This window comes from Streptomyces sp. NPDC018045, assembly GCF_044327445.1.
Classification (GTDB): Bacteria; Actinomycetota; Actinomycetes; order Streptomycetales; family Streptomycetaceae; genus Streptomyces.
The window spans coordinates 115,343-205,102 of record NZ_JBIRFL010000011.1; the positions used below are offsets into that span (position 1 = coordinate 115,343).

Here is an 89,760-nt window from a genome sequence, read left to right on the forward strand (position 1 = left end):
CGCCGTACTGGACGGCGCCGCTCCCAACATGAGCGGGTGAGACCCCGGTCGGGGCGTGTGGGGCCTCAGTGGGAGTGCCTGAGGCCCCAGTGGGAGTGCCTGGGCCTCAGCGGGAGCGCGTGAGGCTGATGCGGTGCACCGAGTCGATCCGGTCGGCGCCGGCCGCGGACTTGTCCACCACGTAGGCCGTGCCGCGCCGGACCGTGACGTGGTTCGGGTTGGGGCCGGTGGCCAGGTCGGCCAGGACGGTGCCCTTCTTCGGGTCCACGACGGTGGTGGTACCGCTGCCGCGGTTGGCGACGAAGACCCGGCCGGTGCGGTGGTCGGCGGCCACCGAGACGGCGCCGGCGCCGGTGGCGACGGTCCGGGTGACGGCGCCCTTGCGCAGGTCGACGACCGAGAGGGTGCCCGCGGCCTGGTCGGCGGTGTAGGCGGTACGGCCGTCGGCGGACAGTTCGATGCCGATGGGGGCGTCACCGGTGGGGATGAAGCGCGGCCCGTCCTTGTACGGGCTGACCGCGATGATCCGGTCGTTGGTCAGGTCGGTGGCGTAGGCGGTGCCGGTGCGGGTGTCGACGGCGAGCCCGGCGGTGCCCGCGCCGTCGACCTTGACCCGCTTCTTCTCCTTGAAGGTACGGGTGTCGAACGCGACGACCGAGCCGTCACCGTAGCCGGTGGCCCAGGCGAGGTCGTGGCGCTTGTCGACGACGACCTCGCGGGCGTGCGCGACGCCGGGCAGGGTGGCGAGGTGCTTGCCGGTGCGCTGGCTGTAGACGGCCAGCGAGTTGTTGCGGGTGTTGGCGGTCCACACGGTGTCGTGCTCGTCGTCGACGGCGACGCCGTAGACCGCCTCGACCGCGCCGGTCGCCGGGTCGGTGACCGGCGGCGTGTACGCGGCCTTGGTCTTGAGCGTCTTCGGGTCGACCTTGAGCAGTCTGGACTGGGTGACGGGCGGCCGGCCGACGGCGGTCGTCGTCCACAGGACGTGATGGCGCTCGGAGTAGGCCGACTGGTAGAGCCCGGTGGCCAGTTGCGCGGTGTCCACCCGGTACGACGGCTGGTGCGCAGGCCGGTCGTGCGCGACGGCGGTGCCGCTGACCGCCAGGGCGCTGCCCGCGGCGACGGCGAGGGCCGTGGCGTTGCGGACGAGGCGGCGGGAGGCGGTACGGGGCTTCAGCGTCTTGGGGGCGCTCATGGTCTGGACTCCTCCTGGAGAGGCAGGCGGGAGAGGGAAGTCGGGGGAGATCCACCCGACGCGATCTAGATTAGCTTAGCCTTACCTAAGTCGCACCCAAATGGCCGGTACCGGCCGGACGCGGGGCGAGCCGGACACACCGGATCGGTGTGCCCGACTCACCCGTCCTCACGACCCGTTCAGGAATCCAGCGCCGACAGACGCGCCGCGACCACCGCCGCGATCTCGTCCATCCAGCGCGGCTGCGTCATCTGCGGGTGCAGGCAGTCCACGTCGTGGTTGACCAGCTCGCCCTTCACGTACGGCGTCCAGGCGTCCCGGGTCAGCCAGTCCTCGGCACGCGGGGCCGCGGCCGTGAAGAACAGCGCGTCACCGGTGAACACCCGGTGCCGGTGTTCCCGCATCAGCCGGGCGTTGTTGACGACGATGTCGACGACGGCGGACAGTGTCCGGTCGGACAGTCCGGCCAGCGCGCTGCCCTCGCGGCGCAGCGTCTCCAGGACGTCCTGGCGGGTCAGCTCGTCCGTACGGTCGAACCCCGCCATCCGCAGCAGGGCGGTCAGGGCATCGGTCTCCTTGGGGACGGCCTGGTCGCGCCACTGGTCGGAGGGGTAGGCGTCCAGCAGGGCGAGGAACTCGACCCGCTCCCCCGCCTCCTGGAGCCGCACCGCCACGGTGTGGGCGAGCACGCCGCCCACGGACCAGCCGAGCAGCCGGTAAGGGCCGTGCGGCCGGACGGTGCGCAACTGCCGTACGTAGTCGGCGGCCATCTCCTCCATCGTCGCCGGGAGGGCTTCGTCGTGGGCCAGGCCGCGCGCCTGGAGGCCGTACACCGGTTGCGCGGGGTCGAGCCTGGAGAGCAGACCCGAGTAGCACCAACTGATGCCGCCCGCCGGGTGCAGGACGAACAGCGGCGCGCGGTCGCCTGCCGGGCGCAGCGGCAGCAGGACGTCCAGCGCGTCGCCGCCGGACCCGTCGCCGTCCAGGCGGGCGGCGAGCGCGGCCGGGGTGCGGTCCTGGAAGAGCGCGCCGATGGCCAGTTGGGTGCCGAGCGTGTCGCGTACGCGCGCCATCAGGCGGGCCGCGAGCAGCGAGGTGCCGCCCAGGTCGAAGAACGCGTCGTCCACACCGACCCGGGGCAGGCCCAGCACTTCGGCGAACAGCCGGGTGAGGGTCTCCTCCCGGTGGGTGCGCGGGGCGCGGCCGGGCCCCGACTCGAAGGCGGGGGCCGGGAGCAGTTTGCGGTCCAGCTTGCCGTTGGGGCTGAGCGGGAACGCCTCCAGGGCGACCACGCTGGTGGGCACCATGTGCTCGGGGAGGGTGCGGGCGAGCGCGTCGCGCAGTTCCTCCGGGTCCGGCGGGGCCGTTGCGGCGCCGTTCCCGTACCCGCCTTCGGGGTGCTCGTACGTGACGTAGCCGACCAGCCGCTGGTCGCCGGGCCGGTCCTCGCGTACCACCGCGCAGGCGGCGGCGACGGCGGGGAGGGCGGCCAGCGCCTCCTCGATCTCGCCGAGTTCGACGCGCTGGCCGCGCAGTTTGACCTGGTGGTCGGTGCGGCCGAGGTAGAGGAGTTCGCCGCGGTCGGTCCAGCGGGCGAGGTCGCCGGTGCGGTACATACGGCTGCCGGCCGGCCCGTAGGGGTCGTCGACGAAGCGGGTCGCCGTCAGCCCGGGGCGTCCCAGGTAGCCGTCGGCGAGCTGGGTCCCGGCGAGGTACAGCTCACCGGGGACGCCGGGCGGGCAGGGCCGCAGGGCCGCGTCCAGGACGTACAGGCGGGTGTTCCAGACCGGCGCCCCGATGGGCACCGGGCCCTCGCCGTCGGACGCGCACGCGTGGTACGTGACGTCGACGGCCGCCTCGGTGGGCCCGTACAGGTTGTGCAGTTCCACACCGGGCAGGGCCCGCGCGAACTCCCGGGCCGTCTCGCGCGGCAGCGCCTCGCCGCTGCAGAACACCCGGCGCAGCCCGGTGCAGTTCGCCGCGTCCGGCTCGGCGAGGAACACCTGGAGCATGGACGGTACGAAGTGGCAGGTGGTGACGGACTGTTCGCGGATGACGCGGGCCAGGTAGGCGGGGTCCCGGTGGCCGCCGGCCTCGGCGACCACCAGGGTGGCGCCCTGGCGCAGCGGCCAGAAGAACTCCCAGACGGACACGTCGAAGCCGGAGGGCGTCTTCTGGAGCACCCGGTCGCCCGGTTCCAGGCCGTACTGCCCCTGCATCCAGCGCAGCCGGTTGTCGATGGCCCGGTGGCTGACCACCACGCCCTTGGGGCGGCCGGTGGAGCCGGAGGTGTAGATGACGTACGCGGGGTGTTCCGGGGTGAGCGGGCGGGGCGGGACGGTGCCGGGGTACCCGGTCAGATCGAGGCCGTCCAGGACGACGACCGGCACCTGCCCGGCACCGGGCACGCGGTCCGCCCGGTCGGTGACCACACATACGGGCCGCGCGTCATCGAGCATGTACGCGAGGCGGTCGGCGGGGTAGTCGGGGTCCAGCGGCAGGTAGGCGCCGCCCGCCTTGAGGACGGCCAGCAGCGTGAGGACCATGTCCGCGGAGCGCGGCACGGCGACGGCGGCCAGTGCGCCGGGTCGCACGCCCAGGGAGGCCAGGTGCCGGGCCAGCCGGTTGGCGCGCGTGTCGAGTTCGGCGTACGTCCAGGCGGTGTCCCCGAAGACCAGCGCGGTGCCGCCGGGTGTGCGGGCGGCCTGGGCCTCGATGGGCCCGATGAGCGTGGTGGGCGGCAGGGTACGGGCCGTGGCGTTGAACTTCTCCAGCACCAGGGACTCTTCGGCCGCCGTGGCGATGCCGTGCTCGCCCGTGGGGGCGTGCGGGTCGGCGGTCGCCAGACGGGACAGCAGGTCGAGGAACCGCTCCTGGTGGATGCCGAGTTCCGGCTCCTCGTACAGCGCGGGGTTGGCGTCGTAGTCCACGCGCAGGCCGCGGCCGTCGGCGCGGTCGTACACGTTGACGGTCAGCTCGTCGACGGGGCCGGTGGAGAGATTGTGCGCGGTGGCCGGAGCGCCCGCGAAGTCCAGGCCGTAGTCGAACGGCATGATGTTGACCAGCGGTCCGACCAGCGCCCGGTCGGCGCCGAGCAGGCCCAGGTCGCGGCGGATGTCCTCGTAGCGGTAGCGCTGGTGGCGGCGGGCCGCGCGGATGCCGAGGACGACCTGGCGGACCAGCTCGGCGAAGGTGCCGCGCGGGTCGGCGGTCAGCCGCAGCGGCAGCACGTTCATGACCATGCCGGGCACGCGCAGCGCCACCGATCCCATGCGGCCCATCATCGGCAGCCCGAGGACGACCTCCTCGGCGCCGGTGGCCCGGGACAGGTACAGCGCCTGGGCCGCGATCAGCACGTCGGGCCAGGTGGCGCGGACCGAGGAGGCCAGCTCCTTGAGCCGCCCGGTGCTCTCGGGCCCCAGGTACGCGGTGCGGCGCAGGTGGGTACGGGACGGCAAGGCGGTGCGCCCGGCCAGGTTGACGGCCTCGGGCCGGTCCGCGAACGCCTCGTTCCAGTGCCGCCGGTCGGCCTCGTACGTCTCCGACGCACGGTACGCGGCGTCGTCGGCGACCAGGTCGGTCAGCCGCCCGAAGGGGTCGGGGCCCACGGGCTCGCCGGCCGCGAGCGCCGTGTAGACCTCGGCGGTGCGGCGGGCCAGCAGCGAGTAGCCGAAGCCGTCCATGATGACGTGGTGGACGCGCTGATACCACAGCCAGCGGGTGTCGCCGACCCGGAACAGCGCGTGCGCGAACAGCGGCCCGGCGGCCAGGTCGAACGGTTCGGCGAGGTCGGCGCGCATCCAGGCGCGGGCCGCGCCGTCCGGGTCGGTCTCCGCGCGCAGGTCCGCCAGGTGGAGCGGCAGCGGCACCGGGCCGGTGGTCAGGGGGAGCTGGCGGGGCCCTTCGGGGGTCTCCACGATCCGGACCCGCAGGACGTCGGCCTCGGCGACCACTTGGTGCAGCGCGTCGGAGAACAGCGCCGGGTCCACCGGCCCGTGGATCTCCAGGTACTCCGCGGTGTTCTGTGCGGGGCTCGCCGGATCCAGGGCCTGGGCGTACCACAGGCCGGTCTGGGCGGCCGTCAGCGGCAGGCCCTCGGCGGTGCGCGGGCCGTCCGCGCCGGCGTCGAGGAGCGCGGTCACGAGACCGCGCCCAGGATGCGGGCCCATGCCTCGATGGCGGGCTGCTCGGCGAGGTCCACGAAGCCGGCCCGGGTGCCGTGGTCGCGGCGCCATCGTTCCAGGAGCGCCATGATGCGGACCGAGTCCATGCCGTAGTCGACGAGGTTCTCGTCGACGGGGATGTCGGCCGGGTCCTCGCCCAGCACGTCGGCGACGTCCGCGCGCAGGTGGTCGATGGTCAGTGCCATGACAGGTGGTTCTCCTTGGGTGTGACGGTGGTGACTGGGGCCGTGCGGGCGGGGCACCGGCCGACGGCCGGGGCTCCCGGGCGGGGCGGGCACCGGGCCGGGCGGGGGTGTCCGTCCGGCCCGGTGCCGTCCGTCACTTGGCCATGGCCTTCTCGATGTCGTCCAGCACGGACAGGGCCGCCAGGCCGCCGCCGAGGCTGGTCCACTTGGAGCCGTCGATCTCGGTGGCGTGACCGTCGCGGACGGCGTTGAGCTGCTGGTAGGCGGGCTTGGCCTTCAGCTCCGCGAACAGGTCGGCGTCCTTGCCCTTGGCGGTGAGGGTACCGATGAACAGCCAGTCGGCGTCGATCTGCTTGATGTCCTCGTCGCTGAGCGGGGTGGAGTGGCCCTGGCCGCGGTCGTTCTGGATGCCGGGCCGCTTGAAGCCGAGGTTCTTCAGGACGTCGCTGATGAAGACGCCCTGCTGCATCACGGCGGTGCCCTTGGCGGAGTAGCGGGCCACGGAGACGGTGGCGCCGGCGTGCGTGCCGAGCTTCTTCTTCAGGTCGGCGGCCTTGGTCTCGTAGCCGGTGAGGAAGGTCTTGGCCTCGTTCTGCTTGCCGAGGACCCGGCCGGTGAGGTCGAGCGCCTTCTTCCAGTCCTTGTCCTTGCCGATGGTGACGACCGTCGGCGCGATGGCCTTGAGCTGCTGGAGAACCTTCTGGTCGGCGAGCTGTCCGGCGAGGATGACGTCGGGCTTGGCGCGCAGCACCTTCTCGATGTCGGGGCCGGTGACGGCGCCGACGACCGGTATGTCCTTGGCGCGGTCGGCGAGGTAGCCGGGGGCGCCCTTCTGGCCGCGGCCCGCGGTCAGGCCGATCGGCCGGACCCCGAGGGCCAGCGCGGAGTCGAGGTCCATCTCGCTGAGCACGACCACCTTGGCGGGCTTGGCGGGGACCTCGACCCGCGCGCCGGTGGCGTCGGTGACGGTGGCCTTGCCGGCCCCGCCGGCCTTCGCCTGCCCGGAGCCGGACTCGTCCCCTCCGCAGGCGGTGAGGGCCAGCGCCAGGGCGGTGGTGACGGCGGCCGCCGCGGTCAGGCGGACGCGCGGCAGGGAGTGCGTGGACATGTCTGTAGTCTCCGAGTGGTGAAGTCCGGCGGCCGGGTCGGCGTTTGACGGAACAGTTGGTGCGGGGCACCCGGGGAATCCCGGGTGGCCGGGGCCGTCGGGCGACGAAAGCCCCGGTCAACCCTTAGGTTAGGCTACCCTTATGTTGGTTGCGCAAGAGGCCGGGGCCCCCGTGGGCGACACCCAGCCCCCACCGTCACGGGCGTCCGGTCACCGCCGGCGCATCCTGACAGCCGCGGTCGCCCTGACCGTGCTGCTGGCCGTTCTGCTGCTGCTGTCCCTGCTCATCGGCACCGGGTCCAGCCCTGTCGCGCGCGCGTGGGACTTCCTCATGGGCGACCCGACGGCCCGCGCCGACGCCCAACTCCGGCTCGCCGTCCTGGACGTGCGGCTGCCGCGGACCCTCGCCGCCGTCCTCGTCGGCGTCTCCCTAGGCGCCGCAGGATGCCTCCTCCAAGCCGTCACCCGCAACCCGCTGGCCGAAACCGGCCTGCTCGGCGTGAACTCGGGCGCCGCGCTCGGCGTCGTCATCGGCCTCACCTACTTCGGCGTGGACTCCTCCTACGCCCTGCTGGGCTGGGCGCTCGCCGGCGGCATGGCCGCCAGCGCGATCGTCCTGCTGCTGGCCGCCTCCGGCCGGGCCGCGGCGTCGCCGCTGCGGCTGGTGCTCGCCGGCTCCGCGCTCGGCGCCACCTTCCACGGCATGACCTCCTACGTCCTGCTCAGTACGCAGTCCACCTTCGACACCTTCCGCTACTGGACCATCGGCTCCCTCGCGGGCATCAAGACCTCGGACACCTACCCGCTGATCCCGCTCATCGTGGTCGGCCTGCTGATCGCCTTCGGCGCCGCCCGTCCGCTGGCCGCGCTGGCGCTCGGCGACGACAGCGCGCGGTCCCTGGGCCACCGCCCCGGGCTGGTCCGGGTCGTCGTCGCCGGGGCGGTGACCCTGCTGGCCGGATCGGCGGTGGCGCTCGCCGGCCCCATCGCCTTCCTCGGCCTGCTGGCCCCCCACGCCGCCCGCGCCGTCACCGGCCCGCGCCTCGCCGCTCAGCTCGCCCTGGCGGCGCTGATCGCCGCCGACGTGATGATCGCCGCCGATATCTTCGCCCGTGTCGCCATCCGCCCCTGGGAGACCCCCGTGAGCGTGCTCCTCGCCTTCGTCGGCGGACCGTTGCTGATCTGGATCGCCCGCTCCCGGCGGATGTCGACGGCGGGGGGTACGGCGTGACGGAGTCGACGCGCGGTACGGCGGAGCCGGCACCGGCCGGCCGGAAGGCCCCTGTCCCCTCCCCCGCGGCCCCCGCGGCCCCCGCCTTCCCGGGCTCCCCGGACGCGGCCCCCGCCGACGTGACGCCGCCCGACAGCCTCGTCATCCGGACCGGGGCCTTCTCCTGGCTCTTCCCCCGCCGGGGCTCGCTGGTCGCCGTCGCGCTCGGGGCGCTGATCCTGGTCCTCGTCGCGCTGGGCACGTTCGCCAGCTCCACCGGCATGAGCCTCTCCGAGACGCTCTCCGGCCTGTTCGGGACGGGTGACCCCGCGACGGTGATGCTGGTCCAGGACTTCCGGTTGCCGCGGATCGCCGTCGGCGTCCTGGTCGGCGCGGCGCTGGGCATCGCCGGCTGCCTCACCCAGACGCTCGCCGGCAACCGGCTCGCCACCCCCGACATCATCGGCGTGAACGAGGGCGCCACCGCGGCCGTCGTCGCCTCCGTCGTCGGCTCGTCCACCGGCATGATCGGCGAATGGTGGCTCGGACCGGTCGGCGCGGTGCTGGCCGCCGCGCTCGTGGTCCTGTGCGCGGGCGGCGCCGGCCACCGGGGGCACCGTGTCCTCGTCGTCGGCATCGGCGTCTCGACCGTCGTCGGGGCCGTCACCGACCTCGTCATGTCCCGCCAGAACGACAACACCGCCGGCGGCGTCTTCCTGTGGACGGTCGGCAGCCTCAGCGGACGCGACTGGTCGGTGGGCACACCGCTGCTGCTGATCCTGCTCGTCCTGCTCCCGTTCGCCCTCGCCGCCGGGAACCGGCTGCAACTGCTGCGCTTCGACGACGACACCGCGGCCGGGCTCGGCGTACCCGTACGGCGGGTCCGTGCCCTCGCCCTGGCCCTCGCGGTGGTCCTCTCCGGCGTGGCCGCGGGCATCGGCGGCCCCATCGCCTTCGTCGCCCTGGCGGCCCCCGTGCTCGCCGACCGTCTCGGCGGCCGCGCCCGCGTACCGGTCCTGGCTTCCGGCCTGGTGGGCGGTGCGCTGATCGCGGGCGCCGACGCGCTGGGCCGGGTGATCGCCCCCGTCGAGATCCCGGTCGGCGTGGTCACCAGCGTGCTCGGCGGCCCCTTCCTGCTGTGGGTGCTCTTCCGCTCGGACCGGGGCACGGGCCGGCCGTGAGAGCCCGGGGCGGGCAACCCGCCGGGCGGCGCCGGCCGGTGGGGCCGTGCCCCGTACCCGCCACCGGCTAGGACCCGGTCTGCCCCCGGCGCGTCACGCGGTGGTCGGCTGCTTGCCGTCGTGGAGCGCCTCGGCCATGGGGGAAGCGCCGTCGATGACGAAGGAACGGATCGAGTCGAGGTACGCGGTCCGGTCGACGCGGCCGTCCCCGTCGGTGTCCAGCGCGTCGAACGCGGACGCCGCGTTGCCGGGCGGATTGCCGAGCGCCGCCCGCAGCCGGGTGAACTCCGCCCGGTCCAGGGCGCCGTCCCCGTCGGTGTCGGCGAGGTCGAACAGCGAGCCCAGCGCCTGTCGGCAGACCTCCTCGAAGGCGTCGGCACCCGCCCACGTCGCGTACTCCTCGAAGGTCACCTTCCCGTCGCCGTTCGCGTCCATCGACGCGTACACCCGCTCGTGGGCCGTGCGGGCGACGACGACCAGCGGATCGTCCCCGTCCCGCCCCAGCGCCGCCGCCGCGTGTACGGGGCGGGCCAGGTACTCCTCCCGGGAGATGACGCCGTCACCGTCCACATCCAGCATGGTGAAGATATGACCCTTAGCGGTGGTGGCGTCCATAAAAGTTCCTTTCGCGAAGACTGGCGTCTCGTCACTGCCCGCCCCCCTTCCCCGCGAAACACCGGGTGCGCCTCTCCGCCCCCTCCCACCCACCGCCGGGACCGCACTCGGAGGACCCCGGCGCGAGCGGGGCGGCGGACCACCCGGGTGCCCCGGAGAGAATGCGGGCGCCGCGAAGAACGGTTGTGCTGGAGATCCAGGTACCCGTCCCACAGGAGTGATCCGCATGCGCGTACGTCTTGCCCTCGCCGGTGCCGTTCTCGCCGCGGCCGCGGTCGTTCCCGCGGCGTCCGCCGCCGTGGCCCACGACGGCCCGGCAGGCGCCCCGAAGGCCGACACCAAGCCCGGCACGGCGGGCCCGACCGACACCAGGCCCGGCACCAAGCCCGGCACGGCCGGCCCGGCCGACCCGGAGTTCGCCGCGGTCCCCCAGGCCAACCGTGAACTCGTCGGCCGCATCATGACCGGCCTCGCCTGACCCCGCCCGGGCGCCGTCCGCCCGGATCGCCGCCCGGATCACCGTCCACGCCGACGACGACGCGTCCCCCTCCCTCAACGTTTCCCGAAGAAGGGCGACGGCCTGTCGCGCCTGCCGGTGCGGCCGCCCTGCGGCAGCGGCGGGGAACGTCAGGCGGCCTGGAGGCGGAAGACCGTGTACGGGGCGTCGCCCTCGACGGCGTCGCCGTCCGCATCGGTCACCGACACCGTCCGCAGCCCGGCACCCGCGGCGAGCTTCTCGAACCCGGAGCGGGTGTACCAGTGCAGCAGCCATGGGCGCTCCACGACGGTGGTCCCGTCGGTGCCGTGACGCTCGTAGCGCAGCAGGGCGGTCCGGGTCCGTGCGGTCACGTCGCGCTCCTCGGACACCACGGAGAACCGCAGCTCGGCGCCGTCGGCGGCGAGGGCGGTGCGGACCTGGCCGGCGCGGCCGACCGGTGCCGGGGCCGGGATGTGCAGCGGGATCAGCGCGGATCCGCCGTCGACCAGATGGCGGCGGATGCGGTGGAGGGCCGCCTCAGCGACGCTGTCGCCCGGCAGCAGGTTGAAGGTCGGCCCGGCCAGGAAGACCGCCCGGAACCGCCGTGACAGACAGAGCGCTTCCATCCGCTGGTGATGAACGGTGACGGCGACACTCGCCTCGTCGGCCCGGCGGCGGCAGCGCTCCAGCATGTCCGCGGAGGAGTCGACGCCTTCCACGTCCAGTCCGCCGCGGCGCAGGGCGAGCAGCGGGTCGCCGTCTCCGCAGCCCAGTTCCAGGGCCGGGCCGCCCACTTCGCGTACGAAGGCCGCGTAGACCTCGGGGTCCGGGGAGAAGGACCTCAACGGGGCGTAGGCCTCCGCGACGAGGCCGGTGTAGAAGTCGGCTGGGTCCATGGACGCGCGTCGGTCCTTCCCGTCGGGCGAGTGCTGTCGGCAGCGGTCGGCACAGGGCAGACCCCACAGGGTCGAGGCAGCCAACGTATCGGGATCCGCTACTTCGCCAGATCCGCCGTCCACCACGTGGTCGCTGCCCGTCACGTACGAGGCGTCGTCGGAGACCAGGAACGCGATGAGGGCGGCGACCTCGTCCGGCTGCGCGGTGCGGCCCAACGGGACCGAGGCGAGGAGATCGTCGGTGGCCCCGGGCGGCAGTGAGGTGACCATCGGGGTGCCGACGACGCCCGGTGACACCGACAGGACCCGGATGCCGTGGCTCGCGTACTCGCGGGCCGCGGTCCGGGTCAGGGCGAGGACGCCCTGCTTGGCCGCGGTGTAGGCGGCGTGGCGGCGGAAGGCCGCGTGCGCCGCGATGGACGCGATGTTGACGATGACGCCGCCCGTTTCGGCCATCGCGGGGAGCTGGCAGCGCATCGCGTGGAAGACGCCGTAGAGGTTCACCTTCAGCACGGTGTCGAAGTCGGCGGGCGGCAGCTCCGCCAGCGGGGTCAGGGGGCCGCTGATCCCGGCGCTGTTGACCGCGATCCGCAGGCCGTCGCCCAAGGCGGCGGCCTCCTTGACGACGCGGGTCACGCTGTCCAGGTCGGTGACGTCGACCCGGCGGGCCAGCGCGGCGCCGCCGGCCGCGGTGATCTGTCCGGCCACCCGCGCGGCGCCGTCCTCGTCGAGGTCGGCGGCCACCACCACGGCGCCCTCCGCGGCCAGTCGCGCCGCGCACATCGCGCCGATCCCGGAGGCGGCGCCGGTCACCAGGGCGACCCGGTCCCGCAGCCGGCCGGGCCGCGTTCTGTTGCCGGGCGGCGGTATGTGAGCTGTCATGTGCGGCTCCTCAATGGGGGCAGGGCGGGCTCAGGACGGGCGGGCGTGTCGCCGTGAGCGGCAGCCGGTCCGGACGCAGGACGGTGCCGATCAGGGCCCGTCGGGCGCGGAGGGGACCGGCTCCACGGCCCCGGAGTGGCCCACGGCCCGCGTCCGGGACTGGCACCGGGTCCTCGACGGGCACGGCGACGGCGATCCCGTGGCGCGTGCCCTGCCGAGATCACCGGGGACGTGGCGGGAAACGGTCGTCCCGAACTCGTCGCCGTCTGGCGGGAAAGCATGCGTCAGACGCTCACCGGCATGCGGCGCGAACACGACGCGGCCCGGACGGCGGCCGCCGTGGCGCGGCGCCCCGGCTGACCGACTACCTGCGGTACGGCGCCTGGAGCATCGGCGTCGAACAGCAGGTCACCGCCCTGTGGGTCCTGCTGGACGAGCCCGACCTGCCCGGGCGCCTGCCGGTGCTGCGCGGTGCGCTGCGCCAGGCCGCGACCGCCATCCGCCTGCTCAACGACCTCCGCGGCCACCGCAGGGAACAGACCGAGGGGAAGGCCGACGTGCTGGCCGTCGGCCTGACCGAGCGGGAGGCGTACGAGCGCGCCGAGGCGGGGCTGGCGAGCTGCCGGCGGGTCCTGGCTCCACTCAGTACGGCGGGGTACGGTTCCGCGGTGGCGCTGGAGCGGGTGGTGCTCTCGCACGCGCGGATGTACCACCGCTTCGACCCGTACGGCCCGGCCGGGCGGCCGCCCCTCCCCTGCCGGGCAGCACCACCGGCACTCCGTACGCCCCCCAGCCGAGGGAGACCCCGCCCATGGGCACCGAGCAGGAAGTCCTGGACACCATCGCGTCCGGAGACACGTACGACACCACGGCGCTCGCGGGCCTCTTCGACCGGTTGGAACCGGTCAACACCGCTCTCCTGATCGGCACCTGGCAAGGCGGCGGTTTCGCAGCGCACCAGCGAGAACGCCACGCTGTCGGCGAAGATGCGGTGGTACGGCAAACGGTTCGTCGACGCCGACCACGTGGAGCCGCTGCTGTGCCGCGACGCCGACGGGGCGGTGTGCTCGTACACCGACATGGGCCTCGCGTCGCTGCGCGAGGTCGTCCACCGCGGCAAGCAGTCCACGGCGATGGTCTACGACCAACTGCCCGTCATCGACCACTTCCGCCGGCTCACCGACGACGTCCTGCTGTGCGTGATGGACAAGAAGGGCGACCCGGAGGACTTCTACTTCCACCTCACCCGCGTACCGGAGCCCGAGGTACGGGCCTGACTCATACCGCCGGTGCCCGGGGCGCCGGGACGCCCGGCCCGCGTCCGCCGCCGGGCTCGCGCCAGGCCGTCGCCAAGCGGCGTACGGCTTCGGCCAACGTGCCCGGATCGGCCAGGAAGTGGAGGCGGAGGAACTCCCTGCTGCCCCCTGAAGCGTCCAGTCCCCTCCCGGGCAGCGCCACGACGCCGTGCCGGAGCGCCGTCTGCGCGAAGGAGCCCCCGTCACCGTACGGCAGACGCACCCACAGGGCGTGCCCGCCGGTTACAGGCGGCGCCTGCCACTCCGGCAGCCGTTGCGCCAGCAACGCCCGCAGGTGATCGTGGCGGGCACGGCGCTCGGCCGCCCCCTGCCGGCAGTGGTCCGCCAGCCCCGGAAGCAGCTCGGCGGCGGCGAGTTGGGCGGGAAGGTTCCCGCCGAGGTCGTGCACCGCGCGCAGCCGGGCGAGGCGGTCGATGACGGGCCGGGCCGCCCGGACCCAGCCGATGCGCAGCCCGCCCCAGACGCTCTTGCCGAGTGAACCCACCGAGATGACCGATGCGCCGAACGCGGCGAGCGGCGACGGCACCTGGTGCCCGGGGAAGGCGAGGTCGGCCAGGACTTCGTCGTCGACGAGCGGGACGCCCGCGTCGGCGGCCGCCGCGACGAGCCGTCGGCGCGCCAGCGGCGGCAGTACCGCTCCGGTCGGGTTGTGGTGGGTGGACACGACATAGGCGAGGTCCGGGCGGTGCGACGGGGAACGGGTCGCCGCTTCGAAACCGTCCAGGCCGACGGGGAGGGTCCGCAGACGGACGGCGTGCTCACGGAACACCTCCAGCGCCCCGGGGTAGGTGGGCGCCTCGACCAGCACCGTGCCGCCGGGCCGGGCAAAGGCGCGGGCGAGCAGGGAGAGGGCCTGCTGCCCGCCATTGGTGATCAGGACCTGCCCGGGGTCGGTCGGCACCCCGCGCCGCGCGTAGTGACGGGCGACAGCACGGCGCAACTGCGGGTGCCCTGCCGGATGGTAGCCGAGGTCGTCCTTGATTCCGGCCAGCCGGGCCGGCATCCGCTCGTATGCGGCCAGCAGGATCGGCGGCGGCGAGGTGGGAGCGGCGCACGCCAGAAGGATCACGTCGTCGCGGGGTTCCAGGAGGTGGAGGAAGACCGGTGCCCCGGTGCTCTCCTGCGCTGCCGTACGGGGCGGCCCCGCGACCCGGGTACCGCTGCCCTGGCGCCGGCTTATCCGGCCTTCCCGGCGCAGCTCCTCGTACGCGGCCACGACCGTCCCCCGCCCCACGGCGAGGGTGGCCGCCAGGACGCGGTCGGGCGGCAGCACCGTACCGGGCAGCAGCTCACCCTCGTCGACGAGGCGGCGCAGGCGCGCGGCGAGGAGCAGATACAGCGGGCCGTGCCCGGCCGACCACCGGCCCAGGCGGTCGGCCAGTTCGGCGGGTTCCGTGGGCATGGTCGGGTTCTTCCGGTGTCGGGGAGGCGGGAGCGGATTGGTTCGACTGGCGGACCAATTATGGGTCATTGGCTCTGGGAACCGGCCGCACCGGCGGCGAGGATCACGGCATGACCACACACCACGAAGACCTGCGCCACCTCACCGCCGTATCGGTCCCGCACGCCGTCGCCGCCCTGCCCGGGCCCTTCCAGCAGCACACCCTGGCGAGGGTGAACGACACCACCGCCGTCCGCCTCGCCCGGCTGGAAGGCTCCTTCCCTTGGCACCACCACGACGAGGACGAGCTGTTCCTGTGCTGGGACGGCACCTTCCGCATCGAGCTGGAGGGCCGGGACCCGGTGGTGCTGAGGGCGGGCGAACTGTTCGTCGTCCCCCGGGGCATCCGGCATCGCCCCGTGGCCGAGGAGGCCGCCCACGTCCTGCTCGTCGAGCATCCCGACACGAAGCAGTACGGAAGCTGACACCGGCGGCCCGTCCGGTCGCGTCGGCGGCCTCCCGGTCGGGCACGCCATCTGCTCGATGAACGGCACGGCGCAGGCAGTAGGAACGCTGAACGGACGGCTCAGGTGGACGGCCCAGACGGACAGCCCAGACGAGCAGCTCAGACGAGCAGCTCAGGCGGACGGCCCATGGCACAGCCCCGCTTGGCCTTGCGGCCCAACGCGCGGCGTTCCCAGGGCTCTCGGCAAACGTCACGAAGCGGGAAGGGCGGCCTCGTCCTCCGCGGCCTGCCGTACCCGCTTGTTGCGCGCGCCCACCACCAGCGCCGTGGCCGCTCCCGTCACCGCGAGCGCCGCCGGGACCATCCAGTTGCGGTTGACGGCGTGGCCGAGCGCGTGGTCGAGGGAGATCCGGCCGGGTCCGATGATGCCGAGGCCGGTCGTGGTCAGGCCGAGGAAGGCAGGGTGCTCGTAGCCGCCGCTCTGCGCGAAGAACCCGTTCGGGGTGTGGACGGCGGCGGCGCCCGCCATCGCGCCCGCCGCGGCCGCGCCGGCGGCGGGGCTGGCCAGCCCCAGCGCCAGCAGTACGCCGCTGCCGGCCTCGGTGAGCCCCGCGACGGTGGCGCTGGCCTTGCCCGGCACGAAACCGACGGATTCCATGAACTGGCCGGTGCCCTCGATCCCGCCCCCGCCGAACCAGCCGAAGAGCTTCTGCGCGCCGTGCGCGGCCAGCACTCCGCCGGTGCCCACACGGAGGAGCAGCAGGCCGAGGTCACGTCGGTCGAAACAGGTCACGATGGGCTCCCGGAGCGACGGTCAGGGGCGGTCCCCGCCCGCCTGCCCATCGTCCCTCGCCGGGCACGCCACGGGCTCGCCCACTCGGCCGTTCGGGTGACCGGGGCGGGCCCTGCCCGGCCGCCACCGAAGCCGCGTCCTCACGCCCCGCCCTCCCTGCCCTTCGCCACCCGGAGCGAGCGCTCCGGTGCCCGTGCGCCGTCGTCGAGTTCGCGCAGGAACCAGGTGAGGACGAAACCGGCCAGCAGCACGGCGCCGGCGGCGAGGAACATGACGTGGAAGCCGTGGGCGAAGGCCTCGGTGACCGGCTGCGCCAGCCTGGTGTCGATGCCGTGGAGCAAGGAGGTGTCGTCCAGGTCGATCCCCGCCCCGCGGCCGGACTCGACCATGTCCAGGAAGCGGTGGTTGGCGGGGTCCCCGGTGACCGCCGGGTCCGACAGGACCCTCTCGAAGCGGCGGGTGTGCAACAGGTCGGCCAGACGGCCGAGCGCCACCGCGAACATGACGGAGAACAGGACCGCGATGCCGGTGGAGCCACCGATCTGCCGGCACAGGCCGGACGCGGCGTTCGCCACCCCGAGCTGGCTCTTGGGTGCCGCGTTCTGCATGGCCAGGGTGATGACGGTCTGGGACAGCCCGATGCCGGTGCCCAGCCAGCTCACGATCAGGGCGATGCCCCACATCGGAGTCGCGGTACCGACGGTGGCGAGGGTCAGCAGCGCTCCGGCCATGGAGCCCAGGCCCACGACGGCGAGCCTCTTGAACCGGCCGGACGCCGCGATGAGTTTGCCCGAGACCACCTGGGAGGCGATGGTGCCCACCATGAACGGGATCACCACCAGCCCCGCCTCGGTCGGGGTCCGCCCCTGCACCAGTTGGAGGAACAGCGGCAGGGTGGTCACCGTGCCGAAGATGCCGACGCCGATCGTGAAGTTGACCGCCGAGCACAGGGCGATGCCACCACGCCGGAAGAGGCGGAGCGGCAGTACGGCCGCGTCACCGCGCCGCAGTTCGACGGGGACGAACAGCGCCAGCCCGGCCGCGCCCAGCGCGATCAGGGCCAGGGAGGCAGGCGCGTTCCAGCCCCAGGACCGGCCCTGTTCGGCCACGATCAGCAGCGGCACCAGGAACAGCGCCAACGCCGCGGCGCCCAGGACGTCCATCCGGTGCTTCCGGCGCTCGTGCGGCAGGGCGAGGGCCTTGCGTACGGTGACCAGGGCCAGCAACCCCAGCGGCACGTTCACCAGGAACACCCAGCGCCAGCCGTCCACGCCGAACACCTCGCCGGCTTCCGCGAAGGCCCCGCCCGCCAACGGGCCGACGACACTGGCCGCCACCCAGGCCAACTGCAGGAAGGCGAAGTAGCGGCCACGCTCCCGCACCGGGGCCAGGTCGGCGACCACCGCGGTGGGCAGGGACATCAGCCCACCGCCGCCCAGCCCCTGGACCGCCCGGAAAAGAGCGAGTTCGGCCATCGACCCGGCCGTGCCGCACAGCACCGACCCGGCGACGAACACCGCGATCGCGATCAGGTACATCGGCTTGCGCCCGTAGATGTCGGAGAGCTTGCCGTAGAACGGCATCGCCAGTACGGAGGCGATGAGGTACGCCGTCGTCGCCCACGCCTGTTCGGTCTGGCCGTGGAGGTCGTCCGCGACGGTGCGCATCGCGGTGGCGACGACCGTCTGGTCCAGCGCCGCGAGGAACACCGCGAGCAGCAGCCCCGACATGGCCGTCAGGATCTGCCGGTGCGTGAACGCCCCGTCTGCCCGCGCCGCCTCGTCGGCGGTGCCCGGATTCGCGGATGACACGGTCCCTCACTCTCCGGACCGCTGGTCACGGCCCCACCCCACACTCCGGTCGCACGCGGCGCCCCGGCCGGACGCCGAGCGTAATCACCGGAACGGATTTCGACAAGCCCTTGTCGTTGCGCCTTTCGACAACCCGTGTCATCCCGCCTTCGCCCTTCCGGCTGTAGCGCACCCTCCGGCGCATCGCCCACCGAAGGCGGGAGGCCCGGACCTCCGCGTACGGCCGGGGGCCTACGCTGTGGCCATGGATCACTCACCCCCCGACGTGGACGTGGACGCCCTGATCGAGGTGACCGCCGAGGTCTTCGCGGTCAACGGCCGCCTACTGCGGGAAGGGGACTGGCTCTCCGCCCACGCCGGACTCACCTCGGCGCGCTGGCAGGTGGCCGGGCTCCTGCTGGACGGCCCGTCGACGGTGGCACGCCTGGCCCGCGAGCGAGGTCTGCGACGGCAGGCGGTCCAACAGACCGTGGACCGCCTGCGCGCCGAAGGCGTCGTGACGACCCGCCCCAACCCTCGGGACCAGCGCAGCCCACTGGTCGAACTCACCCCGAGCGGCCGCCAGGCACTCGATGCCCTGCGCCCCCTGGAACAGCAGTGGCTGGAACACCTCGCCGCGGACATCCCACCCGAGGACCTGCACGTCGCACTCTCGGTACTGCGCCGGCTACGGGAAAAGCTGGAGACCCGCCCGACACCGGTGCCCGGCACCGCGCCGCGACTCTCCTGACCCTGAGAACCTGCGCCACATATTCTGATCAGTGACTGTCTGCGCCCTTGAACCGGCCCGAGCAAGAAGCCCCCCGCCCACCAGCTCGCCGAGACCCGTGACCGGGGACGCGGCACCCCGCTTCGCCGTCAACCGCAGCCACTTCAGTGAAGGCTGCTCGACCGGTCCGCGCCTGTGCCGAGGATGAGCGCGCGAGGCGGAGTCAGCATCCGGGGCCGATCGGCGGAGACGACGTCAGGGCGAGGGCAGCGTTCCGCATCTGGGCCACCCATGTCTGCCGGTCAAGCCCCAAGATGTATTCGATGCAGCAATCGCATTGCGGAATCAGCGCCACGAACGATTGCTCCGCGGCAGTCTCGGCCTCCGTCTCCCACCAGTCGTCCTTCGCCAGGGCAGCGGGAGTTATCTCTCCATCGATGAGCCTCGCCGCCATTCGGCGCAGAGCGTGACGCCGCGCCAGGCCCCTATCCGGCAAACCGATCCCGGACTCGGCAAGTGCTTGCTCGAACGCGTCGCGAACATCGCGGGCATCCGCGTTGCGAGGCCAACCGGCGAGCTCGCACAATGCCGGGGAGTCCAGTCCGGCCGCGAGCGCCTCAGCAGCGATCATCGGCAGATCCTCCGGGCGTACCTCATCCGCCTGATAACGGCACGCCACCTCACCCAGAAATCTGAGCCCACTCTGCACAGAGGTTTCCCGTTCCGGTGTCGTTTCTTCTGCTTCCATGGCTCCTACGGTGTCAGCACCGCTTCCAGGAAAGACACCCAGGGGCAGGCCCGCTCGGCACCCACCCCGCGTGTCCGCGGATCCGGGACGCGTACGAATATCACGTACCACGAGTACGACGACCCGCGCTGCTCATCGGACCACCCATGCCGCCGTGAGGTGTGCGCGCCCAGTCGGTGAACGGGGTCAATGGACGTCCAGCGGAATGAACCCGGACTCTCCCGGGCCGGTTGCCCCGTCTCCCGTGGTCCCGTCTCTTCCTCTTCCTCACGGTGTCTTGTCGAACGCGCTGTTGGTCTCACCTAGCGGTGCCCGTGCGGGTAACGGTGCCCGGGCGGGTAACGGTGCCCGGGCGGGTAACGGTGTCCGTGCGAGCCGACATGACACCGCTGTCCTTTGACAGCAACCTCGGTCACTGCGTCACCCATCCCAGTCGACGCCGCTGGCGTCTGCCCTCCCCCTCGGCACATCAGATTGAGCGGAGCGGAGATGCTGCTCGCAGTTGCCGGGCCGGTACGGACTTCCACGACGGCAGGCACACCACCGCCCCAGCTCCCGCAAGAGCCTGTGCGGGAGGCCACCTGGACAGGGAAAACGCAACTTCGACAAGGCCCGCGGAGGCAGCTACCTTCACCTGGTCTTCGGCGGTCGCCCACGGTCGCGCGGGGGTTCCATCAGGCTGAGCCACCCGCGACGGGATGAGTGGGGCACGCCCCACGCATCCTCGCCCCCTGCGTAAGCCACCGAACCGGGTTCACGCCAGGCAGCCCCAACCAGGGAGAGACGAATGCCCCATCTTGCTCTGTACACATTCGGCGTCCTGAAATCACCTCTCGCCGATCCCGCACCTCTCACGCGCGAGTTCTACGACATCGGTGCGGCCGTCTACCGGAAGATCAGTCAACACCCCGGATACCTCGCGCGTGCTGAAGCGGTGGACGGCGACCGAGGCGTGCTCTTCGCGGCGGACTGGGGTGCATGGGGAGAGTTCGCCGTACCGACCTGGTACGGCAAGGGCCATACGGTGGAAACCACCGCCCTGGCCACGACCCTCTCGCTCTGGACCGACCTGCGCCCCGCCTTCGACGCCATCTACACCGGTCTGCACCGCGAAGCGCTGAACAGGCGTTACGACTGGTTCGAGAGGACAGGGCACCCGAATTACGTGTTCTGGTGGGTCCCCGACGGCGTGATACCCACCTGGCGGGACGGGGTTTCCAGGCTGGAACACCTCCACGACCACGGCTCCGCGCCGCACGCCTTCACCTTCCACCACTCGTTCACCCCGGACGGAACTCCGACCAGGCTCAAAGACATCGGGCCCAAGAGCGACCAGGTGCGCTGACGAGTGAGCCCGAAGACGGACTTCGCTGCCGAACGCCTCGATTGAATGACGGCGAACAACGGCGAGCCTCACTGAATCGTGTCCGTCGGCCTGGTTCGTCTCCGCGGTGCGTGTACGCGAAGCCGTTCCGTCCCTTCCTGGCTTTCGCCCGGGAGTGCGGTCTGCCGGCCGAGCGAGCTGATGGAGCCCGACCCCGTTCGAGGGAGGCAGGTGCCTCCAGCCGCCTCCATCCGCTTCAGCGCCCGAAGTTCGGCGGACTGCCGGCGTACGCGCGACCGATCGTCGCCCCATCCTCAGTCGGCACACGAGCAATGGACGAGGATCGCCGTTCCGTGGCTACATCGAGCTGCCTCTCAGTACACGATCAAGTGCTGCCCGGCCTGCGGGTCCCCAGTGCGGCTTGCCGCCGGGCAGCCCCCGATCGCCGTTCTGCCCCATGAGCATCAGGAAAAGGCTCTTCATAGCGGCCAGCCCGCGGGCGCGCCGGATCGTCGCCTCGTCTGCGTGCGCGTACGTGTCGAAGAACCGTGCGTCGGTGCCCGCGGGTAGCAGCACCCATGCGGCGGCGAGGTCCCACGCTGGATCGCCGGCGAACATGTCACCGAAGTCGACGATGCCCGAGAGCGTTCCGTCCGAGACGACGACGTTCGCGGGATGGAGGTCGCCGTGCACCCACACCGGCGGGCCCTCCCAGTCCCGGGCCGCCACGGCGTCGTCCCAGACGGCCCGGACGTCGGCAGCGATAGCGGCGGGCGCAACGGCCTGGAGAAAGTTCTCGAAGCCGTCCGCGCAGTTCCTGGGGTGGGCACCGCGGTCCGTGGCGATCGGCGCATCGGCGGGCGCTTCCACGTGGAGCGCCCTGAGGAAGCCCGCCAGGCTGTCGGCCGCGTGGGCGCCACGGCTGATCGAGCCGTGGTCCAGTGGTTCGCCGGGAACCCACGTCATCACGGTCCAGTGCTTGGGGAAGCGCTCGGACGGTTCGCCGTGCCGCACAGGGTTCGGGACCGGGAGCGGCAGGCACGGGGCCAGCACGGGAAGCCACCGCCGCTCCTTGAGCTGGAGCTCCGGAGTGGGGTCCATACGCTGCATACGCACGGCCAGCTCGTCCCCGAGGCGCCACATCTGGTTGCCCCAGCCGCCCGCCACCTCACGGATGGCCGGCCCCGCAAGGTCTGGATGTTGCTCCTGCAGCAGGTCGCGGACCAGGTCCGCGGTGATCTCGATCTCGGTGTCGGTCATGCGAAGCCACAGTACCGAGGCAGCAGGCGGAGCGGCTTCGCGTTCCTCAGCGCCCGCGCTGGGGAGGGAGGCGTCGCTGCTCACGCATCACACGGCACACGATCGCGCGAAAATCATCCGGCCAGCGCAGACCGCGGCGACCCCGCCCCAAGTCCGGCAATGGTTCGAGGAGGTGGCACCATGTATGGCATGACGATCAACCGAAAGGCCCATGCCGCGTAAACGGCCAGGACGCATCCGGGCCCACCTCCCGCGTCGGCGCCGGTCACAGGACACCACCACGGTCATGAAGGGCCTCTCCTCGCGAGCACTGGCTGAGATAGGACGCCTGGAGCACACCCGGAACCACCTGCAACCGGGAGACGTCGGCAAGGCCGTACGCCTGTGGGAGGCCTACGTCCACCGCCCGAAGCGAGAGCTGTGGCACGACTTCGACCAGCTCTGGCACGACGACAAGTGGTGCGACCTCCACTGGCACTGCTGTGGAAACCCGCTCGAAGCCCGCAAACTCCTCGACGTCGCGCAGCAAGCCCTGCCCCACTATGCAGCCCGAGAACTCCGAAAGGCCATCAGCCGGCTCGATGCCTTCTGGACCTTGCCCTCACCAACCTCAGTGATAGACGAGAGATGAAGAACAAGCTGAGGCCCAGGTCATCGGCCCCTGCCTGGCCGACCGCGCCCTCGTCGACGTGGCCGGCCAGCTCGCGCGGTACCTGCCCGAGCCGGTCCGGCCACCCTCGTTCACGGCGTGACCGTGGTGCGGCCCAACGCACCGGTCTGTGACGCCTTCATCCCGTATGGGTCGTAATGTTGCTCGGCGAGATGCAACTTACTGTTCGACCGAAGAGGGCGTGCCGAGAAGTGGTTCCACCGTCGGGAAAGAGGCTCGTCGTCGCCGCGGCCGTGGGCGGCGCCGCTCTCGCCGCAGCCGGAGGACTCGCCTTTGCGCTGCGCTCCCCCGCGCCGGAAATCGAGAGCGCGCCGAACGCCGGGCATCCGCTCTGCGGTGATATCGCCCGGCACTACCCGCCCGAGCTCCTGGGAAAGAACCGGACCGAAGCGGAAGGGGCGGGGGTGGCCGTCTGGGGGGATTCGGCCGTCGTTCTCCGCTGCGGCATGGCGCCCCCTCCCCCGACCACCGACCCGTGCCTCAACGTCAACGGCGTGGACTGGGTGTTGCGGGCCGGAGCGTCGAGTGAGAGCGAGAAAGTTCTCGTCACTTACGGGCGTGAGCCGGCCGTTGAAGTGACGGTGACGGATGCACAGGCTTCGGCGGGAGACGGCCTGGTCGATCTCGGTGACGCCGTGCGGAGGATTCCGCAGGAGCACAAGTGCCTTTGAAGGGCCGGGGGCGGGGACGAGGCACGGGCCGGTGCCCGGGGGTGCCGTGGGGGCGGCGGGTCAGCAGGCTCCCCAGCCGCCGTCCAAGGGCACGGAAGCGCCGTTGATGTAGGCGGTGTGCGGCGAGCACAGCCACAGCGCGGCCGCGGCGACCTCTTCGGGCTCCAGCAGGCGCTTGATCGGTGACCGGGTCAGCAGGACGTCGGCGAGTACGTCCGCCGCGTCGATCCCATGCGCCGCGGCCTGGTCGCTGATCTGCCGCTCGACCAGGGGTGTGCGTACGTAACCGGGGTTGACGCAGTTGCTCGTCACGCCGTGCTGCGCGCCCTCGATGGCGGTGACCTTGCTCAGTCCCTCCAAGGCGTGCTTCGCGGCGACGTAGGCGGACTTGTAGGCGCTGGCCCGCAGTCCGTGGACGCTGGAGATGTTGATGACGCGGCCCCAGCCGTTCGCGTACATGTGCGGCAGCGTGTGGCGCAGCAGCAGGAACGGTGCGGTGACCATCACCTGCTGCATGAGCGCGAACCGTTCCGGAGGGAATTCCGTGAGCGGGGCCACGTGCTGGAATCCGGCGTTGTTGACGAGGATGTCGACCTCGGCGGGCAGTGCACCGATCGCCGCGGGGTCGGCCAGGTCGATGACGTGTGCCTGCCCGCCGGTCTCTCCGGCGACGGCCTTGGCCGACTCGCCGTCCTTGTCGACCACGTGCACCGTCGCGTGCGCCGCCGCCAGCGCCAGCGCGCACGCCTTGCCGATGCCGCTGCCACCGCCGGTCACCAGGGCGGTACGTCCGCTGAGGTCCACGTCGGTGGAGGGCACGGGAGCCGGGGCGGGTGTGGGGAAGGCGCTCGTCATGAGGGGTAACGGTAAGGGGTGTCGGCGCTTCATGGGTATGGGGGCGGCCCATGTCGTCGCGGCTGAGCGGGCTCGTTCGCCGTACCGGAGAGGGCCTAGGCGCCACCGTACGGGAGAGGTGCCACTCGGCCCCGGCGCGGCAGGCCCCACAGGACGGCACAGGCGCGCGCGATCTCCAGGAGCGCCGCGTCCCGGCCCGGCGGGGCCTGGAGGTCGATGCCGAAGGGCAGTCCGTCCGCGTCACGGACGACGGGCAGGGTGATGGCGGGCCAGCCGACGATGCTCGACGGGTCGGTGTTGCGCAGGAGGGCGGGGAACGCCGGTACCGGGCGGCCGGCGAGCAGGATGCGTTCGCCGGGCAGCAGGCGCGGCGCGGTCACGGGGGCAGTGGGCAGGAGGAGGGCGTCGAGCCGCCGGTCCGCGAGGTGGGCGCGCAACAGGGCGTCGAGCGCGGGCCGGTGGACCGTCAGAGCCTGCTCGTACGCGTCGTCCGTCGGGCCGTGATCAGGCAGTGGGCGCAGGAGGCGCGCGACGTCCGGGCCGGCGACCCGGGCGGCGACCTCGGCGAAGCGCAGCGGCAGTCCGTGCTCCCGGAGGTACCCGTCGAGGGCGCGGGAGACCTCGTACAGGGCGATGGGCAGTCCGGCGGCCGCCACATGGGACTGTGTGCCGGCGGGCAGCTCGTCCTCGACGATGGTGGCGCCGGCGGCGTCGAGTTCGGCGAGCCGGGCGTCCAGTGCTGCGAGCAGCGGCGCGGCGACGCCGTCCCGGAAGGGGTGCCGGGGAGCGCCGAACCGCAGGCCGCGCAGCAGCGTACGGGGTTCGGGCGGCGCCGTCGGGTGCGGAGGGCGGGCGGGAGGCGCGCCACTGATGACGGCGTCCAGGAGGCACACGTCCTCGACGGTGTGTGCCAGGACGCCGATGGTGTCCCGGGTCCACGACAGGGGCAGCACGCCCCGCGCGGGGTAGCGGCCGGTCGTCGGCCGGAAGCCCACCACCCCGCACAGGGCGGCCGGGAGGCGTACGGAACATCCGGTCTCGGTGCCGAGTCCGGCCGTGACGAGACCGGCCGCCACGGCCGCCGCGGTACCGCCGCTGCTGCCGCCCGCGATGCGGTCGGGCCGCCAGGGGTTGCGCACCCGGCCGTACGCGTGGTTGTCGCTGGTTGCGCCGAAGGCGAGTTCGTGCAGGTTGGCCTTGCCCAGGACGACCGCTCCCGCGTCGCGCAGCGTCCGCACCACGGTGGCGTCGCGCGCCGGGCGGTGCCGGCGCAGGGCCGGTGTTCCGCCGGTGGTGGGCAGTCCGGCGACGTCGATGTTGTCCTTGACCGCCAGCAGTACGCCCCGTAGGGGGAGTTCCGTGCCGGTACGTTCGGCCGGGTCGTGCTGGTCACGCGCGTCGGCGTCCGCCGTGGCCGCCCGGTCGGCGCGCTCGGCGTCGGCGAGTGCGGCCGTCGGGTCCACGCTGATGAAAGCGCGCAGGTCACGGGCGTGGGACAGGCGGCGGGGCGCCAGCGCCCGGGCCGTGTGGTCACGGGCCGTGAGCCGTCCCGCCGTCACCTCTGCGGCCACCTCGTACGCCGTCCGCGGGGCGGGGCCTTCGTCAGCGGTCATCCCGCCTCCTTGTGAGCCGGGACGTGCCGAGGCGTGCCTGGGCCTGCCGACCAGTATGGCACCGTCGGGGGTCCGAATCCGGCCACAAACCGGTGAACCGGGACCGACTCCCCCGACTCCCCCTCCCGGAATTCGGCCCTGCCCCGGCGCGCCGGGCGCGTGCGTCAGGCGGCGGGCACGGTGTCCAGGAACCGGTGGAGGGAGGCCGTCATGGCCGTGACGAACGTGTCGCGGACCTCGTCGGCGATGTGGTCGAGCGACAGATAGGGGTTGAGGTCTTCCAGCTCGACCAGGAGCAGATCACCTTCCTGGGTACGGCAGGCGTCCACGCGCTGGATGCCGTGGTCGAGGGTGTTCCAGTCGATGAAGCGCCGGGCGAAGGCCAGGTCGGCTTCCGTCGGCGCGTAGGGCTCCAGGACCCAGCGCCGGTCGGGGTCGGGGGCGTGGAGGGCGTACTGGAAGGTGTCGTCGACGTAGTAGAAGGACACCTCGTAGCGGAAGTCGACACGCGGCTGGACCAGGATGTCGCCGTACGCGAGGCCGCCCAGTTGTTCCCGGGGCACGAAGGTCAGACCTATGGAGTCCGCTCCGGCCTTCGGCTTGACCGCGTACTGCTCGGCCACGGGCAGGCGGTCCAGGTCCCCGGGCTGGTCGATGGTGGGAATGACCGGGTATCCGGCCGCGGTCAGGTCCGGCAAATACTGCTTGCCCGCCATATCGGCCCGGCCGGTCAGAGGGTTGTAGACCCGGATGCCGTGCTCTGTGGCCAGGCCGCGGAAGGCGTCGAACTCGTGCTGATAGTGCAGGACCGGCCCGCTGTTGCGCACGACGACGGCGTCGAATCGGTGCATCATCGCCGCGGCGTCGAGCGGGTGACACAACGCGATGTCGAAGTCCGCGCGCAGTCGGGAGGACAGGGAGATGTCCTCGTCGCAGTACCGCCGTCCCCGTGCCGGATAGGCCAGGTCGGACACGTAGAGCAGGCTGGGGCGGGCAGGCATGGTGGTTCTTCTCCTTGATCAGGATCTTCTTTCGTCCGGTCCCGCCGGGTGGCACGCGGCCGCGGCCGCGGCCCTGCGCGGAGCAGGTACGCCGCTCCTGGCCGGCGGACCGGTCGGATCACTGCGCAGCGCGCCGCTGACCTGCGGATACGGAGGTTGAAAAAAGATCGGGGGCACCCAGATCAGGCACCCTACCCGGCCCCGGCCGCCGACTCTTGACCAGTCCCGCCGCCCGGGCCGTGGCCGAAGGCGCTCGGCACACTCCGCCGTGGACTTCGCGGGCCCCGGAACCGCGGCGGCATCATCGACGACTGCCTCACCGCGACCGGCCCGTACGCCCCCCTAATCTGGATAAACACTTGCCTAAAAGCTTTAGGAAAGTGCACACTGCTTATAGGTAGAGGCCTCCAGGCACCCGCTTGACGGAAGGAAGACCATGGCGCCACGCGCAGGGCTCACGGCGGAGCGGCTGACCCGGGCGGGTGCGGAGCTGGCCGACGAGGCCGGCTTCGAGGAGGTGACCGTCTCGGCGCTCGCCAGGCAATTCGACGTCAAGGTCGCGAGTCTGTACTCGCACGTGAAGAACTCACAGGACCTCAGGACCAGGATCGCCCTGCTAGCCCTGGAAGAACTCGCCGACCGGGGCGCCGCCGCACTGGCCGGCCGGGCGGGCAAGGACGCCCTGGCCGCGCTGGCAAACGTCTACCGCGACTACGCGCGGGAACACCCCGGCCGGTACGCGGCGGCGCAGTTGAGGCTCGACCCGGCGGCGGCAGCCGCCAGCGCCGGCGGCCGGCACGCCGAGATGACGCGGGCGATCCTGCGCGGATACGACCTGACGGAACCGGACCAGACCCACGCGGTCCGGCTGCTGGGCAGCGTCTTCCACGGTTACGTCAGCCTGGAGCTGGGGGGCGGGTTCAGCCACAGCACCCCCGACTCGGACGAGACCTGGGCCCGGGTCCTGGACGCCCTCGACGCCCTGCTGAGGAACTGGCCCGCACCTCAACTCCCCTAGAACCGAGGCCGCGACAACCCCGGAAACAGCGGCAGTTGCTCCCACCCACGCCTACTTCGATCGACAGGTTGAGGCCATGCCCACGAATGACAACTGGACCGACACCCCCATCACCGAGAGCCTGCTGCGCGGTGCCCTGGAGCTGGAGCGCACGGAGCACGGCGTGCTGCCGCACCGGCTGCCCGCCTGGGCCCGCGCCCAGGGCAACGACGGGCAACTGTCCATGGCCGAGTCCCAGCCCTCCGGCGTACGGCTGGTCTTCCGCACCCGGGCCACCGCCATCGAGCTGGACACGCGGCCCACCAAGCGCGTCTACGTGGGGGTTCCGCCCCGCCCGGACGGCGTGTACGACCTGGTCGTCGACGGCCGGCCGGCCGACCAGGCGAGCGTGGCGGGCGGCAACACCCTGACCATCGACATGTCCGCCGGCACCGCCGAGCAGCACTCCGGGCCGGCCGGCACCCTGCGCTTCGCCGGCCTGTCCGGCGACCTGAAGGACGTCGAGATCTGGCTGCCGCACAACGAGACGACCGAGCTTCTCGCCCTGCGCACCGACGCCCCCGTCGAGCCCGCGCCGGACCGGGGCCGCAGGGTGTGGCTGCACCACGGCAGTTCGATCAGCCACGGTTCCGACGCGGCGAGCCCGACCACGACCTGGCCCGCGCTGGCCGCCTCCCTCAGCGGCGTGGACCTCGTCAACCTGGGGCTGGGCGGCAGCGCCCTGCTCGACCCGTTCACCGCCCGTACGCTACGGGACACCCCCGCGGACCTGATCAGCGTCAAGATCGGCATCAACCTGGTCAACGCCGACCTGATGCGGCTGCGGGCCTTCAGGCCCGCCGTCCACGGATTCCTCGACACCATCCGCGAAGGCCACCCCACCACGCCGCTGCTGGTCGTCTCCCCCATCCTGTGCCCGATCCACGAGGACACCCCGGGGCCCTGCGCGCCGGACTTCTCCGGCCTCGACGCCGGAAAGCTGCGGTTCCGGGCCATGGGGGACCCGGCGGAAGTCGCGAGCGGGAAGCTGACCTTGAACGTCATCCGGGACGAGCTGGCCCGGATCGTGACGGAGCGGGCGGCCGAGGACCCGCGTCTTCACCACCTCGACGGCCGCGAGCTGTACGGCGAGGCGGACTTCGCCGAGCTTCCGCTCCCCGACGACCTGCACCCGGACGCCGCCGCCCACCGCCGGATCGGCGAACGCTTCGCCAAGCTGGTCTTCACCGGCAACGGCGCCTTCACGGCCCGGAGCGCCGACGCCTGACGAGCGCCTTACCGCCGGCGAGCGGCGCGCCCGTCACCCGCCGCCCCGCCGACGGAGGCCGCGCGGACGTTCTTGACGGTACGGACGAGCCGCTCGGCCATGCCGGTGCTGTCGGGCGAGTGCGTCCGCAACGGGCCATGGTGGTCCTTCAGTTCACGTCCGCGTCGTCGAGGCAGTGCAGGAGGCGGGAGAGGGCCCGGATGCAGGCGGCGATCTCGTCATCCGCGAAATCGGCCCGGGCCTCGCGCAGCTCCGCCCCTTCGCGGTCGAGCACGGCGGTGATGGCCGCCCGGCCCTTCTCGCCGAGCGCGATGAGCGAGGACTTCTTGTGCGCCGGATCGGGGCGGAACCCGACCAGGCCGAGTCCGGCCGCGTCGTCGGTCATCCGCTGTACGAACCACCGGCTCAACGCCTGGGCCCGCCCCATCTGGGCACGGTCGTGGGCCCTTGCTCGCGGTGCATGTCGAGGACGGCTCGCACCCCGTGGTTGCCATGGCTCGGCACACGGACGCCTCCGGGGCGCTTCTCCCTGCGCCTCGCCCCCGGCCCGTGGATGAGGCCGGCGCCACTGTGATCTACACCCACAACAGGCGACACAGCACAACCCTTTGCCTCACCAGGAGTCCCCTAGGCGTACACGCCTGACAGCTCAGGTGACGTCTCAGGAAGGTCTCGTCGATGAAGTTCCGCCAGACCCTGACGGCTGCCGCGGCAGCAGCCGTACTCGCGCCCGCCGCCGTACTGGCCGCGCCGGGCGCCGCGTTCGCCACGGACATTCCGGGCCGGCCGGCAGACACCAAAACGTCGCAGGAGGGCGGTGGCCCGGAGAGCGACGGCACGTCCGGGCGGCCGGGCGGCGCGACGGAACCGGGCGGTTCGTCCGGGGCCGGTGAGCCCGCCACCGGAACCGACGGGAACCCGAAGCCCGGTACGGACACGGAGAACGACACCCCACCCGCGCCCGGCACCGGGCCCGGTAAGGACACCGCGGGAGAGCCGGGTCAGGAAACCGGGTCACAGCCGGGTCAGGATCCCAGGGCCGAAACGGGCACCACGCCCGGCGGGTCGACGTCCGAGGACACCTCCTCAGGCGGGGAGTGCGAGGTCGGCACGGGGCGCCTGCAGATGGCCATCAAGGGGATGCAGACCGAATTCGTCGCCGGTGCCGACTGGAGCCATTCCTCCCTCACCCTCACCAACACCTCCGACGAGGCCATGGACCGGATCAGGCCGGAACCGTTCATCACCTCCTCGGAGATCGTCAGCTACCCGTACTGGGAGTTGCAGGCGGAAATCCGCGATCCCCGGACGGGCAGGTGGGTGAGTTTCGACGACGCCATCAACGAAGGGGAGTTCACCGGACTCTCCCTCGCCGCGCACAGCACTCGCACCCTGTCGCTGCGCATCCGCGCGATCGACACGGCCAAGCCCGGCGACGGTTACGCGATCATGGAGGGGACGTTCTTCAACAAGGACGGCTCCTGCGGAGGATCCAATCACGCGGAGTACCGCTTCAAGATCCTTCCGGCGCACGGCAAGCCCGGCGGTCCCGGCAAGTCGGGAAAGCCCGGCAAACCGGGTGAGCCCAGTGAGAGCGCCGGGGCCGGCGCCGGCAGCACGGGTGGCAACACGCCACAGGTCGGCCTCAAGACGCGGGCCGGCGCCAGGGAGACCGCCGGCGCAGCCCAACTGGCCGCGACCGGCTCGTCCTCCGCGCTGCCGACGATCGCCCTCGTGGGCGGCGTGGCCATGGCCGTGGGAGCGGGCGCGGTGATCACCGTACGCCGTCGCAAGGTCGGCGGCGGCACGGCGTAGCAGGGTAAGGGCCGTGGGCCGGGTCCGGCGGTGGTCCGGGCCCGGCCCCGACGAGCCCCGACGAGCCCCGACGAGCCCCGACGAGCACCGTCAGGCGACCGGCGTCCTGGTGGCGCGGCGCAACGCCAGCGCCGCCAGGGCCTCCGGGGCGCCCGCCTGCCCCCGGATGCCGGGGAAGGCGTTGATGTCCACGATGAGCGGGGCGCCGTCGCCCGCGTCGATGACGTCCACGCCGTACACGTCCAGCGCGAAGACCGCACCGACCCGGCGCACCATCTCCGGCCAGCCGGACGGCAGGTCGTCGAGGGCGAGCGGCCGGGTGGGGCCCCGGCCGTCGGGCGAGAGTTCGGAGCGGCGCAGGGCGGCGAAGAGGTGGCCGTCGACCGCCCAGAGTTTGTGGTCCCAGCCGCTGTTCGGGACGAATGTCTGGACCACGACCGGCTCCTGCGGCCGGGTGGTGGCGAGTTCGCGGAGCTGCGCGTCGCCGTCCAGGCGGGCCACCAGGTCCTGCTTGCGGCTGTGCCGGCTCTTGACCACCACGGGGCCGGGGAGCCCCGGCCCGTCGGCAAGCCCCGCGAGCGTGCTGAAGGTACGGGTGCGCGCGAACGGGAGACCGGCGTGCCGGGCACGGTGCGCCATCGCCGTACGGTCCTGGCACAGCGTGGTTGCCGCGGCCGAGTTGACCACGGGGACACCGCGGCCCTCCAGAACGCGGGCGAGGGCGAGGGCCCGTGGCGTACGGGACTTGAGCAGGTAGACGTCGGCGGGACGCTCGGGGGCGCGGTCCGCCCGCTCCGGGTCGAGGGTCTCGACCCGGTGCTCGGGGGTGAGGAGGGCGGTGGTGGCCGCCAGGAGCGGGTGGCCGGGATCGCCCGTCATGAGGCCGATCCTCATGCGCTCTCCCCTGCCGCCGCGGGCACGTGCACGGGGGCCGGGACCGAAGCCGGGGCCGGGACCGGGGCTGGGCCCGGGGCCTGCGGCGCCTGCGCGGTATGCGGACGGTCCGCCGGCGGCGGTCCGCCGAGCGCGCCGAACTGTTCCGTCGGGCCCGCGGCGGGCAGCGTGGCCGGGGCGGGCGCCCGGCCGCCGCCACGGGCCAGGCCGAGTACAGCGCGCGCCACCCGCGCCACCGCGTCCGGGACCTGCCGGAAGCTGGGGAAGTCGTTCACGTCGACGACCACGGGGCCGTCGGGGCCCAGCAGTACGTCCACGCCGTACAGATCGAGGCCGTAGACCGCCCCGACCTGCCCGGCGATCGCGGCCACCTCGGCCGACAGCGGCACCCGGCGTTCCCGTACGCCCAGTTCCGGATGGAGCGGGGAACAGCGCTCGGTGGCGTAGAGCTCGCCGCCGACGCAGTACACCTTGACGTCGATGCCCGAGTTCGCCACGTACGGCTGGGCGATGAGCAGGCCCTCCCGCGCCAGTTCGGGGGCCATCGCGGCCAGCCGGTCCGGTGACGCCACCAGATGTACGGCCCGCCCCGAGCTGCCGTCGGCGGGCTTGACCACCAGGGGGTACTCCGACGCCGGTATCTCCGCCAGCAGTTCGGGCCGCGCCGCGGCGTAGGTCGCCGGCATGGGGAGCCCACGGCTGCGGCCGATCGCCGCGGCCAGTGCCTTGTCCCGGACGCGCCGTATCGAGCGGGCGTCGTTGACGGTCGTCATCCCGGCCGAGGCCGCCGCTTCGAGCAGGGTGAGCCCCGGGCCGCCGGAGACCGTCTTGAGCACCCAGGCGTCGTGCGCCCCCGCCCGCACCGCCTCGGTCATCCGCAGCAGGGAACCGCCCGGCCGCACCACGTCCACCCGGTGCCCCCAGGAGCCAAGCTGACGAATCACCTCATTCGGCATTCCGTCGTGCCGGTAGTGTTCCTCCACCAGGAAGCAGAGCCTCATCGATCTTCCTTGTAATCCGCCGAGCCGGCCCGGCGCGCGTAGCGAGATCACAGGATGTCATGGCTGATCGCCGGCGCTGTCCCCGGAGCCGGGCCGGTCCGCTTTCCGGTGATGTGGGTGGTCTTCGACGCCGTACGGGGCGGCCGTCGGCGCCGTGTGTGACGTTTCCCCGATCCTGGTTCACCTGGGCAGGTCCGTCGCTCCGGGGCGGGCTGCCGGGCCGCGCTCGCCGTGCGCGTGCTCGGAGCACAGGCAGCCCACCCCCTTCGCGATCCACTCCTGTCCGGTCCACCGCGGGTACCGCCGGATCATCAGCTCCGCCACCTCGTCGGCGATCGTCCGCTCGCTGACCGCCGCGTCGCGGCGCAGCCATGTCTCGTGCCGGAGCAGTTCGAGGTAGTCGCGCACGTCGGTGAGCAACCGCGGGCCGCCGACCGCGCCGTGGCCGGGCACCACGGTCCGCGCACCGCGGGCCGCCAGCCGCCGCATGACCGCGAGCCAGTGGGTGCCGGAGACGTCCGTGTCGTGCGGCGGGAACCAGGGGAAGATGGCGAACTGCCCGGCTTCCACCAGGTCTCCGGTGAACAGGACGTCCACGTCGGGCACCACGACCACCTGGTCGCCCCAACTGTGGGCCCGGCCGGTGGCCCGCAGCCGCACCACCCGGCCGCCCAGGTCGAGGTCGTACGTCCGGTCGTAGAGGCGGTCGGGGCCCGACGGCACGACGCCCGCCAGCCGGCGTGCGACCGGCGCACCGAGCCGCCGGAACATCTCCAGGTAGCCGGCCCCTCGCTCCCGCAGGTCCGCGGCCTGGTCGCGGTTGGCCAGGTAGGTCGCCGCGCCGGCGAAGGCCTGCGCCCCGAAGGCGTGCTCGGGGTGGAAGTGGGTCGTCGTCAGGTACAGCTTCCGGCCCCGCGCGTACTCGGCCGCGAACTCCCGTACCGCTTCCGCGTTCCGGAGCCCCAGGCCGGTCTCGACGACCAGGACCGCGTCCCGGCCGCCGATGATCCCGATGTTCGGCACGAGCGGCACCCCCTGGTCGGGAATGACCACCACGTCCCGGGCGATCTCCCGGGCGCCCGCGACCTGGACGACGGGATCCGGCATCGCCTCCCCGGCCATCTCGATCGCCCCGCCTGCCTCGGGCGTCTCGGTCGCCCCGTCTGCCTCGGTCCTCTCGGGCGTCTCGGCTGCCTCGGTCATCTCGGCTCCTTCAAGGGTGTGGGGGATCTGCCGCCACGTCCCGGCCCCGGCGGGCCGTGCGGGGCGGAACCGGTACGGCGTCGAGTCCACCGCCCGGCGCCCGGCGGCGTCCAACACCGATGCCGTCACCCCGATACCGCGCGGGTATCGTCGCCGGATGGAGCTACGCGTGCTGCGCTACTTCGTGACGGTCGCCGAGGAACTCCACTTCGGCCGGGCCGCCACCCGGCTGCAGATGACCCAGCCCCCGCTGAGCCGGGCGATCCGGCAGTTGGAGGCCGACCTGGGCTGCGTCCTGCTGGACCGCTCCCCCGCCGGGGTCGCCCTGACTGCGGCCGGAAGCGTGCTCCTGGACGAGGCCCGTACCCTCCTGGCGCGCGCCGACCAGGCACGCCTCAGGGTGGCCGCCGCCGCGGGTACGGCCACCCTGACGGTCGGCACCCTGGCCGACAGCGCCGAGCAGGCCGGAACCCGGCTCGCCGCCGCCTACCGGGCCCGGCACCCACACGTCCGCGTCCGCGTCCGCGAGGCCGACCTGACCGACCCGACCACCGGGCTGCGTGCCGGACTGGTCGATGTGGCCCTGACCCGCGCGCCGTTCGACACCACCGGTCTCGCCACCCACGTACTGCGCTCGGACCCGGTCGGCGCGGTCCTGCGCGCCGACGACCCGCTCGCCGGGCGCGACGGCCTGCGGCTCGGCGATCTAGCCGACCGGCCGTGGTTCCGCTTCCCGGACGGCACCGATCCCGTGTGGGCGGCGTTCTGGAGCGGCCGGCACGCCGCCCGCCGCACCGGGCCCGTCGTACGGACGGCCCATGAGTGCCTCCAGTCCGTCCTGTGGAGCGGGACCGTGGGGCTGGTGCCGCTGGGCCATCCTCTTCCCGAAGGGCTCACCACCGTTCCGCTGGCCGACATGCCGCCCAGTCACCTCGTCATCGCCTGGGCCGGCACCGGCCCCGGCCCGCTCGTCCGCTCCTTCGTCCGCGTCGCGGCGGCCGCGTGGCCCAGCGCCGGTGCCGCCACGGCGTGAGGCCCGGACAGCCCGCGGACACCCATGGTCCATTTCCGGCCGCCATGCTCCGTCCCGTCCGACTTCGCCGCTGTGACCTCGTAGGCTTCGCGCCGTAACGACTCGGCAAAGGGGAGAGAACGCGGATGGACTTCCGGCTGCTCGGGCCGGTGTCGGCCTTCTCGGGGGACGTGCCGGTGCCGGTCGGGCCGCCCAAGCGCCGAGCCGTGCTGGCGGTGCTGGCGCTGGCCGAGGGCGCGCCGGTGGGTGCCGAGCGGATCATCGAGGCGTTGTGGGACACCCGGCCGCCGACGCACGCCCGGACCATCGTCTACGGCCACGTCTCGGCCCTGCGCGGGCTGCTGCACGCGGCTTCCTCGGCCTGCGTCGCCACCGAGAGCGGCGGTTACGCGCTGCACGCCGCGCCGGAGTCCGTGGACGTGTGGCGCTTCCGTGAACTGGTGCGCCGGGCCACCGCCGGCTCCCCCGGCGAGGAGTCGGCCGCCCTGTTGCGGGAAGCCCTCGGGCTGTGGCGGGGCCGGGTGCTCGGCGGGGCGGGTGACTCGCCGCTGCTGGCCGCGGCGGCCGAGCGGCTGGTGGAGGAGCGGCTCGCCGCGCTGGAACACCTCGCCGCGGCCCTGCACACGTGCGGCCGGGGAGCGGAAGCCCTCGCACCACTGCGGTCCGCCGTCGAACACCACCCGCTGCGCGAGTCGTTGGCCGCGGCCACCGTCCGCGCCCTGCACGACGCCGACCGCCAGGCCGACGCCATCGACCTCTACCACCGTACGCAACGCCTGCTCGCCCAGGAGCTGGGCGTCGGCCCAGGGGCCGCCCTGTCCGAGGCGTACCTCGCCATCCCGCGTTCCCGGCCGGGCGCCGGCCGGGCGCCGGCGAGGAAGGCGCAGGTGACGGACCGGGTTCCGGCACCGTCGCCTGCGCTCGCATCCGTGCCCGCGCCCACACCGCTACTCGTGTCGGCGCCGCCCGAGACCGTCACACCCGCCGTCGCGGACACTCCCCCGCCGCCCTGCCTCCTCCCGCGCGCGCCGGCCGGCTTCGTGGGCCGTACGGACGAACTGGCGCGGCTCACCGAGGCCGCGCAGTCGGGCACCCCGGCCCTGTGCGTGGTCACCGGCCCCGCCGGCGTCGGCAAGACCTCCCTGGCCGTCCACTGGGCGTACACGTACGCCGGTGACTTCCCGGACGGCGTCCTCTACGCCGACCTGCACGCCATGGAGCCGGACGGCACCGGTCCGCAGCCGGCCGGCGTCCTGCACGACTTCCTGCAGGCGCTCGGGGTCCCCGAGGAGTGCCTGCCCTCGGACGCGCGGGCCGCCGGACACCGGTACCGCGCGCTGCTCGCCGGCCGCCGCGTCCTCGTCCTGCTCGACAACGCCCGCGACTCGGCGCAGGTCCGCCCGCTGCTGCCCGGCACACCGGGGTCCACCGCGCTGGTCACCAGCCGCAACCGGCTGGAGGGGCTGGCCGCCACCGACTGCGCCCGGCTGCTGCCGCTGGAACGGCTGGCGCCGCCGGACGGCGTACGGGTCCTGCGTACCGTGATCGGTGCCGGCCGGGTGGCCGCCGAGCCGGACGCCGCCACACAACTGGCTGCTCTCTGCGACGGTTTGCCGCTGGCGCTGCGGCTCGCCGCCGCCCGGCTCGCCGCACGGCCCCGGCTGGCGCTGCGCGCGATGGCGGACGACCTGGCCGACGAGCACCGGCGGCTGTCCCTGCTGGCCGGCGAGGACCTCGGGGTCGAGGCGACACTGCGCCTGAGCGTGCAGCAACTGCCACCGGCCGGGGCCCTGCTCTTCCGCCAACTGGCGCTGCACGTCGGTTCCGAACTCGACGGCGGGGCCGCGGCAGCGCTGAGCGGCCTGCCGCCCGCCGAGGCACGGGCCGCCCTGGACGAACTGGCCGCCGCGCATCTCGTCGAGGAGTGGGCGGGCGACCGGTACCTGATGCACGACCTGACCCGGCTGTACGCCCGTTCCTGCGCGTCGCGGGCCGACCCGGCGGGGCTGCACCGGCTGCTCGCGTACTATCTGTGCGCCGCCCAGGCCGCCGCCGCGGCAGCCGAACCGGGCAGCCAGCCCTGCTCCACACTGCCCCCAGGGGTGTCCCCGCCCGTCCCGCCACCGGTCTTCGCCGGCCGCGCCGACGCGATGGCCTGGTACGTCACCGAGCGCGCCAACCTCACCGCCGCGGTGGCCGCCGCGGCCGACGGCGGGCACCCGGAACTGGCCTGGCGCATCGCCGTACAGATGTGGCCCCTCGTCGTGCGGCAGGTGCACGACGGCTGGGAACCTCCCCTCGAACGCGCTCTGGCCGCCGCCACCGCGCTCGGCGACCCGGACGCCGAGTCCCGGCTGTGCTCGCTGCTCGGCTGGGTCCTCACCGAGAACGGGCAGCACACCGCGGCGCTGGAGCACCTGCGCCGCGCCCCGGACCTGGCCGTGCGGGCCGGGGACGCGCGTGGTCAGGTGATCGCACTGATCAACTGGGCGGCCGCGCTGGAGCACATCGGCGACCTGTCCGGCGCCGGGACCCGGCGGGAGACGGCCGCACGGCTGGCGCACGCCCTCGACCACCCGCACACCGAGTCCCTGTCCCTCTACCACTTGGCGGCCCACTGCCTGACCGTCGGCCGGCCCGGCGAGGCACTGACCCACTGCCGAAAGGGCCTGGCCCTGGCCCCGGACGAACAGTCGGACGAGCGCCGGGCCCTGCTCCTGGACACCTGCGGCAAGGCACTGCGGGATCTCGGCCGCGACGGTGCGGCCCGGCGCTGCTTCACCGAGGCCGCGGCCCTCACCGGTCCGCCGGGGCCGGCCGCGGGGGCGGCCGCCGGGCAGCGCGGTCCCGCTCCGGGCGGCGGAGGTGTGCCCGCGGGAAACCTCCGCGTTGTCGCGGGCTGACCGCGAACGCGCCCGGTACCCGGGCCGGGACGGCGCGGGACGTTCCGGCTCTCGGCCGTGCGGCGGGGACCGGCAGAGTGTGACGAACCCGACGTGGCGGCCGCGCCGGCACGGGGACCACGCCATCCGGGGCGGCACGCCGGCCACCGCTGCGCGCTCCACTGTCCAACCGTCAAAACGGAACCTTGGATTACCGCGGAACGCCCCGTAGGTTTCTTGTGTTTTTCGATCCTCTCGCTGCTGTGCCGCGCGGGAAATTCCACCTTCCCCGGAGCGTGCGCCGAGTCGGCGCATTCCCGATGCACGGCAGCCGTCTTCATGCCCACACCGATCTCCCGTGCCGCGGAACGGTACGGCACGGCAGGAGGAATGCCCATGTCATCCGGGTCGAGAAGTCCGGACGTCTGCGTCGTGGGGGCGGGGCCGGTCGGTCTCACCACCGCCCTCGGACTGGCGATGGCGGGTGTCGGTGTCACCGTCCTGGAAAGCGCTCCGGACATCGCCCCGTCCGCCCGCGCCCTGGTCCACCAGGGTCACACGCTGGAGGGTTTCGCGCGGCTCAAGGTGCTCGACGCCATGGTGCGCGCGGGAATCCCGCTGCGCGGACGGGACTTCGCGGTGCGCCGCACGGGCGAGCGCATTCACCATCCCCTACCGGATTCCCGTACGGACACCGCCCCCGCACACAACCTGATCCTGCGTCAGGATGTCCTCAGCGGCATTCTTCTCGAAGAGTTGCTGCGTTTTCCGGACGCCCGGGTGAGGTTCGGCTGCGCGGTCGACGCGGTGCGCCAGAACGGCGCAACGGTCCGTATCGACTACACGCACGAGGGAACCCACGGACGGCTCGAAGCACGCTGGGCCGTCGGCGCGGACGGCGCCCGCAGCACCGTACGGAATGCGCTCGGGGTGGATTTCGAGGGATTCACCTGGCCGGAACGCTTCGTCGCCACGGATATCCGGTACGACTTCGCGGCGCACGGTTACGCCGACGCGAATTTCCTCATCGATCCGGACGACGGGGCGATCGTCGTACGGATCGACTCGGGAAACCTGTGGCGGGTGGCCTGGACGGAGGACGCCTCCCTCCCGGAAGAAACGCTGCCACAACGACTGGAAGCCTTCTTCGCGCGCACGCTCCCCGGGCCACGGAACGCCGCGCTGGTCGCGTACGCCCCGTACCGCGCGCACCAGCGGACCGCCGAACGGTTCCGGGTGGGCCGGGTCCTGCTGGCGGGCGACGCGGCCCATGTCACCAACCCGACCGGCGGCATGGGGCTGACAGCCGGACTGCACGACGCCTTCCCGCTGGGCGAGGCGCTGGCCGCCGTTCTCCTCGGGCGGTGCGATGAGGACGTGCTGGACCGCTACGCGCACGTCAGCCGTACGGCGTTCCGCACATGCTTCTCACCCATCGCGACCGACTTGAAGCGCCTCGTCTTCGACGCCCGCGACCCCGCGCGGCTCGCCGAGGCGCTCGTCCCGCTCCGCCGGCTGGCGTCCGACGAGGAGCTGCGGCGCTCCAGGGCCACCGCACTCCGCTCGGTCATGCCCGTCTCGCTGCTGGACGACGACCGGTCCGCCGGCCGTCGGCACGGTGGCGAAGGGCGGGCCCCCGGCACCGTCCGGGCCCCGGCGTGACGGCAGCGGGCCACCACTGAGGACCACAGGAGAGGCAGACAGCACCATGACACTGACGCGACCGGCCACACCCCGGAAGTGGAGCGGCTTCGAGGAGCTGCACGCGCTCCAGCGGGAACGTATCGGCACGACCCTGCGCCAGGCCGCGAACTCCCCCTTCTACCGCGACAGGTTCCGTCTCCAGGAGGGCGGGACGATGCCCGGCGGCCTCGCCGACGTGCCGGTGACCACCAAGGACGACCTGCGCGCCGCCTACCCGTTCGGCATGCTGGCGGTGCCGAGGGAGCGGGTCGCCACCTACCACGAGTCCAGCGGGAGTTCGGGCCGGGCGACGTCCTCGTTCTGCACCGAGGACGACTGGGTGGACATCGGGGAGCGCTTCAACCGGATGCCGGCCGGCATCGGCGCCGCCGACACCCTGCTGGTGCGCATCCCGTACGCCATGGTGCTCGCGGGGCACATCGGACACTTCGGCGCCCGCGCGAAGGGCGCGACCGTGGTGCCCGCGGACAGCCGCAGCTTCGCCACCCCGTACGCACGCGTGGTCCGGCTGCTGCACGACCTCGGTGTCACCCTCACCTGGTCCAACCCCACCGAGCCGCTGATCTGGGCCGCGGCGGCCCGCGCCGCGGGGCTGGACCCCCGCGCCGACTTCCCGCGCCTGCGCGCCCTCCTGGTCTGCGGCGAGCCGCTGAGCGAAGCGCGCCGCGAGCGGCTGGGCGAACTGTGGGGCGCGTCCGTGATCGAGGACTACGGCGCCACCGAGGTCGGGCCGCTCGCCTCCGCGTGCCGCTTCGGCCGACGGCACTTCTACGCCGACCGCGTCGTACCCGAAATCCTCGACCCGGCCACCGGGGAGATCACCCCGGACGGCACCGGCGACCTCGTCATCACCCCGCTGTACCGCGAGGCCATGCCGCTGCTCCGGTACAACCTGGAGGATCACGTCCACCTGAGCCACGAGCCGTGCGCCTGCGGTAACTGGCTGCCCGTCATCCGGCTCGCGGGCCGCGCGTCACAGGCGTTCGCGGTCGCCGGGCGCCGCGTCTCCCAGGTCCAGGTGGAGGAGCTGGTGTTCCGGCTGCCCGCCGCGTACGGCGTGCTGTTCTGGCGGGCGCGCGCCGAAGCGCGACGGCTCGTCGTCGAGGTGGAGGCCGAGGACGCGTACGCGGCGGACACCCGCGCCGAGCTGTCCGGCGCCGTACGGGCCGAGCTGGGCGTGGACTGCGCGGTGACGGTGGTGCCGCCGGGCACGCTGATGCCCTGCGAAGTGCTGTCCGCGCCGGGCGACGTACTCAAACCCCGCAGCCTGTTCGGCCCCGACGAGGACTGGTCCCGTGGTCTCCTCTACTACTGACGCCGCCCCCGCTCCCGCCGCCGGGCACGGCCTGGCCGCGCTCCCGTCCGCCACCCGCATCCTCCTGACCGGGGACGGCGCGACGACGGTCATGCTGGAAGCGCTGCTCGACGTGCCGCTGCGGGTGCGCGTCGTCGAGCAGCGGGTGGTGCCCACGGCGGCGGTGCCGCCCGCGATCCGCCGGGCCCTCGCGGCCGAGCGGCTGCCCCGGCTCCTGGAGCGGCTCTCCGAACTGGTCGACCCCGGAGGCCGGCCGGTCAGCCGCAACCGGGTCGTCTCCGCGGTGGCGGCGACCGGCCAGCTTCCGCCGCCGGAGGACCCGACGCCGCTCGGTGTGCGGTTGCGCGAGGAACGCCGCGCGCTCCACCGTGAACTGCTGCGGTACGGCGTCGCGCACGCACCCGAGGCGCCGTGCTTCGGCCGGTGCGCCTTCAAGGAGTACGTGATCCGGAGCCCGGGCCGGTATCCGGTCTACGTCGCCGAGCGGTTCAACCCGGCGGTCGTGGGGATCGCATGACCATGGGGAGGAATCTCGCGCGCCATTTCGGCGGTGCGTGACGCCGATACGAGGGCGGGGGTCTCGGTGACGCCGCGCTGATGCGTCCGGCAATACGTGTCACGCATCGCGCGATATCCGGGGACGTGGACGGTGTTCAGCAGCGACGCCCAGTGGGCCGCGTTCGTCTCGATCCGCCGTTCGGCGGCGTTCCGAGCGGCGGGAGTCTTGGCCGCGGCGAGTTGCTGTGCGTGCGCCCACGCCTGTTCCCGCCACATACGGAAAAGCCGTCCGGCGGTGTAACCGGCGAGGGGATTCCACCGCGCGTCGGCCAGGCCCATGACCGGGTCGAAACGGCGGGCGATCTCCTGGACGGCGGGCGCGTACGCGCGGTCCAGAACCGCCTGGAAACGGTTGTAGTCGGCTTTCCGTGACGCGCCTCCTGGGCGGGTGAGACCGAGGGAGGCCAGCACATAGGGCATGTCCCGCTGGATATGCGCGTTGGCGCCGAGCAGTACGTCCTGGCCCGCGTTCACATCACCCGTACGCGCGGCTCCGAAAGCCGTTTTCCACGCCTGCGGAAGCGCTCGCCCTTTTCGGTCCGCGTGATAGGCGTCCAAATACAGATTGACGAATCCGGTGTTGAGGTCTCCGGCCAGCCAGTCCGGTTCGTCGAAGGAGCCCGGTTTCGCGGCGGCCGTTTCCAGGGCCCGTTCGAGATGGACGTAGATCACGGGAAAGGGGGCCCGATGATCGCAGCCCAGTTCGTCGCGTACCCGGGTCAGGGTCCGGCGTGCTTCCTGGACGCATCCGACCACCGGCCCGTCGCAGGAAAGGCGCCGGACCTCGTCGCGCGGTGGTGGTGCCGCGAGCGCCGGCCCGCCGGTCAGAAGGGCCGCCCCTGCCACTGCCACCGTGGACACCTTGAAGAATGCGCCACGCGTACGGGCCATATTCCCCCGCCTCCTTGTCGCCGCCCGATACAGCTCTCCCGTCCACCGAACGAACCGACGCGACGAAGGTCACGGCGAACCCCCGCCGACCGGGTCGACGGGGGCGGGTCGAGGGCGGGGCGGTCGCGGTCAAGGACGGGGGCGGGGGCGGCTCACGGGGTGGCCGCTTCGTCTCCGCGCCGGGGTGCGGCGAGGGCTTCGGCCGTCGTGGGATAGGCCGGCAGCAGGACGTCGAGGCCGGTGATCTTCAGCAGCCGGGCGAGCCGGCCGGAGACGGCGGCCAGGCCGAGGGTGCCGTCGGCCTCCTTCGCGCAGCGCCAGATCCCCACCAGGGCGTTGAAGCCGGAGGAGTCGCAGAAGGAGACGGCGGCCATGTCCAGGACCAGGTGGCGGTGGCCTCGTCCGATGAGGTCCAGGGCCGCGGCGCGCAGGGCGGGGGCGGTGGTCAGGTCCAGGTCGCCGGCGAGGGCGGCCAGGGCGAGGTCGCCGTCGGTACGCCGGGTGGTCAGGCGGAAGGTGTCGTTCACGGTCGGTACTCCGGCGTCTGCCCGGAGGGGCGGTGGGTGGGGCGTGGGCGGGCCGCCGTCCACGACGGCACCGGCCGCCGGAGCGGACCGGGCCGGCGGTACGACGGCGTCGCCGGCGCCCTGGGGCAGGGTTCGAGGAGAGCGGCGGCGGCTTGGCCACGACGGCCGTCGGGCCGGATTGGCCGGTGCGGGCGGCGTGGAAGCCGATCAGCCCCTCGCCGCCGAGCATAACGCCGACCCGGTCGCGGGCCGTGGCCGGCCGGTCCGTGCCGGGAGGTTGTCAGAGCCTCATTTTGGTCATCCTGGATGGCCGGTTGTTCACGCGATGACCGAAAAGGGGGTGCTCGTGGTGGCGTGAACCAGGGGCCGCAACTCGGCCGCGTCGAGGGTGTCCAGTGGGTGAGACGGGGGTGCGTGACGCCCCGCCGGGGGCACTCGCCGCAGATCCGACGCCATCACAGGATCCTCACATGTCCTCTACAGCCTCTTCGTCGAACAAAACCGGCGTACCTTCCCAACCATGCCATGTACGGGCAAGTGCCCGCGGCCGGCACCGGCCTGGCGGCGTTTCCCGTTGACCGGAACCTTTCGTTGACAGTCCGGAAATGCGGTCTCTACTGTTACCGGCAAATTCCGGCCCAACCTCTCCTTTCGGCTCATAGTGAGCGGAACACCAGCCGCTCACCATTTGCACGTGCGCATGTCTTCTGACGTTTGCCGACCAGGTTCGCGCCCTCTCGCGGCCTGAAAGGGCAACTCGAACACAGCAATCAAGAACAAGGAGACACGGTGACCCCCGCACTCGCCGAACAGCGGACCTACCGCCTGTCCGAGGCCGAAACACACAAGCTCTGGCAGCTCTCCCGGCTCGCCGCCGGCGCCTCGGAGGCATCTGCACTGGCGCTTTCCGGTCTACTTCTCGATCTGCCGAAATCCGTGCGCACCGCGTTACTCGAATTCGCGGAGAGCGGCGCCGACTCGGGCTTCCTGCTGCTGCGCGGGCTCACCATCGGCGACCTGCCCGACACCCCCACCGTCCACCACTCCGGCGCCCTCCAGGGCCACCCCACCGACGGCACCCTGACGCTGGTGGCGGATCTGCTCGGTTCGCTCGTCGGCTACCAGGACGAGAAGGCCGGAGCGCTCATCCACGACGTGCACGCCGTACCCGGTGAGGAACAGCGCATCGAGAACAGCGGATCGGTGGCCTTCGACTTCCACACCGAGAACGTCCACCACCCGCTGCGCCCCGACCACCTGGGCCTGCTGTGCCTGCGCCAGGACCACGAGGGCATCGCGGCCACCCGCGTCGCCTCGGTGCGCGAGGCCGTCCGGCACCTGACCGAGGAGCAGGTGGCGATCCTGCGCACCCCGCAGTTCCACAGCTCCTACCCTGCGTCCTTCACCCGGGGCAGGACCGGGCCGGTGCCTCGCTCCGGCCCGCACCCCGCCGTCTTCGGGCCGTACGACCGGCCGTTCATGCGCTTCAACTCGCACACCACCCACGCCGCCGACGCCGAGGCGACCGCGGCGCTGAAGGCGCTCTCCGAGGCCCTGGAGACGGTCTGCCATGACGTCGTACTGGAGCCCGGTGACCTCGTCGTGGTCGACAACCACGTGGCGGCGCACGGCCGCAGCGCGTTCGTCCCCCGGTACGACGGCCGGGACCGCTGGCTGCGCCGCTGCTACTCCGTACGCTCCATCCTCGGCTGGACGCAGCACATGATGCCCCGTCAGCGCGTCATCCCGCCGATGGAGGACATCCAGGGAGTGCTCTGAGCCGCCGGCCGAGCGCGGCACCCCGCCGGGCGGGACCGCCCCCGCGCTCGACCACTCCTGGATTCGCCCTGCCCGTGCAGTCGCCCAGCACTGCGCGCCCTTGCACTGAGGACCGGAATACCTTGGATTTCATAGATGTCATAGGGCTGCTCACCGCCGCGGTGGCCGCCGGGTGGGTGGACGCGGTGGTCGGCGGGGGCGGGGTGCTGCTCATCCCCGTCCTGCTGCTCAGCTTTCCGCACCTGCCGCCGGCGACCGCCCTGGGCACCAACAAGATCGCCGCGATCACCGGCACGGCGACCGCCGCCGCCATGTACGCGCGGCGCACGGCCCTGGACCGGAAGATCCTCGTACCGGCCGCCGCCTGCGCGGTGCCGGCCGGCGCGCTCGGCGCCCTGTCGGCGGCGACCGTCCCCACGGCATACTTCCGCCCGGTCATCATGGTCCTGCTGATCTCGGTCGCGCTGTTCGTGGCGCTGCGGCCGAACTTCGGCACCCAGCCGCTCGCCCGTGAGGTGACCCGGCGGCGACGCGTCGTCGCCGTACTCCTCGGCGGCTGTGTGGTCGGCTTCTACGACGGGCTCTTCGGGCCCGGCGTGGGCACCTTCCTCATCATCTCCTTCACCACCCTGCTCGCCACGCAGTTCCTGGAGAGCGCGGCGATGTCGAAGGTGATCAACGCCTCGTCCAACCTCGGTGCCCTGCTGGTCTTCGCGCTCCAGGGGAACGTGCTGTGGGCGCTGGGGCTCGGTATGGCCGTGGGCAATGTGACCGGCGCGCTGATCGGTTCGCGCATGGCCCTGAAGAAGGGGTCCGGATTCGTCCGTACCGTGCTGGTGCTCGTGGTGATCGGCATGGTGACGAAGATGGCGTTCGACCAGTTCGCCTGAGGCCAGGGCGGCGAGCCGGCGCCTTTCTGCGGGGCCTGCCCGGCTCGGCCCTTATGTCCAGCAGGTCCGGTACGTACAGCACCTCCAGCACCTCCAGCACCTGACGGGAACCACCCCAGAACACATCCACACCCACGCAACGAGAGACCGGAGGCCACCATGGAAACCGTACGGAATCTCGAAGAACTCCTGACCCTGCCGGACTTCGAGGCCGCCAGCGACGCGGTGCTCGACCAGGGCTGCCGCGCGTACGTCGCCGGCGGTGCTGGGACCGATCGCACCGTCCGCGCCAACATCGCGGCGTTCGACGACATCTGGCTCAGACCCCGGGTCCTCGCCAGCACGGCGACCGAACCCCGTACGGAAGTGACCGTCCTCGGGCATCGGATGGCGATGCCCGTCCTGCTCGCGCCGACGAGCCCGCAGCGGCTGCTGCACGAGGACGCGGAGATCGCCACCTCCCTCGCCGCCGAGGCGGCCGGAGTCGTGCCCGTGGTCAGCACGGACAGCCACGTGCCCTTCCCGGAGATCGCCAAGTCGTCGGCCGGGGCCAGTTGGTTCCAGCTCTACGCCTACCGGTCGCGCGACGACATCGCCGCGACGATCGACATGGCCGAGACCGCCGGAGCATCGGCCCTCGTGGTCACGGTGGACGCCAGTCACGCCGCGCTGCGGGTGCGTGCCCAGCGCGCCGGTTTCGCCACCCCCGGGCACGTGGACTTCGGGACGCTGCGCGCGCTCGGCATCCTGGAGGGCCAGGTGCCGGCCGGCGCCCGCATCGACCGGCTGCCGCTGAGCTGGGACGACCTGCGGTGGATCCGGGCACGGACCCGGCTCCCCCTCCTGGTCAAGGGCGTGCTGCGGGCCGACGACGCGCGGCGCTGCCTGGACAGCGGGGTGGACGGGGTCGTCGTCTCCAACCACGGCGGGCGGCAGTTGGACGGGGCCGTCCCCAGTGTGGTCGCGCTGAGCGAGATCGTGGCCGAGGTGGCCGGCCGGTGCGCCGTACTGATGGACGGCGGTGTCCGCTCCGGCGTCCACGTCGTCAAGGCGCTGGCCCTCGGCGCCGACGCGGTCTGCCTGGGGCGCCCGTACCTGTGGGGTCTCGGCGTCGCCGGGCGCGCAGGAGTCGAAGCGGTGCTGCGGCTCCTGCGCCGGGAGATCGAGGACACCCTCCGGCAACTGGGCGCGGCCGATGTCGACGAGCTGGGGCCGCACTTCGTGGCCCGGGCCGGGACGGGACCCGGGGCCGGGGTGGCCTGAGAGGCCCGCGCAGCGCGACCCGCGCGGCGCCTGTACCGCACGTCGTACCCGCATGACGACTTTCCGAGAACGGAGACCCACACATGTTCCACTTCTCGCGCGGCATCCCCCCGCAGGAAGCGATCCCCTCGCGGCAGCTCGCCGAGCACACCGCCGCCGTCCTGCGGGCCGGCGAGGACCGGTTGTTCCAGTACGCGCCGATCGGCAACCACACGGGGGACGCGGCGCTGCGGGAGCAGATCGCGGCCTTCCACTCGGTCGGCGCCGACCAGATTTTCGTCACCAACGGTTCCCTCCAGGCGCTGGACCTGCTCGCCGCGCGGCTCCTGGCGGGCGACCGCAAGGACGTGTACGTGGAGGCCCCCACCTACGACCGCGCGGCACAGATCTTCGAGCGGCACGGCGGGCGGGTCGGCGGCATCACCCTCCGGCACGACGGCCTCGACCTGGACGCCCTCGAAGCCCGCCTGGCGACCCGCGTCCCCGCGCTCGTCTACGTCATCCCGGACTTCCAGAACCCGAGCGGCGTCACCATGAGCGAGGCCAAGCGCCGCCGCCTCGTGCAGCTCGCCGAGACCCACGACTTCCTCATCCTGGAGGACATCCCGTACCGGGAGCTGCGGTACGGCGGCCAGGCCCCCACCGGCTTCTTCGAGCTGGCGCCCACCGGGCGGGTCCTCACGATGGGATCGCTGAGCAAGATCCTCAGCCCCGGGCTGCGCGTGGGCTACGTCATCGGCGAGCCCACCACGCTCGGCGCCCTGGCCGCGCTCGCCGAGGGCACCTACCTCTCCCCCGCCCCGCTGCTCCAGGCGGTCGCCGCGCAGGCCCTGGACGCGGGTCTGGCCCAGGAGAACGTGGCAGGGATCCGCGAGCTGCTCGGGCCCCGGCACGACGGTGCGGTCCGGGCCGTACGCGAACTGCTGGGTGAGGAGGCGCTTCTCGCCGTACCGAACGGCGGCTACTACGTGAGCGTGCACCTGCCCGTCGCCACCGACGAGGGCACGTTTTTGAAGGCAGCGGCGGCCGAGGGCCTGAAGCTGACCCGGGGCTCCGGCTTCTACCCGGGTGACGCGGCGCCGCCGGAGGGCACGGTCTTCCTGCGGCTGCCGTTCCAGTCCTTCGAGCCGGACGAGTTCGCCGCCGGGGTCGAACGGCTGGCGGCGGTGGCGTCCAAGGGCTGAGCCTGCGCGCCCCGTCCCCGGCACGGACGCCGTCCCGTCGAAGGGGGCCGCGTACCCCTGGCCCCGCGCGGCGGGACGACGACCGTGCGGAACGTACGTGTTTGCGGATGATCGGTACGGGTATCCGGCGGACCACGAACGTCCATCGAGCGGCCCCGTGCCGGTCGGCCGGGAACCCGGCCTCCCCCTCCCGGGCGGGGGGAGAGGGGGAGCGTGCGGACGACCCGGGAGGAGGCCAGACTGACGGCGACCGATTCCGGCGCGGTGCCGGGCCCGTACCCACCACCGCCCTGGCACCTGAAAGGCGACCTGTGGGGCGGTCTGTTCGCCGCAGAGTCGGCCCCGGCTCCTCCCCCGGACCTCTCTCCCCTGACGCGCCGTTCCCTGGCCGTGTTCGTGATCCGGTACCGCGAGGGGACCCTCGGCTACGACGAGCTGATCGTCGGTACGGCCGCCCGCCGCGGGCGGCGGATCGGTGTGTACGTGCACTGGATCTGGGTCGACGACGAACGGTCGCTGCGGGGCGGCCGCCGGATCTGGGGTGTGCCCAAAGACCTGGCGGAGTTCCGCTGGGACGGGCCGCGGGTCCGCGTGACCGACGCTCAGGGGCTCGTCGCCGCCCTGCGCCTGTCGGCCAAGGGCCCGTCGCTCCCCCGGCTCCCCCTCCCGATGACCGGCTTCGGGACCCTCGACGGAGCGCGGACGGTTCTCACCGCACGGGTCACGGCCCGCCCGGGGGCCGCTTCGGTACGGGTGGAGGAGTGGCCCGCGAGGCTGCCGGCGCTCCGCCGTAGCGGTGCCCGCATCGGTGTCAGCGCGGCGTCGTTCACCATGCTCATGCCCGCCCCCCGGCTCCACCCGGCGCCGCCGGGCCGCTGAGCGACCCCGGGCGTGCTGCCCTGACAGGCTTTCCCTTTTCGTCCGGCCGATTCCACCGACGCGTCCGGCCGATTCCGCCGGCCCGTTCTCCGATGGCCTCCCTTCCGGAAGCCGGGGCGTGAAGATGACCGGTACGCTCTTCGCCCCGACCGCCATTCCCGGAGGAATCATGCGCCGAACCAGCCTGCTGTTACCCGTGCTGCTCGCAGCCGTACTCGGCGCTTGCAGCTCCCCTGCCCCGCCTTCGCCGCCTGCCGACGGCGCGCCTTCGAAGAAGACCACCGCCGCGCCGCCGGGCGCGGAATCCTCCCCCCGCCTTCTGCCGTTGGGCCGCCCGTTGGCATGGCAGCGCAAAGACGCCTCCGGGCACGGCACGGCAAAGGTTCTGAGCTATCGGCAGTCGGCCGCCGGCGCCTCCCCCGCCGACAGGAATGCGGCGGCGGCCGGGAAGGGGGAGAAGGACGGCTCCGCGTGGGTCACCTTGGACGTAGAGGTGTGCGCGGAATCCGGGAGTGTGGCCGCCGCCGACACCGACTTCACTCTCCTTTTTGCCGACGGGTCGGCCGTCACACCGCCCGAAGCGGTCCGGGACGATTTCCCGCAGCCCCGGTTCCCCGGGGAAACGCAGGTCAGCGCCGGCGAGTGCACGCGCGGCAAGGTCACCTACGCGGTGCCGGCGGACCGGCGGCCTGCTCAGGTGCGGTACCTGACGAGCGTGGACAGCGGCGACATGAGGCCCTGGGCGGCTGAGGGATGGGCGGTCCCCGGGGGCCGCTGATTATCCCTGCGGCAATCGCGGCAAAGCGTGGGAAAAATAATGCCCAAGCCTGGCCAACTGGCGTAAAAGTGATGCCGGGGCCGCCCATGGCGGGAGGAATCTGAGGTCGATTCGTGAAGTGGCGTGCCGAGCGAGTCCGCCACCCGGCCTCAGAAGGAGCCCTCGTATGTGGCGTGGCAGGGCGAAGGCGGAACGTGCCGCGGCGGACGCGGCCGAGCGGCTCCTGGCGGCCGGCCGGCTGCTGCACCGGGCGCCGGTTTCGGAGGACGGCCGGGCGGTTTTCCGTACGGATCAGAACGTGGCGGACGCGCCTTACCGGGAGCGGTGGGCACACGACAGGGTGGTGCGTTCCACCCACGGAGTGAATTGCACGGGATCCTGTTCGTGGCAGGTGTACGTCAAGGACGGACTCATCACCTGGGAGACACAGGCGACGGACTATCCGACGACCGGCCCGGACCGTCCGGAGTACGAACCCCGGGGGTGCCCGCGCGGCGCTTCCTTTTCCTGGTACACGTACTCGCCCACCCGGGTGCGCCACCCGTATGCGCGCGGGGTGCTGGTGGAGATGTACCGGGAGGCACGGGACCGTCTCGGGGACCCGGTGGCGGCCTGGGCCGAGGTCACCGCGGACCCGGACCGGCGGCGGCGCTACCAGCAGGCGCGCGGCAAGGGCGGGCTGGTGCGCATCGGCTGGGACGAGGCGCTGGAGATCGCGGCCGCCGCCCATGTGCACACCCTCGCGGCCCACGGGCCCGACCGGGTGGCGGGGTTCTCGCCGATTCCGGCGATGTCGATGGCCTCCCACGCGGTCGGCGCGCGGTTCATGTCGCTGATCGGCGCGCCGATGCTGTCGTTCTACGACTGGTACGCGGATCTGCCGATCGCCTCGCCGCAGGTCTTCGGCGACCAGACCGACGTACCGGAGTCGGGCGACTGGTGGGACGCGGCGTACCTCATGCTGTGGGGCTCCAACGTGCCGGTGACCCGGACACCGGACGCGCACTGGATGGCCGAGGCCCGCTACCGCGGCCAGAAGGTCGTGGTGGTCTCCCCCGACTACGCGGACGCGACCAAGTTCGCCGACGAATGGCTGCATCCGCATCCGGGCACCGACGGGGCGCTCGCGATGGCCATGGGGCACGTGATCCTGCGGGAGTGCTTCGTGGACCGGCAGGTGCCGTACTTCACCGACTACGTCAAGCGGTTCACCGACCTGCCGTTCCTCGTCGTGCTGGAAGAACACGGAGCCGGAACGGCGGACGCGCGGGGCGGGGCGGTCCGGGTGCCCGGGCGGTTCCTGACTGCGCAGGACGCCGGACTGGCCACGGACGCCGGCGAGGCCCGGCGGTGGATGCCCGTCCTCGTCGACGCGCGCACCGGTGCCCCGGTCGTACCCCGTGGGACCCTGGGCGACCGCTGGCGCGCGGGCGGCGCGGGGCGCTGGAACCTGGACCTGGGGGAGATCGACCCGCGGCTGAGCCTGTACGGGCGGCCGGACGCGGCCGCGGCGCGGGTGGTGCTGCCGCGCTTCGACCAGGAGCGGGGGACGCTGGAGCGGGAGGTCCCGGCGCTGCGCGTCGGCGGGCGGCTGGTGACCACGGTCTTCGACCTGCTGCTGGCCCAGTACGGGGTGGGCCGCGCAGGCCTGGGCGGCCAGTGGCCCGGCGCGTACGAGGACGCGGACGTCCCGTGCACCCCGGCGTGGCAGGAGACCCTCACGTCGGTGCCCGCGCGGGCCGCGGTGCGGGCGGCGCGGGAGTTCGCGCGTACGGCGGAGCAGACCCGGGGCCGCTGCATGATCGTGATGGGTGCGGGCACCAACCACTGGTTCCATTCGGACACGATCTACCGGTCCTTCCTGTCCCTGCTGCTGCTCACCGGGTGTCAGGGCGTCAACGGCGGCGGCTGGGCCCACTACGTGGGCCAGGAGAAGGTGCGGCCCTACACGGGCTGGCAGCAACTGTCCACGGCCGCCGACTGGGTGCGCCCGTCGCGGCAGATGGCCGGTACGCCGTACTGGTATCTGCACACCGGCCAGTGGCGTCATGACCGGGCCCCGGCCGACGCGCTCGCCTCCCCGGCCGGCCGGGGCCTGTTCGCCGGACAGCACACCGCCGACCTGGTGGCCCGCTCGGCCCGCCGGGGCTGGATGCCGTCGTACCCGACCTTCGACGCCAACCCGCTGGACCTCGGCCGGCGCGTCCGGCGGGCCGGCGCGGACCCCGGACAGTGGGTCGCCGAGGAGCTGGCCGCCGGACGGCTCTCCTTCGCCTGCGAGGACCCGGACGCGCCGGCCAACTGGCCGCGCGTGCTGACGGTGTGGCGGGCCAACCTGATCGGTTCCTCGGCCAAGGGCAACGAGTACTTCCTGCGCCATCTGCTGGGCGCCGACGACAACGCGAGCGCGCCGGAAGCCCCGCCGGAGGACCGGCCGCGTGATGTCACCTGGCGGGACGAGGCCCCGCGCGGCAAGCTCGACCTGCTGCTGGCGCTGGACTTCCGTATGACGTCGACCACCTTGTTCGCCGATCTCGTGCTGCCGGCCGCGACCTGGTACGAGAAGCACGACCTGTCGAGCACGGACATGCACCCGTACGTGCACGCCTTCTCGCCCGCGATCAGCCCGCCCTGGCAGGCCCGTACCGACTTCGAGATCTTCCACGGGCTCGCCCGGGAGGTGAGCCGGCTGGCCGCCGGGCGCCTGGACGGCGCCTGCGACCTGGTGGCCACCGCCCTCCAGCACGACACGGCGGCCGGTGAGGCGCCGCCCCCGGGACCGACGGCGCCGCGCTACACGCTCGTGGAGCGGGACTACACCGCGCTCGCCGACCGGCTGGCGGCCCTCGGTCCGCTGCCGCGGGAGCAGGGCATGACCGTCAAAGGCATCACCGTCCGGGCCGGTCCGGAGACGGACTGGCTCGCCAAGCGCTGCGGTACGGCGGCCGACGGCACGGCGCGCGGCCGGCCGCTGCTCGACACGGACGTGAAGCTGTGCGAGGCGATCCTCGGCCTGTCCGGCACCACCAACGGCCGGCTGGCCGCCGAGGGCTTCCGCGCGCTCGCCGGGCGCTGCGGCACGGGCCGCGGCCTGGAGGAACTGGCCGCCTCGGTCGCCGAGCGGCGCGTCGTCTTCTCCGACACCCAGGCGCGCCCGGTGCAGGTGTCGGCGAGCTTCGAGTGGTCGGGCAAGGAAGGCCCGGAGCGCCGGTACGCGCCGTTCACCGTCAACACCGAGCACGGCAAGCCCTGGCACACCCTCACCGGCCGCCAGCACTTCTACCTCGACCACGAGTGGATCGCCGAGTTCGGCGAACAACTCCCCGTCTACCGGCCGCCGCTGGACCTGGCCGCGCTCGGCGAGCGGCCGCGCCCCGGGGCGTCCGCCGAACGGTCGGTGACCGTGCGGTATGTGACGCCGCACGCGAAGTGGTCGATCCACTCCGAGTTCCAGGAGAACCCGCTGATGCAGACCCTGGCCCGCGGCGGCCCGGTGATCTGGATGGGCGTGGCGGACGCCGAGGCCGTCGGCGTGGCGGACAACGACTGGATCGAGGCGGTCAACGCCAACGGCGTGGTCGTCGCCCGGGCGGTCGTCTCGCACCGGATGCCGCCCGGCACGGTGTTCATGTACCACGTGCAGGAACGCCTGGTGAACGTGCCGCTGTCGCAGACCACCGGGCGGCGCGGCGGGGTCCACAACGCGCTGACCCGGCTGCTGATCAAACCGACCCACCTCATCGGCGGCCATGCGCAGCTCTCCTTCGCCCCCAACTACTACGGCCCCACCGGCAATCAGCGCGACGCGGTCACCACCATCCGCCGCCGCTCCCAGGAGGTCAGCTACTGATGCGCGTCATGGCGCAGATCGCGATGGTCATGAACCTCGACAAGTGCATCGGCTGCCACACCTGCTCGGTCACCTGCAAACAGACCTGGACCAACCGGTCCGGTACCGAGTACGTGTGGTTCAACAACGTCGAGACCCGGCCCGGCCAGGGCTACCCCCGCGGCTACGAGGACCAGGACGTCTGGCAGGGCGGCTGGCAGCGCAAGCACGGCCGGCTCGTGCCGCGCAGCGGCGGCCGGGCCCGCCGCCTGGCCCGGCTGTTCGCCAACCCCCGACTGCCCACGCTGGACGCGTACTACCAGCCGTGGACGTACGACTACGATGTCCTGATCAGCGCGCCGCTCGGCGACGACGTACCCACCGCGCCGCCCCGCTCCCTGGCCGACGGACGCCCCATCGACATCGCCTGGGGCCCCAACTGGGACGACGACCTCGGCGGCGGACCCGCGCAGCTCGCCGACGATCCCGTGCTGAAGAAGATGAACGAGAAGGTGCGCCTGGAGTACGAGCAGGCGTTCATGTTCTACCTGCCCCGCATCTGCGAGCACTGCCTCAACCCGTCCTGCGTGGCCGTGTGCCCGTCCGGCGCTCTCTACAAGCGCGTCGAGGACGGCATCGTCCTCGTCGACCAGGACCGCTGCCGCGGCTGGCGCATGTGCGTGACCGGCTGCCCGTACAAGAAGGTCTACTTCAACCACCGGACCGGCAAGGCCGAGAAATGCACCCTGTGCTACCCGCGCATCGAGGCGGGCGAGCCCACCGTGTGCTCCGAGACCTGCGTCGGACGGCTGCGCTACCTCGGCGTCGTCCTCTACGACGCCGACCGGGTCGGCGAGGCCGCCGCCGCACCCGACGAACGGGACCTGTACGAGGCCCAGCTCTCCTGCTTCCTCGACCCCTTCGACCCCGCGGTCGCCCGCGCCGCGGAGGCCGCCGGCATCCCGCACGACTGGGTCACCGCCGCGCGCGACTCCCCGGCGTACGCGCTGATCAGCACCTACCGGGTGGCGCTGCCGCTGCACCCGGAGTACCGCACGATGCCCATGGTCTGGTACGTGCCCCCGCTGTCGCCGGTGGTGGAGTCGCTGACCGCCACCGGGCACGACGGTGAGGATCCGGCCAAACTGTTCGCCGCCATCGACGCGCTGCGCATCCCGCAGGAGTACCTGGCGCACCTGTTCACGGCGGGCGACACGGCGCCGGTGGAGGCCGCCCTGTGCCGCCTGGCCGCGATGCGCGCGCACATGCGGCGCGCCAATCTCGGCGAGGAGCCGGACCCGGCGATCGCCGCCTCGGCGGGCATGACCATCGCGTCCCTGGAAGCCATGTACCGGCTGCTGGCCGTGGCCAAGTACGAGGAGCGCTACGTCATCCCCACGAGCTATACCGTGACCGGTCCCGGCGCCGTGGACACCGGTTGCAGCCTGGAGGGCGCGGGGGCACCGGGCATGGGCGGCCCGGAAGGCTTCCACGCCCCGCCCACCGCGGCGCCACGGGCCGAGCACGCGGGCACCTCGCTGCGGGACCGGGTGAACCTGCTGAACTGGAACGGCCGCGGGCGCCCCGCCGGCCTCTTCCCCCGCCGGCGGGATGAGTCGTGAACACCCCGCTGGTCCACCAGGCCGCGTCCCTGCTCCTGACCTACCCCGGGCTGGACTGGCCCGCCCGGCACCGGAGCGTACGCGCGGCGCTGCGGCCGGAGTCGGGCGGACCGGCCGTTCGCCTGCTGCGGTTCTGCGCCCGCGTCCAGGACGTGCCCACGCTGGCGCTCGCCGCGCGGTACGTCGCCACCTTCGACCGCAGCCCCCGCCGCACCCTGTACCTGACGTACCACACCGACGGCGACACCCGGCGGCGCGGCGCCGCTCTGGCCCGGCTCAAGGGGCGCTACCGCGCCGACGGCTGGCAGCCTGCCCCGGACGAGCTGCCCGACCACCTTCCCCTGATGCTGGAGTTCGCCGCCCGCGTCCCGGCGGCCGGCCGCGGTCTGCTGCACGAGCACCGGGCCGCGCTGGAACTGCTGCGCCTGGCGCTGGAGGACCACCGCAGCCCCTACGCCGACGTGCTCGACGCCGTCTGCCGCACCCTGCCCGGGGCGCGCCCCGCCGACCGGGCGGCCGCCCGTCGGCTGGCCCGTTCCGGGCCCCCGCCCCTGGAGACCGTGGGCCTGAACTCCTTCCCCGGCTCCGGACCCCGAGGAGCCCGCCGGTGAACCACCTGCACACCGCGCTGTGGGGCGTACTGCCCTATGTCGTCACGACCCTGCTCGTCGCGGGCACCGCCTGGCGCTACCGCTACGACCGCTTCGGCTTCACCACCCGCTCCAGCCAACTGCACGAGAGCACGCTGCTGCGCGTCGGCTCACCGCTGTTCCACTACGGACTGCTCTTCGTCGTCGCGGGCCATCTCACCGGGCTGCTCATCCCCGAGTCGTTCACCGAACGCGTCCATGTCCACGAGTGGCTCTACCACGCCAACGCCCTCGCGATCGGGGGCGTCGCCGGGCTGGTGACCACGGCGGGGCTGGCCGTGCTGGTCCACCGGCGGCTGCGCGTCCCCTCGGTACGCGCAGCCGGCCTGCGTACCGACCGCGTCCTGTACCCGCTGCTCGCCGCGACCCTGGTCGCCGGGCTGGCCGCCACCGCCACGACCACGAGTGACCATCCGTACGACTACCGTCAGGGGGTCGCGGTCTGGTTCCGGTCCCTGTTCACCTTCAGTCCGGACGTGCCGACCATGGCGCACGCGCCGCTGGTCTACCAGCTCCACGCCCTGCTGGGCATGGCACTGTTCGCGCTGTGGCCCTTCAGCCGTCTCGTGCACGCCTTCACCGTGCCGGCCGGCTACCTGTTCCGCCCCTACGTCGTCTACCGGTCGCGCGGGGCGCGGGGGCACGGCGTCCGTCGGTGAGGGGGCGGACGCCTGTCCGAGGCGTACCGGGCGCAGAACTTCGGTTCGGTGCGGGGGCGGAGTGGGTACACCGTTCACAATGAGGCTTTTCACCCCGATTGCGGCGAGACGTACACGCCGGGCGTACGCCCGGGGCACCGGGCGGGTGCCGGCGGACCGGATCTGCCGGCACCCGGCTACTGGTCCAGCATTCCCTTCCGAAGCTGTTCCAGGGTCCGGGCGAGCAGCCGCGAGACGTGCATCTGCGAGATGCCCAGTTCGGCACCGATCTGAGCCTGCGTCATCTCCTGGACGAAGCGCATCTCGATGATGCGGCGCCGCCGGTCGTCCAGTTCGTGCAGCAGAGGGGCGAGCGCGTTCAGGTTCTCGACCAGCTCCATCGCCGGGTCGTCGTCGCCCATGACGTCGGCGATGGCCCGGCTCTCGCCGGCCGCGCCGGAGCCGTCGCCCGCGCCGTCCAGCGAACCCGCCGTGTAGCCGTTGCTGGCGGCGATCGCGTCGACGACCTCGTCCTCGCCGATCTCCAGGTGAGTGGCCAGCTCGGCCACCGTGGGCTCGCGGCCCAGGTCGGCGGAGAGCTTCTCGCCCGCCCTGGACAGCTCGACCCGCAGCTCCTGGACCCGGCGGGGGACGTGCACGGCCCAGGTGGCGTCACGGAAGAAGCGCTTGATCTCACCCACGATGTACGGGACGGCGAAGGTGGAGAACTCGACCTCACGGGAAAGGTCGAACCGGTCGATCGCCTTGATCAGGCCGATGGTTCCGACCTGGATGATGTCTTCCGCGTGCCCGAGGTCCTGGCCCCGGCCGCGGAAGCGGGAGGCGGCGAACCGCACCAGTGAGAGATTCATCTCGATGAGGGTGTTGCGCGCGTACTGGTACTCCGCGGTCCCCTCCTCCAGTGTGGCCAGCCGGGTGAGAAAGAGTTTCGACAACTCTCGTGCGTCCCGGGGCGCCACCTTGGTCGCGTCCGGGACCCGGGGCAGGCCGGGCGCCTGCTGCACCGCCCCCGCCGGCCCCGTCACCTTCGCCCCGGCTGCACTGCCCTGCGCGGCAAGCATGGTCACGTCTTCACCCTTCACAGTACGTACGGTCACGTGCACCTGCCCTACTCTTAGGTGTTCAACCCTTGCCAGCGGGAAACAGTTGCTCATGAGGGTGGCGGACGATCGGAGGGGGTGGCCCCGGAAGAGCGACCGCGGTGGTCCGGCCTTCGTACCCTTGTCCGCCCTCGGTAACATTTGCCGGACGGCAATCGAAGATCGCGTGCGGTTGTATGAACACCGCACGGGCAGCGCACGAAGCGCGCTTGTGCTCCTGCCAACCACCGAGAAAGGACCATGGGTTGAGTTCCACCGAGGCCGCGGCACGCGAACGTGTCATCGGCGCGCTGCGCGCAGAAACCGACACCGTCTCCGACCGCTGGGTGCAATTGCAGCTCGCGCAGGAAGAGATGAGTGGCATCGTCACCGAGAGCGAGCTGCGCGAGGAGGCCGACGCCTTGCTCGGTGCCCTCCTGCGGGGCCTGGAGAGCGACGTTCCGGCGAACCGGGTGGTGGCCACCGACCGGCCGCTGCGCCAGGCCGTGATCGATGTCTCCATGCGCAGAGCCCGGGCCGGTGCCATGCCGACCGTCACCTCGCTGGCCATCCTCTCGCTCAAGGAGGCGCTCCTGGAGGCGGTGCAGCGGCAGACCCGGGACACCGAGGAGCTGTTCACCACCGCCGTGCTGATAAACCGGCTGCTGGACAGCGCCGGCGCGCTCTCCTTCGAGACGTATGTCGAAGGCCGCGAGGAGATCATCCGCCGGCAGAGCCGCCAGCTCCTGGAGGTGTCCACGCCGGTCGTCCGCCTGTGGCGCCAGGTCCTGGCCGTCCCGCTGATCGGTACGCTCGACACGACCCGTACCCAAGTGGTGATGGAGAACCTCCTGGAGGCCATCCAGGAGCACGAGGCGCTGGTCGCGATCATCGACATCACCGGTGTGCCGACCGTGGACACCGCGGTCGCCCAGCATCTGATGCAGACCGTCAACGCGGTGCGCCTGATGGGCGCCGACTGTGTGATCAGCGGCATCCGGCCGTCCATCGCGCAGACCATCGCCCAGCTCGGCATCGACCTGTCGACCATCCTGACCCGCACCACCCTCGCCGACGCGCTGGCCGCCGCCGTCAAACTGACCGACGAGGCGTCCACCCATACGTCCACGGGCGCGCAGGAGCAGCGGTGAACGCCCGGCCCACGGCCGGAGTGCCCATTCTCAGGCTGGGCGACGTCCTGGTCACCGGGCTGCTCAACGAGCTGGACGACGCCACGGTGGTGGCCTTCACCGAGGAGCTGACCACCCGCATCACGGCCGACCGGGCCCGCGGTGTGCTCATCGACATCTCCCGCCTGGAGATCATCGACTCCTTCGTGGCCCGCACGCTGATGGAACTCACCACCATGGCGCGGCTGCTGGGCGCCCGGGTGATCGTCGCGGGGATGCGTCCGCCGGTGGCCATGACCCTGGCCGAACTGGGACTGCGCCTGACCGGAGTGGAGACCGCCTTGAACACGGAACACGGCATGGCGGCCCTGGGCTGGCATCAGAGTCCCCGTCCCTCAGGAGAGGTACCACATGACGGGTCCCGGTGAATACGGCGGTACCGGTGCCACCGGTACCACGACGCTTGTCGGCGACAGTGCGGAGCAGGCCGGCCTCCCGGCCGAACCCACGGTACTGACCGTGCGCAGCGAACAGGACCTGCTCGCGATCCGGCACGCGGTGCGCGACGCCACCCTCACTGTGGGCTTCAGCATCGTCGACCAGACGCGAGTGGTCACGGCGGCCAGCGAGCTGGCCCGCAACGCCTACATCCACGGAGGTGGCGGAACGATACGGATCGAGTACCCGACCCGGCCCGGCGCGGTGGGCCTGCGGCTGACCGTCGACGACAGCGGTCCCGGCATCGCCGACGTCGACGCGGCGCTCACCGACGGCTACACCACCGGCACGGGTCTCGGACACGGGCTGGGCGGCGCGCAGCGCCTGATGGACGAGTTCGCGATCCGTACCCGCGACGGCGGCGGTACGACGGTGACCGCTACCCGGTGGGCCGACCGTTGACCCAGCCCCCCGCCGTCCACCCGACGGCGTACATCCCTGTCGACCACTACAGCGCCGTGCACCTGGCCGCCCAGGCCGCACGGTCGGTCGCGCAGCGCTGCGGGCTCCAGGGCGCGCTGCCCGACCAGGCCGCGGTGATCGCGTCCGAGCTGGGCAGCAACCTCGCCAAACACGCGGTGGACGGGGCGCTGTACGTGCAGGCCCTGCCGCTGGGCAACGGCGTGGAGATCCTCGCCGCGGACCGGGGGCCGGGCATGCGGGAGTTCCAGCGCTGTCTGGCCGACGGGTACACGACGACCGACACGCTCGGCGCCGGCATCGGCGGCGTCAACCGCATAGCGACCAGCTTCACCGTCCGTACCCACGAGCCCGGCGGCACCGTGGCCTGTGCCCGGCTGACGCCGCCCGAGGACACGGACGCCGGTCGCCGGACGATCGGCGCCGTCTGCCTGCCCGCCGAGCGGGAGGAGGTCAGCGGCGACGCGTGCGCGGTGACCGAGACCGAGCAGGGGCTGACCGCGATCGTGGTCGACGGCCTCGGGCACGGCCCGGAGGCGGCCGAGGCGGCGCAGCTCGCGCTGCGCACCTTCGCCAGGGTGCCGGACCAGCCGCTGCCCGCGCTCCTGACCACCGTCCACCGCGCGCTGCGGCGCAGCCGGGGCGCGGCCGTCGGGCTGCTGCGGCTGCACGCCGGGCGTGCCCAGTACTGCGGCGTCGGCAACGTGCGGTGTCTGACGCTCACGCAGCAGGACGTCCAGAACCGCCTGACCGGGCAGCCCGGTGTGGCGGGGCTGGAGATGCCGCAGCCGCTGGTCCGCGACCTCCCGTGGGAGCCGCGCTTCACCGCCCTCCTGCACACCGACGGCATCGACCACCGCTGGGCGTACAGCCCGCCCCCCTTCCTCATACGTCTGCCCGCGCCGCTGCTGGCCACGGCCCTCGTACACGGCCACCGCCGCAGCCGGGACGACGGGACCGTATTCGCCGCCAACCTCCACCAGAGACTCTCGTGAGACGCCACACCTTCCATGCGCTGCCGGCCCTGCGGCACGCCGTGCGCCGGCTGGGCGCAGCCAACGCTCTGCCCGTCGAGACCCGGGCGCGACTCGTGCTGTCCGTGAGCACGCTGGCGGACACGGTGATACAGGCCGGGTACGGCGTCACGCTGGAGTCGTGCCGAACGGGTGCGAGGGATCGTTCCTCCTCGGCCGGCTCCCCCGGCGCCGGTTCCCCGGCGGCGCCCGGGAGCGCCAACGGTGGCACGGTCGGTCTTCAGGACGCCGCGGGGCCGGGCGCCGGCTCCCGGGGCGGCGACGCGGGCCACGGTCCCGGGGCCGGGCGCCCGGACGGCTCCGGTTCCGCCGCCGCGGTCCCCGGAGCCTGCTCGGGCGCCGGGGACGCCGCGTCCGCCGCTGCCCGGGGCGCTTCGGGCGCCGCCGACGGTTCCGCCGCCCCGCCGGCCGCCGAGCCCCCGGCCGGCGCCTCCGCCGGTTTCCTCGCCGTCACGCTGCGCACTCCCGCCCCCGTGCTCGCACCGCCCGCCGGGTCCACCCTGCTGCTCCCGGCCGAGGTGTCCCCCGACACCGCCACCTGGCACGTACCGCTCCCGACCGGGACTCCGGAAGTCCGCATCCCCTCGGGACGGCTCCCGGACGACACGACGGGCGGCAGCGGCCGCACGCGCGGCAACGGCGCCGCTCCCCTGCCGACGGGCATCGCCGACGGCAACGGGGACGGCTCGGCGACCGGCCCGGCCACCGAGAACCACCTCCTGGAGGAGGAACTGCGGGTCGCCCTGGACCGGGTGGACTCCCTCGCCGCCGACCAGCGCCGTCTGACGCACGAGCTGGCGGAGACCAACAGCGGGGTACTGGCCCTGTACGTGCAGCTAGAGGAGCGCGACGAACAACTGCGCACGGCCCACGGCCACATCCTGCGCGAGCTGGAGGACGCGCTGCGCCCGCCGCCGATCGCGGTGGACGGGCTGGAACTCGGCGTCCACTACGCGCCGGCCGGTACCGACGCGCCCACCGGAGGCGACTTCTACGACTGGTTCACGCTGCCGGACGGGACGGTCCACATCACCGTCGTCGACGCGCTCGGACACGGCGTACGCAGTACCCGCAGCGCGCTGAACGTCACGCACGCCGTGCGGACACTGGCGCTGGAGGGCCACCCGCTGAAGTCCATCGTGGCCCGGACGGACGAGATTCTCGAACCGCTCGACCCGGAGCTGATGGCCACGGTGCTGCTGGCCCGGATCGACCCGGTGAGCGGGGACCTGCTGCTCGCCAACGGCAGCCATCCCCCGGCCCTGGTCGTACGGGCCGCCGGCGGCGAGGAGTACCTGGAGGTCCGGGGGCGCGGGGTGGGTTACCCGTTTCCCGGCAGCGAGCGCCTGCTGCACGCGAAGCTGGACGAGGGGGACCTGCTCGTCCTGTACACCGACGGGCTGACCGAGAGCCGTCGGGACCCCAGGGAGGGCGAACTGCGGCTGGCCGAGAGCGCCCGGCGGCACCGGAACCGGCCCGTCGGCGAGATCCCCGGTGCCATCGCCGAGGACATGCACACCGTCATCCTGCACTCCGACGACACGCTCGCCCTGGCCGTCCGGCTGTCGCCGCGCTCACACTGAGGGACCGCCCTCCCGGGCGACGACGGCGCTGACGGTCTTGCCCTGGGAGGAGGTCTCCACCGAGGTGGAGACGGCGAGGCGGCGGACCATCGGCCAGCCGAAGCCGCCGCCCGCGCCGCGGACGTCCGGATTGCGCTCGCACGGCGGCCGGGGGCTGGCATCGGCCACGCTGACCGTGACGGTGCCGGGCCCGGCCGCCAGGCTCAGGGTGCAGGCGCGGGTGCGGCTGTGCCGGACGGCGTTGGTGACGAGTTCGGAGACGATCAGCACGACGGCGTCGGAGGCGTCCCGGCCCGGCGGTGGTCCCAGGCCTTTCAGGAAGTCACCCGCCACGTCCCGCGCGGCGGCTGCCGCTTCGGGAGAGTTTTCCAGCGACACCACCAGTGAGGGCGCATCGGAAACCCTGTGCGGAGCGGTGGCGCTGCTCATCGGGCTCACCTCGTTTCCCGTTGGACCGAAAGGCGTACAGGTAGGCAGCTTTCCCGCCAGGCAACGGCGCAATCACCCCGGTACATACGGAACCACGCGTTCCCCGTGGGCCCTATCCGGCCTCGGCGGGCGGCTCGTGAGCGCTGCCCTGTGGATCGGGTACCCCGTCCGCCCCGGGGTAAGGGCAACCACGGACCGGCTCACGAAACGGCCGGCCGGAACAGCCCGACATCCGCTGATACGGCCGTGCACGGCCGTAGGGCAGGTGTCCGCCCGCGATCGCTCACGACCAAGGCTCACGAGACCGAGGAGGAATACGCCGAGCCGTCCTTCTCCGCCCGCCGCGGCGGCCCCATGGGGGTTTCCGGAATTCTCCCCGACCGTAGTCGGCGAAGGTGGGTCCGGATTCGTCAGGGCACTCGGATGCCCCGCGAAACCTTCCGGCCTGCCGTCGTTATTCCGGGCGGTGCGGTTCCGCGGTTTCCCTGCTGTGAGTTCCGCCACGAAATTCTCGCCCGCGCGGCAGTGCGCGCCGCCTCCGGCCCGTACGGGCTGTGCCGCCTTCCGGGCGCGTACGGCTACGTTCCCGCGCCGGCCGCACCGTCGGCCGCCGCTTCCGCCACCGTCTCGTACAGCGGGAGCACGCCTTCGAGACCGGTCAGCTCGAAGAGGCGGCGCAGCCCGGGCGATGGGGCGGCCAGGCGCAGCCGGGTGCCGAGCGCGGCATGCTGCCGCAACAGCACATTGACGGTCGTGGAGTCCGCGAAGTCCACCTCGGACAGGTCGATGACGACCGGCCGCGCGCCGCCTCCGCCCGCCCCGGTCCCGTGCGCGGCCTCGCCCACCTCACGCAGGGCGTCCTCCAGTGGTGCGACGGTGTCGATGTCGAGCGGGCCGGTGACGGTGACGACCAACGCGTCCTCGGCACGGTGGCCCTCCCGCACCACGACCCGCGTCGGCCGGTCCGAACTGGGCGATGACTGCACGGTAATCCTCAGCGGTTACGGGATCGGTGGCCGGATCCGGACTGCCGCCCGGCCGGATCGGATGATCAACAATAGAAGCGATTGTTGCCGTTTGACAATATTCCGGAAAGGCAACAATCTTGTCCCCGTCACTGAGCAACACGGCTCTGCCCGGAGTGACTTCGGATCGAGAAGCGGGGCCTGAATGTCTTCACGCACTGTCCGCGCTGTCCGCGCCGAGTGTGCGGCGTCCGGCGACCGGACGGCCCCCCTTGGCCGCGCGGTGCACGGCTGCCGCACCGCGGAACGCGGCCAGCCCCGACGCCAGGTCGGCGACCTCGGCCGGATCCATGCGCGCCACGATGGCCGCCACCTCGCTCGTACGGGCCGCCCGGTACTCCTCCAGGAACGCCCGTCCGCGCAGACTCAGCCGCAGCTCCACCTCCCGTCGGCTCGTCGCACTCTGACACCGCTCGGCCAGGCCCATGGCCTCCAGGCGGTCGCAGAGGCGGCTCACCGCGGGCGGTCGCGAGCCGAGTTCGTCGGCGAGGGCGCGCAGGTTAGTACCCTCGTATTCCTCGATCACCAGAAGAGCCCGCAACTGGGACGGCGAGACCTGCGCCGAGCGAGCCGTCTCCTGACCTCGACCCCACAGCACCTCCAGCAACTCGGAGGCGGCAAGGGTGGCCTCGGTCACCTGCTCGCGTGGGTACGACTGACCGGGGAAACGGGACACACGACCACTCTGTCACCCTCCGGCCGCCCGCGTCAGCCCGGCCATGTCGAAATCCACCGAAATAAGAATGTTTGAGAGACCGTGACCCTGAGCTGTGATGTGGAAAGAGCGGTTCGCGCAGCGGCGCCGCACGCCTTGGTGGACGCGCTGCGCGCGGCGCTCGCCACGGCCTACGGAGCCACGTCCGTGCACCTGTTCCTCGCGGACTACGGCGGCACGGTGCTCAGGCCGTTCTCCTCGCTCGGCGAGGACTCCGTGGGCGGGCTGTCCATCTCCAACACCCCGGAGGGACGCGCCTTCGGCAGCCAGGAACGGCACGAACGGCAGGCCGGAGCGGACGGCGCCGTCGACCACCACCTGCCGGTGACGGTCCGCGGCGAACGTCTCGGCATCCTGACCGTCCGGCTGCCCGGCGGGCGCAACCTGCCCGGCGTCGCCGACGCCCTGGCCCACGCGGCGGACCTGCTCGGCCACGAGATCTTCGTCGCCGAGCGCGACACCGACGTCTACCAGCGGGCCCGCCGGACGACCCGGCTCACCCTGGCCGCCGAGATGCAGTGGCAGCTCCTGCCCGCGCGCGCCTGCGTGGCCGAGGAGTACGCCATCGGCGCCCAGTTGGAGCCGGCCTACGCGATCCACGGCGACAACTACGACTGGGCCGCCGACGCCGACGAGCTGACCCTCGCCGTCACCAACGGCATGGGCACCGGCATCGAGGCCTCCCTGCTCTCCCACCTCGCGGTCAACGCGCTCCGCAACGCCCGCCGCGCCGGCATCGGCATCGCGGACCAGGCGGCCCTCGCCGACCAGGCCCTCTACGGGCAGTACCGCGGCTCCGCCTACGTCTCGACGCTGCTGCTCCGCTTCCAGCTCGCGACCGGCCGGGTGGAGGTCGTGGACGCCGGCTCCCCGCAGCTCTGGCGGCGCCGGGGCCGGACCATCGACCGCGTCCCGCTGGAGCCGCAGCTCCCGCTCGGCATGTTCGAGGAGACGCAGTACGTGGCCCAGGGGTTCGAGGTGCTCCCCGGCGACCGGCTGATCTTCGTCAGCGACGGTGTGTACGCGGCGGTCTCACCGCCCGGCGAGGAGTACGGCGAGCAGGCCCTCGCCCGCGCGATCCACGCCACCAGCCTGCTCCCCGCCGCGAGCGTCCCCCGGGCCGTCCTGCGCGACCTGGCCGAATACCGCGACGCGGAGTCGATGGACGACGCTCTGGTGCTCTGCCTCGACTGGTTCGGCAAGTCGGGGAACCGGGGCCGGTGAGGCAGGTCTGACCGTACGGCCCGGGGTGTGGCCGGGGCCCCGGCGGCGCACCGGGCCGCGCCTCTCGGAGCGCGCAGCCCGGTGCCGCGAAGAGCCGGGCGGGCCGACGCCCGTTACTTCTTGATCCAGCCCTTCCGCACCAGGGCGTCGCACGTGGCGACCGGGTCCTTCTTCCCCTTGTACTGCCTCTTCACTTCCTTGAGGCAGTCGGCGTACGGGAACGGCGGGCCGCTCTTCTCCGCCTGAGGCTGAACCGGCGCCGCCGCCTCGGCGGCCGCCCCGCTGAACAGCACCCCGCTCATCGCAACAGCCGCGGCCAGGGCGAAGCTCATCCGTCGCATCGTGGTCCCTTCTCCTTGGTCTCCTCGCGCCGGAGCCCAGCGCTCCGGACGCGCGCGAGCCTTCCGGCAGCTCGTCGAGGACCAGCGGCGCGAAAGGACTCGTCCCCGCCCAACGAGCGGGCCCGCCACGGGAAACGCCGTCCGATCCGTGTCGCACCGTTTGCCACGGAGACGGAATCCTTATGAGTGCACCGCGGAATTCGGTGCGCCTCCCGGCCCGCCATTCCGTACCACCTCCGTGGAATTGGCCCTGTCACCCGGTCCGGCCGCCGTACAGAATCCCTGTCGGCCATGACCGGCGTCCGACCGGCCGTCGGAGGAGAACGCAGGGGAGCAACAGGGCATGCCCGCATACGGAGAAGAGCGCAGCCACGCATTCCGCCACCGGCACGAGAATGCCGGCGCGCCCGCCCCGCCAGAGCCCGCCGCTCCCCGGATGAAGATCGCCGTCATGGACGCGGGCATCGGACTGCTCGCGGCGGCCGCCGCGATACGCCGACTGCGTCCCGACGCCGACCTCGTCCTGTCCTCGGACCCGGACGGCATGTCCTGGGGCCCCCGCACCCCGCAGGACATCACGGCCCGCGCTCTCGCCGTCGCCGAGTCGGCCGCCGCGCACCGGCCGCAGGCGCTCGTCGTCGCCTGCAACACCGCCACCGTGCACGCCCTGCCGGTGCTGCGCGCCCGCTTCGAACCCGAACTGCCCGTCATCGGCACGGTCCCGGCGGTCGGGCCGGCGGCCGCGGGCGGCGGGCCGGTCGCCGTCTGGGCCACCCCCGCCACCACCAAGAGCCCGTACCTACGCGCTCTCATCCGGCAGTTCGCCGTCGGCGTGACCGTCACCGGGGTGCCGTGCCCCGGGCTGTCCGACGCCGTGGAGCGCGCGGACGAAGCGGCCCTCGGCCGCGCGATCGCCGCCGCGGCACGGCGTACCCCGGACGACGTCGCGGCCCTCGTCCTCGGCTGCACCCACTACGAACTCGTCGCCGACCGCATCCGCGCGGCCGTCCGGCGCCCCGGCCTGCCGCCCCTCGTGCTGCACGGCTCGGCCGACGCGGTGGCCGCCCAAGCACTCCGCCGCACCGGCCGGCTCCCCGCCCCCGAGGCGCCCGCCACGGGCACACTGACGGTGCTCCTCAGCGGCCGCGCGGCTGCCCTCCCGGCCTCGGTGGCAACGTACTCAGCGGGTCGTCTCCTGCTCCGGGGACACTCCGACGGCGCCCTTCCGGATCGTCCGCCGGGGCGCGTCGGGGCAGGAGCAGGGGGGTCGCCAGGATGAGCAGGCCCGCGGTCGCGACGGCGGTGCGGGGCGTGGTGACGGTGGCCAGGAGGCCCCACAGCGCGGTCAGCGCCGCGGTGGTGAGTTTGCCGGTCACCGACCATGCGGACAGGGTGCGGGTGACGCGGTCCGCCGGCGTCAGTTCGAGCCAGCAGGTCGCCAGCACCGGGTTGAAGACGCTCATACAGGTGATCATTCCGAGTTCGACGGCCATGACCAGCACCAGCCCGGCGGCACCGGGGCGGACGAGGACCAGACCGATCAGCCAGCAGACCCGCAGCGTCCCGGCGACGCGCAGGACCGTGTGCTGCCCGTGGCGCGCGACCAGCCGACGGCACAGCCGCGCACCCACCAGGCCGCCGACGCACGGCACCGCGAAGGCGAGACCGTACTGCCAGGGCGGGAAGCCGAGAGGGCCGAGCATGAGGACGGCGAGCAGTGGCTGGGTCGCCATGGTCAGCCCGTTGACCAGGACCGTGTTGAGGAACAGCGGGCGCAGCGCCGGGTGGGCCAGGATGTACCGCCAGCCTTCGAGCAGACCGGCGCCGCGCGACCGCGGTGCCGCCGCGGTCCGGGCCGGGCGCGGCTCCTGGCCGCCGATCGCCCGGATGCCCGCGGCCGAGAGCAGGTGGCTGACCGCGTCGGTCAGCACCGTCACCACCGGTCCGCACAGGGCGACCGCGGCTCCGCCGAGCGGCGGCCCGAGCACGGTCGCGGTCCAGGTCGTCGCCTCGAAACGCCCGTTCGCGACGATCAGGTCCGCCGGCCGTACGAGGGCTTTGAGGCAGGCGCCCGCGGCGGCCCGGAACGTGATGTCCGCCACCGCGACGACGGCCGCCACGACCAGGAGCTGGACCAGCCCGAGCCGGCCGAGCACGAACGCGGCCGGGACGCTCGCCAGCGCGACGCACCGGATGAGATCCGTCGCGACCATCACGGACCGTTTACGGCGGAACTCCACCCACGGCCCGAGCGGCACCGCCAGCACCGCCCCCACGGCCGCACCGACCGCCGCGAGCGACGACACCTCGGCGGGCCCGGCGTGCAGCGCCAGAATCGCGATCAGCGGAAACGCGTCGAAGGCGATCCCCGTCCCGAACGCACTGACCCCGTACGCCACCCACAGCCACCGAAACCGCCGCCCCAGCGACACCCCGGCTCTCCCCCACACCTTTGGCACCTCTCCGCTTCCCCGCTTCCCCGCATCCCGCATCCCGCATCCCACGCCGCGACGACTGACAGCCGGCCGCCGAGCCGGAACATCGAAGCGGAGCGGAGGGGGCGGAGCAAACGACCGACCGCCGTCCGGACCGCCACGGTCGGCGCGTCGTTCCGCGATGCGCCCTCCCCAGCCGTCACTCCCCGGGCCATTCCCCCCGTCCTCCAGGCCCCCAAGAGCCCCCCCCCCCCCCCGCCGCCTAGCCGTCGTCCGTGTCCTCGTCGGGCACCCACCGCAGTACGTCGCCCGGCTGGCAGCCCAGGGTGCGGCAGATCGCGTCGAGGGTTGTGAAGCGTACGGCCTTCGCTCGGCCGTTCTTCAGTACGGCGATGTTGGCGGGCGTGATGCCGACGGCGTCGGCGAACTCGCCGACGGACAGGTTGTGGCGGGCGAGCTGGACGTCGAGTTCGACGACGATCGCCATCAGACCACCTCGGCCATTTCGGTCTGCAGGTCCGTCGCCTTGCGCAGCAGCGTCCGCATGATGACGACGAGCATCGCGAAGGCCGCCCCCACGCCGACGCCCACCAGCGCGGCGGCCAGCGCGCTGACGACGTCCATGCCGTCATCGGGCGAGGGGATCTCGGCCACCGCCAGGTGCCCGGCGACGCCGGCTGCCAGCAGGGTCGCCACGACCGAGGCTCCGATGATCGTGTCGACCCAGCGGAAGGCCCGCGGCGTGAAGATGGCGTCGCGCTCGACCATGGTGAGCAGCTTCCAGACGGCGACGAGCGCGACCTGCACGCAGGCGACACCGGCGATCGCCACCACCACGTAGGGCACGGCGAACGGGGCGTACGGGGGGAAGCTGTCGACCTCGTCGGCGGCCGTCGTCGGGATGACCACGACCTGCCCGAATAAGCCCATCAGGATGGCTGCGGCGATACCGGCCCGAAGTATGGCGATGAAGTGTCGATGCATCTATCGATTGTCGATGGGTTTCGATCGAAAATCAATCGGTTGTCGCATCAGAACCCGTACAGGTCCCGGTTGCCGCGTCCCGCACGCCGTCGTCGAAGACGACGGTCAGCGGCCGCCGCCCGTCCCGTGCGGTGGCGCGCAGGCCCTCGGCGATCCGGGAGTAGAAGGCGCTCGCCAGGGCCCATGTACCGTCCAGGTGACTGCCGTCGCGGGTACGGCGCAGGGCGATCAGCGCACCGATGACGGAACGGCCGGACAGCACGGCCCGCACCCGGCCGTTGCCCTCGTCCTCCAGCTCGTACGCGGACCGGAAGTGCTCGTCGCCGGCGGCGCAGGCGGCGAGGAACTCCCAGGCGTCCCGGTGGCAGACCAGCGCGACCGGCCCGGCCTGAGCCGCCTTCAGGAGCAGCACGCCGTGGTCGACGTCCTCCTGGGACTCATGGCGGATGCGATCGGGGCCGGCGTCGGGGGCGGGAGGGCCGGGGATGAGGGCGGGGGTGGTGGCAGGGGCCGTGGCGGTGTCCCGGGCGTCGGGTTCGTCGTCGTCATCGGCATGTTCGCCGTGATCGATGTCGTGATCGGCGTCGTCGATGTCGTCGTCGATGTCGTCGTCCCCGGTCGTGAGCGGAGGGAAGGGCGGTTCCTGTCCGGCGTCGATCAGGTCCGGTCCCGGCCACCCGGGCTCCGTACGCTCGTCGGGGCCCTCGTCGGGAGCTTCCTGCCGGTCGGCGGACTCCGTTCGGAACACCGGGTGCTGCGCCAGGGTGTCCAGCGTCTGCTGGAGTCCGGTGATCGACTCCCGTACGTCGGCGATCTCCTGCCGCAGCAGCGACACCGTCCGCTCCGTCTCCGTGGTGGCGGCGGTGTTGCGGTCGGCGTGGTCACGGGCTTCACGGCTGTCACGCCGCAGGTCCGCCGCTTCCGTGGTGAGGCGTTCCAGCGCCTCGTGCCGCGAGTCGTCCAGACGCCGGTCCAGTCCCGCGATCTCTTCGATGAGCGTCTTGCGGACGTTGAGCAGGGCCGTCATGAGATCTTTGTTGCGCGCCACCAGCACCCCCGTACAGCACGTGTTCAGACGGTGTAGGCGGGGAGCCTGCCCGGCTGGGCCGTGCGTCGACGCACCCGGGGCGCAGCCGGTCCGTACCCGGCCGAAATGCCACCTCCGGAGCGGCTACTACGCGCCACGAGCGCGCACTCGCGTCCGGCCGGCGCACACCCGGTCGAGATCACGCGGTGACGAACACAGGCACGGCGCGCGCCCCGGTGCGGCATTCCGAGCGGGCAGCGGGACCGGCGAGGCGGGACGCCGGCCCGCGGAGCCCGCTCAGCGCCCCAGCACCATCCACTGGGCCGGCAGGTCGATCCGTACGCCGTCCGCGCGGTTCTCGGTCATCACCAGGTCGATCTCGCCACTGGCCAGCACCGGCAGGCCGAGGTCGTGGAAGAAGCCGGGGACGGTGGCGTCGTCCGCGTCGGCGGGGGTCAGGCCGTGGGCGAAGATGCTGGCCAGCTTGGCGGGCGGGCCGTCCGCGCCCTGGGCGGCACGGGCCAGGACCTCCTTGGCGCGGGAGAGCAGTTCCACGACGAAGGCGCGACCGCGGTCGCCGATCAGGGTCGCGACCGCGGCGGCGACCGCCGGGCGGGCGTCCGGTTCGCTCTGGTGGATCACCGCGCGCAGGTAGACGTTGGCGTCCCCGATGCGCTCGTGCAGGCGCCGGACGGCGTCCTGGTCGGTGGCGTCGAGCTGCTCGAACCGGGCGACGCCGCCGGTGTCGGCCCGCCGGGCGTGGGCGACGGCGGCTTCGGCGAGGTCCACACCGATGGCCTGGGGGAAGTGCCGGGCCAGGTAGCGGGTCTGGGTGCCGGTGCCGCACCCCAGGTCGACGATGGGCAGTGCGGCGTCGGCGAAGGGGGCCAGCAGCGGCAGGTGGCGGCCGGCGCTCAGTTCGGCGTCGCAGTCGAAGATGGCCGCGCCGGGAGCGTCCGACGTGTCGCGCCAGTAGCTCTCCCACGATTCGCGGTACCGCTCCGACACGTCCATGTGCCCTCCCAGCTCCAGTGATACGTTCCTGCTCCGGATTATCTCCGGTACGCCGGTACGACAAGCGATGTGGGCGGCCGGTCACTCGGCATCCGGGTGCCGGCCGTCGCTTCCGCGGTCACGGCCCGGTGGGGTCCGGGCCGATGCCGTTGAGGCGTGCCATCAGCAGGGCGACGTCGTCCTTGCGGCCGCCCGGCGGGTTGAGCGCCCGGATGATCGTGTCGCAGGCGTCGTCCATGGAGGCGGCCGGGTGGGCGGCGCTCTCGCACAGCGCCGCGAGCCCGTGCCCGATGTCCTGGCCACGGACCTCCACGAGGCCGTCGGTGCACATCACCAGGCGGTCCCCGGGGGCCACGTCGCGGGTGACGGTCTCGAACGGCACGCCGCCGACACCGATCGGCACCCCGGTCGGCAGGTCGAACAGCTCGCTGCCGCCGTCCGCGGCCCGTACCAGGACGGGCGGGATGTGGCCGGCGTTGGCGAGGTGCAGCCGGGAGGTGTACGGGTCGTAGACCGCGTACAGGCAGGTGGCCAGGTACCGTTCGCCGAGCCGCTGGGCGAGGTCGTCGAGGTGGCGCAGGAGCTGGGCGGGTGGCAGGTCCAGGGCGGCGAGGGTCTGCACCGCCGTACGGAGCTGTCCCATCTTGACCGCCGAGTGCAGGCCGTGCCCCATCACGTCGCCCACCACCAGCGCCAGCCGGGAACCGGGCAGGCCGATGGTGTCGAACCAGTCGCCGCCCACCCGGCCGAGGCGGGTGCCCGGCAGGTAGCGGGTGGCGACGTCGCAGCCGGGCGGGTGGGGATCGACGCGCGGGAGCATACGGTCCTGGAGGGTCTCGGCGACGTTCTCCTGGTAGGTGTACATGCGGGCGTTGTCCAGGACGAGCCCGGCGCGCGCCGCGAGTTCCGCGCCGGTGGTGCGGTCCATGTCGGTGAACCGGCGGCGGCCGTTGCGGCGCAGCAGCACCATGAAACCGAGGACGACGTGGCGTGCCTTGAGCGGCACGATCAGGATGGACCGGCCGTTGATCAGTGGGCGCAGGTCCCGCTTCTCGAACTGGGCGGAGATCCGGTCGCCCAGTTCGTCGCTGATGCAGGGGATCAGCACCGGCTCGCCGGTGACCATGCACTGGAAGAACGGGGTGTGTTCGGGAAAGGCGAGGGCCTCGCCGACCGGGACGGTGTCGTCCCAGCGGCCGGGCTCGTCGTCGTGTTCGACCCACACCCGGTGCCAGACGGTGGTGACGTCGGGCGGGCCGTCCGGGAAGTCGTCGCCGGCCAGGACCTGGGCGCGCAGATGGGTGCCGGCGAAGTCGGCGAACCGGGGGACGGCCGCGCTGGTCACCTCGCGGATGGTGACCTCCAGGTCGAGCGAGGAACCGATGCGGCCGGAGACCTCGTTCAGGAATTCCAGGCGCTCGCGTACGGCCGCGTGTTCCAGGTCGACCTCGTCGTCGGCCGAGGCCCCCGCCGCCGTACCGCCCGACCCGCTCCTGCGCTTCCGGCGCTGCACATGCTTCGGTACGCCCCAGTCGGCGGTGATCGGAACGGTGTCGTGGCGGCTGACCTCCAGGACGGGATAGCCCCACTCCAGGACCTGCGCGACGATGCGGGCGCTGCGGGCCGGGCCCATACGGGGCAGGATGTCCGGCAGCCGCCGCGCCAGCGCGTCCCCGCCGGGGAGCGTGGCGTGCCGCGCGAATCCGCATCCGAGCCGGTCACCGGCGGCGCCCGGGTCCACGGCGGTGGCGTCGGCGATCAGCACCAGCAGCCGGTCCGGCCCCGGGCCGCTCAGTGGGTACGCCCACCACAGCAGGTCGACCGGCGACGTGCACGGGCGGGCGAGGCGGGCCCGCCCGGCTCTCGGGCAGGCCGCGTCCTCCACCTCCCGCCAGGAGTTTGGTGCGGGCGGTAACGCGCGGGCGGGCGCGGCGGCTTCTTCGTCGTGTCTCGCGCCGAGAACGGGAAGCAGTGCCGACAGGGGGCTGCCGACGGCTTCGTGGCGTTCCACGCCGAGCAGCCGTCCGGCCCCGCTGCTCCAGTGCGACACCCGCCCGTCGCCGTCGGCGACGACCACGCCCAACGGCAGCCGCCCGTACCCGGCGGGGTCGTCTCCGGCCGTCACACCTGCGCCCATGTGCCCCGAACTCCTCACTCCCGCACGGAGGGCACCCGACGGCACCGTCCGCACACACCCGTATTCGCTCCGTATCACCGTACGGCCCGGGCACGTTCGGTGAAGTGCCAACGCCACATCGGGTCACATCCGTCCGCCGGGCCCCACGGGCAGCAGGCACGGCCGGAGGGCGGACGCGGCGAGGCGGACACGCCGTACGCCGGTCAGGTTCGCGCCCCTTCCTCCTGCCGCGCGGCCGGGTGGCAGGGTGGCCGGGTGGCAGGTCATCACGTCGGCGCGGTGTTGCGGGGGCGCGGGGGCGCGGCTCGGTCAGTTCAGCGAGCGGAGCCATCCGGTGAGGATCCGGTTGACCTCGTCGGGCCGTTCCTGCTGGATCCAGTGTCCGCAGTCCTGGAGCAGGTGGTTCGCCGACAGACCGGGCAGCGTGGTGGGGAAAGCCTCGATGGCGTCGGCCATCCAGGTGGCGGAGGCGTCGCGGTCGCCGCCGACGAAGAGCGCGGGCTGGGTGATCGGCGCGCCGTCCCAGGCGGCGAGATCTTCCCAGTCCCGGTCGGCGTTGCGGTAGCGGTTGAGTCCGCCGGTGAGGCCCGTACGCTCGAACTCTTCAGCCATTTCGGCAAGTTCGGCCTCGCTGAGCCAGGCCGGGCGGACGCCGCGCACGAACCGGTCGGACATCTTCTTGCCCGGCGGTACGAAGAAGCAGCTCGGGCTGCCTTCGGGGGCCATGGTGCCGGCGGACAGGCTGGCGTAGAAGCCCGCCAGCCAACCGCGGACGTCCGGCTCGATCTCCGCCTCCGCGCGCCCGGGCTCCTGGAAGTAGCCGACGTAGAACTCCTCGTCGCCGCCGATCATCGCGAAGGCGTCCGACGGGCGGACACCACCACGGGGCGCGTAGGGCACGCCGAGGAGTCCCACGGCGGTGAAGACATCGGGCCTGAGCAGCGCGGTGTTGGCGGCGATGGTGGCGCCCCAGTCGTGGCCGACGACGGTCGCGGTCCGCTCCCCCAGGGCGTGTACGACCGCGGCGTTGTCGGCGACGTGGGCCGTCATCCGGTACGCCGCGATGTCGGCGGGCTTCGAGGACCGGCCGTAGCCGCGGACATCGACGGCGACGGCACGGAAGCCCGCGGCGGCCAGGGCCGGGAGCTGGTGGCGCCAGGAACGCCAGGTCTCGGGGAAGCCGTGGAGCAGCAGCACCAGAGGGCCGGTGCCCTGCTCCACCAGGTGGATTCGGCCACCGGGGACCTCCACCAGACGGTGTTCGGCACGGTGCGTGGCCCGGTTCCCGGTCGGGTCTCCGGTCGGGTCTTCGGTCGGGCTGGGCGCGTCGGTGTGCTGGGGCATGGCGGGCTCCTCGTTCCGTCGTCCGGCGGCGTACTGGGGGCGGCGTGTTGCGTCCCTGGGCCGTCGGCGTGAGCATCCGGTACGGGTGGCCCGTCCCCCAAGGGTTGTTGCCGGTTCGGCAAACGGCTCACGAGCCGGGCGGTACGGGCGCCGCACCGGGTGTGCGGCGCCCGTACCGTACGGTCGGCGAGGTGGATGCGTCGTACGGGGTGCGATGTACGCCGTACGGTCAGCGTCCCGGGCCGCCGACGGCTTCGGCGACCGCGTCCGTATCCGCGGCCCCTTGCGTGCCCCCTTCCGCGAGCGACCGCAGCGACGCCGGCAGCGCCCCGGCGTGCACCACGCCCAGCCGCTGCGTCGCCCTGGTGAGGGCGACGTACAGGTCGCTGGTGCCGAACTCGGCCGGTTCGACCACGATCACGGTGTCGAACTCCAGGCCCTTGGCCTGCCGGGGGTCGAGCAGGACCACCGGGCGGGTCAGGTCGAGGTCCGCGCCGGTGGACACGTCCGGCAGGGCGGCGGACAGCGTGGCGGACAGGGCCGGGTGGTGGGACCGCGGAGCGATGACCGCGAGCCGGCCCTCCCCCGGGCCGCCTTCCGCCGTACCGCCGTTGCCGCCCTCCGCCGCGTCCGCCGGCCGCGTCCTGGCGCCGTCGGCCGTCTCCCGTACCACCGCGTCGGCGACCGCTCGCGGCAGGTCGCCGGCGGCGGTGCCGAGGGCCCAGGGCCGTACGCCGGTGGAGCGGATCGAGCGCGGCGGTGCGAAGGAGGCGTCCGTGGCGCGGGGCACCTCGGCCGCGATGTCCATGATCTCGCTGGGGGTGCGGTAGTTGACACCCAGCCGGACCAGTTCCCAGCGGTCGTCCACGTACGGCGCGAGGATCGACTCCCAGGTGCCGCAGCCGCCCGGCTCCGCGGTCTGCGCCGGGTCGCCGACCAGCGTCATGGAGCGGGTCGGGCAGCGGCGCATCAGCAGCCGCCACATCATCGCCGACAGTTCCTGCGCCTCGTCCACGATGATGTGGCCGAAGGCCCAGGTGCGGTCGGCCGCGGCCCGTTCGGCGGCGCTGCGGTGGTCGGCCTCCTCCTGCCGGTCGGCGAGCCGGTCCGCGTCGATGAGGTCGTGCGCGGCCAGCACCTCGGAGTCCTCGTCGTCCTTGTCCTCGAACTCCTGGGTGCGGGAGCCGTAGGAGAGGTCGAGCACGCCCTGCGCGTACTTGATCCGCTCCTGACGTTCCGCCTCCTGGGCGGCGCGGGCCGCCGAGTCGTCCTCGCCGAGGAGTTCGGCGGCCTCGTCGAGCAGCGCAATGTCCGCCGGCGTCCAGTCGTCCTCCGCCGGCCAGGGGCCGTGGTGGCCGTTGGACCGGCGGATCGCGTCCGCGTCGGCGTCCGGGAGGTGGACGGGGTCGGCGAGGAAGTCGGCGACCAGTTGCTGCGGGGTCAGTTCGGGCCACAGCTCCTGAATCGCGGCGTGCACCTCGGGGGCGGCCGCGACCGCCTTGCCGAGCTGGGCGATGTCGTCCGGGCCGAGCAGGTTGGGCCCGCCGTACGGGTCGGCGCCGATACGGTCGGCCAACTGCGCGGTGAGCGCGTCGATGACGTGGAAGGCGAAGTACGGGCGGGCGAGGTTGTGCGGCAGCCGGGTGGTGCGCGCGTGCTCCCGGGCGGCGGACGCGATGTCCGCGTCCAGCAGCAGTTCGCCGTCCTCGTGGTCGATGACGAGGGCGGGGTCGGGCAGGGCCTGCCGGTCGCGTACGTACGCCGCCAGCGCGTCCGCCATCGCCGCACCGCCCTTGACCTCGGCGGCGCGCGCGGTGTCCGTACCGGTCGCGGTCACGCCGGGGAACAGCTCGGCCGGCGTGGCGAGCAGCACGCCCGTCTCACCGAGCGAGGGCAGCACCTCCTCGATGTAGCCGAGGAAGGCCGGATTGGGGCCGACGATCAGCACGGCGCGGCGGGCGAGCTGCTCGCGGTGCGCGTACAGCAGGTACGCGGCGCGGTGCAGGGCGACGGCGGTCTTGCCGGTGCCCGGGCCTCCCTCCACGACCATGACGCCGTGGTGCGGGGCGCGGATGATCCGGTCCTGCTCGGCCTGGATGGTCTGCACGATGTCGTGCATCCGGCCGGTACGGGCGGCATCGAGCGCCGCCAGGAGCACGGCGTCCGCGTCGGAGCCCTCGTGGCCGGTGCGTTCGGTGTCGGCGAGGTCCAGGATCTCGTCGTGCAGGGCGGTGACCCGCCGCCCCTGGGTGGTGATGTGGCGCCGGCGGCGCAGACCCATGGGGGTGTGGCCGGTGGCGAGGTAGAAGGGGCGGGCGACATCGGCCCGCCAGTCGATGACCATCGGCGTACGGTCGGCGTCGTCGCGGCGGATGCCGATGCGGCCGATGTGGTGGTCGGCGCCGTCACGGAAGGCGAGGCGGCCGAAACACAGACCGTTCTCCCCGGCGTCGAGGGCGGCCAGCAGCCCGGACTGCTCGGCCACCGTCACATCGCGCTCCAGCCGCGCCTGAAAGTTGTTCCCCTCCAGCGGCAGCGCGCGCTGTACGGCGGACTCGGCTCCGGTCCGCAGTTCGGCGAGGCGCTCGTAGAGCAGATCGGTGAATTCCTGCTCCTGCCGCAATTCCTCGTTTGACAATTCAACTCCGCTCCGATAGAGTGTCTTTTAGTGGCGATCAATGCATGGAATGATTATTGAGACATGCAAACGCCTAATATACGCAGAGATTCACCCCGGCCGTCAATACGGACCGGGGTTTTTGTATTCCGCGGGACGCGGGAACGACCGGGGTCGAGGCGGGCCGGGGTCGGGGCGGGGGCCGGCCAGAGCTTGACCTTGCCGGGATCGACCGCCGATCGATCCATCTTGCAGAGAGTTCTCTGCACCCCTGTGCAGAGAACTCTCTGCACCCTAGGCTGCCCCTCATGCCCGACCACTTTGTACACACCGCCACCGCCCGCCCCTCGACCCCCCGCTCCGCCCGCCGTCTGGACGCGCGCAGCCTGCGGGGGCTGGCCCACCCGCTGCGGATGCGTATCTTCGAGTTGCTCACGCTCGACGGGCCGGCCACGTCCGCGCGGCTCTCCGAACGTCTCGGGGAGAACACCGGCACCGTGAGCTGGCACCTGCGCCATCTCGCCGAGCACGGATTCATCGAGGAGGAGACCGGGCGCGGCACCAAACGCGAACGCTGGTGGAAGCGGGTGGAGGTCACCAACGACCTGAACACCGCCGACTTCCGCGACGACCCCGACTCCCGGGGCGCCCTCTCCGTCTACCTGCACGAACTGGTGCAGCAGTACTTCAACCGGGTCACGGACTACGTCAACGAGGACTGGGACGAGACCTGGCGGCAGGCCGGTACCGTCGCGGACTGGCACGATCTGCGGCTGACACCCGAGCAACTCAAGGCGTTGAACGCGGAATTGACCGAGGTCATCGCCCGGTACGCCGCTGCCCCGGGCGCCGCCGCGCCGGACGCGCTTCCGGTCGTCGTGCAGTTGCAGTCCTTCCCGCGCAGAGCGCGGGGCGACGCGTGAGCCGGGACGCGGAGCGGCGTGGCGGTCTGCTGCGGCGCCACCGCGACTTCCGGCTGTTGTGGTGCGGCGAGACCGCCGGCAAGTTCGGCGCGTCGGTGACCGGGGTGGCGATGCCGCTGGTCGCCGTCTCCACCCTGCACGCCGGGACGTTCGAGGTGGGGTTGCTGAGCGCCGCGGCCTGGCTGCCGTGGCTGGTCATCGGCCTGCCGGTGGGCGCCTGGGTGGACCGGCTACGGCGCCGGCCGGTCATGCTGGCCTCCGCCGCGGTCTCCTGCGCGCTGTTCGCCGGTGTGCCGGTGGCCGCGTGGTGCGGTGGGCTGAGTACGGGGCTGCTGCTGGCCGTCGCCCTGCTGACGGGCGTGGCGACGGTGTTCTTCCAGACCGCCTACACCGCCTATCTGCCGAGCATCCTGGCCCCCGACGACCAGGCCGAGGGCAATGCCAAGCTGCACGGCAGCGCGTCCGCCGCGCAGGTCGCCGGGCTCGGTTCCGGCGGGCTGATCACACAGGCGGCGGGGGCGGTGAACGGAATGTTCGCCCAGGCCGCGACCTTCCTCGTCGCGCTGCTGTGCCTGGCGGGCATTCGGCACCGCGAACCCCGCGTCCGCCGCGCGGAGCGGCGCCCCGGGGCGCTCGCCGGTGAGGTCGGCGAGGGGCTGCGGCTGGTCGCCGGTGATCCCTGGCTCCGTACGCTGACGCTGTTCGGCGCCGCCTCCAACCTCGCCCTGATGGGGTACCAGACGATCCGGGTGGTGTTCCTCGGCCGGAGCGTCGGTCTGTCCCCCGCGCTGGTCGGCGGCCTGGCCGCCGCGACCGGCGCCGGGGGCGTGGCGGGCGCCTTCCTCGCCCGCCGGGCCGCCGCGCGGATGGGTACGGCCCGCGCGACGCTGCTGTTCGAGTTCGGCCTCGCGCTGTTCGCGCTGCTGATCCCGCTGACCTCCGACGGCGCCGGGGTCGTGTTCTTCATCGCCGGGGGCTGCTGCGTCGCCGCGGGCGTGGTGGCCGGAAACGTGATCAAGGCGGGCTTCCAGCAGCGCTACTGTCCGCCGCACCTCCTCGGCCGCGTCACCGCCGGTACGACCTTCCTCGGCTACGGCACGATCCCGCTCGGCGCGCTGCTCGGCGGTGCGCTCGGTTCCGCGTTCGGCCTGCGTACGGCCATGTGGATCACCACGGCGGGCATTCCGCTGGCCGCCGTGTTCCTGCTCTGCTCGCCACTGCGGCGGGTCCGTGACCTGCCGGTGTCTCCTCAGGAGCCGGAGCCGGGCGGTGACGGGCTGTCGGCCGGAGGCGCCGGGGAGCCGGCGGCATCCCGGTCGTGACGTGTGGGCATGCCGTGCTGGTGTGACATGCGGGCGTACGCGCTGGTGTGACGTGCTGGTGTGACGTGCAGGCGTACATGCCGGTGTGACGTGCAGGTGATGTACGGGAGGCGTACCGGCGGACGCGGGGGGGGCGCGCCCCCCGTACCGAGTTGGTCCAGACCTATTGACGGTCTCGGTGGGTCACCCTACGGTTCGGGCAGCGTGAAGTGCGGTTCTCAGCCCCCGTGCACCAAGAGTCCCCTCCCCCACCCGTGCCGCGCATGGCCGCTCAGCACCACCAGCACCGCGCATCACCCTCGCACGCGCCACCCTCCGCACCCCGCTCCACCCGCGCGTCACTTCTCCACGCTCCATCGGGTCCCCCCTCAGTCACCGCCGGCCACGGCCGGAAAGGAGCACATCATGTTCGGTCGGGCGTCCCGCCTGCTCGGAACCGGTCTGGCGACGGCCTGCGCCGTATCACTGCTGACCGCCGCGGCCCCGGGTGCCGCGCCACGGGAAACCACCTGCCCGGTCAAGTCCAAGCCCGCGGGCAAGGTCCTCCAGGGCTACTGGGAGAACTGGGACGGCGCGGCCAACGGCGTCCACCCGCCGTTCGGCTGGACCCCGATCACCGACCCCCGGATCCGCGAGCACGGCTACAACGTGCTCAACGCCGCCTTCCCCGTCATCCGCTCGGACGGCACGGTGCTCTGGGAGGACGGCATGGACGCGACCGTCAAGGTCGCGACGCCCGCCGAGATGTGCGCGGCCAAGGCCGCGGGCCAGACGATCCTGATGTCCATCGGCGGCGCCGCGGCCGGTATCGACCTCAGCTCCAGCAAGGTCGCCGACCGGTTCGTGGAGACGGTGGTGCCGATCCTGAAGAAGTACAACTTCGACGGCATCGACATCGACATCGAGACCGGGCTCACCGGCAGCGGCAACATCAACACGCTGTCGGCCTCGCAGGCCAACCTGATCCGCATCATCGACGGCGTGCTCGCCAGGATGCCGGCGGACTTCGGCCTGACGATGGCGCCGGAGACCGCGTACGTCACCGGGGGCAGTGTGACGTACGGCTCGATCTGGGGCGCGTACCTGCCCATCGTGAAGAAGTACGCGGACAACGGCCGGCTCTGGTGGCTGAACATGCAGTACTACAACGGCAGTATGTACGGCTGCTCCGGCGACGCGTACTCCGCCGGCACCGTCAAGGGCTTCACGGCGCAGACCGACTGCCTGAACAAGGGCCTGGTCGTCCAGGGTACGACCATCAAGGTCCCGTACGACAAGCAGGTGCCCGGCCTGCCCGCGCAGCCGGGGGCGGGCGGCGGCTACCTGTCGCCGGGCCTGGTGGGCCAGGCGTGGAACACCTACCGGGGCGGGCTGAAGGGCCTGATGACCTGGTCGCTCAACTGGGACGGCGCCAAGGCGTGGTCGTTCGGCAACAACGTCAAAGCGCTCCAGGGGCGCTGATCCCGGAGACCGGCGAGCGGAGCCCGTCGAGCGAAGCTCGTACGCGGGTGGGGCCGGTCACGCACCGGTCCCACCCGCGTACGGGCTCAGCTCTCGCCCTCCTGGGAGGGGTGCAGGCCCAGCATCTCCAGGAGCATCTTCAGCTCGTCGGCGTCGCGGGCCTGGCCGGCCAGGGTCAGCCGGGCCTGCCGCCGTACGGTGTCCGCCTCGGCGTTCTCGGAGGCGGCCGGGTCGGTCTGGTTCTCGCTGCGGTGGTCTTCCTTAATCATCACCGCCATTGTCCCATCACCCCGGTGACCGTCGGTGCCCCGGGGCCCGGATCACGGACGGGTCCGGGAGAACGGGGCCTGCGCGGGTGATTGATGAACGTGACTTCGGGAAATTCGGATCAGCGTTCAGCGCCCTCGTTGCAGGGCCGGTTCGCTGGCGGGAATCGCGGGGAATTCCAGGGAATTCCGGGGAATTCCAGGCTCCGGGATTCACTCGCGCCCTGGCCGTCGAGCCGAATCCGCCGGTGTCGGCCGACGCGCTGTCGTACGAGGTCGCTGTCGCCCGTGGGCCGCCCCCGGCGTACCGCGCCGCCCGTAGGACGCCCCCGCGTACCGGAACGGCCGATCGCCGGGTTTGTCCGGGCGGGCCGCTGGACACCCAGTGTGCGTACGTTCGAAACGATCTCCAGGAGGCGTCCATGACAGCGCAGGTCGGCGACGAGCTGTGGGACGAGTTCCACAAGGCCGTGAACATGACCTCACGTGAGCTGCGGGAGTGGCTGAACGTCGAGGCCGCGGGCGAGAACAGCGAGGAGGTCCCCGACCGGGCCGGGCGGCCCCTCGGGCGGCAGGTGCTGGAGATCCTGGGCAAGCGCCGCACCGACCTCACCGGGAGCGACGCCGAGGCCATGCGCCGCGTCGTCGAGATCGTCGGCAGCCAGCACCCGGAGGGCACCGACCCGAAGGCCGGCGGCGCGGACTGGCGCCACGGCCTGATGGACATCGGTCACGACCCGCTGAAGGAGTGAGCGGCGGGCCGCGCGGCCGCCACTCAGCACTTACGGGGGCGGCGCGGCCGTCTCTCAGCACGCACGAGGGCCGCCCGGCCCTCACTCAGCAGATTCGGCCACGCGGTCACCGCCCAGCACGTACGCGTCTGCGCCGCCCTATACGGACGGCCGGCCGGCTCACCTCCGCAGCGCGCGCGTACGCAGAGCCACCAGTGCCCCGAAGCGGAAGCCGGGGTCGGCGAGCCGGCCGTCGAAGAGGGTGTCCAGTTGCCGCAGGCGTTTGCGGGCCGTCTGCGGGTGGATGCCGAGGGCCTGGGCGACCTCGGGTGCGGTGCGGCCCCATGACATCAGGAGCGCGTCGAGCGTCTCGGCCAGCCGTGCCGCCCGGCCTGCGGGCAGCCCGTCGAGGACACCGAGCAGCCGGTCCCCCAGCAGGCGCCCGATGTGGGCGCCGCCGAGCAGGTGGACATCGGCCAGCCGGTCGCCGACGACGAGGAGTTCCCCTTCCGGCGCGCCGGTGTCCCGGTGGTGGTTGAGCGCGAGCCGTACGCAGACCAGGGACAGCCAGGCGTCGTGCGGCGCGACGGCCGGCCCGAGCGCCGCGGTACGGCCGCGGACCGTGGCGCGTACGCCCTCGGCCCCGGCCGGGCCGCCGCCGGCCGGTTCCGGGAGGATCACGACGAGATCCGTGCCGCGCGGCAGTACCAGCGCGTCCGACCACGGCACGGTGCGGCGGCTGCCCGCCGCACCGCGTACGACGAGGCAGGCGACCGTGCCGGGCAGCGGCCAGCGGGCCCGTGCCGCGAGGGTTTCGAGCGGTTCGCCGGGGGTGCCGCGCGGCTGTTCCAGCAACGCCTGCGCCAGGGCCCGCCGGTTGCGCTGCACCTCGCCCTCCGCGCGGGTCTGGGCGGCGACGAAGCCCTTGACCGCCTCGTTGGACAGCGCGTTGATGTGCGTCAGTACGGCTTCGTGCAGCGGCAGGACGATCTCGGTGGGCAGCGAGGCCGTCCGGGCGATCTCCGCGTAGCGGCGGCTGCCCACCCGCGCGCCGACCCGGAAGGCGGCCTGGAGCCCGTCGGTGGTGCGCCCGTTGAGGAACTCCACGCGTCCCAAGTGACGGAAGTGCCGTACGTGGTGATCCTGCGGGCTCTCGGGGGCCTCCGTCAGCTCCGCGAACTGGCGCATCGCACGGCACACCGAGGCGACCAGGTCCCGGCCCACGGAGGAGTCGAGCGGGCGCCGGTAGGCGGGCACCTCCTGCCGGATGGCCTCGACCATGGCCGACGCGATGGCGTCGATCCGCGGCCGGAGCAACGCGCCGAAGGAGGCGGGCAGTTCGTGCCACGGGCCGCGTGCGAACGTGTCAACCGGCGGGACGTGCATCGCAGGCCTCCTCCGGACCGTCGGCGACGCGACTCGCGTGTCCCCGGGCCGGGATCGTGCCCCCGCCCGGCCCCGCCGGTCCAGCCTCGTGCGGACGGCGAGCGTCCCGCACCCGCCCCGGTCCCGGGCTCCGGAGGCTGCGGCGGCTGACCCGGCGGTCCGCCGAAGTGTCACGCGGATGACATCTTTCCTCATCTCGCACCGGGCCCTCTGGTGCGATCAGCCGTACCGCGCGAGCGTGGTCCCGACGTTACGCGCCGGTAGCTCCCCGGCGGCCGCTCCGCACCACGCGGCCTCGGTACGCCGGTCCGGCGCCGTGGCGTCCGCCCTTGTGGCGCCCGTACCGAACCACGGCATGAGGAGAACAACTGATGCGCAGCAACGGGACCATGCGCGCAAGACACCGGAGACGGCCGATCGCCGCACTGACCGGACTCGCGGTCGCGGCCGGCCTGGGACTGGCCGGAGCGACCGCGGCACCCGCGACAGCGCGGACGGCGGCCGAGACGGCGCGGACGGCGGCCACCGCGCCGGCGGCCGCACGGACGGCGACCGGGACGGCACGCGCGGCCACCGCGACCGGGACGGCACGCGCGGTCAGGGCCGCCGAAGCGGCGGGCGCTTCCGCAGGCGCCGACCCCGTCGGGCCGCCGCAGGGCAACTTCCTGTCCGCCTTCCTCTACTCGGCGACCAGGCCGACCGTCCTGCCCACCGGCGCCAACGACTGGTCGTGCAAGCCGGGCCCGGCACACCCCCGCCCGGTCGTCCTCGTCCACGGCACCTTCGAGAACCGGTACGCCAACTGGGCCGCGCTCTCCCCCAAGCTCAAGGACGCCGGGTACTGCGTCTTCGCCCTCAACTACGGCGGGTCCGCCGGCCCCGTCCTGGGCACCGGCGACATCGCCGAGTCGGCGGGGCAGCTCGCCGCGTTCGTCGAGCGGGTGCGGTCGGCGACCGGCGTGGACAAGGTCGACATCGTCGGGCACTCGCAGGGCGGCATGCTGCCGCGGCACTACATCAAGAACCTGGGCGGAGCGGCGAAGGTCGGCAGGCTCGTGGCCCTCGTCCCGTCCAACCACGGCACCTCGCTCCTCGGCCTCGGCCTGCTGGCCCGCCTGGTCCCCGGCGCCGATGCCGTGCTCGGCGCGGCCTGTCCCGCCTGCGAGCAGCAGATCGTCGGCTCGCGCTTCCTGAAGGAGCTCAACGCGGGCGGCGAGACCGTCCCGGCCGTCGACTACACCGTGATCGCCACCTGGTACGACGAGGTCGTGACCCCGTACACCTCGGCCTTCCTGGCACCGGCCCGCAACGTCAGCAACGAGACGATCCAGGGCCACTGCCTCATCAACACCACCGCCCACATCAACATCACCTACGACCGGACGGCGACCCGCCTCGTCCTGAACGCCCTCGACCCGGCACACGCCCAGCGCCCCACCTGCTGAGCCGGCCGGGCCCCGGTGGGCAGGCGGCCGGCCGTCTGCCCACCGGGGCCACCGGGGCCCGGCGGGCCCGTGGTCGGCGCGGGCCGCGAAGGCTGGCAGTATCGAGGGATGGCAGAACAGATCACAGCCGCGTGCGACGGGGCGTCGAAGGGGAACCCCGGGCCCGCGGCCTGGGCATGGGTCGTCGGGGACGGCGCGGGCACGGTGGAGCGCTGGGCGGCCGGCCCGCTGGGGACCGCGACCAACAACGTGGCGGAACTGACCGCGCTGCGGGAGCTGTTGGCGGCCACCGACCCCGCCGTGCCGCTCCAGGTGCGGATGGACTCGCAGTACGCGATGAAGGCGGTCACCACCTGGCTGCCGGGCTGGCGGAAGAAGGGCTGGAAGACCGCGGCGGGCAAGCCGGTGGCCAACCGCGACCTGATCGTCGGCATCGACGAGCTGCTCACCGGGCGGTCGGTGGAGTTCGTGTACGTACCGGCCCACCAGGTCGACGGCGATCCGCTGAACGCGGCGGCGGACGGCGCCGCCAGCGAGACCGCGCGCACCCAGCAGGCCATCAGCAGCGCCCTGGGCTCCGCGCTCCCCGCGCCGGAGCCGGCCGGTGCCGCGTCCGGCGGGCGGCCTCGGCCTTCGGGAGCCTCCCGGGTCCCGGCCGCGCGGCCGGGCAAGAGCTCCCGGCCGCGGGGGTCCGTCAAGGCGCGTTTCCCTGGCCAGTGCCGGTGCGGACAGGCGTACGGCAAGGGCGAGACGATCGCGAAGAACCCGGACGGGTGGGGCCACCCCGCGTGCGCCGGAGCGGCCGGATAGCACCGTGCGCGCCGTCCCGCGGAACATCCGCGGGGCGGCGCCGGCGCCTCCGGCGACATGCGTGGGCATCCGGCAGGCATCGGCAGCCATTCAGCGATATTCCAGGGATCTCATCGGATCGTCGCCGCGCCGCCGCGGCGAATCCGGCCGGCAATTCCGCGGGCATCGGGACATCATCTCCCGCGTCTCGCACCGCCTTTCCGCACGACATACCCATCACACGCTCATCCTATTTTCTGACGAAAACGTTTCAGCACCAGCCTCGCCCTCGTCACGCATACCTCGTACGGGTGAAGTACGCGCCTGTTGACGCCGACGTACTCCACCAAGGCGGCCCATCAGTGGAATCCTTTCTGCCGTGATCAGGGAGCTGCCATTCGGGGAGCCCCGTGACGCTGCAACCACCTTCCCCCGCTCCGCACCCGCACCGCGCCGCGCCCCGGCGCTGCCGTGCGCGCGGCACGGGGGCGGAATTGCGGAAAGAGTGGCTGGTAGAATTGAAGTTTTCTCGGTGTACAGCCCTGGTGGCCGCTGTCGGGTCGTTGGCGGCCGCCCTCACGGTCGGCGCCCCGACGGCAACGTCCCAGGAACCGCCGCCGGCCGCCGCGGACTCGTCGCGCTACTCCCACGAGGGTGAGCAGCGGGCCTTCCGACACGAGCAGCTCGCGCAGCGCGCGATGCCCGGCGGCAGGTCCCAAGGGGTCATCACACCCATCGGCCACCAGGGATTCCAGCTCCGGTACGACGGTTCGGACCGCGGGCGGGTGCTCGCGCTCGAACGGCGCCACCGCGGGCTGCGCCCCGTGTCCCTCACCTCCTGGCTGGACGCCCGCGCCCACCCGGCGGTTCACCTGTCGCGCTGTCCGACGAGGGTGCCGCTGCCCGGCGCGGACGGTTTCTGCTGGCAGCGCGGCTCGTCGGACGACCTGGGCTGGGCGTACGTACCGCAGGGGCTGACCGGGTCCGGCGAGGCCGAGCCGCGCTCGGGCCGCTGGCAGGGGCGCAGCATCGTCGCCGCGAGCTGGGCGTCCAGCTACGACCACCCCAGCGCACCGCGCGACCCCAGGAACCGCCCCTGGCGCGGAGCCAAGCAGATCGACCACTTCATGAAGGTGTCCTTCACGGATGTCACCGGCCGCGGACGCCCCCGGTACCGCAGTGCCCTGCTCGTCACCCCGCAGGGCAAGGGCGGGTTCGCCGCGCTGAAGGGGCACGGCGACACCCTCTCCTGGTACGGCCCCTACCTGTTCCTGTACAGCAGCGAGCGGCTGCGCGTCTTCGACGTACGCCATCTGTGGGCCACCACCACGTCCTCCGGGCGGGTGGGGGTGAGCCGGGGCTCGGTGAGCGCCAACTGGCAGTCGGCCGCGCTGCCTCAGGTCGCGCAGTACACCTTCGTCGGCCGTAACGGATGCGGGAGCGGAGCGAGCGAGACGCCGTGCTTCAGCGGCGCCTCCATCGACCACGGTTCCTCGTTCGCGCCGTCGCTGGTGACCGTCGAGACCAGCTCCCCCACCTCCCGTGTGGTGCGGTGGCCGCTGAGCCCGGCGTCGCACCTGCTGCGCGCCGACGAGCGCGGCCTGGTGCGGGCCGGTGCCGGGTACCGCGTCCCGCTGGCCGGTCCGCAGGGCGTCGTCCAGCGGGACGAACGGTTCTACTTCACCGCGATGTGCCCGGACGCCCGCCGGGTGTTCGGTGAGCCGTACTGCCTCTACCGGGGCGACTCCGGCGGCCCCGTACGGGTGTGGAGCCGTACCCCGGCGGCCGCCGAGAACCTGTCGTACTGGCCCGCCACCGAGCAGCTCTGGGTCTCCAACGAATCCCCGTACCGCACGTACGTACGCCCCCGCCCCGAGCTGAACGGCCGGGTCGTTTACAACGTGTCCCTCTCCGACGACTGACCCCGGGGAACGCGCACCGGCCGGCGACCACTGCGGCCGGTGCGGTCCCGGTGCCCTCCGCGCGATCGGTTCTTCGCGCGGAGGGCTTTCTCCTGCCTTTCGGCCCGGGTACAGCCGGACGGACGGTGGTCGCCCGGCCGCCGGTCACCGGTGAGGCTGAAGGGCGGACCCGGTCACCGCGAACGGGTGGTTGCGGGCCTCGGGGCGCCGTCCGCGGGCAGACGGTTACGGAGGGGGCACGGCAAGGCCTTCGACGAGGATGGGTTTGGCATGAGCGAATACGAGCGTTCCCGTACGATGCCCGCACTGCCTGAGCATGTGTTCGACCAGGCGAGCGTCGTGGGGCAACTGGAGAGCTGGATGCCGCAGGGGCTGCACGTGGAGGCGGAGGACCTGCCGGCCGTGACGGTGCACGAGGACCGTACGGGCGAGGACGAGGCGGGCCTCTTCCGGGCCGAGCGGGACCAGATGCGGCTGGAGTGGGGCACCCGGGACAACGGCAGTTACGCCGGCTGGCTCCAGGTCTCCGGCATCGGCAGCGGTGCCAGCGAGGTGACGGTCCACCTGTCCTTCTTCGACGAGCGGCACGACCCCGGCGCCGGCGCGGTCAACGACGAGCTGGACCGCAGCCTGGAGCGCCTGGACGAGCTGGTACGGCTGCGCATGGACGACGGCAGCAGCGGCTGACACCCACCCGTCCGTGCGGGGGCACCGCGTCCACGGCCGGACGCGGTGCCGCGCGGACCGCCGCTCCCGGCGGCCACGGCCACGCACCCCGTACGCGGCCGGCCCTCAGCGCTTGAGCTGGAAGGCCTCTCCCCGGTGCGCGCCGGTGGAGCAGGACGCCTTCTCGGAGGCCGTCATCTTGCGGGTCTTGACCACGACCGCGTTGCTGACACCGTCCGTACCGTTGGCGGCCGGGCCGGTGACGGTGTCGGGGACGAACCAGTAGTAGTGGCCCCACTTGGGGCTGTCGTAGTGGGTCTGCCAGGTGCCGGAGACGGTCTGCATCACCTGGGCGCGCGAGATCCAGCCCACCTCGCCGGGCTGGACCGTCATGTTCAGCGAGCTGTTCTCGGTGTGCGAGCTGGTCCAGGTGTGGCTGTACTGCGCTGTGACGCTGAGGTCGATGAGGCCCGCGAGCTTTCCGCCGGCGGTGACGGAGACACCGGCCGTGTCGGTGGAGCCCACCGTGTCCGACCAGCCCATCGACTGGGTGGCGGGCGAGGTGGTGCAGTTGTACAGCGAGTTGGAGACCTGGCGGAAGCCGCCCAGGTACGCCTTGCCGAGTACCGGTTCGTTGAAGGTGCACTTGCCTTCGCCGGAAGCGCAGTCGGCTATGAGCTGCTTGCGGTCCGGTCCGTCGGCCGCCGCGGCGGGCACGGTCATCGCCGCGGCCAGGCCCGCGGCCGTCGCCGCGAGTACCAGCGCACGCCCTCCGTACCGCACGGTGCGGTTCTTCGTCATGTTCCCGTTCCTGCCTCTCGCCCTGCCTCGTGAACGCGGCGGATGGTTGGCCCGTCAACCGGGCCACGGCCGCCGCCTGTTGCCTGAGAGGCTGGTGTAAACAGAGTCCCCATAACACCAAGTGCCGGTAAAGTTGTAGTTGATTGCACAACGTCCCGATTGGTCTAGATCAACACGCAATCGGCCTCCTCGGCACCGACCGGGACCTCAGACCCAGGTCCGTCGCCTGATCACACGGCCGGCCGCGGCCACTATCGTCCATCCCGGCCCGCCGACCAGCGGCGGACCGCACCGCACGAGCCCCTTCACCCACAGGAGACGGACGAACCCATGCGCGTCATCGCCTTCGACCACCTGGTCCTCAACGTCGCGGACGCCGAACGCGCCCTCGACTTCTACTGCGGCCCGCTCGGCCTCGAACCGGTACGCGTCGAGGAGTGGCGCGCGGGCCGAGCCCCGTTCCCCTCCGTCCGCGTGAGCCCGACGACCATCATCGACCTCGTCGAAGGGGACCGCGGCGAGTCCAACGTCGACCACATCTGCCTGGTCGTCGAGCCGCTGGACTGGCAGCAGGTCATCGACTCCGGCGTCTTCACGGTCGTCGACGGCCCCGGCCGGCGCTACGGCGCCCGGGGCGACGCGCAGTCCCTGTACGTCCTGGACCCGGACGGCAACACGGTCGAACTGCGCTGGTATCCGCAGGACGCCGAGGACTGAGAGCCGAGTTGCCACGGCCTGCCGCCCGAGGCCGATGAATTCCGCGCATACGTTCCGGCACAAAGGGACCGGGCGGTGGCCCGACGGAATTCCGTCGGGCCA

General features: G+C 72.8%; 80 protein-coding genes and 1 pseudogene. 44 read left to right on the forward strand and 37 right to left on the reverse strand.

Translation table 11 applies throughout. The features are described from left to right. Positions 1-106 precede the first annotated feature (106 nt). The 4 genes from ACH4EB_RS24025 to ACH4EB_RS24040 form a co-directional block, all read right to left on the reverse strand. A complete protein-coding gene (locus tag ACH4EB_RS24025; protein WP_398349621.1) occupies positions 107-1,195 on the reverse strand; it encodes a YncE family protein in 1,089 nt (362 codons plus the stop codon). 179 nt (positions 1,196-1,374) lie between these two features. Continuing rightward, positions 1,375-5,364 carry an amino acid adenylation domain-containing protein gene (locus tag ACH4EB_RS24030; RefSeq protein WP_398349622.1) on the reverse strand — a complete coding sequence of 1,330 codons (3,990 nt, stop codon included), beginning with the start codon at positions 5,362-5,364 and terminating at the stop codon, positions 1,375-1,377. Next, positions 5,334-5,564, reverse strand: a complete 231-nt coding sequence (locus tag ACH4EB_RS24035; protein WP_398349623.1) for a phosphopantetheine-binding protein — start codon at positions 5,562-5,564, stop codon at positions 5,334-5,336. Before ACH4EB_RS24035 ends, ACH4EB_RS24030 begins: the two co-directional genes overlap by 31 nt. Before the next feature lie 133 nt (positions 5,565-5,697). Then, entirely contained in the window at positions 5,698-6,672 is a 975-nt protein-coding gene (locus tag ACH4EB_RS24040; protein ID WP_398349624.1) for an ABC transporter substrate-binding protein, read from the reverse strand. A 142-nt stretch (positions 6,673-6,814) separates the two neighbouring features. On the opposite strand from ACH4EB_RS24040, the gene ACH4EB_RS24045 reads away from it, so the two are divergent. Together ACH4EB_RS24045 and ACH4EB_RS24050 are read left to right on the forward strand one after the other, a co-directional pair. Next, the gene (locus ACH4EB_RS24045; RefSeq protein ID WP_398349625.1) at positions 6,815-7,903 is read left to right on the forward strand and encodes a FecCD family ABC transporter permease; all 1,089 of its coding nucleotides are present in this window, start codon (positions 6,815-6,817) and stop codon (positions 7,901-7,903) included. Continuing rightward, complete coding sequence (locus ACH4EB_RS24050) at positions 7,900-9,063, forward strand: FecCD family ABC transporter permease (RefSeq protein ID WP_398349626.1); 1,164 nt, start codon at positions 7,900-7,902, stop codon at positions 9,061-9,063. The genes ACH4EB_RS24045 and ACH4EB_RS24050 overlap by 4 nt, the downstream gene beginning before the upstream one ends. 93 nt (positions 9,064-9,156) lie before the next feature. Here the strand turns inward: ACH4EB_RS24050 and ACH4EB_RS24055 are convergent, their stop codons facing one another. Beyond that, the gene (locus tag ACH4EB_RS24055) at positions 9,157-9,678 is read right to left on the reverse strand and encodes an EF-hand domain-containing protein (protein ID WP_398349627.1); all 522 of its coding nucleotides are present in this window, start codon (positions 9,676-9,678) and stop codon (positions 9,157-9,159) included. Between the two features lie 226 nt (positions 9,679-9,904). On the opposite strand from ACH4EB_RS24055, the gene ACH4EB_RS24060 reads away from it, so the two are divergent. Next, positions 9,905-10,156, forward strand: coding sequence for a hypothetical protein (locus ACH4EB_RS24060; RefSeq protein ID WP_398349628.1), 252 nt, complete (start codon positions 9,905-9,907; stop codon positions 10,154-10,156). A gap of 149 nt (positions 10,157-10,305) precedes the next feature. On the opposite strand, the gene ACH4EB_RS24065 is transcribed toward ACH4EB_RS24060, so the two are convergent. Beyond that, positions 10,306-11,934 carry an SDR family oxidoreductase gene (locus ACH4EB_RS24065; RefSeq protein ID WP_398349629.1) on the reverse strand — a complete coding sequence of 543 codons (1,629 nt, stop codon included), beginning with the start codon at positions 11,932-11,934 and terminating at the stop codon, positions 10,306-10,308. Positions 11,935-12,140: 206 nt separating this feature from the next. Between ACH4EB_RS24065 and ACH4EB_RS24070 the strand changes: the two genes are divergently transcribed. Together ACH4EB_RS24070 and ACH4EB_RS24075 are read left to right on the forward strand one after the other, a co-directional pair. Beyond that, positions 12,141-12,857 carry a terpene synthase family protein gene (locus ACH4EB_RS24070; RefSeq protein ID WP_398349630.1) on the forward strand — a complete coding sequence of 239 codons (717 nt, stop codon included), beginning with the start codon at positions 12,141-12,143 and terminating at the stop codon, positions 12,855-12,857. Between the two features lie 63 nt (positions 12,858-12,920). Then, the gene (locus ACH4EB_RS24075) at positions 12,921-13,211 is read left to right on the forward strand and encodes a DUF4334 domain-containing protein (protein WP_398349631.1); all 291 of its coding nucleotides are present in this window, start codon (positions 12,921-12,923) and stop codon (positions 13,209-13,211) included. 1 nt (position 13,212) lies between these two features. Here the strand turns inward: ACH4EB_RS24075 and ACH4EB_RS24080 are convergent, their stop codons facing one another. Further along, positions 13,213-14,652, reverse strand: a complete 1,440-nt coding sequence (locus tag ACH4EB_RS24080) for a PLP-dependent aminotransferase family protein (RefSeq protein ID WP_398349632.1) — start codon at positions 14,650-14,652, stop codon at positions 13,213-13,215. Positions 14,653-14,762: 110 nt separating this feature from the next. Between ACH4EB_RS24080 and ACH4EB_RS24085 the strand changes: the two genes are divergently transcribed. Then, a complete protein-coding gene (locus ACH4EB_RS24085; protein WP_398349633.1) occupies positions 14,763-15,116 on the forward strand; it encodes a cupin domain-containing protein in 354 nt (117 codons plus the stop codon). A gap of 231 nt (positions 15,117-15,347) precedes the next feature. Here ACH4EB_RS24085 and ACH4EB_RS24090 read toward each other — a convergent pair whose 3' ends face one another. Together ACH4EB_RS24090 and otr(B) are read right to left on the reverse strand one after the other, a co-directional pair. Continuing rightward, positions 15,348-15,890 (reverse strand): DoxX family protein, encoded by a 543-nt coding sequence (locus ACH4EB_RS24090; protein ID WP_398349634.1) that lies wholly within the window; start codon positions 15,888-15,890, stop codon positions 15,348-15,350. Between the two features lie 140 nt (positions 15,891-16,030). Continuing rightward, positions 16,031-17,701 carry an oxytetracycline resistance efflux MFS transporter OtrB gene (gene otr(B), locus ACH4EB_RS24095; RefSeq protein WP_398349635.1) on the reverse strand — a complete coding sequence of 557 codons (1,671 nt, stop codon included), beginning with the start codon at positions 17,699-17,701 and terminating at the stop codon, positions 16,031-16,033. A 244-nt stretch (positions 17,702-17,945) separates the two neighbouring features. Here otr(B) and ACH4EB_RS24100 point away from each other — a divergent pair, with 244 nt between their 5' ends. After that, positions 17,946-18,431, forward strand: coding sequence for a MarR family winged helix-turn-helix transcriptional regulator (locus tag ACH4EB_RS24100; RefSeq protein WP_398349636.1), 486 nt, complete (start codon positions 17,946-17,948; stop codon positions 18,429-18,431). Between the two features lie 202 nt (positions 18,432-18,633). On the opposite strand, the gene ACH4EB_RS24105 is transcribed toward ACH4EB_RS24100, so the two are convergent. Then, on the reverse strand, positions 18,634-19,158 hold the full coding sequence (locus ACH4EB_RS24105; protein WP_398349637.1) for a hypothetical protein: 525 nt from the start codon (positions 19,156-19,158) through the stop codon (positions 18,634-18,636). 787 nt (positions 19,159-19,945) lie between these two features. Here ACH4EB_RS24105 and ACH4EB_RS24110 point away from each other — a divergent pair. Beyond that, positions 19,946-20,503, forward strand: a complete 558-nt coding sequence (locus ACH4EB_RS24110; protein ID WP_398349638.1) for a DUF3291 domain-containing protein — start codon at positions 19,946-19,948, stop codon at positions 20,501-20,503. Positions 20,504-20,839: 336 nt separating this feature from the next. Here ACH4EB_RS24110 and ACH4EB_RS24115 read toward each other — a convergent pair whose 3' ends face one another. Then, complete coding sequence (locus tag ACH4EB_RS24115; protein ID WP_398349639.1) at positions 20,840-21,742, reverse strand: aminoglycoside phosphotransferase family protein; 903 nt, start codon at positions 21,740-21,742, stop codon at positions 20,840-20,842. Between the two features lie 211 nt (positions 21,743-21,953). Here ACH4EB_RS24115 and ACH4EB_RS24120 point away from each other — a divergent pair, with 211 nt between their 5' ends. Further along, positions 21,954-22,373 (forward strand): hypothetical protein, encoded by a 420-nt coding sequence (locus ACH4EB_RS24120; protein ID WP_398349640.1) that lies wholly within the window; start codon positions 21,954-21,956, stop codon positions 22,371-22,373. Between the two features lie 230 nt (positions 22,374-22,603). Continuing rightward, complete coding sequence (locus ACH4EB_RS24125) at positions 22,604-23,083, forward strand: DUF3515 family protein (protein ID WP_398349641.1); 480 nt, start codon at positions 22,604-22,606, stop codon at positions 23,081-23,083. A gap of 60 nt (positions 23,084-23,143) precedes the next feature. Here the strand turns inward: ACH4EB_RS24125 and ACH4EB_RS24130 are convergent, their stop codons facing one another. From ACH4EB_RS24130 to ACH4EB_RS24140, 3 genes are all read right to left on the reverse strand, one after another. Further along, positions 23,144-23,938 (reverse strand): 3-hydroxybutyrate dehydrogenase, encoded by a 795-nt coding sequence (locus ACH4EB_RS24130; protein WP_398349642.1) that lies wholly within the window; start codon positions 23,936-23,938, stop codon positions 23,144-23,146. 95 nt (positions 23,939-24,033) lie between these two features. Further along, positions 24,034-25,551: an amidase family protein gene (locus tag ACH4EB_RS24135; RefSeq protein ID WP_398349643.1), complete on the reverse strand. Its 1,518-nt coding sequence runs from the start codon at positions 25,549-25,551 to the stop codon at positions 24,034-24,036. A gap of 164 nt (positions 25,552-25,715) precedes the next feature. Next, entirely contained in the window at positions 25,716-26,552 is an 837-nt protein-coding gene (locus ACH4EB_RS24140) for a hypothetical protein (protein ID WP_398349644.1), read from the reverse strand. Positions 26,553-26,988: 436 nt separating this feature from the next. Between ACH4EB_RS24140 and ACH4EB_RS24145 the strand changes: the two genes are divergently transcribed. Then, complete coding sequence (locus ACH4EB_RS24145; protein WP_398349645.1) at positions 26,989-27,570, forward strand: TetR/AcrR family transcriptional regulator; 582 nt, start codon at positions 26,989-26,991, stop codon at positions 27,568-27,570. A 76-nt stretch (positions 27,571-27,646) separates the two neighbouring features. Beyond that, positions 27,647-28,837 (forward strand): GDSL-type esterase/lipase family protein, encoded by a 1,191-nt coding sequence (locus ACH4EB_RS24150; protein ID WP_398349646.1) that lies wholly within the window; start codon positions 27,647-27,649, stop codon positions 28,835-28,837. A gap of 8 nt (positions 28,838-28,845) precedes the next feature. On the opposite strand, the gene ACH4EB_RS24155 is transcribed toward ACH4EB_RS24150, so the two are convergent. After that, positions 28,846-28,968, reverse strand: a complete 123-nt coding sequence (locus ACH4EB_RS24155; protein WP_398349647.1) for a hypothetical protein — start codon at positions 28,966-28,968, stop codon at positions 28,846-28,848. Positions 28,969-28,985: 17 nt separating this feature from the next. Continuing rightward, the gene (locus ACH4EB_RS24160) at positions 28,986-29,264 is read right to left on the reverse strand and encodes a hypothetical protein (protein WP_398349648.1); all 279 of its coding nucleotides are present in this window, start codon (positions 29,262-29,264) and stop codon (positions 28,986-28,988) included. Between the two features lie 251 nt (positions 29,265-29,515). Between ACH4EB_RS24160 and ACH4EB_RS24165 the strand changes: the two genes are divergently transcribed. Next, a complete protein-coding gene (locus tag ACH4EB_RS24165) occupies positions 29,516-30,652 on the forward strand; it encodes an LPXTG cell wall anchor domain-containing protein (protein ID WP_398349650.1) in 1,137 nt (378 codons plus the stop codon). 90 nt (positions 30,653-30,742) lie between these two features. Here the strand turns inward: ACH4EB_RS24165 and ACH4EB_RS24170 are convergent, their stop codons facing one another. The 3 genes from ACH4EB_RS24170 to ACH4EB_RS24180 all read right to left on the reverse strand — a co-directional run bounded on the left by ACH4EB_RS24170 (position 30,743) and on the right by ACH4EB_RS24180 (position 33,750). After that, entirely contained in the window at positions 30,743-31,546 is an 804-nt protein-coding gene (locus ACH4EB_RS24170) for a RimK family alpha-L-glutamate ligase (protein ID WP_398349651.1), read from the reverse strand. Further along, positions 31,543-32,547 (reverse strand): RimK family alpha-L-glutamate ligase, encoded by a 1,005-nt coding sequence (locus tag ACH4EB_RS24175; RefSeq protein WP_398349652.1) that lies wholly within the window; start codon positions 32,545-32,547, stop codon positions 31,543-31,545. The genes ACH4EB_RS24170 and ACH4EB_RS24175 overlap by 4 nt, the downstream gene beginning before the upstream one ends. 180 nt (positions 32,548-32,727) lie before the next feature. Further along, entirely contained in the window at positions 32,728-33,750 is a 1,023-nt protein-coding gene (locus ACH4EB_RS24180; RefSeq protein WP_398349654.1) for an MBL fold metallo-hydrolase, read from the reverse strand. 157 nt (positions 33,751-33,907) lie between these two features. Between ACH4EB_RS24180 and ACH4EB_RS24185 the strand changes: the two genes are divergently transcribed. The 5 genes from ACH4EB_RS24185 to ACH4EB_RS24205 all read left to right on the forward strand — a co-directional run bounded on the left by ACH4EB_RS24185 (position 33,908) and on the right by ACH4EB_RS24205 (position 41,201). Beyond that, positions 33,908-34,783: a LysR substrate-binding domain-containing protein gene (locus ACH4EB_RS24185; RefSeq protein WP_398349655.1), complete on the forward strand. Its 876-nt coding sequence runs from the start codon at positions 33,908-33,910 to the stop codon at positions 34,781-34,783. A 125-nt stretch (positions 34,784-34,908) separates the two neighbouring features. Next, positions 34,909-37,686 (forward strand): AfsR/SARP family transcriptional regulator, encoded by a 2,778-nt coding sequence (locus ACH4EB_RS24190; RefSeq protein WP_398349656.1) that lies wholly within the window; start codon positions 34,909-34,911, stop codon positions 37,684-37,686. A gap of 375 nt (positions 37,687-38,061) precedes the next feature. After that, a complete protein-coding gene (locus tag ACH4EB_RS24195) occupies positions 38,062-39,327 on the forward strand; it encodes an FAD-dependent oxidoreductase (protein ID WP_398349657.1) in 1,266 nt (421 codons plus the stop codon). Positions 39,328-39,373: 46 nt separating this feature from the next. Then, complete coding sequence (locus ACH4EB_RS24200; protein WP_398349658.1) at positions 39,374-40,684, forward strand: phenylacetate--CoA ligase family protein; 1,311 nt, start codon at positions 39,374-39,376, stop codon at positions 40,682-40,684. Next, positions 40,665-41,201 carry a hypothetical protein gene (locus ACH4EB_RS24205; RefSeq protein ID WP_398349659.1) on the forward strand — a complete coding sequence of 179 codons (537 nt, stop codon included), beginning with the start codon at positions 40,665-40,667 and terminating at the stop codon, positions 41,199-41,201. The genes ACH4EB_RS24200 and ACH4EB_RS24205 overlap by 20 nt, the downstream gene beginning before the upstream one ends. On the opposite strand, the gene ACH4EB_RS24210 is transcribed toward ACH4EB_RS24205, so the two are convergent. Together ACH4EB_RS24210 and ACH4EB_RS24215 are read right to left on the reverse strand one after the other, a co-directional pair. Beyond that, entirely contained in the window at positions 41,156-42,133 is a 978-nt protein-coding gene (locus ACH4EB_RS24210) for a DUF5995 family protein (RefSeq protein ID WP_398349660.1), read from the reverse strand. The two genes, ACH4EB_RS24205 and ACH4EB_RS24210, sit on opposite strands and share 46 nt — an antisense overlap. A gap of 152 nt (positions 42,134-42,285) precedes the next feature. Continuing rightward, positions 42,286-42,660 carry an STAS domain-containing protein gene (locus tag ACH4EB_RS24215; RefSeq protein ID WP_398349662.1) on the reverse strand — a complete coding sequence of 125 codons (375 nt, stop codon included), beginning with the start codon at positions 42,658-42,660 and terminating at the stop codon, positions 42,286-42,288. 789 nt (positions 42,661-43,449) lie between these two features. Here ACH4EB_RS24215 and ACH4EB_RS24220 point away from each other — a divergent pair. The 10 genes from ACH4EB_RS24220 to narI all read left to right on the forward strand — a co-directional run bounded on the left by ACH4EB_RS24220 (position 43,450) and on the right by narI (position 56,193). Next, positions 43,450-44,439, forward strand: a complete 990-nt coding sequence (locus ACH4EB_RS24220; protein ID WP_398349664.1) for a TauD/TfdA family dioxygenase — start codon at positions 43,450-43,452, stop codon at positions 44,437-44,439. Between the two features lie 122 nt (positions 44,440-44,561). Beyond that, positions 44,562-45,329 (forward strand): TSUP family transporter, encoded by a 768-nt coding sequence (locus ACH4EB_RS24225; RefSeq protein ID WP_398349666.1) that lies wholly within the window; start codon positions 44,562-44,564, stop codon positions 45,327-45,329. Between the two features lie 159 nt (positions 45,330-45,488). Then, entirely contained in the window at positions 45,489-46,592 is a 1,104-nt protein-coding gene (locus ACH4EB_RS24230; protein ID WP_398349668.1) for an alpha-hydroxy acid oxidase, read from the forward strand. An 83-nt stretch (positions 46,593-46,675) separates the two neighbouring features. Then, positions 46,676-47,776: a PLP-dependent aminotransferase family protein gene (locus tag ACH4EB_RS24235; protein WP_398349670.1), complete on the forward strand. Its 1,101-nt coding sequence runs from the start codon at positions 46,676-46,678 to the stop codon at positions 47,774-47,776. Positions 47,777-47,989: 213 nt separating this feature from the next. Beyond that, positions 47,990-48,655 carry an acetoacetate decarboxylase family protein gene (locus ACH4EB_RS24240; RefSeq protein ID WP_398349672.1) on the forward strand — a complete coding sequence of 222 codons (666 nt, stop codon included), beginning with the start codon at positions 47,990-47,992 and terminating at the stop codon, positions 48,653-48,655. Between the two features lie 124 nt (positions 48,656-48,779). Next, on the forward strand, positions 48,780-49,433 hold the full coding sequence (locus ACH4EB_RS24245) for a hypothetical protein (RefSeq protein WP_398349673.1): 654 nt from the start codon (positions 48,780-48,782) through the stop codon (positions 49,431-49,433). 166 nt (positions 49,434-49,599) lie between these two features. Continuing rightward, positions 49,600-53,283 (forward strand): nitrate reductase subunit alpha, encoded by a 3,684-nt coding sequence (locus ACH4EB_RS24250; protein WP_398349675.1) that lies wholly within the window; start codon positions 49,600-49,602, stop codon positions 53,281-53,283. Continuing rightward, on the forward strand, positions 53,283-54,884 hold the full coding sequence (gene narH, locus ACH4EB_RS24255) for a nitrate reductase subunit beta (RefSeq protein WP_398349676.1): 1,602 nt from the start codon (positions 53,283-53,285) through the stop codon (positions 54,882-54,884). Before ACH4EB_RS24250 ends, narH begins: the two co-directional genes overlap by 1 nt. Continuing rightward, positions 54,881-55,495, forward strand: coding sequence for a nitrate reductase molybdenum cofactor assembly chaperone (gene narJ, locus ACH4EB_RS24260; RefSeq protein WP_398349678.1), 615 nt, complete (start codon positions 54,881-54,883; stop codon positions 55,493-55,495). Before narH ends, narJ begins: the two co-directional genes overlap by 4 nt. Next, the gene (gene narI, locus ACH4EB_RS24265; protein ID WP_398349679.1) at positions 55,492-56,193 is read left to right on the forward strand and encodes a respiratory nitrate reductase subunit gamma; all 702 of its coding nucleotides are present in this window, start codon (positions 55,492-55,494) and stop codon (positions 56,191-56,193) included. Before narJ ends, narI begins: the two co-directional genes overlap by 4 nt. A gap of 176 nt (positions 56,194-56,369) precedes the next feature. On the opposite strand, the gene ACH4EB_RS24270 is transcribed toward narI, so the two are convergent. Further along, positions 56,370-57,254, reverse strand: a complete 885-nt coding sequence (locus ACH4EB_RS24270) for an RNA polymerase sigma factor SigF (protein WP_398349721.1) — start codon at positions 57,252-57,254, stop codon at positions 56,370-56,372. A gap of 284 nt (positions 57,255-57,538) precedes the next feature. Between ACH4EB_RS24270 and ACH4EB_RS24275 the strand changes: the two genes are divergently transcribed. Genes ACH4EB_RS24275 through ACH4EB_RS24295 form a run of 5 tightly spaced genes read left to right on the forward strand, consistent with a single transcriptional unit; the run spans position 57,539 to position 61,937 of the window. After that, positions 57,539-58,423 (forward strand): STAS domain-containing protein, encoded by an 885-nt coding sequence (locus tag ACH4EB_RS24275; RefSeq protein ID WP_398349680.1) that lies wholly within the window; start codon positions 57,539-57,541, stop codon positions 58,421-58,423. Further along, complete coding sequence (locus tag ACH4EB_RS24280; protein ID WP_398349681.1) at positions 58,420-58,830, forward strand: STAS domain-containing protein; 411 nt, start codon at positions 58,420-58,422, stop codon at positions 58,828-58,830. The genes ACH4EB_RS24275 and ACH4EB_RS24280 overlap by 4 nt, the downstream gene beginning before the upstream one ends. Further along, complete coding sequence (locus tag ACH4EB_RS24285) at positions 58,814-59,302, forward strand: ATP-binding protein (protein ID WP_398349682.1); 489 nt, start codon at positions 58,814-58,816, stop codon at positions 59,300-59,302. The genes ACH4EB_RS24280 and ACH4EB_RS24285 overlap by 17 nt, the downstream gene beginning before the upstream one ends. Further along, complete coding sequence (locus ACH4EB_RS24290) at positions 59,299-60,315, forward strand: SpoIIE family protein phosphatase (RefSeq protein WP_398349683.1); 1,017 nt, start codon at positions 59,299-59,301, stop codon at positions 60,313-60,315. The genes ACH4EB_RS24285 and ACH4EB_RS24290 overlap by 4 nt, the downstream gene beginning before the upstream one ends. Further along, positions 60,312-61,937, forward strand: a complete 1,626-nt coding sequence (locus ACH4EB_RS24295) for a PP2C family protein-serine/threonine phosphatase (RefSeq protein ID WP_398349685.1) — start codon at positions 60,312-60,314, stop codon at positions 61,935-61,937. Before ACH4EB_RS24290 ends, ACH4EB_RS24295 begins: the two co-directional genes overlap by 4 nt. On the opposite strand, the gene ACH4EB_RS24300 is transcribed toward ACH4EB_RS24295, so the two are convergent. The 3 genes from ACH4EB_RS24300 to ACH4EB_RS24310 form a co-directional block, all read right to left on the reverse strand. Continuing rightward, complete coding sequence (locus ACH4EB_RS24300) at positions 61,929-62,366, reverse strand: ATP-binding protein (RefSeq protein ID WP_398349687.1); 438 nt, start codon at positions 62,364-62,366, stop codon at positions 61,929-61,931. The two genes, ACH4EB_RS24295 and ACH4EB_RS24300, sit on opposite strands and share 9 nt — an antisense overlap. Before the next feature lie 578 nt (positions 62,367-62,944). Continuing rightward, positions 62,945-63,352, reverse strand: a complete 408-nt coding sequence (locus ACH4EB_RS24305; protein WP_398349688.1) for an STAS domain-containing protein — start codon at positions 63,350-63,352, stop codon at positions 62,945-62,947. A 190-nt stretch (positions 63,353-63,542) separates the two neighbouring features. Next, on the reverse strand, positions 63,543-64,067 hold the full coding sequence (locus tag ACH4EB_RS24310) for a MarR family winged helix-turn-helix transcriptional regulator (protein ID WP_398349690.1): 525 nt from the start codon (positions 64,065-64,067) through the stop codon (positions 63,543-63,545). Between the two features lie 81 nt (positions 64,068-64,148). Between ACH4EB_RS24310 and ACH4EB_RS24315 the strand changes: the two genes are divergently transcribed. Next, positions 64,149-65,330, forward strand: coding sequence for a PP2C family protein-serine/threonine phosphatase (locus tag ACH4EB_RS24315; protein WP_398349691.1), 1,182 nt, complete (start codon positions 64,149-64,151; stop codon positions 65,328-65,330). 113 nt (positions 65,331-65,443) lie between these two features. On the opposite strand, the gene ACH4EB_RS24320 is transcribed toward ACH4EB_RS24315, so the two are convergent. Next, positions 65,444-65,671 carry a hypothetical protein gene (locus ACH4EB_RS24320; RefSeq protein ID WP_398349693.1) on the reverse strand — a complete coding sequence of 76 codons (228 nt, stop codon included), beginning with the start codon at positions 65,669-65,671 and terminating at the stop codon, positions 65,444-65,446. Between the two features lie 436 nt (positions 65,672-66,107). Between ACH4EB_RS24320 and ACH4EB_RS24325 the strand changes: the two genes are divergently transcribed. Beyond that, positions 66,108-66,950 carry a glutamate racemase gene (locus ACH4EB_RS24325; protein WP_398349722.1) on the forward strand — a complete coding sequence of 281 codons (843 nt, stop codon included), beginning with the start codon at positions 66,108-66,110 and terminating at the stop codon, positions 66,948-66,950. Here the strand turns inward: ACH4EB_RS24325 and ACH4EB_RS24330 are convergent. The 8 genes and pseudogenes from ACH4EB_RS24330 to ACH4EB_RS24365 all read right to left on the reverse strand — a co-directional run. After that, positions 66,865-68,163: pseudogene (locus tag ACH4EB_RS24330) on the reverse strand (MFS transporter); the annotation flags it as partial. The gene ACH4EB_RS24325 and the pseudogene ACH4EB_RS24330 overlap by 86 nt on opposite strands. 205 nt (positions 68,164-68,368) lie before the next feature. Continuing rightward, positions 68,369-68,593, reverse strand: a complete 225-nt coding sequence (locus ACH4EB_RS24335; protein ID WP_398349694.1) for a helix-turn-helix domain-containing protein — start codon at positions 68,591-68,593, stop codon at positions 68,369-68,371. Beyond that, on the reverse strand, positions 68,593-69,090 hold the full coding sequence (locus ACH4EB_RS24340; RefSeq protein WP_398349695.1) for a DUF2975 domain-containing protein: 498 nt from the start codon (positions 69,088-69,090) through the stop codon (positions 68,593-68,595). Before ACH4EB_RS24340 ends, ACH4EB_RS24335 begins: the two co-directional genes overlap by 1 nt. Before the next feature lie 31 nt (positions 69,091-69,121). Then, a complete protein-coding gene (locus ACH4EB_RS24345) occupies positions 69,122-70,138 on the reverse strand; it encodes a hypothetical protein (RefSeq protein WP_398349696.1) in 1,017 nt (338 codons plus the stop codon). Between the two features lie 276 nt (positions 70,139-70,414). Then, a complete protein-coding gene (locus ACH4EB_RS24350; protein ID WP_398349697.1) occupies positions 70,415-71,131 on the reverse strand; it encodes a class I SAM-dependent methyltransferase in 717 nt (238 codons plus the stop codon). Positions 71,132-71,249: 118 nt separating this feature from the next. Continuing rightward, a complete protein-coding gene (locus ACH4EB_RS24355; protein WP_398349698.1) occupies positions 71,250-73,268 on the reverse strand; it encodes a SpoIIE family protein phosphatase in 2,019 nt (672 codons plus the stop codon). 309 nt (positions 73,269-73,577) lie between these two features. Then, entirely contained in the window at positions 73,578-74,612 is a 1,035-nt protein-coding gene (locus ACH4EB_RS24360) for an alpha/beta fold hydrolase (protein ID WP_398349700.1), read from the reverse strand. Between the two features lie 229 nt (positions 74,613-74,841). Continuing rightward, positions 74,842-77,235, reverse strand: a complete 2,394-nt coding sequence (locus tag ACH4EB_RS24365) for a HelD family protein (RefSeq protein ID WP_398349723.1) — start codon at positions 77,233-77,235, stop codon at positions 74,842-74,844. A 302-nt stretch (positions 77,236-77,537) separates the two neighbouring features. Here ACH4EB_RS24365 and ACH4EB_RS24370 point away from each other — a divergent pair, with 302 nt between their 5' ends. From ACH4EB_RS24370 to ACH4EB_RS24380, 3 genes are all read left to right on the forward strand, one after another. After that, positions 77,538-78,152: a helix-turn-helix domain-containing protein gene (locus tag ACH4EB_RS24370; RefSeq protein WP_398349702.1), complete on the forward strand. Its 615-nt coding sequence runs from the start codon at positions 77,538-77,540 to the stop codon at positions 78,150-78,152. Next, entirely contained in the window at positions 78,149-79,474 is a 1,326-nt protein-coding gene (locus ACH4EB_RS24375; protein ID WP_398349703.1) for an MFS transporter, read from the forward strand. The genes ACH4EB_RS24370 and ACH4EB_RS24375 overlap by 4 nt, the downstream gene beginning before the upstream one ends. Positions 79,475-79,879: 405 nt before the next feature. Beyond that, positions 79,880-80,935 carry a chitinase gene (locus ACH4EB_RS24380; RefSeq protein ID WP_398349705.1) on the forward strand — a complete coding sequence of 352 codons (1,056 nt, stop codon included), beginning with the start codon at positions 79,880-79,882 and terminating at the stop codon, positions 80,933-80,935. 86 nt (positions 80,936-81,021) lie between these two features. On the opposite strand, the gene ACH4EB_RS24385 is transcribed toward ACH4EB_RS24380, so the two are convergent. Beyond that, positions 81,022-81,204, reverse strand: a complete 183-nt coding sequence (locus ACH4EB_RS24385) for a hypothetical protein (protein WP_398349706.1) — start codon at positions 81,202-81,204, stop codon at positions 81,022-81,024. Between the two features lie 419 nt (positions 81,205-81,623). On the opposite strand from ACH4EB_RS24385, the gene ACH4EB_RS24390 reads away from it, so the two are divergent. Further along, complete coding sequence (locus ACH4EB_RS24390; protein ID WP_398349707.1) at positions 81,624-81,953, forward strand: DUF3140 domain-containing protein; 330 nt, start codon at positions 81,624-81,626, stop codon at positions 81,951-81,953. Between the two features lie 159 nt (positions 81,954-82,112). On the opposite strand, the gene ACH4EB_RS24395 is transcribed toward ACH4EB_RS24390, so the two are convergent. Then, positions 82,113-83,318, reverse strand: coding sequence for a helix-turn-helix domain-containing protein (locus ACH4EB_RS24395; protein WP_398349708.1), 1,206 nt, complete (start codon positions 83,316-83,318; stop codon positions 82,113-82,115). 389 nt (positions 83,319-83,707) lie between these two features. Here ACH4EB_RS24395 and ACH4EB_RS24400 point away from each other — a divergent pair, with 389 nt between their 5' ends. The 4 genes from ACH4EB_RS24400 (at position 83,708) to ACH4EB_RS24415 (ending at position 88,161) form a co-directional block, all read left to right on the forward strand. Then, a complete protein-coding gene (locus tag ACH4EB_RS24400; protein WP_398349710.1) occupies positions 83,708-84,763 on the forward strand; it encodes an esterase/lipase family protein in 1,056 nt (351 codons plus the stop codon). A gap of 108 nt (positions 84,764-84,871) precedes the next feature. Next, the gene (locus tag ACH4EB_RS24405; RefSeq protein ID WP_398349711.1) at positions 84,872-85,573 is read left to right on the forward strand and encodes a ribonuclease H; all 702 of its coding nucleotides are present in this window, start codon (positions 84,872-84,874) and stop codon (positions 85,571-85,573) included. 524 nt (positions 85,574-86,097) lie between these two features. Then, a complete protein-coding gene (locus ACH4EB_RS24410) occupies positions 86,098-87,474 on the forward strand; it encodes a hypothetical protein (RefSeq protein WP_398349712.1) in 1,377 nt (458 codons plus the stop codon). Between the two features lie 270 nt (positions 87,475-87,744). Then, entirely contained in the window at positions 87,745-88,161 is a 417-nt protein-coding gene (locus ACH4EB_RS24415; protein ID WP_398349714.1) for an SRPBCC family protein, read from the forward strand. A gap of 105 nt (positions 88,162-88,266) precedes the next feature. On the opposite strand, the gene ACH4EB_RS24420 is transcribed toward ACH4EB_RS24415, so the two are convergent. Beyond that, positions 88,267-88,941, reverse strand: coding sequence for a hypothetical protein (locus ACH4EB_RS24420; RefSeq protein WP_398349715.1), 675 nt, complete (start codon positions 88,939-88,941; stop codon positions 88,267-88,269). 330 nt (positions 88,942-89,271) lie between these two features. Between ACH4EB_RS24420 and ACH4EB_RS24425 the strand changes: the two genes are divergently transcribed. After that, the gene (locus ACH4EB_RS24425) at positions 89,272-89,658 is read left to right on the forward strand and encodes a VOC family protein (protein ID WP_398349716.1); all 387 of its coding nucleotides are present in this window, start codon (positions 89,272-89,274) and stop codon (positions 89,656-89,658) included. Positions 89,659-89,760: the final 102 nt, after the last annotated feature.

Coding starts and splice junctions, on each gene's coding strand:
- ACH4EB_RS24025 (WP_398349621.1), bottom strand. CDS start 1,195: ATGAGCGCCCCCAAGACGCTGAAGCCCCGTACCGCCTCCCGCCGCCTC.
- ACH4EB_RS24030 (WP_398349622.1), bottom strand. CDS start 5,364: ATGGGCCCGCATCCTGGGCGCGGTCTCGTGACCGCGCTCCTCGACGCC.
- ACH4EB_RS24035 (WP_398349623.1), bottom strand. CDS start 5,564: ATGGCACTGACCATCGACCACCTGCGCGCGGACGTCGCCGACGTGCTG.
- ACH4EB_RS24040 (WP_398349624.1), bottom strand. CDS start 6,672: ATGTCCACGCACTCCCTGCCGCGCGTCCGCCTGACCGCGGCGGCCGCC.
- ACH4EB_RS24045 (WP_398349625.1), top strand. CDS start 6,815: ATGTTGGTTGCGCAAGAGGCCGGGGCCCCCGTGGGCGACACCCAGCCC.
- ACH4EB_RS24055 (WP_398349627.1), bottom strand. CDS start 9,678: ATGGACGCCACCACCGCTAAGGGTCATATCTTCACCATGCTGGATGTG.
- ACH4EB_RS24060 (WP_398349628.1), top strand. CDS start 9,905: ATGCGCGTACGTCTTGCCCTCGCCGGTGCCGTTCTCGCCGCGGCCGCG.
- ACH4EB_RS24065 (WP_398349629.1), bottom strand. CDS start 11,934: ATGACAGCTCACATACCGCCGCCCGGCAACAGAACGCGGCCCGGCCGG.
- ACH4EB_RS24075 (WP_398349631.1), top strand. CDS start 12,921: ATGCGGTGGTACGGCAAACGGTTCGTCGACGCCGACCACGTGGAGCCG.
- ACH4EB_RS24080 (WP_398349632.1), bottom strand. CDS start 14,652: ATGCCCACGGAACCCGCCGAACTGGCCGACCGCCTGGGCCGGTGGTCG.
- ACH4EB_RS24085 (WP_398349633.1), top strand. CDS start 14,763: ATGACCACACACCACGAAGACCTGCGCCACCTCACCGCCGTATCGGTC.
- ACH4EB_RS24100 (WP_398349636.1), top strand. CDS start 17,946: ATGGATCACTCACCCCCCGACGTGGACGTGGACGCCCTGATCGAGGTG.
- ACH4EB_RS24105 (WP_398349637.1), bottom strand. CDS start 19,158: ATGGAAGCAGAAGAAACGACACCGGAACGGGAAACCTCTGTGCAGAGT.
- ACH4EB_RS24110 (WP_398349638.1), top strand. CDS start 19,946: ATGCCCCATCTTGCTCTGTACACATTCGGCGTCCTGAAATCACCTCTC.
- ACH4EB_RS24115 (WP_398349639.1), bottom strand. CDS start 21,742: ATGACCGACACCGAGATCGAGATCACCGCGGACCTGGTCCGCGACCTG.
- ACH4EB_RS24120 (WP_398349640.1), top strand. CDS start 21,954: ATGCCGCGTAAACGGCCAGGACGCATCCGGGCCCACCTCCCGCGTCGG.
- ACH4EB_RS24130 (WP_398349642.1), bottom strand. CDS start 23,938: ATGACGAGCGCCTTCCCCACACCCGCCCCGGCTCCCGTGCCCTCCACC.
- ACH4EB_RS24135 (WP_398349643.1), bottom strand. CDS start 25,551: ATGACCGCTGACGAAGGCCCCGCCCCGCGGACGGCGTACGAGGTGGCC.
- ACH4EB_RS24140 (WP_398349644.1), bottom strand. CDS start 26,552: ATGCCTGCCCGCCCCAGCCTGCTCTACGTGTCCGACCTGGCCTATCCG.
- ACH4EB_RS24145 (WP_398349645.1), top strand. CDS start 26,989: ATGGCGCCACGCGCAGGGCTCACGGCGGAGCGGCTGACCCGGGCGGGT.
- ACH4EB_RS24150 (WP_398349646.1), top strand. CDS start 27,647: ATGCCCACGAATGACAACTGGACCGACACCCCCATCACCGAGAGCCTG.
- ACH4EB_RS24160 (WP_398349648.1), bottom strand. CDS start 29,264: ATGGGGCGGGCCCAGGCGTTGAGCCGGTGGTTCGTACAGCGGATGACC.
- ACH4EB_RS24165 (WP_398349650.1), top strand. CDS start 29,516: ATGAAGTTCCGCCAGACCCTGACGGCTGCCGCGGCAGCAGCCGTACTC.
- ACH4EB_RS24170 (WP_398349651.1), bottom strand. CDS start 31,546: ATGAGGATCGGCCTCATGACGGGCGATCCCGGCCACCCGCTCCTGGCG.
- ACH4EB_RS24175 (WP_398349652.1), bottom strand. CDS start 32,547: ATGAGGCTCTGCTTCCTGGTGGAGGAACACTACCGGCACGACGGAATG.
- ACH4EB_RS24180 (WP_398349654.1), bottom strand. CDS start 33,750: ATGACCGAGGCAGCCGAGACGCCCGAGAGGACCGAGGCAGACGGGGCG.
- ACH4EB_RS24185 (WP_398349655.1), top strand. CDS start 33,908: ATGGAGCTACGCGTGCTGCGCTACTTCGTGACGGTCGCCGAGGAACTC.
- ACH4EB_RS24190 (WP_398349656.1), top strand. CDS start 34,909: ATGGACTTCCGGCTGCTCGGGCCGGTGTCGGCCTTCTCGGGGGACGTG.
- ACH4EB_RS24195 (WP_398349657.1), top strand. CDS start 38,062: ATGTCATCCGGGTCGAGAAGTCCGGACGTCTGCGTCGTGGGGGCGGGG.
- ACH4EB_RS24200 (WP_398349658.1), top strand. CDS start 39,374: ATGACACTGACGCGACCGGCCACACCCCGGAAGTGGAGCGGCTTCGAG.
- ACH4EB_RS24210 (WP_398349660.1), bottom strand. CDS start 42,133: ATGGCCCGTACGCGTGGCGCATTCTTCAAGGTGTCCACGGTGGCAGTG.
- ACH4EB_RS24230 (WP_398349668.1), top strand. CDS start 45,489: ATGGAAACCGTACGGAATCTCGAAGAACTCCTGACCCTGCCGGACTTC.
- ACH4EB_RS24235 (WP_398349670.1), top strand. CDS start 46,676: ATGTTCCACTTCTCGCGCGGCATCCCCCCGCAGGAAGCGATCCCCTCG.
- ACH4EB_RS24245 (WP_398349673.1), top strand. CDS start 48,780: ATGACCGGTACGCTCTTCGCCCCGACCGCCATTCCCGGAGGAATCATG.
- ACH4EB_RS24250 (WP_398349675.1), top strand. CDS start 49,600: ATGTGGCGTGGCAGGGCGAAGGCGGAACGTGCCGCGGCGGACGCGGCC.
- narH (WP_398349676.1), top strand. CDS start 53,283: ATGCGCGTCATGGCGCAGATCGCGATGGTCATGAACCTCGACAAGTGC.
- ACH4EB_RS24270 (WP_398349721.1), bottom strand. CDS start 57,254: ATGCTTGCCGCGCAGGGCAGTGCAGCCGGGGCGAAGGTGACGGGGCCG.
- ACH4EB_RS24285 (WP_398349682.1), top strand. CDS start 58,814: ATGACGGGTCCCGGTGAATACGGCGGTACCGGTGCCACCGGTACCACG.
- ACH4EB_RS24300 (WP_398349687.1), bottom strand. CDS start 62,366: ATGAGCAGCGCCACCGCTCCGCACAGGGTTTCCGATGCGCCCTCACTG.
- ACH4EB_RS24320 (WP_398349693.1), bottom strand. CDS start 65,671: ATGCGACGGATGAGCTTCGCCCTGGCCGCGGCTGTTGCGATGAGCGGG.
- ACH4EB_RS24325 (WP_398349722.1), top strand. CDS start 66,108: ATGAAGATCGCCGTCATGGACGCGGGCATCGGACTGCTCGCGGCGGCC.
- ACH4EB_RS24335 (WP_398349694.1), bottom strand. CDS start 68,593: ATGGCGATCGTCGTCGAACTCGACGTCCAGCTCGCCCGCCACAACCTG.
- ACH4EB_RS24340 (WP_398349695.1), bottom strand. CDS start 69,090: ATGCATCGACACTTCATCGCCATACTTCGGGCCGGTATCGCCGCAGCC.
- ACH4EB_RS24350 (WP_398349697.1), bottom strand. CDS start 71,131: ATGGACGTGTCGGAGCGGTACCGCGAATCGTGGGAGAGCTACTGGCGC.
- ACH4EB_RS24355 (WP_398349698.1), bottom strand. CDS start 73,268: ATGGGCGCAGGTGTGACGGCCGGAGACGACCCCGCCGGGTACGGGCGG.
- ACH4EB_RS24360 (WP_398349700.1), bottom strand. CDS start 74,612: ATGCCCCAGCACACCGACGCGCCCAGCCCGACCGAAGACCCGACCGGA.
- ACH4EB_RS24370 (WP_398349702.1), top strand. CDS start 77,538: ATGCCCGACCACTTTGTACACACCGCCACCGCCCGCCCCTCGACCCCC.
- ACH4EB_RS24380 (WP_398349705.1), top strand. CDS start 79,880: ATGTTCGGTCGGGCGTCCCGCCTGCTCGGAACCGGTCTGGCGACGGCC.
- ACH4EB_RS24385 (WP_398349706.1), bottom strand. CDS start 81,204: ATGATTAAGGAAGACCACCGCAGCGAGAACCAGACCGACCCGGCCGCC.
- ACH4EB_RS24390 (WP_398349707.1), top strand. CDS start 81,624: ATGACAGCGCAGGTCGGCGACGAGCTGTGGGACGAGTTCCACAAGGCC.
- ACH4EB_RS24395 (WP_398349708.1), bottom strand. CDS start 83,318: ATGCACGTCCCGCCGGTTGACACGTTCGCACGCGGCCCGTGGCACGAA.
- ACH4EB_RS24400 (WP_398349710.1), top strand. CDS start 83,708: ATGCGCGCAAGACACCGGAGACGGCCGATCGCCGCACTGACCGGACTC.
- ACH4EB_RS24405 (WP_398349711.1), top strand. CDS start 84,872: ATGGCAGAACAGATCACAGCCGCGTGCGACGGGGCGTCGAAGGGGAAC.
- ACH4EB_RS24415 (WP_398349714.1), top strand. CDS start 87,745: ATGAGCGAATACGAGCGTTCCCGTACGATGCCCGCACTGCCTGAGCAT.
- ACH4EB_RS24420 (WP_398349715.1), bottom strand. CDS start 88,941: ATGACGAAGAACCGCACCGTGCGGTACGGAGGGCGTGCGCTGGTACTC.
- ACH4EB_RS24425 (WP_398349716.1), top strand. CDS start 89,272: ATGCGCGTCATCGCCTTCGACCACCTGGTCCTCAACGTCGCGGACGCC.